Source organism: Pedobacter gandavensis, assembly GCF_032677645.1.
Taxonomy (GTDB): Bacteria; Bacteroidota; Bacteroidia; order Sphingobacteriales; family Sphingobacteriaceae; genus Pedobacter; species Pedobacter gandavensis_A.
In genome coordinates, this window is the sequence record NZ_JAVTSB010000009.1 from 1 (window position 1) to 115,343 (window position 115,343).

The following is a 115,343-nucleotide window of genomic DNA, read 5'->3' on the forward strand; positions in this document are numbered from 1 at the left end:
AAAGGGCTACCAGCTTTTTTGTAAACTTATAAAATTATCAATTGGTAAAATCTGAGGTAATCGGTTTAATGACCGGTTGCTTCGTTAATGATTTGCTTCTCTTTTAAAGCTTCTACATTGTTTTTATTTCCAAAATTCTGAGTTTTATCGGCAAAGTATTCCAGTATGCCTACAATCGTTTCCAGGTTGTCTGAAACACGTTGGTGCATATCCGGCAGGTCTTTATCTAATCTTTTATCCCCCAATTCAATATTATCTACTTCAATCTTACCTATCTTCTGGATAATCGCTTGTTGTGAATGTTGTAAATCCTCCAACTCTCTGACTATCTTCTCCATTAATTCGAACTTTTTTAACGTATCCATACTATTTTTCGATTTAAATTAACACTCTATTGATATGGTAATAGAACCAATTACCCTGCCAGAATGTTTTCTTTTTCTCCATCCAGACCAGATTATGGCTTTCAAATTTGGAATACTGAAATCAAACTAATAACTTAGTTTATCTAAACGGCCCAATTAGCTTATCTTTCACCAAAATATTTTAGCGCATGAAAAAAATCCTGCTTTCTTTTGTAATTCTGATCAGCAGCTATGCTGTAAACGCTCAAACGACTACCGTTATAGATAAAGAAAAACTACTGGACTTTTTCCAAACGCAGCGTTACCTGGAGGCCGCACAATACCTGCAAAGCGTTTACACGGAGGACACTCAGGATCCAAAGGAAATTTCACAAATGGCTTATGCCTATATGATGGCCGGAAAACTACCGGAAGCAGAAAAGAACTACTTAAAACTTCATGAAGCAAAACCTGACGATATTGCGGGCTTATTTAACCTGTCGAACATCAACTCAAGAAGAGGAAACAATGTTAAAGCGAAGGAATACCTGATCAAAGTGGTTGCGCTGGACAGTAATAATTTCAATGCCTATAAGCAAATTGGTTTTATAGAAAGAGATAAGGGAGATATTGTACAGATGTTCAAGAATTTCAAAAGGGCCAATTCATTAAACCCTACAGATGCTGATGTCGCTTATGAAATGAGTGAGCTTTACTTCAAGATGAACAACTTCCGTCTGTCTTTAAAAGTACTGGAACCTGCTTTAGCGGCCGACAGTAGCAATATACAACTCCTTAAAATGCAAATGCCGGCAAGCATCGGATCCAAAGAATATAAAATAGCCCTCAAAACCGGAGAAAAAATAATGAGTTACGGAGACAGCTCTACATTTGTATTGACCAATATGGCAAAAACCTATTTCATACTGCTGGATTATCAAAAAGCACTGGATTACTTCTTAAAAGCAAATGTTGAAAAAGATGAAAATGAGGGGCTTTTATACAATATCGCCCTGAGTTACCGCGGGATTAAGGACTATAAAAACGCAGCGGTCTTTTTAGAACGCACCATCAAGGAGGCCATTTCCAGGAAAACATCCAGCTATTATGGTCTTTTAGGCGATTCTTATGAAAATATTGATAAAAACGACCTGGCAAATGCCGCTTATAAACGAGGTCTGTTGTTTGAAAACAATGGCAGTTTATATTATAACATCGCCTTAGTCTATGAAACCAAGTTCAATGATAAGAAAAATGCTATCAGCTATTACCAACAATACCTGAAAACAGTAAAGCCTGAAGAACAGGCTAAACTGGTCGTTTTTATCAAAAATAAGATTGAAGAACTAAAAAGGTAATTATGGACGACCCATCAAACGGGCCACATATTTACCAATAATATCAAATTCAAGGTTTACCGTATCGCCAACATTCACCTGATGGAGGTTGGTATGCTCAAAAGTGTAGGGAATGATAAAAACAGAAAACTCATCGTTTTCTGACCCTACCACGGTTAAACTGATACCGTTTACACAAACAGAACCTTTTTCTACGGTCACATTGCCGTTTTTCGAATCATATTGAAATCGGTATTCCCAGCTTCCGTCTAATTCTTCTCTTTTGACACAAACAGCAGTTTGATCTACATGCCCCTGTACAATATGTCCGTCCAGGCGTCCATTCATCTGCATACAACGCTCCAGATTCACTTTGCTACCCACCTTTAAATGATCCAAATTGGTCTTTTCTAAGGTTTCCTGAATCGCTGTTACCGTGTAAGCATCTTCTGTTAAAGCCACTACCGTTAAGCAGACCCCGTTATGGGCCACGCTCTGGTCGATTTTCAACTCATTACTCAATGTTGATTTAACGGTAAAATGAAGATTAGTTCCTTCTTCCCTGATCGCTGTTATTTCTGCTAAGGTTTCAATAATCCCTGTAAACATCTGCTAATTATATTTTGTACGGTTTCTTTTCCAATTGCTAACTTGTTGTTCCGAAGAATCCGCAAGCACTGCAACAGATTTCTTTTTATAAGTTATTGCCGCCATGACTGCTGCCATCAGCGCTTCATTTTCATCTGCAGGTTTTACCCTTTCCGGATTAAAATACCTGCTGACGAAATGGGTGTTAAAATCACCTGATTTAAAAGCCTCATGCTGCATGACAAATTTACCAAAACCCAGGGTAGTTTTTATCCCTGTAATGTGATATTCGTCGATTGCCCTCACCATTCTTTCAATCGCTTCTTCCCTGGTCTGACCGTAAGTAATCAGTTTGGCAATCATCGGATCATAATAGATTGGGATTTCCATGCCTTGCTCAAAACCATCATCTACACGCACTCCATTCCCTTTTGGGGTTTGATAAACTTCCAATGTACCTATATCAGGCAGGAAATTGTTTTCCGGATCTTCCGCATACACCCGTAGTTCAATCGCATGTCCATTAATTTTCAGGTCTTCCTGTGTATAGGAAAGTGCTTCTCCCCTGGCAATTTTGATCTGCTCTTTCACCAGGTCTAAACCGGTAATCAATTCCGTTACCGGATGCTCCACCTGAAGCCTGGTATTCATCTCTAAAAAGAAGAAATCAAGGTTCTCGTCCAGGATAAACTCTACTGTACCGGCACCTTCATAATTGACAGAACGGGCAACATCTACGGCACACTTGCCCATTTTCTCCCTGATTTCCGGAGTAAGCACACTAGAAGGCGCTTCTTCAATCACCTTTTGATGCCTGCGTTGTACCGAACATTCGCGTTCAAAAAGGTGGACAATATTGCCATGGCTATCCCCAAGGACTTGTATTTCTATATGTCTGGGAGAAGAAACGTAACGTTCAATAAATACAGCACCATCGCCAAAAGCGGAAGTTGCCTCAGAAACTGCCAGCTGCATTTGCTCTTCAAAATCACTTACCTTTTCTACCACACGCATCCCTTTGCCACCACCACCGGCAGCGGCTTTAATCAGGATGGGAAAACCGACTTCTACCGCTCTGGATTTAGCCTCTTCGATATCAGTAATCGCCTCCTCCGTTCCCGGAACCATAGGAATCTGGTATTTCAATGCCGCTGCTTTTGCAGACAATTTATTGCCCATGATTTCCATTGCTTCTGGTGTTGGACCGATCAAAATCAGACCGGAAGCTTTCACTAATCTGGCAAAAGCAGCATTTTCTGACAAGAAACCATAGCCAGGGTGAATCGCGTCAGCGCCGGTAATTTTACAGGCTTCAATAATTTTATCCCCCAGTAAATAACTTTGATTAGATGCTGCCGGGCCAATACAAATGGCCTCATCGGCATACCGCACATGGAGTGCTGTTCTATCGGCCTCCGAATAAACGGCTACCGTTTTAATCCCCATTTCACGTGCAGAGCGCATAATACGCAATGCAATCTCGCCCCTGTTGGCTATCAAAATTTTCTTCATGTAAAGGTTATTTATGGAGGGAAGGATGTAAATGTAAAATCTGTTCAATGGTATAATCGATCATTTCCGGAGAAACATCGAGATGGGTCACGAAGCGTATCTTTTTAAGCCCCATAGTACTACAGACAATTCCTTTTTCTGCCAGTAAGTGTATAATATTTTCCGTGTTAAAGCCGGTTGCAACCTCAAAAATCACAATATTGGTCTCTACAGGCATCACAGAAGCCACATAAGTTACCTGATTTAAGGCCGCTGCTAAGGCTTTCGCATGATCATGGTCAACAGACATTCTTTGCACATGGTGATCCAAAGCGTAAATTCCGGCCGCAGCCAGAAATCCCGATTGTCTCATTCCACCGCCAAATGCCTTACGAATCTTAACTGCTTTTTTGATGGTTTCTTTGCTTCCCAATAAAACGGAACCTACGGGAGCGCCTAATCCTTTAGATAAGCACACTGAAATCCCGTCGAAATATTGACCGTAATGTTTAGCAGAATCTCCGGTAGCCACCAAAGCATTAAAAATCCGGGCACCGTCCAGGTGTAACTTGAGTCCTTTTATATTACATAAGGTATGGATGGGCTCAATTTGCGACAATTGATAACAAGCGCCACCGCCTTTATTGACAGTGTTTTCCAGGACTACCAGGCTTGAATTTGGGTAATGAATATTATCTTCATTGATTTCCGGCTCTATTAATTCCGGACTAATGATGCCACGCGGGCCGTTTAACAACCTTACGGAGGCCATGGAATGGTAAGCAATTCCGCCCCCCTCATATCGATATACATGAGCGGTCTGGTCGCAAATAACCTCATCCATTGGCTGGGTAAAGCATTTAATTGCGATCTGATTGGTCATTGTTCCAGAAGGGCAAAATAGTCCGGCTTCCATATGAAATATCCCTGCAAGCTTTGTTTCCAGTTCATGAACGGTTTCATCTTCTCCGAAAACATCATCGCCAACCTTCGCAGCCATCATTGCAGCCAGCATTCCTGCCGTTGGTTTGGTCACGGTATCGCTTCTCAAATCAATCTTTATTGCCATCATATTGTATTATAGCGTGTCTACAAATATTAACTTTTTAAATGTCGTTAAAAAGAGGTGTAGTACAAAATCGACAGAGCTAACGAGATAATTACACGAATTAAAGAAATACTATTATTTTCTTTAAAAACACCGTTTAAGGCTAGTAAAACGTTTATTAACTCCCCTATGCGGGTTTTTTAAATCTATGAAAAGACGTTTTTCCAGAATTAAAATGCCATTTCTGGTAAATGCCTGATTTTAAATTTGGATTTCAAAATAACAAGTGTATTTTAGGCTTAGTGTTTTTTTAACAATATGGTAACTTTAAATCAATAAATAAAACGAGCAAAAACGCCCTTATTAGTACAATAGAGGCGGAAAATTATTTAAAAACTTTAACCAAAGAATTAAAATTATGAAAAAAAACCCTACAAAAGTGTTAGGATTATTTACTTTTATCCCGAAAAAAACAAATTAAGATGATAGTTATTGCAGATGGTGGTTCAACCAAAACCAATTGGTGTTTAATTAATGAAGCAGGCAGAAAAATTCTATTTAATACCGAGGGATACAATCCATACTTTTCAGATACCGCATATATTGTTGGTTCGTTAAGAAAGTCTCTTCCGGATCATTTAGAAACTGATAAACTTACCGAAGTAAATTACTATGGTGCAGGTTGTTCAACAGATGCCAAGCGCAAAATTGTAGCAGATGCTATGCAACAGGTTTTTCCTAATGCAAAGATCAACATAGGACACGATTTATTGGCATCATGCCGTGCTTTACTAGGTGATGAGCCTGGTTTTGCAGCGATATTAGGCACAGGTACAAACTCTTGTTTGTATGACGGTAAAGACATTACACAAAATATTGATTCTCTGGGTTATTTCCTTGGAGATGAAGGTAGTGGATGCTTTATTGGAAAAAGAATTCTTAGTGATTATATGAAAGGTTATATGCCTAAAGGATTAAGAGAAAGTTTCTATGATAACTTTGCCTTAACTAATGAGGACATTTTCGACCAGATTTATAACAAACCGCTTCCAAATCGTTTTTGCGCTGGTTTCAGCAAGTTCTTATACGACTACAAAGACAATTACGAAGATTACACCTTCTCTACAGTAGATTACGCGTTTACGGCTTTCTTCGAGAATTTGGTGATTCATTACCCAAATTACAAAGACTACTCTTTAAACTGTGTAGGATCTGTAGGTTATAGCTTCAGAGATATTTTAAGCGTTGTTGCAGACAGATATGAGATGGGCGTTGGCAAAGTAATCCGTTCTCCTATAGATGATTTAGTGGAATACCACATGACTACTGTAAATAAATAAGCAGCTGGTTTCTATACTTAAAAAGGCCACAGCATTTAACATGCTGTGGCCTTTTTACATTTTAGGTATTGGTTTTTCTTAGTTAAAAAGAGATCTCTTTGCTGAACAATTTGGCGTATTTACGCTTATCAAATTTATACAGGGTTGCGGCTCTAAAGGAAACCCCTTTTTGTTTTTCTTCCAGGTCTTTCAACACACCGAAGCTCAACATCTTCTTTCTAAAGTTTCTTTTGTCTAGTTTTTTGTTCAGAATGATTTCATACACATTTTGCAATTGCGTCAGGGTAAATTTTTCCGGCAAAAGCTCAAAAGCAATAGGCTGATGTTTGATCCTTCTTTTAATTTTCTCCAGCCCTTTATCGAAAATCTGCTGATGATCGAATGCCAGTTTCGGCAGGCTTTTTACATTGATCCAATGGGCTTGTTTCGCATAATTACTTAAGGGTTTTAAGGCTTTATCGCCTCCTAAACGCAATAATGCATAATAGGCAATACTAACTACCCTTCCCTGTGGATGTCGGTTCACATCCCCAAAAGTGTAATATTGTTCCATATATACATCACCCAGTCCGGTTAGTTCATGCAAAATACGGGAAGCCGACTGATCTAAACTCTCATCTTCTCCCACTATATTTCCTGGCAATGCCCACCAGTCCTTAAAGGGTTCCTCGTTCCTTTCTATCAAAAGAATTTTCAATTCTCCTTCATCAAATCCGAACAGCACACAATCAATCGAGAAAGTGGAATTAAACTTTGGTAAGACTTCTTTCAAAATATCAAATTTTATTTATCAAACTTATTTTTCAATCTGCCTTGAATTCTATTTAAGGCGTTAATTTATGGTAGATTATTTATTTTTCTATTCTTTTCGCTTAACCCGCTTCCTATTCTTCTCCCCTTCCCAACCGGGTTTAATCTATAAAGTTCTTAAATAATATCCTGTTTTAACAAGATTAACAGGATTTAAGTTAAAAACAAAATGAAAAGTATAATTATAAAAATAATGTTGCAAAAGAATCTTAAGGGAATTGAGGTACTGAATCGGATTTTTCAGTCGTGTTTTCTATATTGCATCCGCAAATCCTGCGGATGCAGGGATATTGAATCAGGTTTATTGATTTTAAATCTTGTTTTTTGTCGCGCGGAACACCTTAATACTTCCTTTTTATTCAAAAAGGCTAAATCATTAAAGCAACGAACAGATTTTGACGAATCTATACTAAAAAATTAAATTTTTAAACATTGAAGCAATAAAATGCATGTGCATCCTAATTACATAGGAAAATACAAAATAAATTACTTAGTGTAAAAAATACACGCTATATTCGTAATCACAAATCATGAAACCAAATATTAAAAATATCGCCGTATTGACATCTGGAGGAGACGCTCCAGGGATGAACGCCTGCATCAGAGCAGTAGTTCGTACCGGTATATACAATGGAATCAACATGTTTGGGGTTTTGCAGGGATACCAGGGCTTGATCAGCAATAACATCAAGCCAATGGACGCAAGATCCGTTAGTAACATCATACACTTAGGTGGCACCATTCTAAAAACAGCACGTTGTCTTGAGTTTAAAACTGAAGAAGGAATGCAGACTGCTTTTGAAAACTTAAAAGCCCGCGATATTGACGGCTTAGTAGTAATTGGTGGTGATGGAACATTTACAGGCGCACAACTTTTTGGAAAGAAGTTCGGAATTCGCGTGATCGGGATTCCAGGAACAATTGACAATGATTTATACGGGTCTGATTTTACTTTAGGATACGATACGGCTATAAATACCGTTATTGAAGCAATAGATAAAATCAGAGATACTGCCGATTCACATGACCGTTTATTCTTTATTGAAGTGATGGGAAGAGATTCAGGATGTATCGCCCTGAGAAGTGCAATTGCCAGTGGCGCAGAAGCGGTACTCCTACCGGAAAAAGAAACCAGTCTGGACGAGCTAGTTGCACAATTGGCCATCGGAGCTTCTACAAAGAAGTCTTCCAGCATTGTAATCGTATCTGAAGGCCATAAAGCCGGCGGTGCTTACGATGTTGCAAAAGCAGTTAAAGAACGTTTTAACCACTATGACACGAAAGTAACGATATTAGGCCACCTGCAACGTGGAGGTAGCCCAAGTAGTTTCGACCGTATTTTAGGCAGTCGATTGGGCTTTGCAGCCGTAAATGAATTGCTAAAAGGCAGTACCATGCAAATGGTTGGCTTACGTGGCAATGATATTAAGACAACAAGTATAGACGAAGCGCTAACCAGACATACTTTCAAATTGGAAAGTGACTTATTGGAGATGACTAAGGTTTTATCCATTTAATATGATAGCGGTAGTTTACAGTGGGTCTAAAACAGCATACTGGAAAATTGCACAAGATGGAAAAACCATCGCTGAATGCAATATGCCAGGTATTAATCCCTGTTTTAATGACCAGAAGTCTATACTTCAATTCTTAAACAAGAAATCGATTCTGGTGAATCACGCAGAAAGCATTAAGAAAATTTATGTTTTTGCTGCTGGTGCTTCCTCAGAAGAAAGAAGAAATGAACTGGCGGAAACGCTTGGAATGTTCTTTAGATATAGTAAAATAACGGTTAAAGACGACCTGTATGGTGCAGCACTCTCTGCCTGTTATAATAACCCTGGAATTGTAGGTTTATTGGGTAGCGGAGCAAATTGCGCTTATTACGACGGAAAGAAACCGGAGAAGAACAACTTTGGACTGGGGTATATCCTCGGAGATGAAGGTTCGGCAAATTACCTTGGAAAAACACTATTGAAGTGTTTTGTTCAGGATAAACTGCCAAAGGACTTACATAAAAAGTTTGAACTGAAGTATAATCTGGACAGGCCGCAAATCCTGGAACGTGTATACAAAAGACCTCTGGCTCAACAGTTTCTAAGTTCTTTCTTTGATTTTTTTATTGAAAACAGAAACGATAAATTTTTGTTAGGGATTATAGAGAAAGGGTTTGAGAATTATTTTAACACTTATTTATTACCCACATTGAAATTACACCCCGGTAAAGAAATACATTTTGTAGGACTTGTGGCCGGAAACTTCCAGGAAGAGCTGCGGGCAACTGCAAAAAGGCACGGACTGGAAATAACATCGATTACTAAAGAACCGATATATAATTTACTAAACTACTATTCAAATTAACAAAATGAGCAAAATTGGAATAAACGGCTTTGGCCGTATCGGCAGACTGGTTTTTAGAGCTGCTTTAAAAAGAGGATTAGATATTGTTGCAATCAATGATTTAGTTGAGCCGGATTACATGGCTTATATGTTAAAATATGACACTACACACGGTCGTTTTGATGGTACTATTGAAGTAGTAAACGGACACCTTGTAGTAAATGGAAAAACGATCCGTATCACTGCGGAAAGAGATCCAGCAAACTTAAAATGGAATGAAGTAGGTGTAGAAACTGTAATTGAATCTACAGGTTTATTCTTAACTCAGGCTGATGCTGAGAAACACATTCAGGCTGGTGCTAAAAGAGTAGTTCTTTCTGCTCCTGCAAAAGATGATTCTATCCCTACTTACGTAATGGGTGTAAATCATGAGTTATTAACTGCTGATCAAACTGTAGTTTCTAACGCATCTTGTACTACTAACTGTTTAGCGCCAATCGCTAAAGTATTAAACGACAACTTCGGTATCGTTGAAGGCTTAATGAGCACTGTGCACGCAGTTACTGCAACACAAAAAACAGTAGATGGTCCTTCAGCTAAGGACTGGAGAGGTGGACGTGGAGGTTTCTCTAACATTATCCCTTCTGGAACTGGTGCTGCTAAAGCAGTAGCAAAAGTGATTCCTGCACTAAAAGGAAAATTAACAGGTATGGCTTTCCGTGTACCGGTAGCTGATGTATCTGTAGTAGATTTAACAGTTCGTCTGGAAAAACCAGCAACTTATGAGCAAATTAAAGCAGCCATGAAAGAAGCCTCAGAAGGTTACTTGAAAGGTGTTCTAGGATATACAGAAGATGAAGTTGTTTCTTCTGACTTTATAGGAGATGATCGTGCGTCAATTTTCGATGCAAATGCAGGTATCGCATTAAACGACAACTTCGTGAAAGTAGTTTCTTGGTATGATAACGAATGGGGCTATTCTAATGCATTAGCTAAATTCGTAGAGTACTACGGAAACGTAAAGTAAAACCCGTTCATACAGGTTTATATTTGGTTAGAAAAGGGATGTGTCTGGATGGAACATCCCTTTCTTGTTTTCTGACCATTCATCTGGCTTTGATATTTTTATAATAACTGATCTATGAATTGCTTTGTCCTGAATATTGGATTTGATTACATGGTTAGCAGAAAGTAGTCCTTGGGAATATGTTATGATCCGATTCTTCCCCAATCTACTTGCTACTCCATCCATCATTATTTGTTGAATACTTTGCCCGTATACCTAAAACATCAGACAACCTGATAGAACCCCTAAAAAAACAAAGGGGCTTCAAAAGGTTTCCCAACCTTTAAAACCCCTTTAGAACCAGTATTTTATACTGTAAAAAAGATTCTACTGAACTACATTTAATTCGGCAATCCCCACTCTGGTACCACCACTCGAAGAAGTAGCGTCAAACCTAAAATATCTGGCCTGTACCGGAATAATAAAATTGATATTCTTCAGATCCGGGTTCGTCGCCGACGATGTTGCAGCAGGCCCTGTACCCTTCCAGGCACCTTGTACGGTCCAGATTAAATTATCCATGCTGGTCGAAACAGTTATTCCAGTTGCATTTTCCGTGGTCGCTACATAATTGGGTACCATTACAAAACCTTTAATCTGCTGAGCGGCACCCATATCTATGCTCAGCCATTTAGCGGCAAAAGAAGAGGTACTGCTCGACCTCCAGGCTGTGGTATTAACTCCATCCAGCATGGCAGGTCCTAAAGATCCGGCAGTGGTACTACCTACAGTCGGCACCCATCCTGTTCTGGAGATAAATGTTCCGGTTAATGGGAGTTGCGCATCACTAACATTCGTATAGGTGCTTTTTACAACCACATAAACCGTTCTATAGTTATCACTGGCTTTTGCCCCTTTGTCCTTACCCGAAATATCCCTTATTGAAACTGGCAGGAGATAGCCGTTGACATCATTTAATTGCAACCTGTTCAGCAGCTGGATTCTCAACGAATCTGTGGAGACCATGCTACCAGCGGGAATGGTAAGCGCAGAACTGCCTACAATTTTATAGTTTGCGGCAGGCAGCAATACATAGTTTGTTTTATTTGTACTGTTATAATTACCGACCAGACTTTCATCCGTACTTATATTTACCTGCACATCGGTACTAATTCCCCGTGTTAAATAAGCAGGGAATTTAGCGATAGAATCACCTGATACCGTCAAAGGCGTTCTTATAAATGCCAGATTAGCAACATGCACATCCCCTCCATCAGTTTTGATAAAAGCCGAAAGCTCTTTAGAATCCAGAACTCCATCTTTTTTGCAGGCATTTAAAATTAGTATGCTGAAAATGGTTGCATACCAGAACTTATATCTTGCTTTCATATTTTAATATTTTAGGTCAATGAATTAACGAACAGCAGGATTCATAATTTGAATGGCCTGTCTGGTAAATTTAAAGTCGGGATTGAGCGGATATTCATATTGGGCCAGATAAACACCCGTTCCACCTTTACGTCCTTGCGTAGGTTGCCAGTAAGCCATTCCTAATAGTGAAGGGATTACGCCACGTACCGGATCAGTAAAGTTTACCCCTCCTTTTTCCCAGTAACTCTCAAAATTTTCCGCTACTATAAACTTCCTGATTGGAAGCGTTCCGAAACCATATTGAACAAACCTGTTTTGAAGGTTTGTCGGAGAATTAGCCGCATAAGCCTGTTGAACGAGATAATCGATATATGGCGCAAGCTCAGGCGTACTTTCCCCATCAATAATCAATAGTTTACCAGTACCTGAAAGCGGACCAAGATATTTGGACAACGACTTATATAAAGCTGTTGTGAGGTTGGCACCGCTTATTCCATCCTTACCACTTGTAAAAATCCCGCCTTGTCCGAAATGTGGTTCATAATCAATATCAAAACCATCCACCCCATTCAACTTCACTTCAGCATCAAGATCTCTGGCTATGCTATCTAAAGCAACCAGAATCGGAAGCTTCGGATATTTTGCCAGCAGCGCTGAGGAGATATGATCCGCACCACGAACCAGTACGAATCTTGTTCCTTTAATTTCCTGTGTTTTTTTCAGCACATTGTGATTATAGGAGCCTACCGGAGGGCATCCTCCCCATAAGCTCACAATATCAACACTATCAGGGATCTGATCCATTACACCTGGTACATTTGGATTTCCCTCACCACCAGTTGCTCCAAACCAACCAAAAAACACTTGATGATCCGTTTTTTTATAGGCCCTTAAATTGGCAAAATAATCATCAGATCTTTGAAGCACCTGTTTCATAGGTATATTTTCAGGCGTATTTTCTTTCGAACACGAAAAGAAGGATAGGCTGATGACCAGCATACCGGCCATTATTAATAACTTATTCATACTCATAACGATTGCTTTATGTTACGTTTTTAATTTTATCAAATGTTAATCAGGACACCTTACAACCGGAACCCATTTCACAGTCCCACCTATCGTTCCGGTATGTCCATGTCCGGTTGCATCGGCAACGGTAATCCCTTTACCTTCATTAAATTTCCAATAGCCATACAGTCCATTAGAACCCGGATTTACAGCACACATTCCACTGCTTATTTCTGCCTGAGTCAGTGTTTTTGTCCAGAACCTAAGTTCCTGTACCTGCGCTGAACCTCCAAAACCCATGGTTTCCAGATTGAACTTAGTATTGGCCGGGGCCGATGTTGTACCGTCTAGTTTTCCATCTACATAGATTTTAAAACTATTTGCCGCACCATCAAAAACATAAGCAATATGATACCATTTATTGGTTAAAAACTCGGTAGTTGAGGAAGGTTGTATCCCCCCATATTTTACCTGCAACTGATTTGGTTTAATGACCACATCACCAAAACGGGAATAGATTTCAGAAGAACCGGCATAAAACAAAGCCATATTATTCTTAAAAGCTGAAGTCACCCTAACCCTCATTTCTACGGTAAACTGAGTCAAATCCTTGATCGGATCAGGTAGCGTAAACGTCACTCCCGTAGAACCGGCATCCAATGCCGAATTGATGAGCACCCGATTGATCACAATGTAAAAAACCTTTGAGGCATCTATAACCGGGATACCCGATGAAGCATTTTTAATCGCAATTGGGATCATATACAAGTCGCCATCTTTTATGGTCGCATCCAAAGGAGAAACCGTTATTTTTATCGCATTCGAAACACTTGCCCCCGCAGGAATAACAGCCGTATTGGCCGACAAAGAATAGAACTTTTCAGGTAGCGCTTTGTACTTTGTATTGTGCTTCCTATTAAAATCCGCCACCACATTGGTATCAGAAACGTAAGAAATGTCAATATTTTCTGGTGTTATCGCCGAAGAACTAGAGGTCAAAGTAATTGAACCACCCATATCATCAACGGAAACAAAGCCCTGAACAGATTCGGCTGCATTTGTAATAAACAGCCCCCTGGTTTCTACGTCATTTTTCTTACAGGCGAAAAATAGTACCAGGATCAAAGCAGGTATAATTTGATATAAAATGTTATATTTTTTCATAATCATGATATTATTGTCTTTAAATACTACGGTTTTTTATCCCACCACAAGCGTGTTCCACCATTATCCGCGCCACCTAACAAGGTTATTCCCTTGCTAATCTCTGCTCCATTTTGCTGATACTGAGCCAAAGGATAAGGTAATCTGCGAACCTGCTTCACTACATCTATATTCCCCCTATTCAAACTGATCGGGAAAATTTTAGGAAATCCTGTTCTTCTGAATTCGCTCCAGGCTTCCTGTCCATTTGGATACAGAGCCAACCATTTTTGAGTAATAATTCGCTCTAATTTGACATCTAACACGGCGGCATCATCCCATTTTATGGTAATTGAAGATAATGCAGCACGACTATTTGAGCTCCCTCCACTTGCAAAATCAGTATAGTCTTTAGGCTTTGCTGTATTGTCTGCAAGATACCCTGCCGGCATAGCCACCCCGGCTTCCGAGAAAGCCGTAGTAATACCTGTTTCATACCATTGTTTTACCGTTCCGCCAACATTCCAACCGCGTAATACGCCTTCAGCCTTTAAAAAACACACCTCAGAAGCCTGCATCCAGGGCATCGGGGTCTGATCGGTTACATTTAATTCAGAAAATGGCTGATAAGAAGCTCTGGTTACATTGATCCCGCTACGGATACCTAAAAATTCTGAAGTATGCGCTGTTAAAGTGGCTGTTTTAAACCAAACAGCTATTCTTGGGTCATTATAACCTGTTAAAATAGATTGCATAGAGGCCCCCATCCTGGCTTCTTTATAATCCTGCGTGAGTGTACGTAGGGGATTAGAATAATTAAGTGCGCCGTTTCCTGGTTTAAGACCTTGTAAGGCATTATCTGCAGCCGTCGTAATCATACCCGCAGGGTTAGTCAGCGCTTCCTCCGCATATGATTTTGCTTTATCAGGAGCGACATAAGCAATTCGAATGGCAAGTCTTAAGATTAAGGAATTTGCAAATCTGGCCCATTTTAAATAATCACCAGCATAGATCAGGTCGTAAGATTTTAAAGGTGTTCCGGCACCAGCACCAAGCTTAAACAACATATTTCTTGCTTTAATCAAGTCGCCAAAAGCCGATAAATAAACACTTTCCTGACTTTCATAAGCCGGAGTAAAAGATCCTGAAGCTAATGAACTCGCAGGAATTGGCCCGTAGCTATCTGTCGCCTTGATCAATCCCGTTACTTTAATGATCTGCGCGACCGAAAACTGTAAAGAGTCTCCTGATAGTGCGCTCAGGTCTTTGATGTTTTTCCAGGCAGCCATCAACTTGCCGCTCAGTGTAAACTGCTCATTCACCCAACTCAGGTTAAAAGCATAGGTCAGGTTGTTCGAATTCCCACCCCAATCACCAGCTTGCCCCATATAGCCCGAAAAAGAATCTCCCGCTAAATTATAGCCTACCTGATAACTGTTTACAAAATCGGTTCTGCCCGCAGCATCTCCCGCCGGTAAGACCGCATTGATCATGGCTGGGAAGTTTTTACCGGAAGCATAATTATCAGCTTCCTGTTGTGCTAAGGTAGACAGATATGGATTTGTATTAAATTCTTCATATTTTTTTGTACAGGCAGACGATAGGACTACCAGCCACAACAATAATATTTGTATCCTTTTCATGTTCTTTTAAATATTTTGTTCAAACTAAAACTGTGCAGTTACACTGAAACCAATGCTTCTGTAACTGGGCTGACGGAAATAGTCAATACCTTGATCATAAGTTCCTGTAGAAGATGTTGATTCAGGATCGAAGGGTGATTTGTTGTAAAACATGAACAGGTTACGTCCAGTTGCGGAAACTTTGATATGATCTATTTTACCACCTAAAAATTTCGCCGGGATGGTATAACCAAATGCAGCTTCTCTCAACCTTACATTGGTAGCACTATATACATAATAACCGCTCATTCCGACTGTAGCGCCTGAAGCAGCCCCCAGTAAATTGTAAAATTTCTCTACATCGGCATATTGCTTACCATATATTGTCACAGCGCCACGATCTCTGTCTTCCGCCGACTTTTGAGATACGCCGTAAGCATCCATGATAGACTGGGTGTAAGAAACGCCAACTCCCCCGATACGGGCATCAACCAAAAATGAAAGGCTAAAGTTTTTATAGGTAAAATTGTTTCTCCATCCAATATTATAATCAGGTGTAGAACGACCAATAAAACGTCTTGGAATGGTTATTTTTTCGATGTTACCATTCCCTGGATTCACCCAAAGGTTCCCCTGATTATCTTCACGCAAAGCTTGAGAAATATACAAATCGGCTGTTGATCCTCCCACCGCTAGTAAGTTTTGTAAATCTCCGATACCTCCCATGTTGGTACTGTCGCGGCCAAAAACTTCTTGCGTCACCGGATTTTTATATCCTTCAGAAAGACGTTTTATTTTGTTCCGGTTAAGCGTGAAAATTGCGGATGTTGTCCAGTTAAAATCTTTTAAACTGGTACTATAACCTAAAGTGGCTTCAATACCCTGATTTTGAATATTTCCTGCATTATAATAGAATACAGAATAGATATTTCCGGTTAATGGTTGTGAAAGTAATTGATTAGTAGTGTTCGACTTATAGACAGTTGCATTTAAACTCAGTTTATTCTTTAAAAATTTCAATTCTAAACCTGCTTCATAAGATTTCGTACGTTCAGGTTGGAAATCCGGAAAAGGAGCAGGTCGGTCCGCGCTCGGATCTACCAGCGAAAAGGTAGGGAAACTTAAATTAGGTGGATTACCTACTTCGGCATAAGAGAACCTCACTTTCGCAAATGAAAGCACTGAAGCCGGTATCTTAAATGCATCGCTGATCACACTGGAAATCCCTACTGAAGGATAGAAGTAAGATTTTTTATTGGCGATTGACAACTGTGAAGGCCATTCGTACCGACCTGTCGCATTTAAAAATATCATTTTTTTATAGTCAAACTCCGCAGTAGCAAATCCCGATTGCAATTGTTTATGCAAATAAGTCTGTGAAGGTACATTGACTGTATTTTCCTGAACAGAGTAAAAATTAGCTAGCCTGGCCAGCTTTCCACCACCCAAAAGTCCGTCCGCTTTATCATCCTGATAACTCCCTCCTACATTGGCATTAAAGCTCAGCTCAGGTGTAATATTCCGGTTTATGGAAGCGATTAAATCGATATAAGAGTTTTTCAATAGATTCTTACCACTGGTATAAAAACCAAACTCCGATGCAAAAATTCCATCTGTTCCGGCAGGACGTTTTACTTCGCTTTGTACGTCGCTGTTATCAATACGCACCCTTCCCACAATATCCAGCCAATCCAACACCTTGTATTTGGCCGTTGCACTTAGCATATAACGATCGGTCTTGTTGACATTTGATTCTGCATCAGTAATCCAATAAGGATTTTGAATGCTCAATCCCTGGTTTCCAAAAGGCCAGAACTGCGTTGAAATTTTGCGGTTGGGATCATATCTGGAATACACCTGATACTTTCTGATATCATCACCCGGAGGGAATAAATAAATCGGGATTAAGGGATTGTGATATTGCCCCTGAGCAATCATATTCTGATCGTCAGTTTTGGCATACATCACCCCGAAATCAATCGTCAGCCGATCCGTTAAATTAGCCGTATGTCTCAGGTAAAAATTATACCTGTTGTATTCATTTTCACGGATAATTCCATTCGCATTGTTCATACCTGCGGAAAAGAAAGTCTGACTTTTTTCCGTTCCTCCGGATAAACTCATCGCGTTAAACACATTGGAACCGGTCTGAAAGAAATCTTTAGGTTTGTAACTAGAAGGTGTTTCTAATTTCGCCCCCCAGCTGGTCATCTGTGCATCATTGGCCTGACCATACGTGTTCTGAAAACGAGGCATCACAAATGGAGAAAAGAAATCAGTGCTATTGCTTAAGTTGATTTTCATTTTCCCGATGCTACCCTTTTTTGTCGTCACCACGATGACACCGTTTGCCCCCTGATTACCATACAATGCCGTGGCCGAAGGGCCTGTAAGCGCCGATATACTTTCTATATCTTCCGGGTTAATGCTGGAAATACCTTCTCCACTGACCACACCTGCAAAAGGGCCTCCTACGACTCCTCCGCTGCTATTCGGAATGGGAATACCATCTACTACATACAATACATTGTTGTTTCCGGAGATAGATTTTACACCACGCATCACCACTCTGCTGGCACCGCCAATACCGGATGAACTTGGGTTAATCGTTACCCCAGCCACCTTACCTGCAAGTGCATTTACAAAATTGGCGTCCTTATTACGGGTTAGTTCATCCCCTTTTAATTCCTGGACATTATATGTTAATGACCTGACTGATTTTTTTAGCCCCAGTGCGGTAATCACCACCTGGTCCAGTTCATTTTTCTCTTCGGTCAGCACCACCTCAATTTTGGTTTGGGAACCAACTTTAAGTTCTTTCTTTAAGTAACCTACTGAGGAAAAAACAAGCACATCTCCGGCATCGGCCTCTATAGAAAAAGCACCCGAAGCGTCGGTTAAAGCCGCCTTATTGCGCTGTTTATTGAGCACCGAAACACCAGGAATTGCTAAACCTGCAGTATCCTTAACGGTTCCGGTAATCTTTTTGTACTGATAACCATTGATGGAGGAGAATAGCAGTTTGACCAAGTCTTCTTTTGGCGAAATGACAATGTAGTTGTTCCTGATGACAAATTCGAGCGGCTGATTTTTCAAAATCGCACTCATCGCTTCTGTCACCGTACTGTTTTGAAGGGAGACATCAATGGAGCCTATTTTTTTTATCGTCTTCTTTTCGTAGATAAAACTATAGCCGCTCATTTTTTCAATCCTGGAAAAAACAGCTTCTATTTTAGCGTTTTTTAGTTGAAGATTGATTTTTTGTGAATAGCTTTTAGCCGAGACAATTGTGGCAAATGAAAACAGTAATATTACAGTAATTTTCATGACGATCCAGGTTTTTGATCGGTTGATTGCTCCAAAAAAATCCAATGTTTTTTTGTTTTTAGCATTTAATCGCATAGATTTGGTTAGTTAGGGTAAGAAATTTTCCTTCGTGGGAAACAATTATTGAGCCTTATACTTTTGCCGATTTGCCTGCCAGCAGATCGGTTTTTTTTGAGGCCATGGTTTAGGTTTGCGCTATTTCATAACTGTCAGTGTTTTATAATCTAATTTAAAATGGACCTGTTTAGTTAGTTCGAGTAAGCTAATCAGCTCAGCCAAACTAATATTTCTGGGTAATCTGGCCGTAAAATCGGCCTGAACATTATCTTTATATACTACACGTACATTGTACCATTTTTCAACCTGTTTCATCAATTCAGGTAAACTAATCCCTTCCGTACTGAAAAAACCATTTTTCCAGGCGATCACCTGGTTTACATTGACCTCATTTACCAGATTAATATTTTTATCGGCCTTGTTTAAGATGGCCTGTTGTCCGGGTAAGATTTTCGCTATCTTATCCTCAACTTTCAGCACAACAGCGCCTTCCAGCAGCGTAGTATTAATTTCAGTTTCCTCCTGATAAGCACTGATGTTAAAATGTGTTCCAAGTACAACGACCTCCGTCTGGTTACTCATTTTAACTTTAAATGGTTTCTTTGCATTTTTAGCGACTTCAAAATAAGCTTCTCCGGTTAACTCCACATTCCTTTCCTTTCCCACAAATTGGGTTGGAAATTTTATTTGTGTACCTGCATTGAGCCAAACCTTTGTTCCGTCTGACAGATAAATCTGGAATTGCCCGCCATTTGGTGTTTCGATGGTGTTTATCGTAGCTGGCCCATTTTCTTCCCCCATCACATGATAGACTAATTGGCCATCTGATGTTTTTGAAATTGAAATATTACCCTGTTCAACCAGTACGCCATTTGCAGTGGTATCAAGGTCGATTTTCTGACCATTACTCAGAGTCAAAATCGCTCTATTCCCTCCGGGAGCAATGTCCTGTGTTTGCAATGCCAATAAATTATGTTGTTCTTTTTTATAGAAGAAAAATCCCAGTCCGAGTATACCCAGCATTAAAACTGCCGCATACTTCGTCCAGTTGCTGCTAAACTTCCATAACTTACGAACAGGTACTTCCGTATCTGCAGGCTGGTATACATTGTTAAGTATCTTTTCTTTTATTTCCGGAGTAAATTCCAGAATGGACTGATCAGTCTGGTAGCTAGTTTCCATGAGTTTAACCAATGGCTCATCAGATTTCAATTCGGCAACAAGGCGCATAAATTCTGCACGCTCTTCAGGAGTAGCGGTTTTATCAAAATATTTGCCGAACAAATAATCTAATCTGGAATAGGACATCTGGTTAGGATTTTAAAGCCGCAACAGGCTGCTTTATACTAAAGACACCTAAACTAAAAAAAGGTGGTAATGGGTTTTAACTTTTTTTAAAAAAAGATTCCACACAACAATATGGAAATCACCACTTCATCCATATGGCTATGTACGTACTCCTTAATGGTTTTAGTGGCCAGATACATATGTTTTTTTACCGTTTCCGAACTCAGGTTGAGTTGTTGCGCAATTTCCTCATATTTTAACCTTTCAAATCTGCTCAATTGAAAGATTCGTTTTTGCTGTGGTGGTAACCCTTCAATGGCCTGATCAATCAGCAAACGGAAATCTTCATAAACATCATTTTCCTCTTCCACACGCAGATCTGTTTCCAGTTCCTTTTCGAGCGATTGAAAATGGCTGCTATATCTGGCTTGCTTACGCAGCTGGTTTAAAGTTTTATTCCTGGACAGGATGAACAAATAATTGCTAAAACTGCTGATCCCGGGCAGGGTTTCCCGCTTAAGCCATACCTTAATAAAAACATCCTGTACAATTTCTTCGGTAATTTCTATCGATTCTGTAAGCTTAAAAATATAAGCAGCCAATGATTTATAATACCATTCAAAAAGGATCGTAAAGGCACGTTTGTCCCCTTGGTGGATTTTTAAAATCAGTTCCGCTTCATTAGAAAGAGGTGCTATAGCCATTGAGGTAGTCGTGGTTAGGTATCCAAATCTAATTATCTAATTATAAATTCCAATAAAAAAACAACTACGGAGTACAAATCTGTAAAACAAGATGAATTGCTGTCAATCCCAGCCTCCAAAGCAACAAATCTTAGCTTCGTATTCCGGAAAAAGGTGATAGTTTTTTCATAGAGCCTTTAGTTTCTGGGGCCTTGTCAGGGCCTTTACCCTCTTTAGCTCCGGCCTTGCCCGGCTTCCAGCCCCAGCATAGCCGCAACAACAGCCCAAAAAAGCTTCAATTCCACCTGAAAACCATAACAGCTTATTCCCATTCTTTTTTATATTTGTAAGGAAACAGAATTAATTTCTTTCCGCTTAATTATGAAAAAATCCCTGCTTGCACTCTCCCTGATCATCCTGATGTTTGGCTGTAGTAAAGACGAAGAAAAAACAAAAGTTTACAGCCCGAGAGTTTTAACTAAAAACGAATCCTTTAATCACTATCCTGAAAAAAAGGGCGATTCGATCACGCTATACCAATCAGTTGATCCGAAAGAAGGAGGATTGATGATTATAAAATTCAGAGACAGCTCCATAAGCATACAAGCTGATCCTAAAAAGGCCAGCAATCGCTTTTCTTTTGCAGAATATATCAATAGCCAGAAAACAGCTTTATTGGTTCAGATTGCAGATGAAAACGGATTGGCTGCTCCTTCCTTTATCATCTCCTTAAAAGACGGTGTGGGACTGGAAGTGGTGAGTTTAGACCGCGAAACAAAACCTGGTCCGGGAGAAAAAGCCGGTATGGGTCTAAGTAGATTGGGCCGTACAGGTCACCTGGTAAACAATGATTATTTTATCAGAGGCGTAACGGGAAAAGCTTATGTTCTGAAAAGACAAGATCCGGAACAACGAATTGATGGTAAATTCTTATTGCTATCGCCAGACAGAAACACGATTGTTTTCGCCGCTCCAAAAGCCTTATACCAGGTAAATTATATTGCTGATGAAACTTCAACACTACCTTTACCGGGAGATCAGCCTGCTACCTTAGCCGTGGTGTATAACGACGTTCAAAACAACTATAGTTTTCAGACAAACAAACAAGGTGTTTCCTTTTTGAAAAAGAATGATAACGACAAAATTGTCGACATCAGCGATTTTAAAAAATAGGTTTATACGCCAAAATCATCCAGGGAGTAAGGAAGTTCCTCACAAAAGAAGCCGTTGTTCAGAAGGATATGCTTCACCACAGCAACAGCCGGAATAGAACTTACTACCCTTAAAATTTTATCGACATCTTCAAAAGCAAAGGACCAGTTTTTATCTCCAAATAAAGTGTCCATCACCGGTCTGATTTCCGTTAAATCTTTGGAATCCTGTACCGATGTTTTAAAAATCATAATATTCATGGTGTTTCGGTTTAATGTTTAGGAATAAATTTCCCTAAAAATGTAACTTCCAGGGCTTATAGAAAAGTACCGGCAGTTCAACCCAATGAAAAAACCGACGAATAGCGGAAAATTACCGGTGAACGATTTTAATCCTCCACAATATTACGCTTAAATTCCGGTTATTTTTACTAAATTTGTTAGTAATGAGATTATCAGGAACAGCAGATTTACCTTTGCATTATGGTCATTTACCAGGTTGGCTAACGGAACGGATGACCCGCCTCGGTTTAGCCATTACGGAGTCTATCATTGCCGAGTATGGTACTGCCGAAGTATTACGCCGCTTAAGCGACCCCTTTTGGTTTCAGAGCCTCGGAGCCGTTATGGGGATGGACTGGCACTCTTCCGGCATCACCACTTCTGTGATGGGTGCATTGAAAGCTGCCATCAATCCTTACAGTAAGGAACTGGGCATTTACATTTGCGGTGGCAAAGGAAAAAGATCCAAACAAACTCCGGAAGAACTCTTAAAGATTGCCAATCAGACAGGCTTAGACGGAAACCACCTGGTACGCTGTAGTAAACTGAGCGCAAAAGTGGATAATACCGCGATTCAAGACGGATTTCAGCTTTATGCGCATAACTTCATCCTCAATAAAGAAGGCGTTTGGACGGTTGTCCAGCAAGGAATGCATGCGCATAACGGAACAGCGAGAAGGTATCACTGGCATGCCGCAGCAATCCGGTCTTTTGTGGAAGAACCCCATACCGGTGTTTGCGGAATCCATCAGGGAGAAATTATAAACCTCGTTGCAAAAGCAGCTGCCCCCGCTCAAAAGTCTATGCTGGCCATGACGATGGAACATCCGGACCGCATGATGAAGGAAGCAAAAAAGCTGATCATGCCCAACCACCATGACGTAAAAGCCAAAGATGTAGACCTGAAACGCCTGGGTGCCATGCTCTGGTTAACTCAGGAAAAACAACCGGCAGATTTTGAGGAACTGCTGTTATTGCAGGGTATGGGGCCAAGAACCTTACAATCACTGGCCCTGGTGAGCGAAGTCATCTATGGAACACCTTCCCGTTTTACAGACCCCGCACGTTTTTCTTTTGCCCATGGCGGAAAAGATGGTCACCCCTTTCCAGTTCCTGTACAGATCTACGATGAAACGATTGAGGTACTCAGTAAAGCGATTCAACAGGCAAAAATAGGGCAATCTGATAAGCAAAAAGCCATTCATCAATTGAGTACTATTGCGCGAAATGTTGAGAAGGATTTTATTCCAAATGATAATTTTGAGGCATTGATTGAAAAAGAAAGGAGAGATTCCTGGAAATATGGCGGAAAAACGGTGTTTGGGGATACTAAACCCAGACAAGAACAACAACTCCGCCTTTTTTAGGCTAAAAAAATACTAATTATCTGTTTAAACATCTTATTTATTTAGAGAAATAAACGCTATTTATGGGCTTGGCTATTCATTTATAATAGATTAATTCCGTTATTTGTTTTGTTTAGTTTAAAAACCAACTACAGCACACATTAATGCAGTTTAAACAATTCTCCTGGCAAATTGCCTGGGATTACCCGCCATTCAGACTTAAATTTATCCTGGGGATCTCTATTCTTGCCCTGATTCTGCTTTTTATCCCTCATTTTTTCGCTTTTGTGGAAAACAGAGAGAAAGGATTTACACTAAACGACTGGTTGCTGGAACAAATCCCTGCAGTTGATGTATCCTGGTGGATTTTTGGCATTCTCTACGGGATGGCTTTATTCTTCATCATACGCATGTCGAGAAACACCTCCATTTGCCTCACCGCCCTGTGGTCGTACATATTTCTCTGCACCGCAAGGATCATTACCATTACTATTGTTCCCCTTCATCCCCCAAAAGATATCATTGATTTAATAGATCCTTGTTCTGTTCTTTTTTACGGTGGAAACGTGATCACTAAAGATCTTTTCTTTTCTGGTCATACTGCAACGATCTTTTTAGGCGCTTTGTGTCTTGAAAACAGAAAAGAAAAAGTAATCGCTTTTACTGCTGCTGCAATTATTGGCGTATTGCTGCTGGTTCAGCATGTACACTATACAGCTGATGTGATTGCTGCTCCATTCTTTAGCTGGATCTGCTGGTATTTCGGGAAATCAATTCAAAAATTATAAGCTTAAAAAAAAGCGGAAACAATTCCTGAGAACTGCTTCCGCGAGAAGAGATTTGAGAGCTCCTGTATCTTTTAGATTTTATTTGTTATCGGTTTAAGTGCTTTAATGAGGCTATTGGTATAATGAAAATCCTTATCCAGATTGATGTTAAAAAGCATCATTCCACCTTTTAAGCCGTTATCCGGCTGCCATTGTGAAAGCTGAATCGCTTCAGCCAGGGACGTTGGCTGATGCCGTCCCGGTTGTACGCCAAACAATAGTTTTTTACTCCCTACCAGACCGCTGTACAATTCAAACTGATTGATCATCGTTTCCATATCCCAAAGGTATCCTGCCAATGCAACGTAATCAAAACAAGCATTGCAACGTTTCAACAATTGTTCATCCGCATAATACTGATAGGTCACATAACTCATCGTTTTCCCTGTTGAAGATTTGGGTCCAAAGTATTTAGACAGCTCCATGATGACATTGATAAACGTATCATCAGGAGCATCCCCCCCCATTTCAGGATCTACATCTATCCCATCCAGCCCCCAGATATTGACCACCAGTTCATAAACTTTGGCTGCAAAATCCACTGGATCAGCAATCGTATTCCAGGAGATTTTTGGATGAACAGCAGTCGCAATTGAAGCCATCACTTTAACACCCCGATGTTGTTGAATACGAACTCCCCGCAGAATATTCTCCCAGCTTATCCCATTACTCGTGAGGTATAAATGTTGTAATGTTTTATCAGGATCCAGATTAAGGAGAAATAAATTAATCACATCAATCCCATCGGGTAATTCTTCAATAATCATTTTTTGATTCGCATAACCTAACCAGTAGGCAATAAACAGAGGATCCGGGGCTTTCATAGATAAAATGGACGTTAAATATACTGGTTCAATAACAGATAAAGATCAACAAAGCATGGAACCTATAAATACGCTGGAATACCTGAATGAATAAACAGGTATTTATACCCATCTAAATAACAGAATCGTAAGAAATTTGAATTAACTGTAAATAATCTGTAAGCTTAAAAAGGAATGTTTTATTTTAGATTAAGAATTTGAAACAAACTTCTCTAAACAAACCAAAAAATTATTCAAAAAACATGAAAGAAGAAGCGCCTAAACACGACAAAAGCATTTTTGAAATTTCTTATGCTAAAGCTAAAAAAATCACTACTGCCTGGGATAAGCAAGGTCATTTTATCAAAGGCTACCTGGTTGATGCCCAGGAATTGAGAGACATGGTGGATCAGGAAGGCGTTAGCTATGTAAGGATGTATTTTGGATGGGATGATCAGATGGAAGAAGGAAGACAACAAAGAATGATTATGGTTCCTACGGATAAATACGGAAGTGATCTGATCCCTGAAGGAGCTAAAACTGAAAACTCAGAAGAAGAAAGTAATATCTTTGATTTCACGATGCCTTGTCCACCAACCTGCTCACCTACACCAGGTCTTTAATTTAAATAATGGCTTCAACACTCGAAAAAATTTACTTATACTTTTCAATGGGCATCATCATTTGCCCATTGATTTTGGCGTTGATCAACGTTAAATCTTACCCGAAAGGACTAAAAGTGATCACCTTATATTTGGTATGTATCGCATCGATTGGTGCTTATAGTGCCTGGTTATGGGCACAAAACAAAAATAATCTCCCGGTATTACATGTTTATACGATGGTAGAATTTACCGCCATCATGCTGTTTTATCAGGTGATCTTCAAGATTTATATTGCAAAGAAATGGTTTGTGCTGCTCATCGCCGTGTTCCTCGCCTTCTGCCTGCTTAATGCCACGTGTATCCAGGATTGGAAAATATTCAATACTTATCCACGTACCCTGGAAAGCATCCTGGTCATCAGTGCCTCTTTATATTATTACTATAAAATCACCCGTCAGACTTTATATACACAAATTGAAAAAAGCCCTGTATTCTGGATCAATACCGGTTTCTTCATTTACTTTTCGGGAAGTTTCTTATTGTTTACCATCAGCAATTATATCCTGCCATATAGCTTTAAATTCAATATGATGGTTTGGCAATTCCATGCCTTCCTTTCTATTGTCAACAATATCCTAATCTTTATTGGCTTATGGCAACACAAGAAAACATAGATGTTTACTTCTTTCTCTTTACAGGAATGATTGTGATGTTTATCCTGAGCGCTGCCGTTGTGGTGCTTTTCTTCGTCTATCAGAAAAAATTCTTCCATCAACAGGTAAATCTCAGAGAAAAAGAAGCAGAATACCAGCAAAAACTACTGCACAATAACATCGAAAAAATAGAGGAAGAAAGACGTAGGGTTGCAAAAGATTTACACGATGAAATAGGTAGCATTTTTTCTACAATTGGCATAAAAATCATACAGTTCGAGAAGAAGAATAATGGCCCGGGCATAGCTGTCGGTGGCATGGACTTCATCAAAGAAACCAAATTACTGGTGGATAAAGGGGTGATGAGTGTGAGGCGTATTTCTCACAATATGATCCCAAATGAGTTGGAAATGTTCGGAATTGCCGCAGCAATTGAAGAATTATGTTTCCAGATAGAAGGTTCTGATGGACTGGATGTCAGCTTTGAAAGCGAAGGTCTTGATAAATGTGCCGCTGCAGAAATAGAACTTGCCCTTTACCGGATTACTCAGGAACTGATCAGTAACACGGTGAAACATGCGCAGGCAAAACACGTGGAAATACAACTGAACTGCTCAGAAATGGAAGTGATTTATCAATATAAAGACGATGGAATTGGCTTCGACAAAGATTTGGTTCGCAGAGGATTAGGCATACAAAACATCACCAGCAGGGTAGAAATGAACGGCGGACAACTTACCCACCATACCGGCACTTCCGGTTTTGGCGTCTCCATCTATTTTCCTGCAATAACTAAATAACATGAATAAATTGATAAGAATTGCAGTCACGGATGATCAGGTGATGTTTAGAGAGTGCCTGGTGAATAACATTAAAAGCTTTGGAAACATGGACGTTATGTTTGAAGCCGGAAATGGTCTCGAACTACTAAATGCTATGGAAAAATGTGGCGATATAAAACCAGACATCGTCCTGATGGATCTGAATATGCCGGAAATGAACGGTATGGAGGCCACCAAAAAATTGAAAATAGCCTATCCGGATGTGCGGGTGATCGTACTTTCCGTACATGGAGAGGAGAAACATGTATCGAGGATGATTCAACAAGGAGTAAATGGCTATATCGCCAAAAATTCCGAACTTTCTGAATTGAAAAACGCCATAGAAACGACGTATAATAATGGCTTCTATTTCAATGAAATGGTCTTGAAAACTCTGCAATCGGGGAAACTACTCAACAAAAACAACCTGAGGGGCTTTGATGCCGGATCTTCGCTCACCCAACGCGAAAAAGAAATACTAGGGCTGATCTGTGAAGAACTCACTACCGCCGAAATTGCCGATAAACTGTCGATTAGCTTACGCACCGTGGATGGTCACCGGAATAATTTACTGGTGAAAACCGGAGCAAAAAATGTAGCCGGACTGGTGGTATTTGCTTTTAAACACAAAATTATTGATACTGATATTTAATTGTTTACTCTTATTTCGTAACAAATAGTTAGTTAACTACTGTTACTTTTTTAGCTTAAAATAAACCCGCTTCCAGTAATGCTGTTTTAGCAGCCTTTAAATCCAGGAATAATTCATCCGCTATGCTCAATGACGGATGAACTTCCAGATTGCTTTGTACCGCAATACACCTGATCCCCGCTGCTTTTGCCGCTTTTATACCATTAATCGTATCTTCATATACGATACATTCTTCCTGTTTTAAGCCAAGCATTGCACAACATTTCAAATAACCTTCGGGATCAGGTTTATTCTGAATCACATCTGTTCTGGTGAGCATCAGTGTAAAATATTTACCTAATCCGTTTCTTTCGAAAATTGCAGTTACGTCTTCCCGGGGACTGGAGGTCACAATCGCCAGTAACAACCCGCGTTCCTGCAGAAATTCCAATAACTCTAAAGCATAAGGCATCAATTCCACATCCTTCGTTTTCAACCTTTCCAGGGTAAGTGCCTCCCTCCTTTTCACTACATCCTTTAAAGAAGCGTTTATGGCGTACGTTGACAACAGGTTTTTCGCATTCTGCGGAAGCTGAATCCCTGCATAGTTCTTTAACCAATCCGGGTAATCCAGCTGAACACCATAGTCGGCCAATATTTCATTCCAGCATTCGAAATGAAAATACTCAGAGTCGATCAATGTTCCATCAAGATCAAATAGTACAGCTTTCAGATTTTTCATAGTTGATTTAATGTTTTTTTGTCATTCCAATGAGGTTTCCCGGTAGTTCCGGAAATATAGTGTAATTCAGTTAAAGCATACTCCCAAGGGAAAAATAACCAACAAAGCCTTACAAAAAGAATTATAATCACTATTATAAATTATTACTGAATATTATTCTGAATTTATATATATTTATAGAATGATAATCGAAAACAACATCAGTTTAGATAAGATCGACCTTGCCATTTTAAGGTTGATGCAGGAGAATTCACGGATCTCCAATGTTCACATGGCTAAAGAATTGGAAATGGCTCCTTCTGCTGTGTTAGAACGCGTGAAGAAATTGGAACAGAAAAATGTGATTACACAATACACCGCGAGAATCAACCCCGCCGCTGTGGACTTGAAGTTACTCGCCTTTATTTCGATGAAAGCATCTCACAGTATCGGTTGTACCACCACCGCAACTGAACTCGCAAAAATTAAGGAAGTACAGGAAGTACATATTATTGCGGGAGACGACTGTTACCTGGTCAAGGTAAGAACCGCAGATTCGGCCTCCTTAATGGCATTAATGAGAGATTCCTTTAGCAAAATAACGACTATACAATCTATACGAACCACAATTGTACTCGAAACTGTAAAAGAAGAAATACAATTGGTCATCCCTGAAAAATAACCTGAACCTATGATACCTCCTGCTAAAACCGCTTCCCCAATGATGGTATATCTGGCTTTTGCCATCGTTTATATTGTTTGGGGCTCTACCTACTTTTTTATTCAAAAAGCCCTTGCCGGATTTCCACCCTTTATACTGGGCACCTTCCGCTTCCTGGTTGCCGGAGGACTGCTCATGTCCTGGTGCGCCTTGAAAGGAGAGCAGATTTTTAACAGGAGAAACATTAAAATCGCCGCAATTGGCGGGATATTAATGCTGGGTTTAGGAAATGGCATCGTAATTTGGGTAGAACAGTTTATTCCCAGCGGATTGGTAGCCATCATGGTTGCTTCCGCAGCAATTTGGTTTGTGATTCTGGATAAACCCAAATGGAGAGAGAATTTTAAAAGCCAATCTACCCTGGCCGGACTGATTATCGGTTTTATCGGTGTGATTTTGCTCTTTGGCGAACAAATGATCCATTCCTTTAACAGTCACCAAAGTACCAAACAGATTATTGGAATGAGTTTGCTGGTTGTTGGTCCTATTGCCTGGGCCGGAGGATCGTTATATGCTAAATATAAAACCGATCCGGACAGTTCTGTAACCGTAAATACGGCATGGCAGATGATTGCAGCGGGATTGTTATTTATCCCCGGCAGCGTTTTCAGTTCCGAATACAAAACTTTTCAATGGTCGCAGGTTCCTTTGGATGCCTGGCTTTCTATTGGTTACCTGATCATTTTTGGCTCTATCGCGGCTTTTAGTGCTTATGTATGGTTGTTAAAGGTCAGATCTGCCACACAGGTGAGCACTTATGCTTATGTTAATCCGGTGGTAGCCATCCTACTTAGTCTGGGTTTTACCAATGAAAAGATCACATTTATTCAAATTATTGGACTGTTTGTCATTTTAGGAAGTGTGCTACTCATCAACCTGGTGAAATATAGAAACAGTGCTAAAGTTGTAGTAGCATAAAAATCAGGAATCCTAAAGATTTAACAATAACCTTTATCATCAGCGCGATCGTAAAAACCGACAACAAAAAGCCGCATCAAAAAATTTGATACGGCCTTTTGTTGTAAACAATATAACACTCAAATAATGCTGATCTAAGCGATTTTACTCACCTCTTCAATACGGTAAACCTTAATACCATCAGCCATTTCCCATTGCAATTGCGCGCCTTTAACATATCCTACCATCGCTACGCCAATTGGCGATAAAATAGAAAGGGTTTTATGCTTATCTCTTGCTCTTGATGGTGCAACTAATTTATAAGTAAATTCATTACCTGATTCCATTTCTCTTACCCGTACAGCTCTGTCTACAGTAACCACATCTTCAGGTAATTCCCTGTTCAACACTTGTCTGGCAAAACGAAGCTCCAGTTTTAATTTTTCTTCATTGAACTTACTTAGCTTTCTTCTCCTTAAATGATCTTTTAACAAGTCAAAAATTCCAGTTGATAAAATGATAGGGGTCTCGTCTATTTTTAATGAATTTGTAGTCATGATGTTTGTTTTTGTAGATTAAATGATAAAATAGTGCATTAATTATTGTGGTATTCCCTTGCCCCAGTCTAATACTCAACTGAGGCTAAACCATCAAAATCCCTGCTCCTCCTAACCAATATCCCCATCTTAGTAAACATTATTTTTTTCTTTCCCTAAAACCAAGTGATTCTCCCGCACCCTAAATTGATTATAATCTTGAAAAGCCGCCATCATCGCAAAAAAAGAGACAGAAAGGCCAATCCATAATGGTTTAACCATCAAAATGGAGATCAGTAAAACACAAAGGTTTAATAGAGAAAGTAATACAAGAACAATCCTTAAAAAGGATATGATGCCTGATTTTTTCATGATAAGAAAGAAAAAGATAAAAGGAAAAAAGAATTAAGGTAAAATCCCCAAACCTTCAGAAAGGTCGGGGCTTACTTAATAAAGTCCTTGCTACTTTTAAGAAAAGAATCCCCCAAACGATATTGTAGAGATAAAAAATGGCAAGACACAGCCGATACCCTTCGCAATTGTGTTGCGAGCTGGTTATAGCGGAAGTGATTGATATGCCTGATGGGATCCATTATACCAAAGGTAGCCCTAATGCCTGGATATAAAAAATATACTAGTGTTTATCCGGATATTCCCCTCCCCTTTGACCAGATTCTGACCATCAAGGGATTAATTTATCCGGATATGAGCATTACCGCGGATTTTAGCCAATCTTGATGACCTCTATTTCCTTGTCCAGGAATATCCCGAAGTTAACCGCTGCTATTTCCGTTAACTCTAAAACCTCCGGATTCACCGAACTAAAAAAACGCGCTTCAAACCGGAATTTACTTCCTTTTAAAGTTCTTTTCCAAACACCTTTAACCTGGCCATTTACAAGTACCACCGGATAGAAAATTCCATTATTGGTAAAAGCATGGGCATGATGTTCCAAAGGAAATGAAGCAGTTCTATCTTTATAACTGATCAAAAATTCATCAAAAGCTGGCAATAAATATACAGCCGGTTGATCGTAATCCCTGGTTAATCGTTTCGCGCCAGATGATTCCGGGTAAAATGATTCCTGACAAAATGATTCAGGAATCCAATATACCCCTGAGCCTATCTCTTCCACAACAAAATCAGATTTGATCATTTCCAATCCTTTTTTCGAATCCGTTAAGGATAAACCAGACCACCACTTAAAATCTAAAAGCGTAGCCGGACCATGACTCGTAAAATAACGGTGTGCCAGTTTAGCCAATGCCTCTTCTCTTTTTAAAGGGGCAGGCCTGGGCACCCGCTCTTCCAGCAAAGCATAAGTAGCTTTGTTATTTTGATGCGCCCCACTACAAATGATCCCGGCTACTTCTGCCCAAAGCAGGAAATGTGACAGATACTCGCGATCAGAACAAATCCCGGCATCTTTCAGTGCAAAGAGCAAGGCCGCTCTATCCAGATGAGGCGCTTTCAAAAAGGCCTTTTCCATGACCTGATTAATCCTCAGGTAATCCTCCAGAATAATACCAAACTGTTTAAGCCTGGATTTCATTTGGGGTACTAATTGTGGGGCCGACAATTCCAGCATCCACCAAATATCGCTGGCTGCCACAAAATGCCAGGTTGGCCTCAATACATGCGTTCTCAGGATCTCTCCCTGATCAATGGCATTCTGAATAGACCTTTCTGTTAAACCTTGCCCACGAAGCCCTATTGCCCAACAGGCCATAGCGTAATCCTGGGCCTGGATAGCTCCCATCCAGGCCACAATATCTTGGGCCTCAGCAACACCAGCCCGGGGGTCAATCCTTTGGGTCTTCAACCTGACATTTGAAATATCCTGCAAATTCATAAATTACATTCTCAACCGAACGTATTTCTCGATGATCTCCTGATCAACCCCAATTTCCTCATCCTTTTCCAATCCCCGCTGAATCAAAGTATCCCCTTTTATGCTCAGTTTAAATTTGAAAGTTTTATCCTCCCATTCTCTGTAATTGCAATACTCCAGATGCTCCGTGTAGTCATTCCCCGTTAAAGTATATTTACCCCCTCCAGCTACAAAAACTGGCTTTAAATCCTTTCCTCCTTTCAGGTCATGGTTAAAAAAAGCAAAATGGGTACCGTTAATGATTTTGATCTGTTTCATGTCCTTTTTGTAATCAGTAAACGTAGACTTCCCCTTTGCAATGGTTACTCCCGATACCAACTGCCAGGTTCCCTGAATATTCAGTACTTCTGAGTGTTTATTAGTGGTATTGATCAGGCTCAATCCGGGAATCAAGGCTGAGCTGAGGAGAATAAGGCCAATTTTTAGGTTCATAGTGTTATTTGGTTTAAGTATTTGGTTTAGCTTCTTTACCGCCTGTTTTTGCGGTTATCATTTAGCCTTATCCATGGCAGAAAACCTAATAAAATATCCATTACATACGATATAAATCACATGGTATAACTCTTAAGGATAAGGCCTTACTAAAATATCAAAATAATCTCCATTCCCTCCGGATTTTTCTTTCCTTTTATCCAAAGTAAATCACATAGCCTCATAAACAAATCCCATTTCTTTATGCTTGTACCTTTTTAACGCTTGTCCATCAACGTCCAGATATTCGCCTAATGCCTGCTCCAGGAACCCCGCCTTAATGAAATGCCCTGCACGGATTCTACAAATTTTAAAGATTTCCAGCGGAGTTTTTGGCCCGGCATCAAAAAAGCCTTCCATGATCAAATGACTGAGTTCTATTCTAGCATGGTATAGAAAAGCGGCTTCCTCATTTTCATGATACCGCCTGGCTGGATCCATTTCATTCAGCATATATAACAACTCCTTAGGACGATCTTCCTGCAATTGGTAGACTTTATAATGAATATAGTCCCGTTCCTGCGATTGTACCGCCCATAACCCGATTTCCTTAGGATTGCCATCGAGACTTCTGAAAAAGTCAACGGTATGACAATCAAATATTTTGGCCAATACAGTCACATCTCCCAGCCATAATTCTTTATGCTGTTTAAATGCTTCCCGATCTGCAATAAACCCTGTTTTTCTTCCCATTAAAAAGGAAAGCTCTTCCTGAGAAAACCGTGCAGCAATCCTTTTTATTTGTATAAAATAAATTAAATCATAATTTAAATAGGTGGTTTTCAGTCCCTTTTCTTTCTTTTTATCAATAGTCATCATCGCTTCTGTTTTAGTTAATCAAAAGTAAAAACAACCCGATAAAAATGAGGAAAAAATAAGGTTGTAATTAACCTCAAAATGGTTGTATTTTACAATTAATTAACTCACCAGAAAAAGAGGAAATTTTAATAACTTTACAAGTAACAAAATGATGAAGAAACCCCATTTAGGAAGAAACCTGAGCCGCATTCGTCTCTATTACGGAATGAAACAAGCCACATTAGCCAAAGCGCTGGGTATTAGCCAGCAAGCCGTTTCAAAAATGGAACAAAAAAACACCATAGGAGATGAATTACTCCTCAAAATCGCGAAAATTATGGATGTAAAAATCAGTCTATTAAAAAAACCTGACCCTGACCTTGTTCAGCAAAATAGTAATGTCCAGGACGACTTCGAAAACAATACTGACATGGGATTAGTCATCGAGCTGGTTAAAAGACTACTGAAAAATGAAAAAAAGAATAAATAAAACACTTCTTTAAACAATTATCTGATTAGCGCATCTTCGATAGCAAAGAATAGACACTATCGAAGACGCTATGACGTCGCTGAAAAGATTACATCAATAGTTTTCTCATGCCTTTAATCCTTGTGAGTAACCAGACCGTTGCAAAGGAAACAAGCAGTGTGATCAAACATGACAGTAATACATTTAAACCCGGATGAAGGTCAAACGTAGCCGCAAGATATCTGAAAATAACCCCTATAAAGAAGTAATGAATTAGAAATATACCAAATGAATACTTAGCAATTGTTTGAATGATCCGTGTAAATACACCATTTTTAAGCTCCAAACCTTCAACCAATAAAAATACACCTACGGCTTCTAAAAGCACGTTGGGTGAGCAATAATACCAGACCATTTCAATATTTGGAATGGAAAAAGGAACACTGATTGTCAGGTAATAAGTGATTCCATAACCCGTCAGAAATAAAATAGCACCGGTACATCTTTTGCTGAGTGTACTCCAGCCTGGCAGGTAAGTATAAAGATAGTACCCCATCAGCAGGTACCCTATAAAGCCCGATAAGTAATAAAAAGAATGAAATTCATTCCAATCGCATACCCCGAAAGCCAGGCCTGTTAAAAACTTGAGGTAAGGGATGAAAGTGGAGAAAATAAAGATGGCCAATACCAATTCCAGCTCTCTTTTTGTGGCTTTAGCAACCCATGGAGAAATGACAGGAATGATCAGGTACAGTCCAACCAACATATATAAATACCACAAATGTGGAGAAGCATCACCAAAACTTAATGGCAACCTGACAATGTCAAGCCACATTTTGTCCCAGGATTTATGATTCAGCACCATGCCGTCAAAAATCACATAAGCTACACCCCAGAAGAGTAAAGCCGGCAGAATCCGCCATAGCCTCTTTTTATAAAATTCAATAGTATTGAGCTTGGTAGGTAACAGTAAAACTCCGGAAATCAGCACAAATAAAGGAACCGAAAAACGGTACAAAGAACCGATATAAGTCCCCCATTCGAAATTAAAATTACCATCCTGATTTAAAATAATACAGTCATTGGCATGTGCCACAATGACCATAAACACAGCAATCACTTTCAGTAAATCCAGCCAGTTAATTTTCTTCTTCAATATCGCCTGCTCCGTTCTTAATTGGTCTTCCATATCCTAATTTTACTATATTCTAATCCTACTTTGGGAGGATAAACCTAAACCAATTAACGCAAAGTATCAAGCTTTGCCTGTAAACTGGTAGATATTGCCAAAAGCGTTTAATCATTGGCTATAAACGGATAACTATAAAAAAACAGAGGACTTATCTTAGTAAACGACTAACCATCAAGTCATATCCAAATTATGAACCAGCTCAGAAAAACCAGTATTTTCCTTTTATTATTTTTTTCCACAATCTATGCTTCAGATGCTCAAGACATCGAAAGATGGGATAAAAATGCGGTCGGAAAAGAAAACCCGAATACCCAATGGTTTCAGGATGCTAAATTCGGAATGTTTATCCACTGGGGATTATACTCCAAACTTGCAGGTGTATGGGAGGATAAAGATTATTATGGCAGCGGAGAATGGCTGATGCACCAGGCAAAAATCCCTGCAAAAGCCTATGAGAAAGTTGCAGCAAGCTTTAATCCTCAAAAATTCAATGCCGAAGAATGGGCAGAGCTGGCAAATGATGCAGGTATCAAATATATGGTCATCACCGCAAAACACCATGAGGGCTTTGCCATGTACGATTCTAAAGTCAGTGATTTTAATATCGTAAAAGCCTCCCCTTATGGTAAAGATCCAATGAAAGAATTAGCCAATGCCACCCGGAAAAAAGGTATTCAATTTGGTTTCTATTATTCTCAGTTTCTGGATTGGCATGAACCCAATGGTGGTGGTAACAAATGGGACTTTAAAGAAGCCGACAAAGACTATTTAAAATATTATAAAGAGAAATCCATCCCTCAACTCAAAGAATTACTAACCAATTATGGCAACTTAGGTATTGTCTGGTTCGACATGCCAGGGGGATTAACTAAAGCACAAACACAGTCGCTGGTTGATGAAATGCATGCGCTACAGCCTAAAAGCCTTTTCAGTAGCCGCGTGGGACAAGGACTTGGAGATTACCGTACTTTCGGAGATTCGGAAGTTCCGGCAACGCCGATAAAAGGTGCCTGGGAATCGATTTATACCCATAACGACTCCTGGGGTTATATCAGTCACGATATGAATTTCAAAACACCAGAAGAAATTACTCAATTATTAGCCAATGTGGCCTCCAAAGGAGGAAATCTGATGCTCAATGTAGGGCCAGACGGAGAAGGAAATATTCCTCATTACTCAGCAAAGTACCTTAGGGAAACCGGTAAATGGTTAAAGAAAAACGGAGAAAGTATTTATGGCAGCACTTATGGACTTGTTCCGGCGCAACCCTGGGGTGTAACTACCTCTAAGCCGGGAAAACTATACCTGCATATCCTTACGCCACCTAAAGACGGAAAAATCAGAGTTCCGGGAATCAATGCAAAAGTGATTAATGTTGCCGCTCTCAACAGCAAGACCAAATTGAAATATGAAATTAAAGACCAGATATTATACCTGGAACTTCCCGCCAACACCGCGCCTTACCATGCCGTAATCACGGTTAGCTTTGATGGCCCCTTAAATGATGGCTATTTAAACTCAGTTCCAACTGTTTCTGCTGCCTACGACAACAATATGCTGGAAGTCATTCATTCAAAAACCAGTGGTTCCGCAAAAATTCAGACTTTAACTTACAGTCATTATTTTGGCGACTGGAAGCATACTACCTGCATCACAGGGATGGTAAAACCAGAAGATCAGGTGAGCTTCGAATTTAACCTGACAGAACCTGGTGATTATAAAATCCAGCTGGAATATGCTTGTCCGGAGGAAAGTGCAAAACAGGAAGGGCTGATGGAGTTTAACCATAAAACGTACAAATTCCAGACTCTAAGAACCTCCAAATACAGTTCCGGGAAGCCATTATTATTCATTAAACATCCTGTGGCTACGGTTACCGTAGAAAAACCAGGCCTATACACCCTGATTTTAAAGCCGGAAAACAATACCAAAGAACTGTTCAAATTGAAATCTGTGATCCTTCAACCCATCAGATAACCTAATCTTCTACGAAATCCAGGTCTTTATGATGTGTTTCAGGAATGGTTTTAATAGAATAAAAACCTATTCCAAAGCAAATGACACCAATAATCGCCGCGGCATTTAACTCCATCACGTGTGGTTTTAAGAAAGTATAACCGGTTGTCATCAGTACCACTGTTCCACGCACCATGTTTGGAATAGTGGTGGCTGCTGTTGCACGTACATTTGTACCGAATTGTTCGGCACCAATGGTGACGAACATCGCCCAGTAGCCGATCCCAAAACCGACCCATAAACACATGGCATATAGCCCTTTTGTGGTGGAGATACCGCCGTAAAGGAAGATTAGCGAACCGATTGCTGCAAATATCATCAGGTAAGCTACGGCCTTACGACGCGATTCCAGCCAGTAACTGATCACTCCACTCACTAAATCTCCCGCAGCCAGGCCTACATAACACCACATCACTGCTAATCCTGGTTTTATAGCCTCCGTAATCTGTAACGCTTTCCCGATTTCATTACTAAACGTTGCCAGAATCCCAATTACAAACCAGGTAGGTAAACCAACGCCAATACACTTCAGATACAAGATCAACCTGCTTTTCTTAGTGAAAAAAGATAGAAAATTGCCCTTGCTCAATTGCTGTTTCGCTTTCATCGTATGGAACATTCCGGATTCAAAAACCCCGATCCGGAGGAATAACAACATAATTCCCATTCCGCCACCAATGAAATAAGCATTTCTCCAGCTAAATAATTCTACGGTGAAATAGCCTACTACAGCACCGAGAAGCCCTACCCCCGCAACCAGAGATGTTCCCAATGCCCTGAGTTTTTTTGGCAAACTCTCAGAAACCAGTGTGATACCAGCGCCAAGCTCTCCTGCTAAACCTATTCCTGCGATGAAACGCAGAATCTTGTAAACAAAAACATCCTGCACAAATCCACAGGCAAAATTTGCAATAGAATAAGTGATAATGGAGCCAAAAAGAACAGATAACCGACCTTTTTTATCGCCCAAAACACCCCATAAGATACCACCCAGCAACAATCCCGTCATCTGCCAATTGAGAATACTCGCCCCTTCTACAGAACGCGCTGCTTCATCAAGGCCCAGTTCGGTTAAGCTGGGAATCCGGACAATGCCAAATAAAAGTAAATCATAGATGTCTACAAAATAGCCGAGAGAGGCTACAATTACGGGTGCACTGAGCAGATAAGCCCAGGCACTTTTTTCTTTAATGGTGGTGGTCATTGAATGGTTTGTTGGTTGAAATCTATTTCTAATGTAACAATTCCATGGTAATTTTATACCATGGAATTGTTACCCGGTTATTTAAACCAGGTTGCACGCGCCCATAAACCTTCCAGCGGACCTTGTTTATGTTTACTCAGCCACCATTTACAAAACTGTACCTGAGCCAGGAACACCACAATACCAATCAGTAAACTCATGGTCATCCCACAAGATTTCGCCAGAGAAAGTCCGAAAGGGAAGTAAATTAAAGCCCCCAATATCGATTGACTCACGTAATTGGTCAGACTCATCCTTCCGTAAGGAATTAGTGAAGCCGTTAGATTTCTAAACTTAAGTTTTTGATAAAGGAGCATAAAAGAGGCCGTAAGAACTACTGTGAAGGAAAACTTAGACCACATATCCATGGCCACACCCACGGTAGATTTACTAACTACATCTGTGTTATTATCCATCAAGATCACTTTCAACTCATATAGCGGCGCAAATAATATTGCGGAAGCAATTAAAGCACTCAACCAAAAGCCCCTGCTTTCTTTCGAATCCAGGAACAGTTGTTTTCTTCCGATCCATAAGCCACACATAAATAAACCCATGGTTTGCATGAACCTTCCACCCTCAATAGCCCATAATAAACTGGCTTTCTGTCCGGTGGTTACATTTACTTTAAAGAACTCCCAGATATCTCCACTGGCCACAACTTTCCCGATTTCTCCATAAAGTGCGCCTGCTTGTTTCAACGGTAAAGTGAAGCCGGGATCCAATAGGCTTCTCAGATAATGATACCATTCTATCGGCTGTAACAAACATAGCACAGCTAATACCAGCAGCGTTTTATTGTCAAACTTTCTTACAAAAAACAAGACAAGCCCTGCAATACTATACAGCAACAAAACATCACCACCAGGAAAAAACAGGGCATTCAACGACGCAAAAACCGTAAGTAACAATAGGCGCCATAAAAAACGGTAGCCAAAATCTTTACCCAGCGACTGCTGTTTCGCAAATAAAATAGAGAAAGTGAAGCCAAAAAGAAGGGCGAATATAGCATAAGATTTTCCTGCAAAAAGAGAAAAAACAACCGTAAAAACGCCTTTATCAAGATTATTAAGCCAACCAGGTTGGGAGGCTGCATCAGGATAAATTCCTGAAATAAAGTGCTCAATGTTATGTACTAAAAAGATTGCCATCACGGCAAATCCTCTAAAAGCATCCACTACATGGATCCGGTTGCTTTGTCCGGGCATCGTACTGTTCAGATTCATTTAAATATAGGTTTGGTTTCAAATTTGTGTCCCTAAATCTAAGAAATTTATCTTTTATGCCCGATAAACAATAACCAGGAGCGGCAAAAGCCAAACGTTTTGATATTTAGCTACATATCCTTATCTTTGTAAAAAAAGAACATGCTAAAGTATCCACATATCCCATTTACAAGCAGCAGCCCTATGGCTTTCCTGCATCGGGTAAGCATGGAATATCCTTTTTTATCCGGGATATAAAATCATCCCCCGCTGATAATCAGCCAGTACCAAAATCAAGATTTAACACCAGCCCGAATTTTTCTTATCGGATTAACAACGAAACGATTCCTTATGGACATTTTATATACCACCGAAGAAAAGTATTTGGAAGCTCTTGAAGAATTAAACTTCGGAGAGCCGCCAAAAGCACTTCATTTACTAAATGCAATTATTCAGACAGACCCGGAATATGCGAGAGCATATTGCAGTTTAGGGAATATCTATCAGGATAAACTTAAAAACTATCAGACTGCTGGATATTATTACAAGAAATGTATCGAGTTAGAGCCGGAATTTCCGGATACCTACCTGCCTTACCTGCGTTTGTTGAGCACACTAGAAATGCCCAGACTAGCCGACCAGATTTTCGCACAAGCCCTCGCCACTAAAGGCGTTTGCAAATGCTGTATCTATGAACAAATGGGAATTTATGCAGAACAAGACAAAAGATGGGAAGCAGCTAATGAATTTTACAAACAAGCACTGTTAAACAGTACCGGCATAGAAGACAAAAGCGCTTTACATGACAATCTGCAACGATTAAAAGACAAAAAGAGATTAACATCTCAGGTGATTTACAACTTTCAATCACAAGATTAACTTTCTATCATAGGATTAAGTTGCAGTCACAAGATTAGAATCAATACGATTCCTGATTTAAAACAGAAATAGCCTTCAATAATGAAGGCTATTTCTGTTTTAAGCTGTTTTTATACGGAGCTATTTTCAGGCCTAAAAAAACCTTTACTTCACTTGTTTCAATACAATAGCCCCCAAAGGAGGCAACTGCAATTGAATAGAATACTCGCGCCCATGACAGCCTAAAGGTTCAGGCGATAACAACAAGCCTTCATTTCCTTTCCCGCTGCCAAAAAACTCCGCAGCATCCGTATTAAAAATCTCTGTCCATTTTGCTTTAAAAGGAAGTCCGATCCGGTAATTTTCCCGAAGTACAGGTGTCATATTTAAAATCACAATCAACGTATCTTTAGCTTTTAGCCCTTTCCGCTGATAAACGTAAACAGAATGATCAGCATCATCAGCGTTGATCCACTCAAATCCTTCCGCAGAAAAACTATGCTCATAAAGCGCAGGCTCGTTACGGTACAAATTATTGAGCGCCCTAACCGTTTTCTGCATCCCAAGGTGTGGCGCATGTTGCAACAAATGCCAATCCAGGGAACTCTTGAAGTCCCATTCATGCGTTTGCGCAAACTCATTACCCATAAACAACAGCTTAGTACCTGGTTGCGTAAACATATACGCGTATAAAAGACGGAGATTGGCAAACTTCTGCCACTCATCTCCTGGCATCTTATAAATCATAGACGATTTCCCGTGAACCACTTCATCATGAGAAAAAGGCAACATAAAACGCTCCGTAAAGGCGTAAGTGATGCTAAAACTGAGCTGATGGTGATGATAACTCCGGTTAAGCGGATCATTTTTGAAATACTTCAAAGTATCATTCATCCAACCCATCATCCATTTCATCCCAAAACCCAGACCGCCATCTTTTACCGGATGCGTCACCCCTGGATAAGTACTGCTTTCTTCTGCGATGGTATGCACCCCCTCAAAATTGCCGTAAACTGCTTCATTCAGGTCTTGCAAAAACTGTATAGCTCCCAGATTTTCCGGTCCGCCAAACTCATTTGTTGCCGCGTCCTCAGCCTTTCTGGAGAAATTATAATACAGCATAGAAGCCACAGCATCTACCCGCAGTCCGTCGGCATGGAATTTATCCATCCAAAACATCGCATTGCTGATCAGAAAAGACCGCACCTCATTTCTATCGTAATTAAAAATGTACGATTTCCAATCCGGATGAAAACCTTTCCTCATATCTGCATGCTCATACAAATGTGTGCCATCAAACTTAAAAAGACCATGAGCATCACCAGGAAAATGGGATGGCACCCAATCCAGGATCACCCCGATATCATTTTTATGGAGTTCATCTACCAGATACATCAGCTCTTCCGGCGTCCCATGTCGGGAACTTGCCGCAAAATAACCGGTAATCTGATAGCCCCAGGAAGGGAAATACGGATATTCCATGATCGGCATCAGCTCCACATGCGTGAAACCCATATCCAGAATATAAGGCACCAGACTGGTGGCAATCTCTTTATAAGTTAGCACCCGCAGAGGTTCCGAAGGATCCCTTTGCCAAGAGCCCAAATGCAATTCATACACAGATAAAGGCTGATTTAAGGCATTAACCTTTGGTCTTTTTTTCAACCATGGCTTATCTTTCCAGCGATAATCGACTTCCCAAATTACGGAAGCTGTTCTTGGCGGATGTTCCCAATGACGCGCAAAAGGATCACCTTTCTGGATATCCTGGCCATCAAAACCTTTGATCGCGTATTTATAAACTTCCCCATTTTTCAGATCGGGTATAAACCCCTCCCAAATTCCAGACTCATCCCACCTTTTGTTCAAAGGATGGGAATGGGAATCCCATTGGTTAAAATTACCAACCACGCTTAACGATTGTGCATTTGGTGCCCAAACCGCGAAATAAGCGCCATCACGCCCATCAACGCGCAATAAATGGACCCCCATTTTTTCATACAGGCGGAAATGTTTACCGCTGACAAATAGAGAAACATCAAAATCAGTAAATAAACTATGCACCCAAACGCTGCTTTCTTGCTGCACTATTTTATCATCTAATACTTTAACGGAACTGCTCTTAACTGGTACATTCATGATCATGATTTTAATTGTTTTCCCTACTCACCATATATCTTTACCGCCATAAAATTCTTGTTGGACTTAAATCGTAAGCAATTACGTTCGTCCATATAATAATCTTTTATATCTTTTTCATCTACTGTGATTTTCTTCACTTTAAATGGAATTCCAACCACCGTATAGTCGTACAACTCATAATTCGGTGTATAAAGTCCGGTTACGCTTTGCTCAATCACCAACTTTTTCTGATCTCCTTTTACACTAAACTTCTTCTCCGAATAAATATCCTGCTCATAGGCAAAAGTGTCTCCATGATCCTCAAAGAAGAAAGAATTCACCTCATAATCGGAATAATAAATATTAAGCAATACCTCATCGATATTTTTCTCCCCAACATATTGCATCACCGGATATTCAGGAATTACGGAACCTGCGCGTACAAATAGTGGCATATGGTCTAAAGCAGCCTGAATCAGGTGCTCACTTTCGCCGGTCAGGATCTCATGCGTCCAGTAATTATACCATTTTCCTTTCGGGAGATAAACCATTCTGGACGTTGCACCCTGCTCTAACACTGGACAAACCAATATTTTATCCCCAAAAGTAAACTCATCCTGACGGTAATGATTGCCTACATTTTCCTGCTCCAACATCACTAGCGGCCTCAAAATAGGGAAACCATAACGGTGATGTTCCCAGAAAACCGAATACAGGTAAGGCATTAAACGATACCGCAGCTCAATAAAAGTCCGGTTGATGCTGGTATAGGGTTCTCCGAAGCTCCAGGGCTCTCTTTCGGCAGTATCACCGGCCGAATGTGCGCGCATAAAAGGAGAAAAAGTACCCAGCTGAATCCAGCGGGTAAACAATTCAGCATCCGGTTCGCCACTAAATCCACCGATATCGGTACCACAAAAAGGAACGCCGGAAACCGACATCCGCTGACACTGGATATTGCCCATTTTCAGGTGCTCCCAGGTTGCTACATTGTCGCCCGTCCATACACAACCATACCTTTGCATTCCGGAATAACCGGCTCTGGTAATGGTAAAAGGGCGTTTATTACGCATCAATTTCTTTAGGCCGTCATAAGTAGAGCGCACCATCTGCATCCCATACACATTGTGTGCTTTGCGATGTGAACCTCTATAGCCATCAAAATTATGCCTCACATCATTCGGAAAAGTACCTGCACCAAAAACGGCAGGTTCATTCATATCGTTCCAGACACCAGCTACGCCAATATCGACGAGTTCCTTGTATAAATTACCCCACCATTCCCTTACCGCAGGATTGGTAAAGTCCGGAAACTGGCACCTTCCCGGCCAAACATGACCTTCCATGAAATAATCGTCGCTCCTTCTACAGAAATAATTATGTTCTTTACCTTCTTTAAAAACCCAGTAATTATCGTCCACTTTAATCCCGGGATCAATCATGACGACCGTTTTAAAACCGTCATTTGCCAACTCCCTGATCATCCGTTTAGGGTCCGGAAAATAGTTCTTATTCCAGGTAAAACAGCGATAGCCATCCATATAATCAATATCCAGATAGATCGCATCGCAAGGAATATTCCTGGAACGGAAGCCATCGGCGATTTCTTTCACCTTCTTTTCCGGATAATAACTCCAGCGACATTGGTGGTAGCCCAACGCCCATTTAGGAGGCATCGGATGCGTACCCGTTAAAGTCTGATATCTTTTAACCACGTCCATCATGTGCGGACCATGGATATAATAGTATTGTAATTCACCTCCATCAGCCCAGAAACTGGTTTTCTGCTGATCTTCCTTCCCAAAATCAAAGTAAGAACGGAAAGTATTGTCGAAGAAAATGCCGTAAGCCGATTGCTGATGTACCCCAACATAGAAAGGAATCGTCCGGTATAGCGGATCCTGATCCCAGCCAAAAGAATAAGCATCGGTGTTCCAATTCTGGAAATGACGCCCTCTCAGGTTCATATTGCCCGATTTATCGCCTAAACCAAAGAAGTTTTCTTCCGAATGGCATTTCTTCGTGGCATATACGTAATAGCCCCCGAACTCCACATTTTCCTCCCAATGCATCGGAGAATCGTCTTCACTCATCACCATCTGACTCAGATTCTCCACAAAAGAGACCTGAAAATCAGCTTTCGCCACTTTACAGGTAATCGTATTTGTGGAAATCGCATAGTGGTCTTCCTGCTCTGTCATTTTAAAAGTGGTCACTTTCTGGTCCACCACCGGTACGGCATAAGAGAAATCATCCAGAAAAACACCATGTGGCGCCAATCTGACTCTAATGATCTCATCGCTCACGACCCTCACTTCCACACTCGCATCGCCATCAGAGAAGAAGAACTTATTTCCTGCCTTCTCTACCTTCTGCACCGCAGACAAATATTTCTTTACAATTGGTTTTATATCGGTAACCGGGTTGTTTAAATGTTGAACAGTCTCTTCAACAATTTCGGGAATTTTACCCTCCTCTTTTATTTCTTTCCCTTGTTCGTGTTGTTCTTCCATGAAAATCGGTTATTAAAAGTAGCAGATAAATAGATGGTGTATTTTATACAACTAAGGTTGTTAAAATTTACAGGAAAACCAAAGGATTTTTTGCGGCTTTCAGATTGGTACCTAAAAGTTTAGCGCATAAAAAACCCCGACATTTCTGCCGGGGTTCTCCAAATTTAAACTAAAATGAGAGACTATGGATTGAATACATAAGAAACGTAATACAGTGCTCCAACAGAAGGATTACCATAAGACGTGAAATAGTATTTGTTTAACACATTTGATCCACCAATTTTAATCATAGAGTTTACTGAAGGTATTTTCAGGTTAACCTGTGCATCAAGTGTGCTGAAAGCAGGTACATCTCCGGAAGCAAATGAAGAGTTCCAGTAGAATTCACCTTGCCAGCGCCAGTTCACATTAAAACCTACGTTTTTGATGATTTCTCTATTCCCGAATCCAAGGTTATAACGGAACTCAGGTGTATTGAAATCATTGATATAATCCTGAGGAAGATCCTGAAGCTTGTTGTAAGACACGTTACCACTCAGGTTGTATTTGCCGATTAAATAATCCAGACCGATAGCACCACCATAAGTCGTCACTTTTCCGGTAGCATTTACCGGAACACCAAACTTAGTGATCGCGCCACCTTTACTCTGATAAACATCAACCGCAGTAATGAAATCCTTATAAACACTGTAGTAAGCATAAGCATCTATCAGAACTTTAGGACCTAATAAACCTTTATAACCTACCTCATACGACTGAACACTTTCCGGACGCACACCTTTGGTGTCAAAATCATATGTCTTCAACAAAGATGGATCTGGCGTACCTGCCGAAGCAGAAGCTAAATAAGCACGGTAACTTACATCCGTATAAGGCTTGGTCGTTAACAACTCATACTTGTTTAAGCTAGCCGGCAAACCACCGATAAGACGCTGTGTACCACCACCAACAGATAAATCTATGTACTGATTCTGAGTAGTTGGATTGCGGTAACCGGTTTGATAAGAAACGCGGATATTGTTGTTTGGTGCTACAGTATATACACCTGTTATCCTTGGTGTAAACCTGCCGTCGAAATTAGAGCTTTTATCGTAACGACCTGAAAATGTTAACTTTAGCTTCTCATTAAAAAATTTCTTTCCAATCTGTGCAAAAGCACCATATTCATTAATATCAATTCCTTTATCGAAATCGTCAAAGATAGTACCACCAGATCTCAATTGATACAAACGGTAAGAAGTCCCAACCTGTAATTCTACTACATTTTTCAAGGCATTCGTGAAATTGTACATGCCCTCATAATGGTATAGATTGGTTTTATCATCAAACTTAGCACCATATATCCCTTTTTTGAAATCAGTGCCGGAGATGGTTGTATTCATGATCTTCTCTTTTGCAGCTTCAAATTCAGGGGACCCCGGTTGAAATCTGCCTTTATCTGCTGCTGCTCTTGCTGCCGCATGCGCTTGTGCATCCGTAACTCCCGTTGCTTTTGCACCCACATAATTCCCTACATATTCAGGAAACCATGCCGTAGAACTTTTAGAAGTTTCATTGATGTAACTCCCCAAAATAGAAGAAATATAAGAATCTCCGGAACGCTCCTGAGTAGTGTATCCTTTTAAGAAGAAATCCTGACCTTTTAATTCTAATTTATACTGTCCGATGCTGAAATTACGTAGCGAATAGCGGTCAGAACCGGTATATACCGATGTTCCTGAGCCCCAGTTTGCCTGTGCAATCGCTTCGATGGTTGGCGAAAAACGATAATGAAGCGCACCTGAACCTTTCAGAGATTGTGTTTTATAATCTACCAGGTTCAACTCTTCGTAACCCGTTCTGGAAACCGCCTCATCCGGAAGCAAAGCCTTATTGGCCAGTCCGAGTGTAAAAGGTCTGAACCTTGGATCAGTACCCAGGAAATTGTTTAAAGCAGCTAATCCATTCGGATTAGATTTAAATCCTGCGATCTGAGCAGCAGTAGGTGGAGCTGGTAAACCCAGAGCCCCTTGTACAAACGCCGAAGTTCCTGCATTTACCGCCGCCTGAGCCACGTTTCTCATATTCTGATTCACCTCATCCCCATAAACGTTAATCCCGTCATAGTTAGGATCTGTTTCTCTGGTCCCTTCTTTAAATTTTCGCGCTGCGCGATCAAAATCACTGTAATTGTTCGCATGCCAATCCTCTGCCTGCAGGAAAGAGAAACTTCCTTTGAATGCAAACTTGTTGTTAAAGGCTTTAGCTACACGAACGTCCAGCTGATTGAAAGGCTGCACTTTTGAACTAGCATCATCCACATGGTTGATCCCGGTTTTAAACTGAAAACTAGCCCCCTGATAATCGTAAGGGTTTTTTGAAGTGATCAACATCGTACCACTGATACCACCTGCACCGTATAATGCGGAAGAAGCACCCGGCAAAAGTTCTACATTGTCTACATCAAGATCATTGATCCCAACAATATTACCCACAGAGAAATTCAGACCAGGAGCCTGATTGTCCATTCCATCCACATACTGGTTGAAACGGGTATTTCCGTTAGAGTTAAAACCTCTGGTATTGATAGATTTAAATGTTAAACTCTGTGTACTCATTTCCACACCTTTCAGATTCGCCAGGGCATCATAAAATGAAGGTGCAGCTACTTCTTTAATTGCAGTAGCGCCCATCCGTTCAATAGAAACCGGAGATTCCAAAATCCGTTCTGGTGTTCTCGACGCAGATATTACAACCTCTTGTCCCAAAATACCTACTTGTTCCAATTCCGCATCCAGACTAGATGCATTTCCTGTAATCTGCTTCTCCACAGGCGCATAGCCCACATAAGAAATCACGAGAATAAAAGGGGCTTTTTGTGAAGTACTGAAATTGTACTTTCCATTAATGTCTGTTGCAGTGCCTGAAGTGGTGCCTTTAACGGTTATCCCAACACCTGGTATGGGCGCCTTACTGAGCTTATCCGTAATTGTTCCGCTAATGATCACATTTTGTGCCTGTGCAAAGGTGGCAGTCATACACAGCAATAAAAACGCGAGGATCGTTTTTGTAAAATTTTTGCTCATACTGTCGAGAATTTATAGTTGGTTAATTTATCTTAAAATTAATACAATTTTTTAATTATCCAAACTGAATTTTGATGACAAATAAATGGACGAAATCTATTTTTCATTTCAAATGAATTAAGTTTTATGTTAAATTGCAAAAGCACAAAATCAATTCCTTCTATTGACAAGATAAAGCCGTACATTTAATTCAACCATGATGAATAAAGTAAAAGCCTTGGTTTGCGTGATCATTCCCATCCTACTCGCATATGCCTTGAATACCAAGTTTGGAAATACCCCGCCATTACTCAAATTCCTGAATCCTTTTACCGGTTTCTGGCAAAATGCCGAGAAAAACACGATTCCCTCCAAAACAAGCCTGGACTTAAAAGGAACCCTTCAAAATGTAGACATCGCCTTTGATGACCGCATGATCCCCCATATATTCGCTCAAAACGACCATGATGTGTATTATGCACAAGGTTACGTGACTGCCATGCACCGTTTATGGCAAATGGATTTCCAGACCCGTTATGCCGCAGGGCGATTATCGGAAGTGGTGGGCAAAAAAGCCATAGAACTAGACCGCTACCAACGCCGCATGGGCATGGTATATGGTGCAGAAAAGTCTATGGAAGGCATGATGGCCGACCCGAAATCTAAAGAAATGGTCCTGGCCTATACTGCCGGAATCAACGATTATATCCACAGTCTAAACGCCGCAACACTGCCATTAGAGTACAAAATACTGGACTTTAAACCAGAAGACTGGACACCCTTGAAATGTGCGTTACTGTTAAAACAAATGTCGGCAGTGTTGGCCATGGGTTCCGACGAATTTTACATGACCAATATCAGGAAGAAGTTTGGAAACGATGTAGTCAAAGACCTCTTCCCGGATTACCCTTTCAAAGAAGATCCAATCATCCCTGTAGGTACCAAATGGGACTTTACACAGCTTCCAATCCCTACACCTCCTGCTGTATTTACCGAAATGAATACCGCAAACATCAAAACGCAGGAGAAAATTGAAGGCATCGGCAGTAACAACTGGGCACTATCCGGTGCAAAAACGCTTTCCGGATCTCCAATTCTTGCCAATGATCCCCACCTCGACCTTACCCTGCCTTCCATCTGGTACCAGATTCAAATGCATGCCCCTGGCTTAAATGCCTATGGCGTATCCCTGCCCGGCGCACCGGGTATCGTAATCGGCTTCAACCAGAACATTGCCTGGGGTGTAACCAATGTGGCCGCAGATGTGCTCGATTTCTATCAGATCAAATTCAAAGACAACACCCATAAAAGCTATTGGTACAACAACAAATGGAACAATACCAGTACCCGATTGGAAAAGATTAAGATACTCGGCGAAAAGACGGAAGTCGATACCGTATTCTATACCCACCATGGCCCGGTAGTGTACCTGCAAAAGCCTAAAGACTTCTCTAAAGCGGCAAACGTACCCGTTGGAAATGCCCTTCGCTGGATCGCTCATGAGAAATCTAACGAACTCCGGACCTTCTACCTTTTAAACCGGGGTAAAAACTACAACGATTACCGCAATGCCCTCACTTTTTACACTGCACCAGCGCAGAACTTCGTGTTCGCTTCCGCGGATAACGACATTTCCATCACCGCAAACGGTAAATTCCCACTCAAATGGAAAGACCAGGGGAAATTTATCCTGGATGGTACAGACCCTAAAAGTGACTGGCAAGGCTGGATTCCTGCTTCGCAAAATCCAACTGTAAAAAACCCGCCGAGAAACTTTGTCAGCTCTGCCAATCAATCCTCCACCGACCAGACTTATCCCTATTATATCAATTGGGAATTCAGTCCTTATGAACGTGGTAAAAGGATCAACGACCGCCTAACCGCCATGACAAAGGCCACTGCTGATAGTATCCGCCTCATGCAAACGGATTCCTACAGCATTTATGCTCAAAACATCCTACCCTATATCCTGCCCTTAGTCACCAAACTGGAGCTCAATGCCACCCAACAGGAAGCCTTCCGGATCACTTCCGGATGGAACAAGTATTATGGCGCCCAATCCGTTGGAGCCAGCATATTCGACCTTTGGACTAAAAGGATGATGTATAACATCTGGAACGATGAATTTACAGTGGATGCTGTGCCCATGCGCTTCCCTTCCAGAGACCGTACCGTTCAATTGATCCAAAAAGAACCCGATTCCAAATGGTTTGACAACATCAATACGCCTTCAAAAGAAACACTCAGCGATGCCGTCAATGAAGCCTTCAAATATGCCTGCGACAGCCTGGAAAGAAAATATGGGCCCATTAATATGGACTGGGCCTGGGCAAATGTGAAACACAGCAATGTACCTCACCTCGCTAAAATCCCCGGTTTCGGTTCTAAAGTATTGATGACAGGCGGTGGAAAAATGACCATCAATGCCCTCAGCGAAACCAATGGCCCTTCCTGGAGAATGGTCATCGAACTCGGTAAAAACCCTAAAGGGCATGGGGTATTTCCCGGCGGACAATCAGGAAATCCCGGAAGTCGCTTTTATGACAACATGATTGATACCTGGGCCAGCGGCAAATTGTACGATCTTTATTTCATGCAATCTCCGGATGATCCTGCTGCCAAAATAATTTCTAAGTTAAAAATAACCAAAAAATAAGATATGGTTTTTATAGTTATCCTAATCGCATCATTCCTCCTTCAAATGGTACTTCCCTGGTGGATCATCATTGTGATTGCTTTCGCTACCTGCGGATTAATCGGCAAGACCGCTAAAATATCTTTATGGGCCCCTTTCTTTGCCATATTATTGCTCTGGACCGGAATGGCACTTTTCAAAAGCATTCCAAATGATCATATCCTTGCTACCCGTGTGGCCGAAATGATCGGTGTAAAAAGCTGGTACCTTGTACTCGCATTAACCTCAATTATCGGTGCTTTTGTAGCTGGAGTAAGCGGTTTCTGTGGCTACCAGTTCAGAAAAGCATTGCTAAATAAAAATCAGTTCGCCAACTAAAGCAATCTTGTGTATTTTTGCAGGGTGAAGGACTTAATCAAGCAAATATTTTCTATCTCCAATAACGATCAGTTTGAAGAAATCTGCCTCAAGGTGTTTAAACACCAGGCAGAAAACTGTAGCGTATATAAAGCCTGGATGTCTCACCTTAAAGTGAAGCCAGAGGAGATAACATCTTCAAAAGAGATCCCATTTCTACCCATCGGCTTTTTCAAAACTCATGAAGTATTGAGCAGCACCCACCCGGTAGAAATTACTTTCAGCAGCTCCGGAACCACCGGAATGTCCCAAAGTAAACATCTGGTGACAGATCTTTCTATCTACGACCAAAGCTTTAACCTGGCTTTTGAACAGTTTTATGGCAGCATAGAAAACACCTGTTTTCTAGCCCTGTTGCCTTCCTACCTGGAACGCGACGGTTCTTCCTTAATCTACATGGTAGATGCCCTGATCAGAGACAGCAAACATCCGGATAGTGGTTATTTCCTGCATAACCATGAAGAGCTACACCAAAAGTTAACACAACTACAAGCCAGCGGACAAAAGACCATCCTGATCGGTGTAACCTATGCCCTGCTCGACTTTATCGAAAAGTATCAGCTAAATTTCCCTGAACTGGTGGTTATGGAAACTGGTGGCATGAAAGGAAAAAGAAAAGAGATGGTAAGAGAAGAATTACATCAACTCCTTCAAGAGGGATTTGGCGTAACCAGTATCCATAGCGAATATGGCATGACTGAACTTCTGGGCCAGGCTTACTCCCGGGGAGTTGGCATTTTCAACTGTCCGCCATGGATGAAAATCTACCTCCGCGACGTCAATGATCCTTTAAGCCTCATCATCGGTAACAACAGTAAAAGCAGTGGTGGCATCAATGTCATCGACCTTTCCAACCTCAATTCCTGCGCTTTTATCGCTACTCAGGATTTAGGACGCTTATTCCCTGACGGCTCATTTGAAGTACTAGGCAGGTTCGATAATGCAGACATCAGAGGTTGCAACCTGCTCGTTCAATAAAAAACTAAATACCCTTAATTTATAGCATAAAAAATCCCGGTTCTAATCAGACCGGGATTTTTCATAAGAGACAAAACTTGTCTCCTGAATATATCATCAAAAGCCGGCTTTAAAAGCTCAACCTACTATTTAACGCTCAATAAGAAATAATTTTTCTTTCCTTTTTGTACAATGATAAACTGATCATTTAAAAGGTGTTCCGAACCAATAACTTCTCCTGCATCTTTCAGTTTCTCTCTGTTTACAGAAACACCACCGCCTTGAATCAATTTCTTCGCTTCTCCTTTAGAAGCAAATACTGTCGATTTCTCCGCTAATAAAGTCGCTGCATCAATACCCAACATCAACTCTTCTTTAGAAATCTCAAACTGAGGAATACCCTCAAAAATCTCCAATACCTGAGTTTCATTTAAAGTCTTGAAAAACTCTAAAGAACCATTACCGAATAAAAATTCAGAAGTTTTAACAGCAGTTTCCAAAGCTTCCGCAGAATGTGTTCTCACGGTAATATCTTCCGCTAAAGCTTTCTGCAAGATGCGTAAATGAGGTGCTGCATCATGCTCTACCTCTAAATCTTCGATTTCTTCCTGAGATTTCAAAGTGAAGATTCTGATCCATTTTTTAGTATCATCATCAGAAGCATTCAACCAGAACTGGTAGAATTTGTAAGGAGAAGTTTTCTCCGGAGCCAACCAAACCGCACCGCTTTCCGTTTTACCGAATTTAGTACCGTCAGCTTTCTTAATCAACTTTGTCGTTACCGCAAAAGCAGTACCTGCATCCTTACGTCTGATCAATTCCGTACCGGTCACGATATTTCCCCATTGATCTGAACCACCCATCTGAATTAAACAGTTGTGGTGTTTCCACAAGTAGTAAAAGTCGAAACCCTGAATCAACTGGTAGCAAAACTCTGTAAATGACAAACCTGAATCACCTTCAAGACGTCTCTTTACACTATCTTTTGCCATCATATAATTCACTGTAATGTGCTTACCAACATCTCTGATAAAAGTAAAAAGATTCATATCCTTAAACCAGTCATTATTGTTCACCATTACCGCACCATTTCCAGCATCTTCAAAGTTCAAAAACTTCATAAGCTGCTTTTTCATGCCTGCAAGGTTATGTTCTACCATATCCTCTGTCTGCAAATTACGCTCATCAGATTTCCCCGAAGGATCACCAACCATTCCGGTTGCACCACCTACCAAAGCATAAGGCTTATGTCCGGCACGTTGAAAATGAATTAAAGTCATGATCTGAGTCAGGTGACCCACATGCAGTGAATCTGCTGTTGGATCAAAGCCGATGTACCCCGATGTCATGCCTTCATTTAATTTTTCTTCAGTACCAGGCATTATATCCTGCAACATGCCTCTCCAGCGTAATTCTTCAACGAAATTGGTCATTATGTATCTCCTTAGTTTGTCGCAAATATAAGACAAATATGGAACAAGCTATGGCCTTCCCGGAATTCAATCCCCCTCAGAAACAGCGAAACTGAACAAAAATCGCTACTTTTAAACCGATGAACTTTCTTTCCCACTATTATTTTGAACGAAACAACACTGACGAAAACATCGTCTTAGGTGTCATATTGCCCGATCTGATCAAAAATGCACAGAAAGAAAGTAACCTCTACCCCCTAAAAGAAAAACACCTTTTTTTAAAAGATCCAAATCAGGCTTCGCTGTTAAAAGGCTGGGAAAGACACCTCGAAGTAGACCGTGTATTCCATAATTCAGACTTCTTTAAAGTGCAAACCGCAGCGCTGAAACAACTGATCTTACCCCTTTGTGAAAACAGTCCCGTGAAACCATTTTTCCTCGCACATATTGGGATTGAACTTGTGTTGGACCATATTCTGACCACAAAAGGCATCGTCAACATCAATACCTTTTACGAGCAACTCATCAAATCTGATAAGAAAGCCGTTGAAACCTTCCTTAGCAACTGCGGCGTAGCAGATACCAGCGTATTCCTTAAATTCCTGGAGAACTTCATCAGCAGCCGCTACCTGTTCAGCTACCAGAAGATTGAAAACATTTCTTATGCGCTCAACAGAATCTGTATGCGCATCTGGCCAAATCCTTTCACAGAAGCACAGACCGAACTCCTCACCGAAAAGCTCATCATCTACCGCGATGCTGTAGAACCGGAATACCTCGACATTTTTAAGCGCATAGAAAGTATTCTGCCCCCTTTATAATCTGAGATTTTCTATCTTTGTCCTATGCCACTTATGGAGATTAAAGACAAAATGGAAGCCTTGGTTAAGGAGCTTAACCAACATAGTTACAATTATTATGTACTGGCGATGCCTACCATTGCAGATTACGAGTTCGACAAGAAATTAGCAGAGCTGGAGCAACTTGAAAAAGCACATCCGGAATTCGCTGACCCCAACTCCCCTACACAAAAAGTGGGCGGAGATATCACCAAATCTTTCAAGACCGTAGCCCACAGATGGCCAATGCTTTCTTTAGGGAATACCTATAACGAACAAGACCTGCGCGACTTCGACGAACGTGTCAGGAAAACAATCGGAGATCAGTTTGAGTATGTTTGTGAACTTAAATTCGACGGACTATCCATCAGTTTAACTTACGAAAACAACAAACTCGTTCGCGCGGTTACCCGTGGCGATGGCACTAAAGGCGATGTGGTGACGGCCAACATCAAAACCATCAGCAATATCCCCCATCAGTTAAAAGACGAAAGCATTCCTCCCCTGTTTGAAATCAGAGGAGAGATATTTATGCACCGTGCAGCCTTCGACCGCCTCAACAGAGAACGCGAAGAACTTGGGGAGGTACAATATGCCAACCCGAGAAACTTTGCCGCAGGAACCGTTAAAATGCAGGATTCTAAAGAAGTTGCCAGACGCCCCTTAGACTGCTTCCTGTATTCCATGAATACTGACAAAAACTACTTCAAAACCCATTGGGAAAGCCTGCAAAGCTTAAAAGAATGGGGATTCAATGTTTGTGAACATACCGAACTGAGCAGCAGCATCGACGATGTCCTTGCCTTTGTCCATAAATGGGAAGAACAACGTTTCAACCTTTCTTATGACATCGACGGGATCGTCATCAAAGTAAACAGCTATGCACAACAGCAGGAACTGGGTTTTACCGCCAAATCTCCACGTTGGGCAATCTCTTATAAATACAAAGCACAGGAAGTAGAAACCATCCTGGAAAAAGTAAGTTACCAGGTGGGAAGAACCGGTGCTGTTACCCCTGTAGCCAATTTAAAACCAGTTCAACTGGCCGGAACAACCGTTAAAAGAGCTACCCTACACAATGCCAATGAAATCGAAAGACTGGATCTTCATGAAGGAGATACCGTATTTGTAGAAAAAGGTGGCGAGATCATTCCTAAAATCATCAATGTAAACCTGGAGAAACGCAAACCAGGGGCGCTAAAAATACATTACCTCACCGAATGTCCGGAATGCAACACCCCATTGGTCAGAAAAGAAGGCGAAGTAGCCTTTTACTGCCCTAATGACGAAGCTTGTCCGCCACAAATTGTAGGTAAAATCCAGCATTTTATCGGCCGCAAGGCGATGAATATCGACGGATTAGGCGATGAAACCATCGAAACCTTTTACCAGCGCGGCCTGATTGCTCACATCAGCGACCTGTATACGCTGAAAGAAAGATCTGAAGACCTGAAAACAATAGAGCGCTTCGGAGAACGTTCTATTGAGAATATGCTGAAAGGAATTGAAGACTCTAAGCAAATGCCATTTGAAAAGGTGCTTTTCGGATTAGGCATCCGATATGTTGGCGAAACCGTAGCGCGTAAATTAGCGATGGGAACCAAAAATATCGACAAATTAATGACCGCAACCCTGGAAGAACTCACTTCAATAGATGAAATCGGGCAAAGAATCGCAGAAAGCATCCTGGAATACTTCGCAAAACCGGAACATATTCATCAAATTGAGCTGTTAAAGTCGTACGGACTCCAATTTGAAGTGGTAGAAAAAGAAATTACCCTCCAAAGTGACAAGTTAACTGGAAAAACATTCGTAATTTCGGGAGTTTTTGAAAATTACAGTAGAGAAGAGCTCAAAGAGATAATAGAAAGCAATGGTGGTAAGATCCTGAGCGGAATTTCCGCAAAGCTCAACTACCTTGTCGCGGGTGATAACATGGGACCTTCCAAATTGGAAAAGGCAAATAAATTGAATGTCCCCCTGATTTCACAGGATGACCTATTAGCGTTATTGAAGTAAATAAAAATGATGAACAAATTTCACGGAACGGGTGTGGCATTGGTCACCCCATTTAATGCAGACGGAACAGTGGATTATGCAGGCCTTAAAAACCTCATCAATCACCTTGTTGAAGGAAAAGTAGAATACCTGGTATCTTTAGGTACAACAGGAGAAGCATCAACACTGAATAAGAGCGACAAGAAGAAGATCTGGGAATTTACTACTGAAATTAACAATGGCCGTCTACCACTGGTAGCTGGTATCGGAGGAAATGATACAGCCGAACTTGCGCAAAGTATAAAAGAATTTGAAGTGACTGGTTATGATGCCATTTTATCAGCCAGCCCATATTATAATAAGCCAACTCAGGAAGGCATTTACCAACACTATAAGGCAGTATCGGAAGCAAGTGCATTACCTGTATTCCTTTACAATGTACCAGGTCGTACGGGCAGCAATGTAAGCCCTGAAACGACCTGCCGTTTAGCGCATGATTTCAAAAACATCATTGGGACTAAAGAAGCATCCGGAAGTTTCGACCAGTTCAACCAGATCCTGCGCGATAAGCCAGCTGATTTTATGTTGATCTCTGGTGATGATCCTATTGCCTTGCCTATGATGGCATTGGGTGCAGTTGGGGTGATCTCTGTAGTAGGAAACGCCTTGCCTAAGCAATTGTCTGACATGATCAGATTATGTTTAAACGGCGATTTCAAAGCAGCAACACCTTTACACCTGGACTTAATTGAATTCACCAGATTAATCTTCGCAGAAGGAAACCCTGGGGGCGTAAAAGCGGCCCTGAAACAATTAGGTGTATGTGATGATTATGTACGTTTACCATTGGTACAGGCAACTGAGGAACTTCGCAAAGCGATTATCGCGGAAACAATCAGAATTACAGCATAACAAACAGGTTAAAAACAGCGAAGCTGTAAAAACCTTATTCCATAAAAAAAGCGTCCCGGTTGCCTGGACGCTTTTTTTTTGAATCAAAAAGCTTATTTAGCGTCTTTGTTTTTAGTTTCCTGAACTTCCAGACGAATCGCCTGAGCTAAGTTTTTAAGATCCTGCATACCTTTACGAACACGTGTTCCTGCGGCGCTATTTGCTTTGTTGTAGAATTTGTCTGCATCTGCTTCTAAAGCAGCAACAAGTTCTTTTGCTTCATTAAATTTTTTCATCGTTAATTTACTCCTTTTTAGTTTTTAATGGTTTGATTGATACTCTATTACTAAAGTAAGGTGTTTATTCTATAAAAAAAAGATTTTCAGACAATAAATAAAGGCCTTTTGAAAACTATATTTTCAGAAGTAATTCTTCAGGCAAAAAAAAAGACTGCCTAAAAAAGCAGTCTTTCCTTTAATCTTATCAAACGGACTAAGCCATAGAGAACTGATGTTCCTTATAATAACCAGTTTTCAACTTCTCAGACACTTCGCTAAAAGCATCTAGCGTACGCTGTACGTCTTCCAATGTATGAACAGCGGTCGGAATCAACCTCAGCTCAATAAGCCCCTTAGGGATCACCGGATAAACCACAATCGAACAGAAGATACCATAGTTCTCACGTAAGTCCATGGTTAATGCCGTAGCTTCTAACAATTCGCCTTTTAAGAACACCGGAGTTACCATCGTATCGGTAATACCTAAATCAAAACCACGTTCTCTTAAACCTTTTTGAAGCGTAGTTGCGATCAACCAAAGACGTTCTCTTAATTCCGGGTTATTTTTAAGCAACTCTAATCTTTTCAATAAACCAATAACCATCGGCATTGGTAAAGCCTTCGCAAAAGTCTGCGAACGCATATTGTAACGGAAATAGTTAGTTAATTCCTGAGTAGAAGCAACGAAAGCACCAATACCTGCCATTGATTTTGCGAAAGTACCGAAGTACACATCTACACCTTCAATACAGCCTTGCTCCTCATGCGTACCCGCACCAGTTGGGCCCATCGTACCAAAACCATGTGCATCGTCGATTAACAAACGGAAATCGAAATCTTTCTTCAATTCAATCAGTTCCTTCAGTTTTCCCTGAGCACCTGACATACCGAAAACACCTTCTGTAATCAAAAGAATACCACCACCCGACTGTTCAGTCAGTTTAGTAGCACGTTCTAATTGCTTGCGGGCACTTTCAATATCATTGTGCTGGTAAACGAAACGCTTACCCATGTGCAAACGTAAACCATCGATAATGCAGGCATGAGATTCCGCATCGTAAACGATGACGTCATTTCTGTCTACTAAACAATCGATGATCGAAACCATACCCTGGTAACCAAAGTTCAATAAGAACGCATCTTCTTTACCAACAAATTCGGCTAATTCCTGCTCCATTTGCTCATGGTACTTAGAATTACCAGACATCATTCTTGCACCCATCGGGTAGGCCATACCAAAATCCGTCGCACCCTGCTTATCCGCTTCCCTAACTTCAGGGTGGTTTGCTAATCCTAAATAGTTGTTTAAACTCCAAACTAAATGTTCTTTGCCACGAAAAGTCATGTGAGGTGCGATTTCCCCCTCTAATTTAGGAAAAGAGAAATATCCATGTGACCATTTCTGGTGCTGACCAATCGGTCCCATGCGTTTTGCTACTTTATCAAAAATATCCAATGTGTATTTATTTAAATGTTATGTATCTTATTTTTTTGCAAATTTAAGGTTAATCTGCTTCAATAGCAATTTTACCTGGTAGCGCTTTTAAGCCGCTTAACAGCTCCCTAACGATTATTATGCCAAAAAAGCCTTAACAACAGAATTGCTAAGGCTTTTTAAAATATTTAAACCGACTGACTAATCAACGTTATCGTGTAAAAATGAGTTATTAGGTCTGATCTCTGTAGATCCTTCCTCATCATTACTCAACGTAAATCTCGAAACCTGAGACTCTGAAGAGTGCTGAACCTGTTCCAACTGCATTTGCTTACGTTTATAAGCCGGCTCGTTTTCCAGTTCCTGTAAACCATTGCTGGTTCTCAGTTTCATGCTCAGATCTTTTAATCTCAAGATACGCTCTTTAGATTTTTTCAATTGATCTTCGATAGAATCATCATTTTTATCATCATCTGCACCTGCTTCCGCCATTTCCTGGTGTTGAGGCTCCACATTGTTATGGAAAACAGATTCTGGTTTTTCAAAGGTAAAATCAGTTTCTGCAACTTTGATCTCAAACTCAAAAGAAGGATCCTGCTCTTCTGCAACCGGTGCCTCTTCTTCTACTAAAGTATGTCTGACGATACCATTGCTGTCTGGTTCCTGATAACCTCTTTTATTGTTCCCGTATAAATCACCAAAAAGATCAGACTGTTTGATCTCTTCTTTAGTTTTCATAACCGGCTCATTAGAATAAGCTTCCGGTCTTGGCGCGATAAAAGAATTAACAGCTTCTACCGGTTTCACTAATGGTGCCTCCTCAGGCGTAAGCAAAGAAACTTTTCTTACGTTTTTCTTTTCTTCATCACGTTGTTCCGTCGTCTGGAAACCTGTGGCAATAATCGTTACCGATAATTTATCCTCCAGGTTCTCATCAATACAGTTACCCCAGATCAGGTCTGCAGAAAGACCTGCTTTATCCTGAATATAGTCCGTGATAATCGTCACCTCATCCATCGTTACTTCACGTAATCCTGAACTGATATTTAATAAAATATATCTGGCGCCTTCAATCTCGTTATCTTTTAACAATGGAGAAGCCAAAGCGCCTTCCACTGCATTTAATGCTCTATTCTCACCATCACAGGCAAAACTACCCATGATCGAAACCCCACTGTCCTTCATTACCGTACGCACATCCTTAAAATCCACGTTGATATAACCAGGTACTGTGATGATCTCTGCAATTCCTTTAGCTGCGGTAGTTAAGATATCATCTGCCTGCGCAAATGCGGAACCTAAAGTCAGGTTACCGAAAATCTCCCTTAACCTGTCGTTCGAGATAACCAGGTAAGAGTCTACATATTTCTTCAGCTCATCCAAACCATCATTGGCTTGCATCTTACGTCTTTTACCTTCAAAGGCAAATGGCGTAGTCACGATAGCAACTGTCAAAATATCTAATTCTTTTGCTGCTTTAGCAATAATCGGGCTTGCACCTGTTCCGGTACCACCACCCATTCCGGCAGTGATAAACAACATCTTTGTGGTGCTTCCCAGCATTTGTTTGATGTCATCTATATTCTCTATAGCAGAATTCTTTCCTACCTCGGGAATAGAGCCTGCGCCCATTCCTTCTGTTAAGCTCGCACCCAATTGTACCTTGTTAGGGATCGGACTAAACTCCAATGCCTGTGCATCTGTATTACAAATAATAAAGTCTACACCAGTAATTCCCTGACGGTACATATGGTTTACCGCATTACCACCACCGCCACCAACACCAATAACCTTGATGATTGATGACTTATCTTTTAACATTTCGAACTGCATATCTTTATGAATCAGTTGTTTAAAAATTCGTTTTTCCTGTTCATCTACCAACGTAATAATACCATTTTTTAACAGGGCTTTTATATATCTGTTTGGAATGTGGAAAAATCGTCAATTGTGGATAAGTATTTAGGATTTGATATAATCTTCGTCACTAACGTTCATATCGTCTTTAACAAAGTCTTTTGCCTTAGCCAGCAGCTTATCAAAGAGACCACCACCAGAATTTTTGTTTTTGTCTTTAGCCTCTTTTGGCTTTTCAACATAAACCCCTGGTTGTTTCATTTCTTCAATCAACTCCTCTGCTTTTTGAATTCCTTTGATCAGCAAACCAACACTGGTTGCATACATCGGGCTTTTCAAATCATCGTAAATAGTTTTCGGCATGTCTTCATATTTCGACAAATGCTCATTTGGATAACCAACGCGGCAATCTAAACCAGTTACATATTCTACCAGTTGAGAAAGGTGTTTCAGCAAAGCACCACCACCGGTAATCACTACACCACCGATTAATTTTTTCTCATAACCTGAAGACTTAATCTCATAATAAACATGCTCAATGATTTCTTCCATACGGGCCTGGATCACATAAGCTAAGTTTTTCACAGAAATCTCTTTTGGCTCTCTTCCACGAAGTCCGGGAACGCAAATGATCTCATTTTCTTTGTTCTCTTCAGCCAGGGCAGAACCGAAACGGGTCTTCAACAATTCAGCCTGGTTTCTCATTACAGAACATCCCTCACGAATATCTTCCGTTACGCTGTTACCACCAAACGGGATAACCGCAGTATGGCGGATGATACCTTCATGAAAAATAGCAATATCAGTCGTACCACCACCAATATCCACTAAAGCAATACCAGCTTCCTTCTCTTCGTCGCTCAACACCGACTCTGAAGAAGCAAGAGGCTCTAATATTAATTCCTGAGTTTGCAACCCGGCATTGGTTACGCACCTCATGATATTTTTAACCGCAGTTACCTGTCCGGAAATGATGTGGAAGTTCGCTTCTAAACGCACTCCTGCCATTCCGATCGGGTCTTTTACCCCGGGCTCATTATCGATAGTAAATTCCTGAGGCAAGACATGGATGATTTCTTCTCCCGGGGGCATAACCAGTTTGAACATGTCATCAATTAATTTGTCTATATCCTTCTTACCAATTTCATTGTGCAGCTCTCTCCTGGTCAAAATCCCACGGTGTTGCAAACTTTTGATATGCTGACCAGCGATACCAACGTTCACCACGCGGATTTCTACATTCGACTGACCACTGGCAACTTCCACTGCCTGTGCGATCCCCTGAACTGTTTTCTGGATGTTGGAAACCACGCCACGGGTTACCCCTGCTGATTCCGCTTTTCCAATGCCCAATACCTCTATTTTTTTATGCTGAGTGCGCCGACCAACGATCACGCAAATTTTTGTAGTACCAATATCCAATCCTACTACGATTGGAGACTGCACGATAGATTTTTCTTTGCCCATAACTATATCGATTTGCTGAGTTATATTCTTGTTGTTTTGTGGTATCTGTATTCTTATCTCTTTTCTGCTGCCGTTACCGGTTTCTTAGCAGTTGTTGTTGCTGTTTTGTTTGCTGCCACTTTCGTTGCAGCCGGCTTTTTTACCGGAGTTACTGTACCCGTCTTTTTTGCCTTGCTAACTACCGCTTTGGGCTTCGGTTTAGGCTCCGTCTTTTTAACCGGAGGTTTTACCGTAGCTTTCTTTGGCGGAGCTAACTTAACGGCCGGCTTTTCCGTCGGAGGCTTAACTGGCACTACAGCTACCGCTCCATCCGGTACATCCGGGTCGTTCGCATCGTTTTTCATTTCCTTTGCAATCTCTTGCAACACCAATGGATTGATGGCTCCCTTATTTACTTTGGCCGTTTCCGTGTACTTAGGCCGCTTCACCCCATTCACTATAATCGAGTCAGGCTTGCTCTTTTCACAAACCACCTGATTCGTATATTTTATATTGATCGTTTTATAGGTATCCCATCCCACTTTTGGCATGGCCTGCTTATAAAACGCCAGAAGATTTCTCATTTTCACCTGCAAAGAATCAGCAGAACCCAGTACGATGCGCTGGTTACCTACTCTTGGGATCAACTCAATATCCATTTTGTCATCAACATACAACTGCTCAATTTGTGCATCCCACAAAGTATCGCGCTTGATGAACAAAGCCGTCTCATACAAATCTGCTGCCAATTTGGTGATTAAAGTGTCCACCCGGCCAGTAAAACGTTCCATAATGTTTCCATTAGCCACCAGAACATTGGCGGTAAAGTTCGGAGACACCGGCATTTTTAAACCATCACGGTCAATGTAATAGTCCTGTCCACCAGCATTAATCACCCTTAAAATAGGCTGACGCTGCTTAATTTCAATGTGAATCACCCCATCCATGTCCGCATACACCACCGCAGAGGCAATATATGGATTGGAAATGATCTTTTTCTCTATCGCATGAAGGTTAATATCTTCCAGCTTGCGACCGATTAAAGAGCCCTGGCTCTGCTTTAAAACCGCATCTATCTCTTCCCGCTCGATAAAATTATCCGCACCGGGAATCAATATTTTGACATTCGTAATGGTCACTGTATCCTTCTTCATGCCGATGAAACTCATGAGCACAACCACCCCACACAGGCAAAAAACCCATGCAAAGCATCTGAATACAAATTTCCAGTTGATGTCTTTAAACATTAGTGAAATTAGTTTTTAACGGTTGTATTAAGGTATCAATATCTCCTGCGCCAACGGTAATCAGCAGCTCAGGATTCTTTGTTTTAATGCGCTCCAACACAAGGTCTTTCGCAATAATTTCTTTATTATTCAGGGTGATTTTATCCAGCAAAAATGCGGAGTCAACACCTTCAATCGGCAGCTCTCTAGCCGGGTAAATTTCCAGTAAAATCAGGTCATCTACCGTACTTAAAACCTCGGCAAACCCAGCCGCAAAATCGCGTGTGCGACTAAACAAATGCGGCTGAAAAATCACCGTCATTTTCTTATCCGGATACAACTGTCTAACCGCATGAAAACATGCTTTTAGCTCCTCCGGATGATGTGCATAATCGTCAATATAAATGTGATTATCCGTATTAACTATATATTCAAATCTTCTCTTTACTCCTTTAAAACCGGCAATAGCGCCCTTTATTTTATCCGCATCAATGCCCAGCTTTAAGGCCACTGCGATTGCCGCAACTGCATTTTCAACGTTATGAGTACCAGGTAACATCAGCTCTACATCGGTTATTTTAACCTGCGCATCTACATAATCAAAAACGAACTTCGAACCCACAACTCTGATATTTTCTCCTCTGATCTCAGATGACATCCCGGCGCTGTAATTCAGACCGCCTTCCAAAGGCAAACCAGCCTTTACAAACAAGCTGCCTTCCGGCTTTAATTGTCCGGCAAACAAGCGGAAAGACTCTTCCAGCTGACTCGCATCACCATAGATATCCAAATGATCCGCATCCATAGAAGTGATCACCGATACATCCGGGTGTAAGGTTAGGAAAGAACGGTCGTACTCATCCGCTTCTACCACCACTACATGGTTAGTACCCAGAATAAAATTACTATCATAATTCGTCGCAATACCACCTAAAAAGGCTGTACAACCAAAACCAGTATCCGTTAGCACATGGGCAATGATCGAAGAAGTGGTTGTTTTTCCATGCGTACCCGCAACAGCAATACAAAACTGCCCTTCGCTAATGATACCCAAAACCTCCGAACGTTTCTTCATCACAAACTCCTGCTCCTGGAAATAGTGAAGCAAAGCACTGTGTTTAGGAATCGCAGGCGTATATACCACTAAAGTATATTCATCCTTCGTCAGGAATTCTACCGGCAATGTAAACACTTCATCTACGTAAGAGATCACAATCCCTTCGGCTTCTAAAGCCTTTGTCAGGTTCGTACTGGTTTTATCGTAACCACAAACCTCGCAACCTCTGCTTTTGAAGTAACGGGCCAGGGCACTCATACCAATCCCACCGATGCCCACAAAATAAATTCTTCTAATCTTATCTAACTTCACTTAGACCTCCTTTTCCTGCTAAAATTAACACCTCTTCTGCAATGATGTTATCCGCATCAGGCAAAGCCATTTTCCCTATATTTTCAGAAAGCACTTTACAGCGTTCCTTATCATTTAACAATTTTAAAGCTTCCGATACCAGGGTATCTTCCGCAGAACGATCGGCGATTAAAAGTGCCGCATGGTTTTTCACCAGGGCCATCGCATTTTTTGTCTGGTGGTCTTCAGCCACATTTGGCGAAGGCACCAGGATCACCGGTTTTTTAATCAGACAAAGCTCTGCAATCGTGCCTGCACCTGCTCTGGAAATGATCAGATCGGCAGCAGCATAAGCCATGTCCATTTTATTCAGAAATTCCAGAATACACACATTTGGATGGTACTCCAAACCTAAGCGCTCCACAATCCCTTTGTAATAATATTTACCCGTCTGCCAGATCACCTGAACATCCTGAGCAATTAAATCTTGTAAATGCTTTTCAATACTCTTGTTTAAAGTCCCGGCACCCAGACTCCCACCTGTCACCAGAATGGTTTTCTTTAAAGGGTCAAGCTTCAATAATTCTGCACCTGCATGTTGTTTCCTGGCGATATCCACCACATCTTTCCTGACCGGGTTTCCTGTTTTCAGGATATTTTCGGCAGGGAAAAACTGATCCATTTCGTCAAAAGCCACACATACTTTCGCTGCGTTTTTTCCCAACCATTTATTGGTTACCCCTGCATAGGAATTTTGCTCCTGAATCAGGTAAGGAATCTTTTTTAAGGAAGCAGCAAATAAGATCGGTCCGGAAGCATAGCCACCCACACCAACCACTACATCAGGTTTAAAATCTGCAATTAACTGCAAAGCCTTACGCATGCTGCCAAACATTTTAAATGGCAGACTTAAATTCTTAACGATTGATCCCCGCTGGAAGCCGCTAATGTTTAAGCCAATAATTTTATATCCGGCAGCAGGAACTTTTTCCATTTCCATTCTGCCTGTTGCACCAACAAATAAAATCTCACAGCCCGGCTCCATGCGTTTTAAAGCATTAGCTATTGATATGGCCGGAAAAATATGTCCGCCAGTACCACCACCTGAAATAATTACTCTCGTTGCTCTATTCATCTGCTCTAATCCACTGCAGGTATTTCACCTACAACTACTTTTTTATTACTATTCTCTTCTACATCCCTGCTCACACTCAGGATAATTCCAAAGGCGATACTGGTAAAAATCATCGAGGTACCTCCCATGCTTACCAAGGGTAAAGGCACCCCGGTAACCGGACCTAAACCTACCGCTACGGCCATATTCGCAAAAGCCTGTATCGTCAGACTAAAACTTAAACCCGCAGCGAGTAAAGCCCCGAAGGCCTTGGGACTCTGCGTCACAATCCGGACGCATCGATAGAGCAGTACCAGGTACAGCACAATCACCGTCATTGCTCCTACTAAACCATATTCCTCCACGATAATCGCGAAGATAAAATCTGAGTACGGGTGAGGTAAAAAGTTCCTTTGCGTACTATTTCCCGGGCCTTTTCCAAAAACACCACCTGTTGCCAGGGCGATTTTAGATTGATCCGCCTGATAAGTTTTATCAGAATTCTGCATCTCCGGATGCAAAAAGGAGTTTACCCTTGATTTATACGTTCCTGCTCTCGGTCCTAAAAACACGATGAACAACAGCAATACAGCACCACCGGCACATACGATAGAAATCTGTTTGATGGAAATCCTGCCGATGATCAGCAATAAGATACTTACGCCAAACAACATAATTGCGGTCGATAAATTCGCCCAGGCAATCAGTGCAAAAACCACACAAACCGAACCCATAATCGGGACAAAAGCTTCTTTTACATCCTTAATATTTTCTTGCTTCTTCGTTAGCATCCTCGCCAGAAAGGTAATCAAGGCCAGTTTTGCTAAATCGGAAGTCTGGAAAGTCAAGCCAATCACAGGAATCTTCACCCAACGGGAAGCCTCATTGATGTTCGCTCCAAATACCGCTGTATAGAACAGCAATGGGATGGTGATGATCATCAGGACCTTGGAGATCCCTGCATAATATTTATAATCCAGTAAATGCGCAATATAAATCATCCCTATACCCATGATCACGAAGATCAGGTGTTTTGTCAATAAGACCTTTTCAACGGTTTTATTCACTTTATAGGCATACGTACCCGTAGCACTATACACGGTAAGTATAGAGATCAGCGACAACAGGATAATGATCAGCCATATCCAGCGATCTCCTTTTGTCTTGTCTAAAATCTGATTAATTGCGATCATAACTTATAGTTCCTTCACAGCCATTTTAAACTGATTACCACGGTCTTCGTAATTTTTGAACAGGTCAAAACTTGCGCAGGCCGGCGATAACAGCACCGTATTCCCTTTATTTGCCAGATGGTAAGCCACCTGAACCGCTTCATTTGCAGAAAACGTATTCACAATCACTTCCACATCATCCTCAAAGGCCTCATGGATTCTCTTATTATCACGCCCCAGGCATACGATCGCCCTTACTTTCTCACGAACCAGGTCTTTCAGCATACTATAGTCATTGCCTTTGTCTACCCCACCCATAATCAGGATCACGCCAGGATTTACACTTTCCAGCGCATACCAGGTAGAGTTTACATTGGTCGCTTTAGAATCGTTGATATACTCCACACCGGAGATTTTACCTACATTTTCTAAACGATGCTCAATGTTTTTGAAATCACTCATGCTCTCACGAATCACGGAATTTTTGATATCCAATATTTTCGCAACTATGCCCGCAGCCATAGAATTATAAACATTATGCTTGCCTTGCAAGGCTAATTCTGTGATCGACATGGTTAATTCCTCTTTTAAGTTTAGATTGATGTGTAAGTTATTGCCCTCAAGGTAGGCGCCGTTTTCAATCTCCTTACGGATAGAAAAAGCAACCATTTTTGAGTTGATTTTGACTGACTTCATCGCTTTCAAAGTCTCGTCGTCATCAGCACAATAAATGAAAACATCATCACTCTGCTGATTTTGAGTAATCCGCAATTTCGAGGCTGCATAATTACTCAGTTTATAATCGTACCGGTCCAAATGATCCGGCGTAATGTTCAATAAGATGGAGATATCGGCTCTGAAATCATACATATCATCCAGCATAAAACTGGAAATTTCCAATACGTAATAGTCAAAATCAGCCGTTGCGACTAAAGCGGCAAAGCTATTTCCAATATTTCCTGCCAATGCAACGTTCAATCCCGCATTTTTCAAAATGTGGTACGTCAACATGGAAGTCGTTGTTTTACCATTAGACCCGGTGATACAGATTGTTTTCGCCTTGGTATATCTTTTCGCAAACTCAATCTCCGAGATCACTGAAATGCCTTTAGCTTTCAGCGCTTTGATCATTGGAGCCGTTTCCGGAATACCCGGGCTCTTGACCACCTCTACCGCATTCAGAATCAGATCAGCGGTATGCTGCTGCTCTTCAAACGCGATATTCAGTTCCTGCAAACGTTCTTTATACTGCGAAGGGATGGTACCAAAATCAGATACAAAAACTTCAAATCCTTGTTTCTGCGCTAACATTGCTGCACCTACACCGCTTTCACCGGCTCCTAAAACGACTATCCTTTGCTTTTCCATTATCGAAGTTTTAAAGTAATGATCGTAATGATGGCCAATAAAATTCCAATAATCCAGAACCGCGTTACGATTTTGGCTTCATGATATCCTTTTTTCTGATAGTGGTGGTGTAAAGGGGACATCAAAAATACCCTTTTTCCCTCTCCAAACCGCTTTTTTGTATATTTAAAATAGCTCACCTGGATGATAACCGATAAGTTTTCTATCAGGAATACCCCACATAAAACCGGAATCAACAACTCCTTACGGATCATGATCGCGAAAGCGGCAATGATACCACCAATCGCCAGACTTCCGGTATCACCCATAAACACCTGTGCAGGGTAAGAGTTATACCATAAAAAGCCCACACAAGCCCCAACAAAGGCACCTGCGAAAATCATCAGCTCCCCCGAATTCGGAATGTACATGATGTTCAGGTAATCAGCAATCACGGTATTACCCGATACATAGGCCAATAAACCAAGTGTAATCCCGATAATGGCGGAGGTTCCCGTGGCCAGCCCGTCAATCCCATCCGTGATATTTGCCCCGTTGGAAACCGCTGTCACAATGATGACCACGAAAAACAAGAACACAAACACCGAATATTTCTCATAGCCATCGCCTAAAAACTTCAGGACTTTGGCGTAATCAAACTCATTATTTTTATAGAAAGGAACGTTAGTCAGCGTAGATTTCACATCCTGCGTATAGTAAAAGCTCTCTCCTTTTTGTCTCAATACCATTGGCGTAGTCGAAGCTTTAGAAACCGTAGACTCATCTACTGTTTGTCTCACTACAATATTAGGATTGAAATACATTGTCCAGCCAATAATCAAAGCCAGACCAACCTGACCTACAATTTTAAACCTACCTGCTAAACCTTCTTTATTCTTCCTGAAAACCTTGATATAATCATCTACAAAGCCGATAATCCCCATCCAAACGGTGGTGATGATCATCAGTAATACATAGATATTAGAAAGGTTAGCCAGTAAAAGTGTTGGCACCAAAATACCCAGCAGGATCATGATTCCACCCATCGTAGGCGTACCTGCTTTTTGCATTTGTCCTTCCAGACCCAGGTTTCTAACGGTTTCACCCACCTGCATTTTTTGCAGATAGTTGATGATGCTACGACCAAAAACGGTGGTAATGATTAGAGAAATGATGATCGCTAAAGAAGTACGGAAAGTGATGTATTGAAACAACCTCAATCCAGGGAAATCGTAATTTGCGTTTAGGTACTCGAATAAATAATATAACATTAGCTGATCAAGTTTAACTGTTCCATTAATATTTCCTTATCATCGAAATGATACCTTACGCCATTGATTTCCTGATACTTTTCATGCCCTTTACCAGCAAGCAGGATGATATCTCCTGGTTTTGCTAAATGGCAAGCCGTTTTAATCGCTTCTCTTCTATCTACTATGCTCAACGTCTTCCTTTTATTTGTGGGCGAAACACCCTTTTCCATTTCCTCTACTATCGTTTGTGGATTCTCTGATCTCGGGTTATCCGAAGTCAGGATCACCTTATCGCTCCAATCGCAGGCCACCTGTGCCATGATCGGGCGTTTCGTTTTGTCTCTGTCGCCACCACAACCGATGATCGTAATCACCTGCTCTGTGCCTTTTCTAATGTCAGCAATTGTGCTCAATACATTCTGCACCGCATCCGGTGTATGTGCATAATCCACAATCCCGATGATCTGATTACCGGAAGTAATGTAATCAAACCTGCCTTCAGCCCCCGTAAGGTTACTCAAAGCAGTTAACACCTCCAGTTTATCTTCGCCTAATAAAACTGCCGTACCGTAAACAGCGAGCAGGTTATAGGCATTGAAAGAACCAACCAGTTTAAAGAATACATCTGCCTGATCAATATCCAGGTGTAGACCATTGAAACTATTTTCTACAACCTTCGCTTTAAAATTAGCCAGTTGCTTTAAGGCATAAGTCATTTTCGTTGCTTTGGTATTCTGCAACATCACCATACCGTTTCTATCGTCCAGATTGGTCAGTGCAAAAGCATCCGATGGCAAACCATCAAAAAACGCTTTCTTCGCTTTAATGTAATTGTCGAACGTTTTATGGAAGTCCAGATGATCATGACTGATGTTCGAAAACACGCCACCTACAAAATGTAAACCTTCAATACGGTGTTGTACAACGGCATGAGAACTCACTTCCATGAAGCAATACTCACAACCTGCATCCACCATTTGTTGCAACAATTGATTTAAAGCCAATGGATTAGGTGTAGTATGCGTAGCCGGAATCACTAAATCATCGATGTGATTCTGTACCGTAGAAATCAATCCTACATGATAACCCAGGGTACGGAAAAGCTTAAACAAGATCGTTGCGATCGTCGTTTTACCATTCGTACCGGTAATACCCACCAATTTCAGCTTTGAAGAAGGATTGCCATAATAATTGGCTGCCATTTCTCCTAAGGCTACCGAACTATTGTCTACCTGTATATAAACTACTCCCGGAACGGTCTGCGCAGGGATCTGCTCACACACGATGACCGAAGCACCTGCCTGTATCGTATTGTCAATATATTTATGTCCATCTGAAAGTGTTCCTTTTATTGCAAAGAACACCGAATCTTTAACCACCTGACGGGAATCAAAAACAAGCGCAGTAATCTCCCTGTTGGTAGAACCCACCAGGTTTGTTATTGCGATTCCATATAAAACGTCTTGTAATTGCATATTATCTTAATTCTAAATCTACACCCAATCCTCTACCTATTTTGCTGCCGGAAGGGATCGACTGACTAAAGACCTTTCCACTACCTACAACTCTTGTTTTTAAACCCGCATTTCCTAAAAGATATAAAGCATCTTTCAGGCCCATTCCATTTACATTAGGCATAACCCCTTTAACGGCGCTATACGCTTCGTACACGACACCATTATTGGTATCAATGCTATTGAAATAATCCGACTTTGCGGCATATAAAGCCTTGATTCCGAAAGCGCTGTACACTTTCTTAACCGCTTTACTCTGACCCGACTTCGCTTCAGGATTCTTAGTATTGCCCACTAAATGATCCTGAACATTGTTATACATTTCGATATCACTTGCGTAAATACGATCTGCAATTTCTTTAAATACCGGCCCAGCTACTGTTGCCCCATAATAACCGTTCTTAGGGCCATTGATAGAAACCATAATTGAGTATTTCGGTTTATCAGCAGGGAAGTATCCGCAAAATGAAGCCTGATAACTTCTTTTCGCTTTATATCCTTTATTACCATCGGCTACCTGTGCGGTCCCTGTTTTTCCTGCAACGCGATAAAACGGAGAAGCCATCAGTTTACCGGTTCCTTTGGTCACCACTGCTTCCAGCATGGCTTGTAATTTCTTTACGGTTTTATCAGAACAAATCTGTTCCGAAATCACCTTGGCATGAAACTGCTCAATCGGGTTACCCAATCTTCTGATTTCGCTTACAAAAATTGGTGCAATGTATTTCCCATCATTAGCTACTGCATTATAAAATGCCAGCATCTGTAAAGGGGTAATCAGCATTTCATAACCATAGGCCATCTGAGCCAGAGTCAGGTTCTTATTCCAGCTTCTGTTAGAAGGGTTTTTGATCACGGGTTGCGCTTCACCAGGAATCTGTAAACCCATTTTCTCGTTCATATGAATGTCATACAAATGATCCGTAAACTGCGAAGGGTTATCCTTATAATGCGTATTTACCAGTTTAGCAATCGCTGTATTTGCCGACTGCTCAAAAGCTTTCATTACCGTTACGACCCCAATACCACCGTGTGAATCCTTAATCGTATGTCCCGGAACACGGTAAAAACCATCTCCCGTATCTACTAAAGTATTCGTATCTACCTTTTTATCTTCCAGCAAAGCCATGTAAGAAGCCAGCTTAAAGGTAGAACCCGGATCCTGACTACCGCCAATCGCATAGTTAAATTTCTCTTCGTAAACCCCTTCAGATACCCTGGTGTAATTGGCTACGGCTCTCACCTCACCTGTATTTACTTCCATCAGAATCACCGTACCATGGTCTGCATCACTCAGTTTCAGCTGTCTTTCCAAAGCGGTCTGTGCTAAATCCTGCATGTTGATATCGATGGTAGAGATGATATCTGCTCCTTCTTTAGGGGCAACCTCTGCTTCATCATTTACCGGCATCCATACGCCACCGGCGATACGTTGTACCAGTCTTTTTCCGCTTTCACCGTTGATGTAATTGCCGAAAGCACCTTCCAGACCTACACCATTGGCCACGTTTTCATTTTTATAACCAATCGTTCTGGAAGCCAGAAATTTGAATGGTTTAATTCTTTTATTTTGTTGTACCGCGATTAAGCCCCCAGAATACTTACCAATATTGTATAAAGGAAAGGTTCTGATTGTTTTCAATTCCTGATAGCCTACTTTACGTTTGATCAACAGGTAACGCACACTATCCTGTCTGGCAGAACGCAGGTAACGCGAATATTCTTTAGGGCTTTTATCCTTAAAGAACTCCGATAATTTCATCGCTAAAGAGTCTACTTTAGCATAGAACACCTTATTATCATCAATCCCACCGGCATACAAATCCATCCTCAATTCATATTCAGGGATAGAAGTAGCCAGCAGACTGCCATCTGAGGAATAAATATTTCCACGTGCAGCTTCCACATTGATATACTTAGTAGAGAGGCTATCGGCCATGGCGCGCCACTTATGCCCCTCTACAAATTGTACATCGCATAGTCTGACCAATACTGCTACGGCAAGCAGTACAATCAGTCCAAATGACAGATAAACACGTAGTAATATGTTTGCTCTAATGTTCATTAGCGGGTATCACAATTTTTTTAGGGGGTTCAGTTAATTCTTTAATCCCTAGCGTATCTACTTTTTTAGCAACTTCAGTCAGCTTACTTTTGAACATTAAATCTGCTTTCAGCGATTTAAATTCCCAGCTTAACTCTTTTACTTCTTTATTTAACTTATCAATACTTCTGATGTTCTTCACTGCCATGTGGCTGTTTGCGATGTAAAGCATACACAAAACTGACAAAAACAGTAAAAACGGTAACATATCTGTTGCCGCTTCCTTAGTCACTACCCCTTCGGTAAATAACTTTTTAAAGAACGCTTTACCACTCTCAGGCTCCCTCTGCTTCTTCCGGGGTTTCTTAATCTGAATTTCTTCAGCCTCCGGATCTTCCTCTTCTATATTTTGCCTGAACTGGTTATTCATAGTTTTTCTCCAATTCTGAGTTTCGCACTCCTTGCGCGACTGTTGCGTTCCAACTCTTCATCGTTAGCAATCACCGCTTTTCTGGTAATGATTTTATATGGTTTTTGTTCATTACCATAAAAATCTTTCTCTACTTCACCTCTGAATTTACCCTTCTGTATGAAACTTTTTACCGGTCTGTCTTCCAGCGAATGGTAAGACATCACGACCAAACGGCCACCTGGTTTCAGGATATCAGCTGTTTGCTCTAAAAAGTTCTCCAATACTTCAATTTCTTTGTTCACTTCAATGCGTAAAGCCTGAAAAACCTGAGCCATATACTTGTTTTCCTTCCCTTTAGGGATATGGGCACCAGCAGCTCTTTTAAAATCCGCAAGGGTTTTAATCGGTTGTTCCACACGACCAGTCACAACGGCACGGGCCAGTGACTTTGCATTTTTCACTTCCCCATAAATTCCGAAAATCTTGTGTAGTTTATCTTCTGCATAGGTATTCAATACATCGGCAGCTGTTAAAGCGCCTTGTTTGTCCATACGCATATCCAGGTCAGATTCAAATCTGGTAGAGAAGCCACGTTCCGGAACATCAAACTGATGTGAGGAAACGCCTAAATCCGCCAGAATACCATCTACCGCTCTATAACCCAGCAAGCGCAGGTTATTTTTGATGAAGGCAAAATTCTGATCTACAAAAATGAAACGTGGGTCATCAATTTTGTTCCTTTGTGCATCAGGATCCTGATCAAAGGCGATCAACACCCCGTCTTTTCCTAAATGTTTCAGGATTTCTCTTGAATGTCCGCCACCACCAAAGGTAACGTCCACATATACGCCATCGGGTTTGATATTCAAACCTTCGATACATTCTTTCAACATGACAGGAATGTGGTAACTATTCTCCATCGCTCCTCCTATTTTTATTACCCATTACTTCTTCTGCAAGTTTTGAAAAGTCAGCCGGCTCCTGATCAAACAAAGCATCATATCCTTTTTTCGACCATACCTCGATCTTATCAAACTGACAGGCTAAAACCAACTCGGTGTTGATTTCAATGCCTACAGACTCCAATAAAGATTTAGGTAAATTAACCCTTCCTGCTGCATCCAACGTCAATTCCGTTGCGCCACGCGTGAAGTATCGAATAAATTCTCTGTTTTTTTGTTCGTATGGATTCAACTTACTCAACTCTTCCACTATTCCTTCCCATACTTTTTTCGGGTAGATCACGAGGTGTTTTTCAAAACCTCTATTGATCACAAGTCCCTCTACCTCAACATCAGGCAATTGTTTTTTCAGAGACGAAGGAACCATCAAGCGGCCTTTCGCATCCAATTTACAATCAAACTCTCCTAACAGTTGAACCATTTCTTTATGTGGTCTTTATAATGTAGTGTAAAAATAGATATTTCTACCACTTTTTACCACATTCTACCACAAAAAATTATCAACATAATTCATACCACTTTTTTTGTGCCCTGGCGTCACCGAAAACACAGTAAATGAGGTGGTAAAAAAAACTGGCGCATCGCAAAATAGCGAAACGCCTGTCCTGTTTATCAGTCAATATAATTAGCTATTGATGGCCTTTACACCAGGTAATTCTTTACCTTCCATGTACTCCAATAATGCACCACCACCGGTAGAAACATAGCTCACTTTATCCTCTAAATTGAATTTCGCGATGGCCGCAGCAGAATCGCCACCACCAATCAGTGAAAACGCGCCATTATCCTGAGTAGCAGCGACAACCGCATTAGCAATTGCACGTGTTCCCTGTTCGAAGTTTGCCATTTCGAAAACACCCATCGGGCCATTCCAAAGCAAAGTTTTCGAAGCTTTGATTACTTCAGAAAATAAAGCGATAGTTTTTGGACCTATGTCCAGACCCATCCAGTCCGCAGGAATACAACCCGTATCCACGTTTTTCTTTTCTGCTTCATTGGAGAATTTATCCGCAATTACGGTATCCAAAGGAAGGTAGATATTTACGCCTTTAGCTTTCGCTTTATCCAGCAATTCCAGGCAAAGTGCCATTCTGTCTTCCTCTAAAAGAGAAGTACCGATTTCGCCACCCTGAGCCTTTGCAAAAGTATAAGCCATACCACCACCGATGATCAGGTTATCTACTTTATCCAACAGGCTTTCGATTAATAAAATTTTATCAGATACTTTCGCACCACCCATGATTGCCGTGAAAGGTCTCACTGGGTATTCAGTCACTTTCTCCGCATTTTTAAGCTCTTCAGCCATTAAATAACCGAAGTATTTAGCCTCAGGAAAGAACTCAGCGATGATTGCTGTAGAGGCATGCGCACGGTGTGCAGTACCAAAAGCATCATTCACATACACATCACCTAATTTCGATAATTTCTCTGCAAAATCTTGATCTCCCTTTTCTTCTTCTTTGTAGAAACGAAGGTTTTCCAATAGTAAAACTTGTCCTGGCTCCAGGTTTCTCGCTTTATCTACGGCTTCTTCTCCAATACAATCATTTGCAAACTTCACTTCCAGGTCTAACATTCTGGAAAGGTCACCTAAGATGTGTTTCAAAGAAAATTTGTCTTCAGGACCGTTTTTTGGACGACCTAAATGCGACATCAGGATAACCGAACCACCATCATTCAGAATTTTAGTAATGGTAGGCAAAGCCGCACGCATTCTTTTATCGTCTGTAATGTTGAATTCAGCATCCAAAGGCACATTAAAATCTACCCTTACTAAAGCTTTCTTATCTTTGAAATTACACTGGTCTATTGTTCTCATTATTGTTATTGTTTAGAATTATTGGTTTTGAATGGTGTTCATTTATAGTTTCCTGAGCATATCAAAATGCGGACCTACGCCCGGAATCTGAAACTCTTCAGAAATCAGCACAAAGCCCAGCTTCTCATAAAAAGGAGCGGCTGTACTACGTGCGTTGCACCAAATATAAGCAGCATTCGCTGATGTCAGTTCATCAATTGCAAATTTTATCAGCTTTGCACCGTATCCTTTCCCTGCAAAGGCAGGATCAGAAGCCATACCGCGCAAGCGAAAACCTCCTGCACCTTGCTCCAATCGATCTTCGGGGAAGAAAGTAGCTACCGTAACCAGCTGCGTTCCTTCAAAACAACCCAGGTGAAAAACACCTTCCTGCGCGTCCTGAGGGAAGATACACTGTGCATAGGGCATCCCATTTCTCAACACTAAACTTCTTAAAGGCAGGGTCTCTGCCGCCGTTATTTTTTTAATCATTTATCGCTGCAATTTTTTGAACCAGATCTACCAAACGGGCAGAATAACCAGACTCATTATCATACCAACCCACCACTTTCACCATGTCGCCAACGATAGAGGTCAGCTGCGCGTCAAAGATGCAGGAATGCGGGTTGTCTAGAATATCAACGGAAACTATAGGGTCTTCGGTATATTCCAGCAGCCCTTTTAATTCATTTTCTGATGCTTTTTTGAAAGCCGCATTGATTTCTTCGATGGTTGTGGTTGATTTCAGGAGACAGGTAAAATCGGTTAAGGAGCCGTTTAACACGGGAACCCTGATCCCGGCACCCCCTAATTTTCCTTCCAGATGAGGGAAAATATTGGTGATCGCTTTTGCCGCACCGGTACTGGTGGGAATGATGGAAGCCGAAGCCGCTCTGGCCCTTCTTAAATCTTTATGTGGTCCGTCATGGAGGTTCTGATCCCCGGTCATGGAGTGGATCGTGGTAATGTAACCTTCTAAAACACCCCAGTTGTCGTCCAGGATTTTCACCATAGGTGCCACGTTGTTCGTGGTACAGGAAGCGTTAGACAAGATCTCCGATTTCAAATCGATTTCTGTTTCATTAACGCCCAATACTACCATCGGAATGTCTTTATCCGCAGCCGGTGCCGAAATTAACACTTGTTTAGCGCCTGCCTGTAAATGCTGACTTGCCCCTGCTCTGCTCGTAAATTTACCAGTAGATTCCAGGACCAGATCAATCTCTAGCGCTGCCCATGGCAATTCTGCCGGGTTAGATTTCGCATAGACCTGAATTTTCTTTCCGTTAACAATTAAAGCATCAGATTCAAAGCTAACCGTCCCCTTAAATCCGCGGTGAACGGTATCATATTTAAACAAATGCGCCAGTGTTGCAGGATCTCCGAGGTCATTGATGGCCACAACATTGATGTTTTTCTCGATTGCAGTACGTAAAAAGATACGGCCAATCCTACCAAAACCATTAATTGCTATTTTCATTAGGGTATATTTCTTGTCTATTTCTTTGGTTATTTCGCTTACAGTATTCCGGTCATTTATGGAGTTTTACCTCCCCTTCTTCCTGTTTGAATTTTCCAGATCAGCGAAAAGCGGTGATCATCGGATTCAGGAGGCAAAAGTACCTATATTCTGAGTAGAACGGTGATAATTCCGTACTAGAATCTTAAAAATTATGTCATGTTTAATATCGGGAAAGCTGGTCGCCATCCTTGATTGACCCAAACCTTCCCTTATCGATCCGGGCGATCAACATCGCTTAATAAAACTGTGAAAACTGTAAAAAAATAACTGTGAATTAAACGTAAAGGTCTATACATAATGATTCACAGTCGTCATTAATCATGAAATTTTACTTTAGATTTAAGCTAAATTTCATTTATTACCGAATCATTATCCTGAAAAGAGTCTTGAATTCTTATAATTTAAAGCCTATGCTCTTCAACTCAGTTAACTTCGCCCTATTCTTACCTGTAATCTTTTTCTTGTATTGGTTTGTCGCCAATAAGAATTTGAAATTCCAGAATTTACTACTGCTTTACAGCAGTTACTTTTTTTACGCCTGCTGGGATTGGCGCTTCCTTTTTCTTTTAATCTTTTCTACTTTATTAGATTATTTCACGGGAATAAAGATGTTCGAATCCAATAGCAAAAAAATGAAGCGGTTTTGGTTCTGGCTAAGCATCTCCATTAACCTTGGATTCCTGGGGGTCTTTAAGTATTACAATTTCTTCGCCAGCTCCTTCGCAGATGCCTTAGCAAATTTAGGCCTGCAAGTAAATCCATCCACCTTAAGCGTCATCCTTCCTGTAGGAATCTCCTTTTACACTTTTCATGGTTTATCCTATGTAATTGATATTTATAAAGGTAGAATCAATCCGGAACGAAACTTCACAGACTATGCGGTATTTGTGAGCTTCTTTCCGCTACTGGTTGCCGGTCCAATAGAAAGGGCAACCCATCTTTTACCGCAAATTAAGCGGTACAGGCAGTTTGATTACACGAAGGCAGTGGACGGCCTACGGCAAATTTTATGGGGTCTTTTTAAGAAAATAGTCATTGCCGATAACTGTGCGGATATCGCCAACAAGATATTCGACAATCCTGCCGGCCAACCCGGCAGCATGTTACTTTTAGGAGCTGTATTCTTTGCTTTTCAGATCTATGGCGACTTTTCCGGCTATTCTGACATCGCTTTAGGGACAGCCCGGCTTTTTGGAATAGAGCTGTTAAAGAACTTTTCTTTCCCTTATTTTTCCCGCGACATTGCTGAATTCTGGAGGCGCTGGCACATCTCCTTATCCACCTGGTTCCGCGACTACCTCTATATTCCTTTAGGAGGTAGTAAAGGTGGGCTCTGGATGAAAGTCAGAAATACCTTTATCATTTTTCTCGTTAGTGGCTTTTGGCATGGTGCCAACTGGACATTCATCATCTGGGGCGCTTTAAATGCCTTGTTTATCATGCCATCAATTCTATTCAATACCAACAGGGACAATTTAAACATTGTTGCCGAAGGGAAATACCTGCCAGGTCTCCGCGATTTTATGAAAATCGTACTCACCTTTAGCCTGACGGTATTTGCCTGGATATTTTTTAGAGCTAAAAGCGTTTCTGATGCGATAGCTTATGTAAAGGGAATCTTTTCTTCCTCCTTGTTTGTCATGCCGGATGTCCCGGAATCTACCCTGGTTGTTGCGCTGCTTGTTTTCGGATTTCTATTGGTGGAATGGATCGGTAGGGAAGGTAATTTCTCCCTGAGTAACCTCGTTAAACTCCCTGTTACCATTAGATGGCCGTTCTATTTCTGCCTGATACTGCTCCTGTTTATTTATCAGGGAGAAGCTCAAACCTTTATATATTTTCAATTCTAGACAAAATCATTATAGCATGCCTTCAAGGCAATAAACAAGATCGCTTCATCACCTTAAAAACTCTTAATTATGAAAAAGTTTCTGATCAGACTGTTCGTATTTACTTTTGTGATTGGCATTGCCGGCGAAATCATCATCAGAAGGTACAAACTTGTCCCGGATATCCCAAGATTGTACGTTGATAAAACAGGAATACAGCGGTATGTTCCCGGGCAAACCGGATATTATACCAAGGCAAAGACGAAATGGCTGGTTAATAAATATGGTTGGCTTGGCACTGATGATACCAGTAGCGACACCGTTATCTCTATTATAGGGGATTCCTATATTGAAAACATCATGAATCCTCAGTCTTGCAATCAAGGAAGCTTACTTAAATCCAGGTTTAAAGATTACAGCTTCTTCGAAGCCGGAAGATCTGGTGTCACCTTTATCGAAGCCATGCAAATTAGCCGGTTATTAGATACTACTATTCAGCCAAAATTTCACCTGATCTACTTAAGCACCGGAGATATTCCGGAAAGCTCGGCAATCAGTCATCGTTATCCGGATCGGCTACAGATAGATCTAAATACCAATACCATTTTAAACGGGCAGCTAAAAAGTCCGGGGATAAAGAAAGTACTTTACAATATGAAACTGCTGTATTATTTGTACCTGAGGTTTCCCTTGTTTGTAGAGCAGAAAGACAAAGAGAAACATATGGAGGAAACGGAGAAACCGGGTAACATCAAACTGGTTAATGCAAAACCTAAATTCGATGGAAGTGATACGGAGAGATTGTTTAACTATTGTCGGAATCATTACGATATGAAAAAAGTAGTCCTGGTATTTCGTCCGGAAACGGAACAGATCATCATAGACCTGGCAGATAAATATGGGTTTAAGAATATTGTATTAAGTTCAGCGCAGGACGGAACAGATTGGGCTTTAAACGCCAATGATGGACATTGGTCTTGTTATGGACACGGACAGGTGGCAGAACAAATCAGTAAGGTGTTACCAGCACTTTTTTTTCGCGATTGACTTATTGAAAAGAGGCAGAAACTAGCCCGGGGCTGCATTGGTGACACACATTGATTTTTAATTATTTAATGCGAATTAACTAATAATCTGTATTTTGATTTTTCCAGGTATAGATCATTATGAAATACAATCGAAGAGACTTTTTAGGGGCTACTGCGCTTGCAACTACTGCTACCCTTTTGACATCCATGAAAGCATTTGACTCCCCGGGAGTCAGTCCGAATAAAGCCGCAGAAGGCTTTTCATTGCAGATTATGGCACCTTTCTGGGGTTTCCCCGGCTCCGTGACAGCGTTCTGTAAAAAAGCAAAACAAGAGGGCTATGACGGCGTAGAAATCCTATGGTCTCCGGATAGCGCACAAGAGTTGTTTAGCGCCTTAAAACAGTATCAGTTAAGCGTCGGCTTTCTTTGTCGGGGGGATGAACCGCTGCCCGCAGCCAATCTGGCGACTTTTAAAAAGGTACTGAAAGAGGCCGCAGAGAATAAATACATGAAACCGCTGTACATCAATGTGCATTCCGGAAAGGACTTCTTTAAATATGAGGACAACAAAAAATTTATAGATTTTACGGTTAAATATGCCAAAGAAACAGGAGTTCCAATTTACCATGAAACACACAGATCCAGGATGCTTTATTCGGCGCCGGCATCTTTACGGTATCTGGAAGAAAATCAGGATCTGAGGCTAACGCTTGACATCTCCCACTGGTGTAATGTAAGTGAAAGTATGCTGGGAGACCAAAACGAGACCGTAGACCTTGCCCTTTCCCGTACAGACCATATTCACTCCCGGGTTGGCCATGAAGAAGGGCCACAAGTGAGCGACCCGCGTGCACCGGAATGGAAAAATGCGGTAGCCGCACATTTTGCCTGGTGGGACAAAGTAGTAGCGATGAAAAAACAACAAGGAAAAATCCTGACGATGTTAACGGAGTTTGGTCCCTCAGGTTATATGCCTACGCTTCCTTACACCAATGTTCCGGTTGCCAATCAATGGGAAATAAACGTCTATATGATGCAAATCTGGAGGAAAAGATACTCATAGGAATCAAAAGCTCCTATCCGCATAAAACCAAAGGGGCCGTATCCTATAAATGACGCGGCCCCCTTTACTATAATTAAGTGTAAATTATTCCTTATCTGATTTGATAAAAGAACGCAATTGCATTTCTAATTCCTGGTGTTTACCTAACCATTCTACTACTGCTAATTTCTCATTCGGATTATTTTCCAAAGCGGCCATTAAGGAACCTAACTCATCTTCATCCAACTGGAAGTTTCTAAAAAACTCGGCCACCTTTGGTTGTGCGGCAACGAATTTTTTATTAGCAACAGTCTGTATTGTCTCTACTGCACCAAAAACTGCTTTCGGGTCATTCAGGAACTTCAATTTATATGTGCTAAAAATATAATGTGGTGACCAGCCTGTAATCACTACCGGTTTTTTCGCATCGATACTTTTCTTCAATACAGCTAACATGGCTGCTTCACTTGCCGATTGCAATTCCAGTTTCAACCCGTAATCTTTAATCGCCTCCTCTGCTTTGCTCATAATTCCGGCACCTGCATCAATCCCAACAATCTTACCGTCGAACAAAGCTGCATTTGCGTTTAGATCTTCAATACTGTTGATCTTTACATAATCCGGAACTACAAACCCGATTCTTGCGTTTTTGAAATTGGTTCCTAAAACCTCCAGGTTCGGGCCAAATTTCTCCAGGTATTCTTTATGCGTTACCGGCATCCAGGTATCCAGAAAAACATCGGCATCACCACCGGCTACGGCTGCAAAAACAGGGGCTACATCTGCGTTTTTCAACGATACCGTATATCCTTCTTTTTCTAACAAAGCTTTAGAAAGTTGCGTCATCGCTACCCCTTCTGCCCAGTTTACATAAGCAATTGTTACTTTTTTCTCTTCTTTTGCTGGTCCACAGGATGCGATTACACCAATAACCAATGCGGTTAATATACTACCTACTATCTTTTTCATGTTGTATTCTTTTATATAATATGTACTAATTTGCTATGCTAAATTCCAGATCATTTTAAGGATGATCATCATATGTTAAATTCAGGAAACAGCCTTCATTTAAAAGCTTAAACCTTAGCGAGTTTTTTGGCTCCAAACGACTGGGTAATCCGGTCCAGGATAACGGCTAAAATCACTACGGCAATCCCACCTTCAAAACCTAAACCGATTTTTAACTGGGTAATACCTTTCAGTACCACTTCACCTAAACCACCGGCGGCAATCATTGCGGAAACTACCACCATAGAAAGCGCCATCATGATCGTTTGATTTACACCTGCCAGAATTGTTGGCAATGCCAAAGGCAATTCTACTTTAAAAAGCAGTTGACGAGGCGTCGCACCGAAGGAGCGCGTGGCTTCTACGATAGATGCCGGCACCTGGCTGATCCCTAAAGTGGTTAACCTCACTGCTGGCGGCATCGCAAAGATGACCGTTGCAAAAGCTCCGGGAACTTTACCCAGGCCAAAGAACAGCACCGCAGGGATCAGGTAAACGAATGCAGGCATGGTTTGCATTAAATCCAGTATCGGACGGATCACTTTTCCGGCCGTTTTATTTTTAGCTGCCCATATTCCCAATGGAACGCCCATCAGTAAGGCGATAAAAGCCGCTGATAAAATCAGGGCGAGGGTAGCCATCGTCTGGTCCCAATACCCCATTCCCCAGATTAAACCTAGTCCGAGGACACTGAAAACGGTTAAACCCCAACCGGTACGTTTCCAGGCTAAAAATGCGATTAAAGCAATCACGATGTAAAAGGGTGGAAACATCAGTACCCATTCCACGGAATTAACCACGGATTCTACCACGATCTTAATCAGGTTAAAAAATGCACCGAAGTTGAGTGTCAGCCAGTTTATAAATTGTTCTATATATGTCCCTATATGTATCATTAAATAATTTCTTTTTGAAGGTTATCAATTGTATTTCCGGTTACGTTTTCCCAGGTTGCCCCTGTGGTTTCAATCAGCAGGGAGGTTTGGGCAACGATTCCGATCAGTTTATTTGTTTTTTCATCCACTACAGGTACTGCCCTACCGTTTTCTGCGATAAATGGCAGCATTTGTTCTACAGTAGTCTCCGGATAAGCAACGGGAATATCCCTGATAATTGCTTTTTCAATAGAGGTTTCTTTCTGAGCTTTCAGGTCTAAAAGATCTTTCAGGTAAACAAAACCGAGGAAATGTTTATCAATGGATACTGCCGGTAAAGTGGTTAATCCGGAGATACGCATTTTACGTAAACTTCCTTCTACCCCATCCTTTTTGAAAATTGCAACGGTAGGTTTCTCAAACAGCAGACTTGCAGCGGTGATGATCGATTTACGATCTACCTTTTCTACAAAGGAAGCCACGTAATCTGTTGCCGGATTTGTCAAAATATCTTCCGGTGTCCCGATTTGTATAATTTCTCCATCTTTCATGATGGCAATACGGTCTCCCAAACGAATGGCTTCATCCAGATCATGGGTGATAAAAACAATCGTCCGGTGCATTTTTTCCTGGAGGTCGATCAGCTCGTCCTGCATTTGGGTACGGATCAGCGGATCCAGTGCTGAGAAAGCCTCATCCATCAGCAGAATCTCCGGATCATTGGCTAAAGCTCTGGCCAGACCAACACGTTGTTGCATCCCACCGGAAAGCTCGCCGGTATGTTGATTTTCGTAACCACGAAGACTCACCAGATCAATCACAGCTTTCGCTTTTTCTTCTCTTTCTTCTTTCGGAATATCTTGTAACTCCAGTCCGAAAGCCACATTTTCCAATACCGTACGGTGAGGCAGGAGTCCGAAATTCTGGAATACCATAGCCATTTCTTTACGACGAACGGCTTGTAATTCCATATCGCCCAGACTGGTAATATTTCTTTGATTTAGGATGACACTTCCTGAAGTGGGTTCGATTAACCTGTTCAGGCAGCGCAGTAAGCTGGATTTACCACTTCCGGATAATCCCATGATGACAAAAAACTCACCTTCTTCAATGGCGAAGCTGGCATTTTTTACGGCTACTGTACAACCGGTTTGTTTAAGAATCTCTGCTTTAGATTTCCCTTGCTTCAATAAAGCAAGCGCAGTTTCTTTTTCCTTACCAAAAATCAGGGTAAGGTCTTCTATTTTAAGTTTAGACATTTCGATAGATGTGATGTTAAAAGTAAAATCGCTCCGGTTAAAAGTAGTAACCGATGTTGATGTTAAAGCGACTGTGCCATTTGGCGTCTGGATTTCCGGCTGCGAGGCCATTTTGCCATTCAGGGCCTAACCAGGGTTGATTTTTCCCTGCTGCCCAATCCACATAGGTAACCAGATTACCTGCGGTAAGCATCATTCCCAGTACATTCATTTGCGTATCGGTAGCTCCTTGCTGCGTCTTATCCATGTACGAATAGTTTTCGTAAAAGGTGATCTTGCTGATCGGTCCGATGTTAACGGGTTGACTAAAAGCAACGGATGCCGTGTGCAGGAATGCTTTGGTGGCCACATCGTAAGTGGAACCATAGGCACCCAGACTTACGCTGTTGTTATATTGTACCGAATCTGCCAGATGGTATTGATAATACATCGATTGCAGTTTCACATTGAACTTACCAAAAGTAAGGTCGGTATGTGCTGCTGCTGCCCATCTGGAGCCCATATTTCCGGTAGGGATGTTGTAAACACCGCCCAACATTCCAGAAACACCAATTCGTTTATTTTCTGAGAGTAAGTATTCTGTTTTGATATTCCCCTGGTTCAGTTCTTTATTTCTGCCGGCAACATCATAAGAATATCGCGAAGGATCGATGCTGGTTTTATCCCCAAAATCTAGCTCCAATGCACTTTTAAAGAAGGCCAGATCATACACCCAGCGATTGCTGCGTTGATGGAACCTGATTCCCATGGATGCTTTATCTTCAAAGCCCAGGTAGTAGGGAAGGTTAAAAAACCAGTTGTGAGAGTTATATGTGGTGTTCCCGAAGGGATTCTGAACTAGTCCAATTGCGATATTGGTACTGTCGTTGAAGTTATAGGTTAGATAGCCATCTTTTAAGAAAGATCCGCCGGAGGCTTTAGCATAAAACCTGTATTCTGCGTGGAAATCTAGTTTTTTGTGGGAGGCATCTACATTGATTCTGAACATATCCAGTCCGAAATCTCCGCCTCTCTTTACTTGTTCTTTTTTCCAGGAGGAAAGGTTGTAGTTGAACCTTAATGCACCTCCGATTTTGAGTGTAGGCTTGTCTGCCTGTTTTAATGAATCTGCCCTTTTTGCCTGGCCTGCTGTATCCGTCTTATGTTCCGGACTTGCCCTATTTACCTGGCTGAGTCCGGGGAGTTGTCTTTTGGAGTCCGACTGGTTTCCCCGACCTGTGCTGTCCGCCTGATCCGGTTCTGAAGAACGCGAGGCAATGTCGGGCAGTATCGGTATTGGGTCCTGTGCCAAAGCTGTCAAAGGGACAGTAAAAAATAGCATTAAACAGCCTGTGAGCTGTGTGAGTTTTACCATAATTAGTTATTAATACAAATCAGCTGCATTACTGTTTGTAATAAAATGCTTTATATAAAACATTAAATGAAATCAGGGGGCAATCCCCTTAGACATTTGAACAGATTTTCACCTGTTTCTTTTAAAGAAATTGACTAGCAAACTACGATGAATTCGCTGAGGTTTAAATTAAAAACATGACAAAGGTAAGAAAAACAACCCTAAAACCCAAGTAAAGTCCCGAATTAGCTCCCCAATACCGGGGATACACCTGACGGAAATATGATAGAAAAGGGGGAATAAAATCTTACTTTTGGGCGGTTAAAAACCACGATTTACCCTTATGAATTTAACAGCCCTGGCCAAACAAATGGCCTTCATTCACGAAATTGACAAACTCAAATATATACAGCGAAAAACCCGCTTGTTCAACAGTATGCGTCATGAAAACGATGCAGAACACAGCTGGCACCTGGCCATGATGGCGATGGTTCTGGCCGAACATGCCAACGAAAAAGTGGACGTTCAGAAAGTGGTCAAGATGTTGCTCATTCATGATATTGTGGAGATAGATTCGGGAGATATTTTTTTATATGATACCACCGCAAATCACGACAATACTGCCGAGGAGCAGAAGGCTGCAGTGCGGATTTTCGGACTTTTACCCGATGAACAGGCAGAAGAATTTATTTCACTATGGGAAGAATTCGAAGCTGGGATCACCGCAGAATCGAAGTTCGCCAAGACGATAGACCGACTGGAACCTGTGCTCCAAAATGTATCAAATGAAGGCGGAACCTGGAGAGAGTTCGACGTAAAATATGATACAGTCATCCAGAAAACAAGTAAAATGAAGGAAGGATCTGAGGTTTTATGGGACCATACCACTAACTTATTTGACGAAAGTATTGAAAAGGGTATTCTCAAGAAAAGTTAAAGTCCATACCCCCTCCTATCTGCAGCCTGTAGCCTCCTGTTTAACGCAGCAGGCTCCCGCTTCCTTCCGCTCTTCTGAGTGCTTCCTTCCTTAGTTCCCCCTACCGAAGTTGAGGTAAAGGCTAACCTGTGTCTGATATGATCCTATAGTTTTTAAAGTTTTGCCGGGAGTTTAGGAGGTAGTTCCTAGGGCCATGCTGGGTCTGGAGCCCTGTTAACATACTCCTGGCTCCCCTGAGAACTACTAATAATTATTTAAAAATTATAGGCTCATTCCAACTGCATCATGGATTCTTTTCGATACCTTCATCAAAGCTTCCCTAGCAAACAACCTATTCAGCACGAACCCATTAACCCTCTACTATGGCTATCGCTTTAAACGGTCCGCAAGGACATTTCAATGGAAAAATAGGAAACCTTGTTTTCTATATGTTAAACGGCATTCCGGTAGTCCGACGCATCGGACGGGCTGGTAAACCCAGCAAAGCACAACGATCCAATCATTCGGCTATGGCGGTAACCGCTCAACTATTGGGCAACATGAAAGATTTCATCAAGCTCGGTTATGGTTTACAGGCCAAAGGAACACCACAAAACGCGCATAATCTGGCGGTGTCTTTTAACAAAAAACATGCTTTAAAAGGCGAATACCCTAATATTAAAGTCGACTACAATAAAGTGTTGCTGAGTCAGGGCGTTCTTGCTCTGGCGGATGATTTGAAAATGGTAAAAACGGCAACGGGCATAGAGATCAGCTGGAATCCGGACTGCGAAAGAAATCATAAATCCTATGATGATAGTGTCATGATTATGATATGCCACCCTGAATCCAATTCTGGTCATGAGTACCTGAATATAGCCAGAAGGTCGGAAGGACGCTGTTTTATCGGACTAGGAGCGCGTGATATCCATCAACAAGTGGAAGCCTATATTGCTTTCCGCTCTGCTGACGGCGAGAAAATATCAGACAGTGCCTACCTGGGCAACCTGAATGGTGAACAAGAAAGTCCGGAAGAAAAGAACAACCGTGAAAAATATGAGCAGGTTAAAAAACGATTTGATCAGGTAGCGGACTTGTATTACGGGCAGATCAAGGAAAACAGTCTCGAAAATATGAATGATAAAGCTTTCCGGCATTTACGAAAAGAATATCTGGTCTTAAAAGAGAAACTCGGGCAAACGCCGGGGAAGCCTGGTTAAAAAGAATACTGTCGGAAAGAAAAACATTCCTAAACAGCCGGTATTTCTCTGTTAAAAAACGTAAAAGGTAGCCCTTACAGGGAGAGATATGCGATTATAGGATCAGGAAAGAGGATGTATAAATTAAAAGCAATAACTTGCGCCTTCAAATCCTGAAAATTTTATGGCATCATCCAGAAAAGCGGCGTTAAGCTTCATTTTCATCACCATGTTATTGGACGTGATTGGCATTGGGCTGATTATTCCGGTATTCCCTCAATTGATCGAACAATTGATTCATGGCAATATTAGCGAGGCTTCCCAATGGAGCGGCTTGCTCATGTTTGCTTATGCCATCATGCAGTTTATTTGTGCCCCGATCATCGGAAACCTGAGCGATAAATACGGCAGAAGACCGGTGTTACTCTTTTCTTTGTTCGGCTTCGGTATTGATTATATTTTTCTGGCATTAGCCCCTACCATCTGGTGGTTGTTTGTTGGACGTATCATTGCGGGGATGTTTGGCGCCAGCATGACTACCGCTACTGCTTACATTGCCGACATCAGTACGCCGGAAAACCGGGCACAAAACTTCGGTTTAATTGGTGCAGCATTTGGTTTAGGATTTGTAGTTGGCCCTGCTTTAGGTGGCTTACTGGGCGAATTAGGCCCCAGAGTTCCTTTTATTGCCGCGGCTGTCCTTACTTTCATCAATGTGATTTACGGCTATTTTGTCTTGCCGGAATCTTTAGATAAAGCCCACCGACGTCCTTTTGAATGGTCGAAAGCCAACCCTATCGGCTCCTTACTTTGTCTTAAAAAATATAAAGGTGTGGGCGGCTTAATTGTGGCTTTGATCTTTATTTACATCGCTGGTCAGGCTTTACAGAGCACCTGGACCTTCATTAATATCGAACGTTTTCAATGGAATACTTTTCTGATCGGGATCTCGCTAGCCACAGCCGGAATATTGGTTGCCCTGGTACAGGGTGGTTTAATCAGGTATACGAGTCCGCGGTTGGGCAATGAAAAAAGCATTTACATCGGCCTTGCCTTTTCTGTACTCGGTATGCTGTTATTTGCTTTTGCCAACCAGAGCTGGATGATGTTTGCCTTTTTGGTGCCCTACTGTTTAGGCGGAATTGCTGGTCCGGCCTTACAGGCTACGATCTCCCAAAACGTCCCACAGAACGAGCAGGGGGAGCTTCAAGGCGCTTTAACCAGTCTGATGAGTGCCACTTCTATTGTTGGCCCCTTATTGATGACCAATTTATTCGCCTGGTTTACCAGTCCGAAGGCACCCTTTAAATTTTCAGGTGCTCCCTTCCTTGCCGCAGCAGTATTTATGCTGATCAGCTTATGGATTTGCAGGAACACCATGAAAAAGGAATCTTATATCAATAGAAAATAATTAAGGATTTATTCTGATCAGTGTAACCGATGGAAAAGTAACACCGGCTATGCTGATCTCTGCTGTTTCCTCTTGCTGGAAACCATATTGCTCATAAAAACGGATCATTTCCGGGGCAGCAGTGTTTTCCGTGATTTTCAATGCTTCATAAGATTTACAGACATTCAGGCATTTTTCCATCAGAAACTCCTGCGCTCCAGTACCTTTATATTGGTTGAGCAGTTCGAAATCTACGAAATGAACCACACGCTTATCTGTCAAAGCTTCGGGAACATTTCCGTTTCCGCTGAAATAAGCATATCCTGCTGGCTGTTCGTCTACATAAACCACTATCAATTGATTAGAGAAAGTGTTTAAATTGCTGACGATGGTGTTGGTATTGAATTTCTCGTAGAGGTAATTTTCGAGTTGACTGCTATCCAGGATACCTGCATATTTTTCCTTTCCGCGTTGCGTTCCCAGCGTTTGTAGTAAGTCTATTCCCTCTTCAGAGGCTATTGTGAACTTCGTTTTTAGCTTATTTTCCATATGAATATCTGATTTATGATCCTCAGGGAATCAGCTCCTGATGAATCTATAATGGTGGCCAAATTAAACATTATAGCAGCACATCAGGGTGTCAGAATGTGAAAATCGAAGGGATACAGATGGGGATGAAAACCATTACTTCAGGTTACCTGCCAGCATGCCAGCCTGCTTCAAAACATCTACGCTCTGCTGGGTATATTTAACGGCAAAAACGATCCTGAAATACTGTTCAAAGGCATTGCTAAAAGAGAAAGTATAGCCTGGTGTAAAGCGGACGCCAATTTCCTGACAATGGTCATGAAACTTAGTCATATCGATACTCTTATCCATTTTCAGCCAGATGCTATATCCCCCTTTCGGAACGGAAATGAGTGTTTTTTCAGGAAAACTAGTCGAAATCAGTTCCATGGTCTGGTAGCATTGACTGGCCAGTTTCATGCGGAAATTACGAATATGACGCTCATAACTGGTTGTCGCTAAGATTTTCAGCATCGTTTCCTGATAGACCGGTGATACGCTACTGCCAAGGGAAAATTTGATCTGCTCAGCTTCTTTAAAAAATCTACCGGTAAACAGCCAGCCCAGACGAATCCCGGAAGCCAGTGTTTTAGAGTAAGAAGAGAAGGTCATGACTAATCCGCTGTCGTCCATGGAGCTGATATTTCCCGGTCGCTGATCATTAAAATTAAGGTCTCCGTACACATCATTTTCAATGATAGGAATATCTTTCGCCAGAGCGATTTGCAGTAATCTGAACTTATTTTCATCAGACATCAGGAAGCCAGTTGGATTATGAAAATTTGGCGTCAGGGCAATGGCTTTTATCGGGATGGTTTTCATGGTTTCCTCCAGAAAATCCAGGTCGAAACCTTCGGGATCTAAGACCGGAATCTCTACAATCCTGAGTTTCAAAGCTCTCAGCACCTGCAACATGGAAAACACACACGGACTTTCTATCGCCACCGCATCCCCTGGACTGGTAACCGAAACCAATGCAATATAAAAGGCCTGTAAAGCCCCATCGGTAATGATCAAACCATCTGCATCGAAATTCCCGTGGTTTAAGGCGGCACGTTTTGTAATGTGGTCTTTCAAGGGTTCGGAGCCATTTGGTGGATAATACCGGAGTATTTTGGTTCCCTTTTCCCGGATAACTTCCTGCATACTTCTCAGGATCATTCGCTGGGGAATGAAAGTATCGTCCGGAGTAGCCACATTAAATTCGCTGGTCCGGTGACGCTGAAAAGGGTCCAGACTGGTGGTAATGGCCTGCAAATTGTTCCTGAACAGTTCATCCCTTAAGCGAATCTGACTGGGGACAGAGATTTGCGAACCATTATGCCAGCCTTTGGCCAATGCTACATAATAACCGGATTTGGGAATACTTTCTACCAAACCCAATATAATTAAAAGCTCGTAAGCTTTCTGAATCGTACTTAATCCAGCTCTATACTGCTGTTTTAAGCTCCTAACCGAAGGCAATTTATGTCCTGGTTTTAACCTTCCCTCGGTAATGTTAAGTGCGATCTCCGCAGAGATCTCTTCATATCTATACTTGTTCATTGGAAAATTTAGGCATCGAATTTATATATTATTATCATTTTTTCAATAGCATTGGCTACAAAAATATTTCAGTTTTTTTTAACCAATCAGGATTGCTGTCTTTCCTTTAAATGTGAACAACCCTGTGGATAAAGGGTGGATAACAGGTGGAGAACTATGTGAACAACCTTGTGGATAAAACACTATTTAAAGCTCCCTTCTTTGTTAATCAGCTTAAAATAAGCATCCAGGTTAACACCTAAAGCTGTTTCAAAGGCCGCTTTCAAGTCTTCCGGTTGCGGGTGTTTATTCTTCCACTGACTAAAATAATATTGAAAGGCTTTGTCCATCTTTTCTCTTCCCACTTCATTTTCGAGGATAAACAACCATAAAGCGGGTTTCACATATGAAGCCATGCTGTATTCATCAGAACTGCTGAATTGATCTGAAGGGGTTTCGATAGCGGATTTCATCGGGATAGATCCCAAAGCGTTGTAGATGCTGATTAAAAACTCCTTTTCAGGCATTTTCTTTACGCTTTCAGGAATGGCATCACCAAAGAGACTATTGGAGCGGTATTTTTCTGCTTCATATCTGAATTGGAAATAACTGTTTAGTCCTTCATCCAGCCAGGCATGTTTACGCTCATTGCTACCCAACATGCTCATGAACCAGTTGTGGCCTACTTCATGGGTAATGACCCCATCTAAGGTTTCTTTTTTGGCATCCGGACTGGTGATTAAAGTGATGGTTGGATACTCCATTCCGCCACTGGAATTATTGACCGGTCCTTCTACCACCTGCACGACTGGATATTCATATTCGCCAATCCATTTGCTGTAATGTTTTACGGCATCTTTTGTATAATCTATACTATTCACCCAGAGTGTTTTCTTTTTATCATGGTAATAGGTAAAAGCATCGATTACCTTTCCTGAAGCCAGCTGTATGGTATCGTACTGGATCACAAAATTCTTTGCGGCAAACCAGGCGAAATCCGGCACATTGTCGATCTTATAAGTCAGGGTTTTGGTGGCTGCTTTAGCAATTGGTTTATAAAGTGCCGGTTTCCCTGTCCTGTTGGCCGTGTTTTGGGCACCTAGCTTTTTATAAAGCGCCAGTTCCTCCGCATTCTGCAGCGTTCCGCTGGCTCCTACTACGTAATCAGCAGGCAAGGTAATGTTCACCTTAAAAGAGGCGTAATCGCTGTAGAACTCTCCCATATCCAGATACGGGAACTCATGCCAGCCGTCTTTGTCGAATACTGCCGGTTTTGGATACCACTGGCAAATCATAAATTCTCCATCGGCAAAGCCTGATCTGGAGAAATAAGAAGGCAGTTTTACGTTAAAATCAGTACTGATATTGACAGAATCACCCGGTTTTAGCGGACTGGCCAGTTTAACCTTGATGATGTCTATGTATTGTGGATTTGGATGTGCTTCGGTAACCGCCGTTTTCCCATTCACCTTGAAATTTAATCCGTCGATACTCCCGAAGCTGTACTTTTCCATTTTCTTCATTCTGCTGGTATCACTTTTCAATTGCTGGAACAAAGCGGTGGATTCCTGCTTATAAGCATTTGGCCAGATGTGGAACCAGATAAAATCGAGGGTAGTTGGGGAGTTGTTCTTGTAAACGAGGTGTTCGGAGCCTTTCAGGGTTTTCGCCTGGTCATTTAAGGCGACATCGATTTTGTAACTTACGGCTTGCTGCCAATATTTATCCTGTGCAAAACCGATACTGCTAAAGCATACAAAGAGGATTATCAAGCATTTTTTCATTCTTTTAGGGTGTTTTTTTTTAAGGGTAATGGCGCTTATTGAGCAGCACCTTATTTTTTTTATCGTCTATCTTTTCCAAGGAATAGATTTACCGGTCTCCGACGCAAAGATCAAGCCTTTTCTCCCCTTATCCTGGTTCATCTAGACTGCTCTGCGGCAACTCAGACCCTAACCAGCTATTTATCAATCAAATATTAACACAATTTAACACTTAGGTTTAATTATTAAGCATAAAAAACAACTAGATTTAATCTAACCTAAACACTAACCAGTAAAATGTTTCACAAGGAAAGCTATGAACTTCATGAAAAGTGGTACAATGAGAAGTTTCCGACACCGGAAGCTAAATCAGCTTATTTTAAAAGAAGCCGGTATGAAGATACGACCAGCATAGGCTCATGGTTACAAAGTTTGTTTTTTGATTGCCTGAATCCGCTATTGCAAAATAAAGCACAAAAATGGCTGACTGTTGGTGATGCTTATGGTTTTGATGCCAGATACATCCTCCACAATGGCAATAAGGCTACGGCTACCGACCTGAACACCGATTTTCTGAGCATTGCCCAGCAGGAAGGGATTGTGGATGATTACCGGTCGGAAAATGCCGAAAAACTATCTTTTGAAGACAACAGTTATGATTTTGTACTTTGTAAGGAATCTTACCATCATTTTCCAAGGCCATATTCTGCTTTATATGAAATGATCCGGGTGTGTAAAAAGGGAATCGTGATCATTGAACCACAAGATCCGATTTCCAAAATGCCATTGTTGTTGTTTATGGTGAACACCCTAAATTCGATCAAGAGTAACCTGGGTTCTAAAGTTTGGAAAAACCGGTTTTCTTACGAGCCTGTAGGGAATTTTGTCTATAAGGTATCGGAACGGGAATTTGAGAAGTTTGCTGCCGGATTAAACCTGCCCTTGGTGGCTTTTAAGCGCATCAATCCGAACTTTTATTTCAGCGGTGCGGAAGGAATTACTGCGGATAAAAAGAGTAAAAAGTTCAGGTCTATTTACTTAAAAAAATCAATCCTTGACCTGCTACTGAAGTTAAAGATCATCCCCGGACAGGTGTTATCAGCCATTGTTTTCAAGGAAGTCCCTTCGGCAGCAGAAATACAACTACTTAAAAAAGAGGGTTATAAATTACAGAATATTCCGAAAAATCCATATCTTAATTAAGGTTTCGTCCTGGCGGATTAACCTGTTGCTAAAACACAGGTGTTTATGGCGAATACCACATTTATAGGGGGAAATGACAGGCCATGAATAGCACGGTACACTTGAGTAGAACAAATCCTGATCATTTAGATTTCAGGAAGCTGATTGCACTTTTAGATGAAAACCTGGAGGAAAACAACGGGGTTGAAGCGCAGGCGTTTTTCAGACAGTTTAATAAGACGGATGAGATCAAGCATGTCATCATTGCTTATATGGAGGGTGTTGCCATCGGTTGCGGCTCCATAAAGCAATACGATCCGGCTTCCATGGAGCTGAAACGCATGTTTGTACATCCCGAGTTTCGAAATACGGGTATCGCCTCACAAATCCTGGTTCATCTGGAACATTGGGCAAAAGACATGGGTTATGAAAGGTGTATACTGGAAACCAGCGACAAACAGAAAGAAGCCGTGATTTTGTACCAGAAAAGAGGTTATCACATCATCCCAAATTATGGTCAGTATAAAAATGTGGCCGGGAGTATTTGTATGGAGAAGAAACTAAAAAACCTTTCTTCTGCTGTTTAGGCACAGGAAAGGTCTTTTCTATATTCGATGTTGTGGATCGTTATTTATCCACCTGCATTCGTTTACTTATGCTTCTTCATTAATTGATTCCCATAACATATCTTTCAATTCTGTTAAGCCTTTTTGAGCTACAGAAGAGATGAATATCGATGGAACGTGTGCAGGAATATCCTTTTTCATTTCTGCCATCAGCTCTTCATCCAACATATCAGATTTAGTGATTGCCAATAAATGAGGTTTCTGCATCAATTCAGGATTGTAATCTCTCAATTCCGTTTTAAGAATCTCATATTCTTCCGCAATGGTACGGTGCGTATCCGCAGGAACCATGAATAACAATACCGAGTTTCTTTCGATATGGCGAAGGAAACGGAAACCTAATCCTTTACCTTTTGAGGCACCTTCGATAATTCCTGGGATATCTGCCATCACGAATGACTTGCCACCACGGTAAGCTACGATACCCAGATTTGGAACTAAAGTAGTAAATGGATAATCTGCGATTTCTGGTTTCGCTGCTGACAATACCGACAACAATGTTGATTTTCCTGCATTAGGGAAACCTACTAAACCTACATCAGCAAGAACTTTTAATTCCAATACCATCCATTGCTCTTTACCAGCTTCACCTGGTTGTGCGAAACGTGGAGTTTGCAGGGTTGGCGTTTTAAAGTGCCAGTTACCTAATCCACCACGACCACCTGAAGTAAGAATTTTTGTTTCTCCTTCTTTTGTGACTTCGAAAAGTACTTCACCTGTTTCTGCATCTTTAGCGATGGTTCCCAGGGGTACATCCAGAATTTCATCCTTACCGAATTTACCGGAAGAAGTACCACTTGATCCTGGCTCACCATCCTTAGCGATGATGTGTTTACGATATTTTAAGTGGAGTAAAGTCCAGAATTGTGAGTTTCCTCTTAGTATGATGTGTCCACCGCGTCCACCGTCACCACCATCAGGACCACCCGTAGAAGTGCGTATATCACGGTGCAAGTGTGAAGACCCTGCTCCGCCCTTACCTGAGCGACAGCATATTTTAACATAATCTACAAAATTAGAACCTTGCGACATAACCTTCTTGTTTTAAAATAAAAAAGCCGACTTATAAAGTCGGGCTTTTGCGATACTGATTTAATTCAGCACCAAATTTATGATAAATATGCCGGTTTTCCGGCACATCTTTTTTACTAATACTGATCAACAACCGCACGTAACTCGGTAAAGATCGAATCGATATTACCGATTCCGTTTACTTTACTTAGTTTACCTTGTGCTTCGTAGTACGGCAAAACATGGATAGTTTTGCTGAAATACTCGTCGATTCTTTTTTGCAGTTTATCTGCCTGATCATCCGCACGCCCGCTTTCCAACTGACGTTGCGCGATACGTTTGGTTAATTCTTCCTGATCAACATCTAAAGCGATTACACCTGCAATACTACTGCCTTTGCTCTCTAAGAATTCGTCCAGTGCAATTGCCTGAGGAACAGTACGTGGAAACCCGTCAAAAATAAAGCCTTTGGCTCCAGGGTTTTTATCCACTTCTTCTTCCAGCATAGCGATGGTAATCTCATCAGGAACCAATTGTCCGTCTGCGATCAACTCACTTACTTTCTGCCCTAATGGTGATTGATTTTTAATGTGAGCCCTAAAAAGGTCACCTGTTGAAATGTGAATCAATTGATACTGGTCGATCAATTTCTGAGATTGAGTGCCTTTGCCTGCACCCGGTGGGCCAAAGAGAACAAAATTAAGCATTTGGTTTGTCTTTAAATTTAGAAAGTCTGCTGCTTTCGCTTTGGACTTTAGTTTCCTATTTAGTGTAATTATTCCTATGATCCCAGCCTTAAATTCTTACCCGGTAAATCCACCCGGCAAACAAAAAGATTCCTAATCATCTGATACTTTCAGTCTTCAAAACCAGCCTATCATCTTGGAGACCATTTCTCGAGGATTCGAGGGTAAAATTGCAGCTTTCCTAAAGAAAGACGGTAATTTTAGCTCGAATTACCTGTTTTAGCGTTCAAAACAAGTAAAGTCCTTTTGAGGTTGCAAATATATAATTATTAATTTAGTATAGTCAATTTTTGACAAATTCTTAGCCATGAATTTCCTATTTATGTTAATAATAGCTGTAAACATCGTGTAAATATAACACTATGGTGTTCAGGGCTTAAAAAACAGTTTACAAAATCCTTAAATTGGGGCTGATTTTGCAGGTATTAACACCTTTACTTTTGCCGACAGGAGGACAATAATCAGGGCCATACTACTCCAGGCTAGCATCTGCCAGGTGGCTCCCTCCCATCCCCCAAATTTCCAGGCCAGTAAACCGGCATAAGTGCCTACCGCAGCACCGATAAAATAGGTGGTCATATAGATGGTGTTCAGTCGGCTGTGCGCTTGTTCATCCAGACTGTAAATCCTGGTGAAGTTGGTAATTTGTGTGGCTTGTACGCCGATGTCCAGAAAAAATACGCTGATGACCAGGACGGCTATAGAAAAAGGGAACAATTTGATCAGAATGATGCTACCAATAATCATAGAAACGGTGATCAATAAAGATTTATAAACGCTTCCTTTATCTGCCAGTTTCCCAAAATACGGGGCCACTAAAGCACCCCCAATGGCAATTAAGCCAAATAACCCGATGGTTCCGGCATGAAAATTTAAGGGTGGCGAACTCAAATGAAAAGTCAGCGTAGTCCAGAAGGAACAGAACACCCCAAAGGTGAAGGCACCAAGGATGGCCGCTTGTCGGAGGACGCGGTATTCTTTGATTAAGGACAAGGTGGATTTGAGCAGGCTGCCATAATTCCCCTTGAATTTAGCGGGTGCTTCGGGCAGGTATATTTTTAGTAGCACAGTCATAGTCAGCACCATCACCGCGGAAAGACCGAATACAGAACGCCAGCCCAACCATTCGGTCAGTAGGCCGGCAATTACCCTTGCCCCTAATATCCCGACGAGGATTCCGCTAAACACCTTCCCTACTGTTGCCCCACGGTTTTCTTTCCCTAAAGTGGCGGCCATTGGCAGTATAATCTGCGCCGGGGTAGAAAATAATCCGACAAAGAAACTGAGTACGGAAATTTGTATGAGGGTATTTGAAAAGCTCACTAATATCAGCGTTAAGCACAATAAGGAGGCGAGTAGAATGATGAGGTTTTTCCGGTTTACTTTATCGCCAAGTGGCAGCAGAAAAAACATGCCCAGGCCGTACCCCAGCTGTGAAATCATGGATATTTTGCCGATTTCGCTTTCCGAAGCGTTCATGGTGATCGCAATTTCTTTAAGAATTGGTTGGTTATAATACACGTTTGCTACTATAATACCTGCGGAAACTGCCATTAAAGGAATCACTCCTACGCGTATCTTTGTACTTTGATTGGCTAACATAATTGATCATTTAATGAATGCTGCAAAGCTATTACCCGGTCAATTCTATAAATGGTAGATATTCATCCTATACTTGTAAAAAGCAACTGTGAAAAGATTTATTCAGCATGAAGCCTTGTTTGTAAGGCATTTTGAAACGGAAAAATGGCCTTTTCCTTTGCACAATCATGACCATTATGAATTGGTGTTTATTCATTCCGGAAAAGGAGTGCATTCGCATAATCAGGTGGATCAGGCGTATTCGGGAAGAAGTTTATTTCTGCTGGCCCCACAGGATGCTCATATTTTCGAGATTACGGAGCGCACAGAATTCAGTGTATTGAAATTTAACAACCTGTATCTGGAAGGAGTGTCAAATGAAAAGGCTCCGGCAAGCTGGAGAAAACTGGTCGATCATTTACTGGCTATTGCGGCCACTTATGATACCTGTCTGCTAAAATCTGAGACGGATATCGATCAGGTTGAGCAGTTGATGCGATTGATTGTTCAGGAATGGGAGGCGAACTCCGCAGCAGGTAATGAGGTTATGTTTCATTTGATCCGGGCGGTGTTCAGTATTCTCAAAAGAAATGCGATTGGAAATATCATGACAATTCCTTCTTCCAATGGCGATCTGGTCATTTCTATTATTGAATTTATCCATGCACATATTCATCAGCCGGAGGCTTTAAAGCTGAATGTGCTGGCGCTACATTTCAACTTCTCGCCGAATTACCTGAGCAGCTTATTTAAGCGACAGGTAAAGGTTTCGATTAAGCAATATATTGACGATTATAAATACAAACTGATTGAGACGCAGTTAAATTCTGGTGGAAAGATAAAAAAAGAGATCAGTAATGATTTTGGCTTTAACGACCTGAGTCATTTCCTGAAGTTTTTGAAAAAGTATGCGAATGGCGGGGAGGCTGTCCTCCGCAGAAATGACAATGGGGCTATGAACCTATAACTCCGAAAGCTGGACTAAAAATTGCTACCCTTAGATTAACTGGTGGCCATTTCCTTTTTCATTGTCCTTCTTATTAATCCATGTATGCGCAGAATTCTTTTTTTAACGGCCTTTGTTATGGTTATTTTTTCGGGATCAGCTGCTTTTTCACAGGAAAACCAGCATGATGCGGACCGGATCGTGGGTAAATGGATGACGGAAAAAAAGAATCTTATTGTGGAGGTTTACCGACATGACCATAAGTATAAGGCAAGAATTGTCTGGTTTGATGATACCGATGATTTAAGCAGGCCGGCAGAAATGAGAAGGGATGATCAAAACCCTGATCCTTCTTTGAGAAAAAGAAAGATACTTGGTCTGGAAATCCTCAAACTCCTGGAATTTAACAAGAAAACCAATAGCTGGGAAGATGGGGTTATTTATGATGCACTTACCGGGAAAGAATGGAGTTCCTATGCTTTTATCACCAATAAAGGCTTGTTAAGGGTAAAAGGCTACTGGCATTTCAAGATATTTTCGAAAAGTGTAGATTTTATACCGGTTAAATAATGGCTGGTATTAGAAAAACAGCCTCCTTCTTATGACCAGTAAATCATAAATATTCAATCGAATATCAAATGAATACTTCAACTCCAGAAAGAACACAGAATTGATTGGTAATTATGTAGAAACCGAATCAATTACATGTCGAAACCGACTTATTACCTCAGCTTATTGTTACTGTTTCTTTGCGGAAGTATCAGCACCTACGGGCAATCTAAAGGCACTGTATCCGGAAAAGTATCTGCACTATCTTCAAAGTTACCTATGGAATTTGTGAACATTGTGCTTAAATCTGCAAAAGACAGTGTGGTAGTTATTCATGAGGTTACGGACGGAAAAGGAAGTTTTAACCTAAAAAATATTCCGGTAGGTAAATATTTCTTACAAGCAAGTTTTATAGGTTTTGATGACGTAAAAACGTCGGTTTTCAATCTGGAAGGGACTAAAGTTTTCCCTTTATTCCTGGACGATACGAAGCAGACTTTAAATGAGGTACAGGTGACTGCGAAAAAAGCAATTTTCAGCAATGCCATTGACCGCAAAGTGTACCAGGTGGATATGGATCTGATGGCGAAATCAGGCTCGGCCTCAGAAGTGCTTCAAAATGTACCATTGGTACAAGTGGATCTGGATGGGAATGTGAGTCTGCGGAATTCTACGGCCACGATACTAATCAATGGAAAAGTTTCGCCTTTAATGGGAAAGAATGCAGCGACAGTGTTACAGCAACTTCCGGCAAACAGTATTGAGCGGATCGAAGTGATCACCAATCCTTCTGCAAAATATAAGCCAGACGGTACAGGGGGAATCATCAACATCGTCTTAAAAAAGACGGCAAAAAGAGGCTGGAATGGCAATTTAACAGCAAATGCAGGCAATAATGAGCGTTACAATGCCAGCAGTACTTTCAATTATAATCCAGGCCGGCTAAATCTTTTTGGAAGTTACAGTGTTCGTCAGGACGACCGGGTCAGGAGAACGACCAATAACCGGACGCAAAGAGATCCGGTTAGCGATGCGGTAAATTACTACCAGGATCAGCTGGAATCTAAAACACGTCCTTTCTCTAATATTGCGACCCTGGGATTCGATTATACCCTAAATGATAAAAACAGTTTCGGCCTTTCGGGCAATTATTATGGGAGAACCCAGAATAAAAATGACCTGACCATTAAAAAGATGAGTAATGCAACTGGTTTGCTCCAGGATTACGACCGCAAAAGGGCGAATTCAGAAAAGGAAAGTAATACCGGCGCGCTGCTTTATTTTGAGCATAATTTCGCGAAAGAGAATCATAAGCTGAGGATGGAATTTAATATCGCACATGCTCCGGAGACAGAAAACAACCATTTTACCAATACTTTCCGTTATCCTGATCAGGCCGACCAACGGGATTACACGGTGATTAAACAGACTTCTGATAAGAAAAACCTGACCTTAAATTATGAAAACCCAGTTTCTGAACACAGCAAACTGGAAGCTGGTTATGATGGTCAGTTTAACAAGGACGACCTGGATTTCTATGGGGCCGTTTTTGAACCGGAACAAGGAGAATTTATAACGGATGCGCAAAAAACGAATCGTTTCATCTACCGGGAGCGCATTCATGCTTTATACAGTACATTTTCTCATGAGCAAGACAAAATTTCGGTAATGGTTGGACTAAGGGCTGAATACACCGACCTTAAATCCGCGCTGGTAAGCGCTGGGACCTCCATCCCAAACCATTATTTTAAGGTTTACCCTACCCTACATTTTAGCTATAAGCTGAATGACCATCAAGAGTTGCAATTGAATTACAGCAGAAGGGTGAGAAGGCCGGAAGGCGATGATTTAAACCCATTTGCTGAGTATGCAGACCCAACAAATATTAGGGTCGGCAATCCTTATCTATTGCCGGAAATCATCCATTCCATTGAAGCAGGGTACTTATGGCGAAAAAACGGTCTGAGCATTTTACCTGGTATTTATTACAGGTACACTTACAACCGTTTTACAGCGATCACCAGCCCTTTGAACGATTCTGTGTTGGTGACTAAACAAGAGAACCTGGCCAACGACAAGGCCATGGGTGCAGATGTTGTTTTCTCTGGAAATATTAACAGCAAGCTGAACTTAAGTCTGAGCCCTAACATTTTCTATAATCAGATTGATGCAGCAAATCTGGGTTACAGCACTAAGAAATCGACCATCACCTGGTCTGCAAATTTCAATGCGGGTTATCTGATTTCCAATACACTGAGTTTCCAGCTGAATTCTATTTATAAATCCTCCAGATTGACGCCACAAGGAAAATTCTTACCCAGTTTTGTGATGAATGCCGCGTTGAGAAAAGATATTTTTGCGAAGAAAGGATCTGTTTATCTGGCCGGTTCTGATATTCTTAAAACGCAAAGGCAGGAAGTTGATCTGCAAGGGCCATACCTGAATCAGCATGTTAAAACCAGCAGCAATTCCAGCATGGTTTTTCTTGGATTGAGCTATAATTTCGGCAGTGTGCCGAAGAAAAAGAAAGAGGTACAGTTCGACAATAGTTTATAAAGCCCCTCCTTCCTATTCATTTTCCCTGAAATATCCTGTTACCTCCTCAATTTAGACCAGGCAGTTTTAAACTTTAGGAGCCATGTGCTCCTATGGACAGACGTTATGGCTCTAAACAAACCTAACCTGGTAAAATACTTTAAGTATTAGCCATCTTACTTTTAGAAAACAAGAGCAGCTCCCCGCTATCTTCAAAAAAGGAAAACCTGTAAAAGACTGAAAGTCTTTAAGTTCCAACTAACGCTCGATACCCACCATTTAAAACATGAAACATCTGCCTGATCAACAGATTCGATTGGATTAAAGTACCGTTCGGTTATAAAACCTAAGAAATTCCGGTAAAAACTCACAGGAAAACCCTATTTCATTAAACCAAACCAAACCGCATGAAGAAAACAGTACTATTATTCGTTCTTTCTTTTTTTTCGTTGCTGGCTAGCTCCCAGACGAAAAAAATCATCACAGGAACGGTTAGCAACAATGATCAGGAAAAATTAGCTGGCGTCAGCATTGGGGTTGTCGGACAAAGCAGGTCCGGCACTACCGATGAGCGTGGTCGTTTTTCTATTGAAGTCAACAATCCTTCCAACGCTAAACTGCGATTTAGCTTTGTGGGCTATAAAACACAGGAAGTAGCCCTCAAAGATTCCCTGGTTTTGAACATTCATTTACAACCGGACGACAATACCATGGATGAATTGGTGGTGGTTGCCTTTGGAAGTCAGAAGAAAGCGACCATGGTTGGCTCAGTTACATCCATTAGCGCCAAAGAACTTAAAGGGCCAACGAGCAACCTGACCACTACACTTGCCGGCCGGATGCCCGGAATTATTGCTTATCAACGGAGTGGAGAACCGGGGCAGGACAATGCGAACTTCTTTATCCGTGGTGTAGGCACATTTGGAGCGGGGAAGCAAGACCCCCTCATTTACATTGACGGTATTGAGAGTACCCCTACCGATCTTGCCAGACTTCAGCCGGACAATATCGAAAGTTTTTCACTCCTGAAAGATGCCTCCGCAGCGGCGCTATATGGTGCCAGAGGAGCAAACGGAGTGATTTTAGTGAAAACAAAAATAGGTGTAAGCGGTGAAACCAGGCTCAATGTGCGGGTAGAAAACCGATTATCAACCAATACTAAAAACTATAAGCTTGCCGATAACATCACGTATATGAGGTTGGCAAACGAAGCAGTAACGACCCGTGATCCTTTAGGTGTAGCTCCTTATAGTCCCAATAAAATCGACAATACGCTGGCAGGTATGGATCCGATCCTCTATCCCAATAACGATTGGATGAAGCTCTTAATTAAGAATTACACTAATAATATTTCGACGAATTTAGATTTAAGCGGGGGTAACGAGAAAGCAAAATTTTATGTTGGATTAACCTATGATGAGAATAATGGTCTGCTTAATGTGGCTAAGATGAACAACTTTAACAGTAATGTTAAGTTAAGAACCTATTCCATTTTATCTAATATCAGCATAAAATTAACGAAGTCTACCGATGCGTTGATTAGTGTACGCGGTTTATTTGACGGGAATAACACCCCTGTTGGTGGTGGTGCCAGCATTTTCACTGCGGTATCGACCAGTAACCCGGTTGCATTTCCTGCGCTTTACCCGCAAAGTTATCTTCCTCATGCCAAACACCCCTTATTTGGTAGTGCATTTGTGAGTAATGCCGGACGTACGCTTTACACCAACCCATTTGCACAGTCTGTTTCCGGATATCAGGAAAGTGACAGATCTGTACTCACGCCTCAAATCACCATTAACCAGGATCTGAATGGCTTAACAAAAGGTCTTACCGCGAGGGTGATGGGTTATACCACCAGAGATGCCAGTTTTGATGTGACGCGTAGGTACAGTCCTTTCTATTACACCAGTTTTACCCGTGATGGAGTAACAGACCTGGTTTTGTTAAACACCAATATCCCCGGGATTGGTCAGATTGGTGATCCCCCAACCGAATACCTGACTTATGAACGTGGCGAGAACAAGGTCAGTACCGTTATTTTCGGAGAAGCGATCGTAAATTATTTACGCCTGTTTAATGATAAACATTCTGTAGGCGGGCAATTGATCAGCACCATCAGGTCTCAGTTATCAGGCAATGCCAATACCTTACAACTTTCCTTACCTAAGCGGAATATCAGTTTGAGTGGTCGTGCTACTTATGGCTATGACAACAGGTATTTAATGGAATTCAACTTTGGTTACAATGGATCAGAGCGTTTTTCTGCTGGAAAAAGGTATGGTTTCTTCCCCTCTCTCGGCGCAGGCTGGGTAGTCTCTAATGAAAAGTTTTTTGAACCATTAACCAAGGTGATCAGTAGTTTAAAGTTACGCGCAACCTTCGGTATGGTAGGTAATGATGCCATTGGAAAAGATGAGGATCGTTTCTTCTATTTATCAGAAGTGAATCTCAACAATAATGAAAATGGTTATGTCTTTGGAGAGAATTACGGATACAGCAGACCCGGTGTTTCTACTTCCCGTTATGGCAATAGCGAGATTTCCTGGGAAAAGTCTAAACAAACCAATTTAGGACTGGATCTGACTTTACTGAAAGACATCAATATTACGGTTGATGCTTACCGCCAGATCAGGAGCAGTATTTTACTGATCAGAAGTAATATTCCAAATACTTTTGGCTTGCAGGCAGCTGCACAGGCTAATATTGGAAAAGCTCAGAGTCAGGGAGTAGACTTTGCCTTAAACTACAACAAGACCTTTAACAAGGACTTTTGGATACAGGCCCGTTCTACAATGACTTATGCCACCAACAAAGTACTATTTAATGAGGAACCTAATTATGCTCCGGGTTTAAGTTACCTGTCTAAAGTAGGGAACCCTACCGGGCAGTTATATGGGCTGATCGCAGAACGATTGTTTACGGATGATACAGAGGTGAGAAACTCCCCTGTTCAGAGTTTTGGGGAGTACCGGGGTGGAGATATTAAATACAGGGACATCAATGGGGATGGTATCATCAGTAATCTGGATGTTGTTCCTATTGGCTTACCGAGTAATCCGGAAATCATTTATGGCTTTGGTGGATCATTTGGTATAAAGCAATTTGATTTCAGTTTCTTCTTCCAGGGTTCTGCCAGGTCGTCATTCTTAATTAATCCGGGTTCCGGGCGCGACAATGGTAACGTCCAGGGGATTGCTCCTTTTGTAACCAATGGTGGCAGCCAGTCCGGGTTATTGGATGTGATTGCGAAAGACCACTGGTCTGAGGACAATAGAAATAGTTATGCTTTCTGGCCAAGACTGAGCAGTAACGTTTTGAACAATAACGTTCAACCTTCCACCTGGTGGCTAAGAAGCGGCGATTTTCTCCGTCTTAAACAGATAGACATCGGCTACAATTTCAGCGATAAACTGGCTAAAAAACTCCAGCTTTCCAATGTAAGAATCTACGTCAGTGCGCTGAACATTTTCACTCTTAGTGATTTCAAACTTTGGGATGTGGAGATGGCTGGCAATGGTTTAGGCTATCCGATACAAAAAGTATATAACATCGGGTTAAGAGTGAGCTTGTAGCACTTCATTGGCATTAATTATCTCAACAGAACAGTTTTAAAACTAATTATATTTAAATGGATCGTTATTTCAATTTAAAAAGCAATTCCGTTAAACCTCATTTTCAAGGAAAAATAATTCAGATCCTTGCACTGACTGTGCTCCTTATGGTATCCTGTAAAAGGGATTTTCTGGATGTGATTCCAGACAATATCCCTACCGTGGATAATGCGTTCAATTTACGTAATGAGGCAGAAAAATACTTATTTACTTGTTATTCCTATATTCCAGATGATGGGAATACGCTAAATAATCCAGCATTTTTGGGTGGCGACGAGCTGGCTACCCCACTGGTTAGCCGCTCTAATAGCACTGCGGCAAATTTACCTCGCGGGAATCAAAACATTGTTAAGCCTTACTACAACTATTGGGACGGCAACGACGAAAGCCCTGCGATGTTTAAAGGAATCAGAGACTGTAATGTTTTTATAGAGAACATGAGTAACCTTTCTAAAGTTCCTGACATTTCAGCTGACGAAAGAAATAAATGGATTGCCGAGGCAGAATTTTTAAAGGCCTATTATCATTTCATCTTACTAAGAGCTTATGGGCCAATTCCAATTATAGACAAGAGTCAGAATATTGATGTGCCGATATCGGAGCTCAAAGTGCGCAGAAAACCGGTAGATAGTGTGGTCAATTACGTGGTTGCCTTATTAGATAAAGCGAGTTTAAATTTACCGGCTACTATACAGAATACGGTCAACGAATTGGGAAGAATTACCAGGCCAATTGCCCTGAGTATGAAGGCCCGTGTTTTGGTGCTTTCGGCAAGTCCTTTATTCAATGGAAATTCGGATTATGCTTCCTTTAAGGACAAAAGCGGGGTACAACTGATCAGTACCACTGTAGATCCCGATAAATGGAAACGCGCGGCAGATGCCTGTAAAGAAGCGATTACCGCTTGTGAAGCGGCAGGAATCCGGCTATACGTTTTCCCTGGAACTACCTTTCAATTAAGTGATACTACAAAAATACAGATGAGTATCCGCAATGCGGTGACGGACAAATGGAATTCTGAATTAATCTGGGGACTGTCCAATTCCAGTACAAATAGCCTGCAATCGGTGACGGTAGGACATTTTGATGGCCGTTATGGTGGTAGTAATGGTGCAATTGCAGATGTTGGCCCTACGATGAAACTGGTAGATATGTTTTATACTTCCAACGGGGTACCGACGAATGAAGATAAGATTTTCAATTTTTCTAACCGGACAGAAAGAAGAACTGGTGTTTATGAGGAGCGTTTTAATAACCTGGAAGGTTATATCAGCTCGAGATTAAATTTCGACAGAGAGAATCGATTCTATGCTTCATTATCATTTGATGGCGGGATATGGTATCAACAGAGCAGTCCGTCTACAACAGATGAGGACACCTACAATATCCAGTCGAGACAAGGCGGATTGAGTACCGGAACACCTTTACCGGTGACGGGATATTTTGCGAAAAAGCTGATCAACTGGAAATACACCTGGTCGGAAAACAATGTCGTGACTACGGAACGGTATCCCTGGCCAAATTTCCGTCTGTCGGATCTTTACTTGCTGTATGCGGAGTCTTTAAACGAGTTTTCGGGTCCTGGAAATGACGTTTATGAATACCTCAACCGCATCAGAAAGCGCGCCGGATTGAAAACGATTGAAGAATCCTGGACAAACTTTTCGAACAACCCCGGGAAGTACAGATCAAAAGAAGGTTTAAGAGCGATTATCCGTCAGGAAAGAGCGATTGAACTGAGTATGGAAGGCAGTAGGTTTTGGGATTTACGGAGGTGGAAAACAGCCGGTCTGGAATTGAATGGGAATGTACAGGGCTGGGATATCAACCAGGCCACTTCGGCATTGTATTACAGGCAGCTGACGTTTTTTAGTCAACGATTTGTAGCCCCAAGAGATTACCTATGGCCGATTACGGAAAACAACCTTTTAGTGAATGAGCATCTGGTACAAAATCCAGGTTGGTAGACACCTTCTTAAATTATATTCAAATGAAAAATCTGTATAATACTATAAAAACTGCCGGATTAATCGCCTTCCTGCTCCTGATGATTTCCGGATGTAAGCAAGACGTAATCAATGCACCCATTGAAAAAAACACCGGAAAGCCTGGTGTACTTTCTAAGGTCAGTGTTAAAAACGAAAGCGGCCAGGTGGTCTTAACGTATGCCTTACCCAATGATGAAGATTTGTTGTATGTAAAGGCTGTTTATGAGATCAGACCGGGGGTAAAACGTGAAGTGGTCTCTTCTTATTACAATAATAAGCTCACGGCAGATGGCTTTGGCTTTGCAGGAGAAACCGAGGTAAAATTATATTGTGTTAACCGCAGTGAAGTGGCCTCTGAACCGCTGATTGTAAAAGTAAACCCTACAAAACCACCGGTTGAATTGGTTTATGAAAGTTTAAAGATTATTCCTGGCTTCGGTGGTCCGAATATTAAGTTTGTGAATGATCCAAAGGCCGCCGTGATCATTGTTCCCCTGATGGACACTTTAAATAATGGAAACTGGGTAAGTCTGGACAAAATATACACGCAAAGTCCGGCTGGTAATTTAACCCTAAGAGGGCTTAAATCTAAAGCAACGAAATTCGGTTTTATGGTGATGGATCGCTTCCAAAACGTTACTGACACCCTGATTAAGGAGATTACGCCCTATAGTGAAGTGAGGTTAGACCGCAGCAAATTCAGTCATTTGCCCTTACCGGGAGATGTCCCTTTAGCCTATGGAACCTTAGTATCACAGCTATGGGATGGAAATTATGACCAGGCCAGGTGGCCTTGTACCTATACCTCGGAAAGTGTGGCTGAACCCCAAACGATTACGGTTGATCTAGGCACAACCAAAGCATTGAGCAGGTTTATCATTATTCCAAGAACGGAAGATGGAACCCGGTTTTATGTTAGAGGTAATGTTAAAGATTATGAAGTCTGGGGAACAAATAATCCAACCGCTAATGGAAGTTACGACAGCTGGACGCTTCTGGGCACAAAATCAATCGTTAAGCCTTCCGGACTTCCTTCTGGAACGGAGACCGGAGAAGATGCCGCTTATGCAAAAAAAGGCTGGGAAATGGAATTCGAGCCCGGACAACCACCCTATCGGTATATCCGTTTGAAGTGTTTGAAAAACTGGCAAAATGCCAATTTCATGATGATCACCCAGATCGAGGTTTATGGAAGCAATTAAGTACTTAATTTAAGAAAAGACATGAAAAACAGTCATATTTTATATGGAGGGGCGCTGCTGCTCCTCCTCATAATGATCAGCTCCTGCGCAAAAATGGATGATTATAAGAGCCGGTTCCAGGGTGATAAGGAAATCTCCTACCCGGGGATTTTAGATTCAGTAAAGGTACTACCGGGAGACAAACGAGTGATGTTGACCGGCCTGTTCACCTCTGATCCCAAGATTGTGAAGTACCAGATCTTTTGGAATGGCAGGAATGATTCTTTGGAAAGAGCCATTACAAGAACGCAGGGAATAGATACGGTAAAAGAGATGATCAACGGTTTACCTGAAGGCGGGATGAATTTTGAAATCAGAACTTTTGATAAAAACGGAAACAGGTCTGTTCCGGTTTACGCGAATGGAAATGTGTACGGCACAAATTATACTTCCGGCATCATCAACAGAGGGCTCGTTTCCAGTGTTTTCGATGCGGCAACAGGTGTGCTGACCATGAATTGGCTGGAAGCAGATCCGACGATGTTGTTCACCGAAATCAGCTATACTTCTACTTCCAATGAAAGTAAAAAGACTAAATTTTCTGACCATGAAGCTGCTGCATCGATGATTTCCGACTATAAACCTGGTACGGAAGTAAAGTATCGCTCTGCATTTCTCCCCCAAAAGAATTGCATTGACACTTTTTATGTAGCGAAATTTGATCAGTTTGTTAAATAAAACAGGTTTTAGGTAGTTGATAAAAGCCCCTTTTCTTAGGATAAGGGGCTTTTATTTTGGCTTTAAATTTCGTTCAGGTGCTAAGATTTGGGACCAAAAATAGAGATAACCAAATAATAATCATACATTTGCAGCATTCAATAGAAAAAGTCCGACAACGTTCAATAGAAAAAGTCCGACTTAGTTGGCTGGTGCATTCCGAAACATTGGAAGGGATAAAATTGCCGATCAGCTTATAGAACCATGAGACAGGCGGGCTATGATGCCAGAGAAGAAGATCCATTTCTGGAAAAACCAGCATTAACGCTAAGTCCGAGGGAACGTTCTCCATTTGTGAACCGCATCCGTTTGATGTGGCAGCAGATGTCGGCCGTTATTGTAGCAGAGTTCCCTAAAGCACCTGGTATTCCTGCCCATCAAGAAGCCTATCTGAAAGATGTGGAAGAGCTTTACCTGACTGATGCTTACCATTCGCTTTCCATAGAACGTTACCGCGTTACACCGGAACTTATTGCCAAAGTGAGTAGTGGAGCATGGGATAAAGATAGTTCCGAAGCAGACCGGAAACAGAAGGATGCAATGGCTGCAAGGGGGTATTTCCAGGCCTTTCAGGAGGTAAAAAGTACTTTAGAGAAGATCTTACAGGGAGCAAATGCAGGCCTGCAAGCTGATAAAGACCACCAGAAATGGTATAGGGAGTTATTTGATCCTAGTGTACAGGCAGGGATTTTAAAGCCTTCGGATCTGGCCGGTTACAGGAGTCACCAGGTGTATATCAGCTCTTCCAAACACGTTCCGCTCACTGTGGAAGCTATGCGCGATGCCATGCCGGAGCTGTTTGACTTATTACAACAGGAAAAGGAAGCGTCTGTAAGGGCGGTGCTGGGAGAATTGGCCGGTTTTTGATGAATACAATGTTGGCTTCGGGAGGTTACCCATGGACGGTTATTCCTGTAGAAAAACGGGAAGAGTACATGAAATCATTGGAAATTGCCAGTGTGACACAGGATATCAGTGCTTTCGCAAAGTTTATGGCTTACCTGGTTCGGGAGAATATGGAAGGGCATCCGGTTGCACACTTACCGATAAAATCGTTATAAAACCAACAGTCCGGAATCTCTTAAATTATAAATCGGTTCTGAGTACCAGAACAGCTCAAAAAGCTCCATTGACTTTTCATAATCTGCTTTGATTTCCTGGAAGGTATAAACCTGGGTATTGGAGGCCGATATTTTCTGTAAAATAGACGTCAGCCATTCCCCTTCATTTTTATTAGTCTGTATGGTGAAGCTTTCTTTTTTATCATGAAAAGTGAGCACCATCGTCTCCAAAGGCTTATTCTTTTTATATTTTGTGAAGATTTCTGTATCGGGCTTCCCTCCTAACCAAATCACTTTGGCCGTTGGTTTAGTATTCAACTTACTTTCTTCTTTTATCGCTTGTTCAATAAAGTCTGCCGGGATCTCTGTTTTTGGGATCTTGAAATCAAACCATTCTTGCAGTTTATACTCGAAACAAATGCCGTGCATGAAGTTGAACAGTGATTTCTTTAAGCCGAAACTGAACTTATTATGGTCTATTCCTGTTTTATCGATGTAATTGATGTCGTTGTTGGCAAAGGTACCGATGGCTTCCGTTTCTTTGACTACGCCAAATTTCTCTGGATACAGGCCAACGGGACTATGTGCGGTCATGGCAAACTGGTGCCAGAAGCCAGATTGTAAAACACCTGCTTCGAACAATTGTCTGACCATTTCCAAACTATCTACGGTTTCCTGAATCGTTTGTGTTGGATAGCCATACATTAGATAAGCGTGGACTAATATCCCTGCTTCCGTCAGATTACGGGTTACACGGGCTACTTGTTCAACGGTTACACCTTTGTCGATTAGTTTCAATAACCTGTCTGATGCTACTTCTAAACCACCGGAAACGGCGATACAGCCAGATGCTTTCAGCAGGATACACAAATCTCTGGTAAAGCTTTTCTCGAAGCGAATGTTTGTCCACCAGGTGACAGAGATTTTTCTTCTTAGAATCTCCAGGGCAACTTCCCGCATTAAAGCTGGTGGTGCGGCCTCATCCACAAAGTGAAAGCCATTCTGACCTGTTTTTTCGCTGAGTTCTTCTATCCTGTCTACGATCAGTTTAGCAGCCACAGGTTCATAGACTTTGATATAATCTAAGGAGATGTCGCAAAATGTACATTTCCCCCAGTAACAACCATGCGCCATCGTGAGCTTATTCCAGCGTCCATCACTCCACATCCGGTGCATTGGATTTACAATTTCGATGACTGAAATGTATTGGTCTAATTGTAAGTCACTATAATCTGGCGTGCCTACATCTGCTTGTTTATAATCGCTTCTTAAGGCATCATTTCTATATGCTACCGCTCCGTTTTCTAAGAGAAAGGTTCTTTTATACAGGTGGAATTCTCCGGGTTTGATGACCGCATTGTAGATCAGTTCAATCGGTAATTCGCCATCATCCAATGAGATATAATCGAAAAACTCAAATACTCTTGCATCAGAAAGGGAACGTAATTCTGTGTTTGGGAAGCCGCCGCCCATAGAGATTTTAATCTCCGGATAGTTTCTTTTCACATACTGCGCGCATCGGAATGCGGCATATAGATTTCCCGGAAAAGGAACAGAAATCAAGAACATTTTAGGTTGAATCAGCGCCAGTTTTGCTTCCAGAATATCCATCAGGAGTTTATCCATATAGGTATATTCCTGATTTAAGGCTTCGTACAGCTCATCAAATGAGTTGGCGCTCCTTCCTAATCTTTCCGCATAACGGCTAAACCCAAAATTCCGGTCAATACATTCGATGATAAAATCTGAGATATCTTCCAGGTATAGGGTGGCTAAATGCTTTCCTTTATCCTGAGTTCCCATACTTCCAAATGCCCAATCCAGCTCATCCAGTTGTTCAAACCTTGAAGCTTCCGGTAAATAATCCTCCTGACAAATCTGCAAAGCCAAAGTTGGATTTTTCCCTTGCAGGAAAGCAATCACCGCATCAATGGTTTTGATGTATTCCTCTTTTAAAGCATGAATCCGCTTTGCATTCGGGCTTTTCTGTGGAATATTTTTTTTCTCCGCATGAGCAAACAGTTCTTCCAAACCCTTCCTGGAAAACAAAGCTAAAATCACTTCAATACCTAAATCTGCCTGAGTGGAAGAGATATTTTTAGTATTCAAAAAACCTTTGATATAGGCAGTTGCAGGATACGGGGTATTCAGCTGGGTAAATGGAGGGGTGACAAGGAAAAGATCTGTTTTCAAAATGGAATTGCTATTACCCTGCAAAAATACGATAATAGTTTGGAATGCCATGAACACAAAAAGGAGCTGCATTTTTCATTAGATTTTTTTCTATCTTTCTCTTACCTATGTTATATATCTTAATCGCCCTGATTTGCCTGCTGATATTCGGCTGCATATTTTATTACAACACCCTTGTGAACAAGAAAAACAGGATGAAAGAAGCCTGGAGCGGGATTGATGTGTATTTAAAGAAACGATATGAATTGATTCCTAATCTCGTTGAAACTGTTAAAGCTTATGCCAGTCATGAACAAAAACTGATGCAAGATCTTGTTCGCCTGCGTAATGAGGCGATTCAGGCCCGGGAAAATCAAGAGAAAATCGATACAGAGAACCATCTTTCAGAAAACATCAGCAGATTGATGCTCCTGGCTGAGAACTATCCTGATTTGAAAGCAAACACCAATTTCCAACTGCTCCAAACCCAACTGGAAACCATAGCATCTGAAATTGAACTCTCCAGAAGATATTACAACGGCACAGTGAGGGAGAACAATATACAGGTTCAATCCTTCCCTTCCAACCTTGTTGCCTCCATCTTTGGATTCGAAAACGGCATATTTTTCGAAATAAACAATGCTTCAGAACGCGAACCGGTAAAGGTTTCTTTTTAAATCATGAATATGAAAATAAGATCGCTATTTACGCTGCTTAGTGTATTACTGATATTCCTGCTCCTTCCTGCTTTATTCACCAAAACTTTAGCGCAGGAAGCACTTACCGCACAAAACGAGCAGGAAAACCATAGGGAAAGAATCATTTCTTTTCATAGCGACATCAGGATTGACACCTCAGGCATGATGTACCTGTCTGAAAAAATCAAGGTTTATGTATCTGGTTCCCAAATTAAACGCGGTATTGTGAGGAGCATCCCGGTTTATCGGAAAGATATATTTGGAGACAGAAAATCTGCAGATTTTAAGATAACCAGCATTTTAAAAGATGGGAAGAAGGAAAACTACAAGACCAAAAACGATGGCAGCGTCCGCAGTATCTATATGGGAGATGAGGATATAATCCTTGATCCAGGTATCTATACTTATGAAATCAATTACCAGACTAAAGGACAGGTTGGTTTCTTT

Annotated in this window: 98 protein-coding genes (1 of these 98 running past the window's edge); 42 read left to right on the forward strand and 56 right to left on the reverse strand. The window is 41.3% G+C overall.

The window, feature by feature from the left end; genetic code table 11:
- Nucleotides 1-65 precede the first annotated feature (65 nt).
- Entirely contained in the window at nt 66-365 is a 300-nt protein-coding gene (locus R2Q66_RS15550; protein WP_265841223.1) for a hypothetical protein, read from the reverse strand.
- 188 nt (nt 366-553) lie between these two features.
- Between R2Q66_RS15550 and R2Q66_RS15555 the strand changes: the two genes are divergently transcribed.
- Entirely contained in the window at nt 554-1,702 is a 1,149-nt protein-coding gene (locus tag R2Q66_RS15555) for a tetratricopeptide repeat protein (protein WP_316750594.1), read from the forward strand.
- Here R2Q66_RS15555 and R2Q66_RS15560 read toward each other — a convergent pair whose 3' ends face one another.
- Genes R2Q66_RS15560 through R2Q66_RS15570 form a run of 3 tightly spaced genes read right to left on the reverse strand, consistent with a single transcriptional unit; the run spans nt 1,703 to nt 4,829 of the window.
- Complete coding sequence (locus R2Q66_RS15560) at nt 1,703-2,290, reverse strand: riboflavin synthase (protein WP_316750596.1); 588 nt, start codon at nt 2,288-2,290, stop codon at nt 1,703-1,705.
- Between the two features lie 3 nt (nt 2,291-2,293).
- On the reverse strand, nt 2,294-3,781 hold the full coding sequence (gene accC, locus R2Q66_RS15565; RefSeq protein ID WP_316750598.1) for an acetyl-CoA carboxylase biotin carboxylase subunit: 1,488 nt from the start codon (nt 3,779-3,781) through the stop codon (nt 2,294-2,296).
- A 7-nt stretch (nt 3,782-3,788) separates the two neighbouring features.
- Complete coding sequence (locus R2Q66_RS15570; RefSeq protein ID WP_410479436.1) at nt 3,789-4,829, reverse strand: threonine aldolase family protein; 1,041 nt, start codon at nt 4,827-4,829, stop codon at nt 3,789-3,791.
- Between the two features lie 461 nt (nt 4,830-5,290).
- Between R2Q66_RS15570 and R2Q66_RS15575 the strand changes: the two genes are divergently transcribed.
- Nucleotides 5,291-6,148, forward strand: coding sequence for an N-acetylglucosamine kinase (locus tag R2Q66_RS15575; protein WP_316750602.1), 858 nt, complete (start codon nt 5,291-5,293; stop codon nt 6,146-6,148).
- Nucleotides 6,149-6,230: 82 nt separating this feature from the next.
- On the opposite strand, the gene R2Q66_RS15580 is transcribed toward R2Q66_RS15575, so the two are convergent.
- Complete coding sequence (locus R2Q66_RS15580; RefSeq protein WP_316750604.1) at nt 6,231-6,920, reverse strand: NUDIX hydrolase; 690 nt, start codon at nt 6,918-6,920, stop codon at nt 6,231-6,233.
- Nucleotides 6,921-7,488: 568 nt separating this feature from the next.
- Here R2Q66_RS15580 and pfkA point away from each other — a divergent pair.
- From pfkA to gap (R2Q66_RS15595), 3 genes are read left to right on the forward strand one after another with little or no spacing between them, the layout of a single operon-like run.
- Nucleotides 7,489-8,475, forward strand: a complete 987-nt coding sequence (pfkA, locus tag R2Q66_RS15585) for a 6-phosphofructokinase (RefSeq protein ID WP_316750606.1) — start codon at nt 7,489-7,491, stop codon at nt 8,473-8,475.
- Between the two features lies 1 nt (nt 8,476).
- On the forward strand, nt 8,477-9,319 hold the full coding sequence (locus tag R2Q66_RS15590) for a hypothetical protein (RefSeq protein ID WP_316750608.1): 843 nt from the start codon (nt 8,477-8,479) through the stop codon (nt 9,317-9,319).
- 4 nt (nt 9,320-9,323) lie between these two features.
- A complete protein-coding gene (gap, locus tag R2Q66_RS15595; RefSeq protein ID WP_265841214.1) occupies nt 9,324-10,325 on the forward strand; it encodes a type I glyceraldehyde-3-phosphate dehydrogenase in 1,002 nt (333 codons plus the stop codon).
- A 366-nt stretch (nt 10,326-10,691) separates the two neighbouring features.
- Here the strand turns inward: gap (R2Q66_RS15595) and R2Q66_RS15600 are convergent, their stop codons facing one another.
- The 7 genes from R2Q66_RS15600 to R2Q66_RS15630 form a co-directional block, all read right to left on the reverse strand.
- Nucleotides 10,692-11,693: a BT_3987 domain-containing protein gene (locus tag R2Q66_RS15600; RefSeq protein WP_316750611.1), complete on the reverse strand. Its 1,002-nt coding sequence runs from the start codon at nt 11,691-11,693 to the stop codon at nt 10,692-10,694.
- 24 nt (nt 11,694-11,717) lie between these two features.
- A complete protein-coding gene (locus R2Q66_RS15605; protein WP_316750613.1) occupies nt 11,718-12,701 on the reverse strand; it encodes a glycoside hydrolase family 18 in 984 nt (327 codons plus the stop codon).
- Nucleotides 12,702-12,746: 45 nt separating this feature from the next.
- Nucleotides 12,747-13,847, reverse strand: a complete 1,101-nt coding sequence (locus R2Q66_RS15610) for a DUF1735 and LamG domain-containing protein (RefSeq protein WP_316750615.1) — start codon at nt 13,845-13,847, stop codon at nt 12,747-12,749.
- A 26-nt stretch (nt 13,848-13,873) separates the two neighbouring features.
- Nucleotides 13,874-15,469: a SusD/RagB family nutrient-binding outer membrane lipoprotein gene (locus R2Q66_RS15615; protein WP_316750617.1), complete on the reverse strand. Its 1,596-nt coding sequence runs from the start codon at nt 15,467-15,469 to the stop codon at nt 13,874-13,876.
- A gap of 24 nt (nt 15,470-15,493) precedes the next feature.
- A complete protein-coding gene (locus tag R2Q66_RS15620; protein WP_316750619.1) occupies nt 15,494-18,775 on the reverse strand; it encodes a SusC/RagA family TonB-linked outer membrane protein in 3,282 nt (1,093 codons plus the stop codon).
- A gap of 195 nt (nt 18,776-18,970) precedes the next feature.
- Nucleotides 18,971-20,140: a FecR family protein gene (locus tag R2Q66_RS15625; protein ID WP_316750621.1), complete on the reverse strand. Its 1,170-nt coding sequence runs from the start codon at nt 20,138-20,140 to the stop codon at nt 18,971-18,973.
- An 86-nt stretch (nt 20,141-20,226) separates the two neighbouring features.
- Nucleotides 20,227-20,823, reverse strand: a complete 597-nt coding sequence (locus R2Q66_RS15630; protein ID WP_316750624.1) for an RNA polymerase sigma-70 factor — start codon at nt 20,821-20,823, stop codon at nt 20,227-20,229.
- A 360-nt stretch (nt 20,824-21,183) separates the two neighbouring features.
- On the opposite strand from R2Q66_RS15630, the gene R2Q66_RS15635 reads away from it, so the two are divergent.
- Entirely contained in the window at nt 21,184-21,975 is a 792-nt protein-coding gene (locus R2Q66_RS15635; RefSeq protein ID WP_316750625.1) for a hypothetical protein, read from the forward strand.
- A 2-nt stretch (nt 21,976-21,977) separates the two neighbouring features.
- Here the strand turns inward: R2Q66_RS15635 and R2Q66_RS15640 are convergent, their stop codons facing one another.
- On the reverse strand, nt 21,978-22,214 hold the full coding sequence (locus tag R2Q66_RS15640; RefSeq protein WP_316750628.1) for a hypothetical protein: 237 nt from the start codon (nt 22,212-22,214) through the stop codon (nt 21,978-21,980).
- 185 nt (nt 22,215-22,399) lie between these two features.
- On the opposite strand from R2Q66_RS15640, the gene R2Q66_RS15645 reads away from it, so the two are divergent.
- The gene (locus R2Q66_RS15645; protein WP_316750630.1) at nt 22,400-23,602 is read left to right on the forward strand and encodes a DUF763 domain-containing protein; all 1,203 of its coding nucleotides are present in this window, start codon (nt 22,400-22,402) and stop codon (nt 23,600-23,602) included.
- 143 nt (nt 23,603-23,745) lie between these two features.
- Entirely contained in the window at nt 23,746-24,369 is a 624-nt protein-coding gene (locus R2Q66_RS15650; RefSeq protein WP_316750632.1) for a phosphatase PAP2-related protein, read from the forward strand.
- A gap of 71 nt (nt 24,370-24,440) precedes the next feature.
- Here the strand turns inward: R2Q66_RS15650 and R2Q66_RS15655 are convergent, their stop codons facing one another.
- Complete coding sequence (locus tag R2Q66_RS15655; protein WP_316750634.1) at nt 24,441-25,232, reverse strand: glycosyl hydrolase family 18 protein; 792 nt, start codon at nt 25,230-25,232, stop codon at nt 24,441-24,443.
- Between the two features lie 242 nt (nt 25,233-25,474).
- On the opposite strand from R2Q66_RS15655, the gene R2Q66_RS15660 reads away from it, so the two are divergent.
- Genes R2Q66_RS15660 through R2Q66_RS15675 form a run of 4 tightly spaced genes read left to right on the forward strand, consistent with a single transcriptional unit; the run spans nt 25,475 to nt 27,942 of the window.
- A complete protein-coding gene (locus R2Q66_RS15660; RefSeq protein WP_316750635.1) occupies nt 25,475-25,834 on the forward strand; it encodes a hypothetical protein in 360 nt (119 codons plus the stop codon).
- Nucleotides 25,835-25,842: 8 nt separating this feature from the next.
- Nucleotides 25,843-26,490: a hypothetical protein gene (locus tag R2Q66_RS15665; protein ID WP_316750637.1), complete on the forward strand. Its 648-nt coding sequence runs from the start codon at nt 25,843-25,845 to the stop codon at nt 26,488-26,490.
- Complete coding sequence (locus tag R2Q66_RS15670) at nt 26,469-27,269, forward strand: sensor histidine kinase (protein WP_316750639.1); 801 nt, start codon at nt 26,469-26,471, stop codon at nt 27,267-27,269. The genes R2Q66_RS15665 and R2Q66_RS15670 overlap by 22 nt, the downstream gene beginning before the upstream one ends.
- A 1-nt stretch (nt 27,270) precedes the next feature.
- Complete coding sequence (locus R2Q66_RS15675; protein ID WP_316750641.1) at nt 27,271-27,942, forward strand: response regulator transcription factor; 672 nt, start codon at nt 27,271-27,273, stop codon at nt 27,940-27,942.
- A 55-nt stretch (nt 27,943-27,997) separates the two neighbouring features.
- Here the strand turns inward: R2Q66_RS15675 and R2Q66_RS15680 are convergent, their stop codons facing one another.
- Nucleotides 27,998-28,663 carry an HAD family phosphatase gene (locus R2Q66_RS15680; RefSeq protein WP_316750643.1) on the reverse strand — a complete coding sequence of 222 codons (666 nt, stop codon included), beginning with the start codon at nt 28,661-28,663 and terminating at the stop codon, nt 27,998-28,000.
- Between the two features lie 181 nt (nt 28,664-28,844).
- Here R2Q66_RS15680 and R2Q66_RS15685 point away from each other — a divergent pair, with 181 nt between their 5' ends.
- Together R2Q66_RS15685 and R2Q66_RS15690 are read left to right on the forward strand one after the other, a co-directional pair.
- Complete coding sequence (locus R2Q66_RS15685) at nt 28,845-29,324, forward strand: Lrp/AsnC family transcriptional regulator (RefSeq protein ID WP_316750645.1); 480 nt, start codon at nt 28,845-28,847, stop codon at nt 29,322-29,324.
- A 39-nt stretch (nt 29,325-29,363) separates the two neighbouring features.
- The gene (locus R2Q66_RS15690) at nt 29,364-30,281 is read left to right on the forward strand and encodes an EamA family transporter (RefSeq protein WP_316750647.1); all 918 of its coding nucleotides are present in this window, start codon (nt 29,364-29,366) and stop codon (nt 30,279-30,281) included.
- A gap of 134 nt (nt 30,282-30,415) precedes the next feature.
- On the opposite strand, the gene R2Q66_RS15695 is transcribed toward R2Q66_RS15690, so the two are convergent.
- From R2Q66_RS15695 to R2Q66_RS15715, 5 genes are all read right to left on the reverse strand, one after another.
- Nucleotides 30,416-30,817: a GreA/GreB family elongation factor gene (locus R2Q66_RS15695; protein ID WP_316750649.1), complete on the reverse strand. Its 402-nt coding sequence runs from the start codon at nt 30,815-30,817 to the stop codon at nt 30,416-30,418.
- Between the two features lie 129 nt (nt 30,818-30,946).
- Complete coding sequence (locus R2Q66_RS15700) at nt 30,947-31,168, reverse strand: hypothetical protein (protein ID WP_316750651.1); 222 nt, start codon at nt 31,166-31,168, stop codon at nt 30,947-30,949.
- A 352-nt stretch (nt 31,169-31,520) separates the two neighbouring features.
- Entirely contained in the window at nt 31,521-32,648 is a 1,128-nt protein-coding gene (locus R2Q66_RS15705) for a winged helix DNA-binding domain-containing protein (protein ID WP_316750653.1), read from the reverse strand.
- A gap of 3 nt (nt 32,649-32,651) precedes the next feature.
- Complete coding sequence (locus R2Q66_RS15710; protein ID WP_316750655.1) at nt 32,652-33,119, reverse strand: hypothetical protein; 468 nt, start codon at nt 33,117-33,119, stop codon at nt 32,652-32,654.
- 210 nt (nt 33,120-33,329) lie between these two features.
- Nucleotides 33,330-33,977: a hypothetical protein gene (locus R2Q66_RS15715; protein ID WP_316750658.1), complete on the reverse strand. Its 648-nt coding sequence runs from the start codon at nt 33,975-33,977 to the stop codon at nt 33,330-33,332.
- A gap of 148 nt (nt 33,978-34,125) precedes the next feature.
- Between R2Q66_RS15715 and R2Q66_RS15720 the strand changes: the two genes are divergently transcribed.
- Nucleotides 34,126-34,446, forward strand: coding sequence for a helix-turn-helix transcriptional regulator (locus R2Q66_RS15720; RefSeq protein ID WP_316750660.1), 321 nt, complete (start codon nt 34,126-34,128; stop codon nt 34,444-34,446).
- Nucleotides 34,447-34,534: 88 nt separating this feature from the next.
- Here R2Q66_RS15720 and R2Q66_RS15725 read toward each other — a convergent pair whose 3' ends face one another.
- Nucleotides 34,535-35,614, reverse strand: coding sequence for an acyltransferase (locus R2Q66_RS15725; protein WP_316750662.1), 1,080 nt, complete (start codon nt 35,612-35,614; stop codon nt 34,535-34,537).
- Between the two features lie 192 nt (nt 35,615-35,806).
- Between R2Q66_RS15725 and R2Q66_RS15730 the strand changes: the two genes are divergently transcribed.
- Nucleotides 35,807-37,594 carry an alpha-L-fucosidase gene (locus tag R2Q66_RS15730; RefSeq protein WP_316750665.1) on the forward strand — a complete coding sequence of 596 codons (1,788 nt, stop codon included), beginning with the start codon at nt 35,807-35,809 and terminating at the stop codon, nt 37,592-37,594.
- Nucleotide 37,595: 1 nt separating this feature from the next.
- Here R2Q66_RS15730 and R2Q66_RS15735 read toward each other — a convergent pair whose 3' ends face one another.
- Nucleotides 37,596-38,837 carry an MFS transporter gene (locus tag R2Q66_RS15735; RefSeq protein ID WP_316750668.1) on the reverse strand — a complete coding sequence of 414 codons (1,242 nt, stop codon included), beginning with the start codon at nt 38,835-38,837 and terminating at the stop codon, nt 37,596-37,598.
- 77 nt (nt 38,838-38,914) lie between these two features.
- Nucleotides 38,915-40,102: a DUF418 domain-containing protein gene (locus tag R2Q66_RS15740; protein WP_316750670.1), complete on the reverse strand. Its 1,188-nt coding sequence runs from the start codon at nt 40,100-40,102 to the stop codon at nt 38,915-38,917.
- Between the two features lie 330 nt (nt 40,103-40,432).
- Here R2Q66_RS15740 and R2Q66_RS15745 point away from each other — a divergent pair, with 330 nt between their 5' ends.
- Nucleotides 40,433-40,960 carry a hypothetical protein gene (locus R2Q66_RS15745; protein WP_316750672.1) on the forward strand — a complete coding sequence of 176 codons (528 nt, stop codon included), beginning with the start codon at nt 40,433-40,435 and terminating at the stop codon, nt 40,958-40,960.
- A gap of 144 nt (nt 40,961-41,104) precedes the next feature.
- Here R2Q66_RS15745 and glgB read toward each other — a convergent pair whose 3' ends face one another.
- From glgB to R2Q66_RS15760, 3 genes are all read right to left on the reverse strand, one after another.
- On the reverse strand, nt 41,105-43,078 hold the full coding sequence (gene glgB, locus R2Q66_RS15750) for a 1,4-alpha-glucan branching protein GlgB (RefSeq protein WP_316750674.1): 1,974 nt from the start codon (nt 43,076-43,078) through the stop codon (nt 41,105-41,107).
- A gap of 23 nt (nt 43,079-43,101) precedes the next feature.
- Nucleotides 43,102-45,573: a glycoside hydrolase family 31 protein gene (locus R2Q66_RS15755; protein ID WP_316750676.1), complete on the reverse strand. Its 2,472-nt coding sequence runs from the start codon at nt 45,571-45,573 to the stop codon at nt 43,102-43,104.
- 182 nt (nt 45,574-45,755) lie between these two features.
- Nucleotides 45,756-48,638 (reverse strand): TonB-dependent receptor, encoded by a 2,883-nt coding sequence (locus R2Q66_RS15760; protein WP_316750679.1) that lies wholly within the window; start codon nt 48,636-48,638, stop codon nt 45,756-45,758.
- Nucleotides 48,639-48,834: 196 nt separating this feature from the next.
- On the opposite strand from R2Q66_RS15760, the gene R2Q66_RS15765 reads away from it, so the two are divergent.
- Genes R2Q66_RS15765 through R2Q66_RS15775 form a run of 3 tightly spaced genes read left to right on the forward strand, consistent with a single transcriptional unit; the run spans nt 48,835 to nt 52,647 of the window.
- Nucleotides 48,835-51,273: a penicillin acylase family protein gene (locus R2Q66_RS15765; protein ID WP_316750681.1), complete on the forward strand. Its 2,439-nt coding sequence runs from the start codon at nt 48,835-48,837 to the stop codon at nt 51,271-51,273.
- A 3-nt stretch (nt 51,274-51,276) separates the two neighbouring features.
- A complete protein-coding gene (locus R2Q66_RS15770) occupies nt 51,277-51,630 on the forward strand; it encodes a hypothetical protein (RefSeq protein ID WP_316750683.1) in 354 nt (117 codons plus the stop codon).
- 24 nt (nt 51,631-51,654) lie between these two features.
- Nucleotides 51,655-52,647, forward strand: coding sequence for an acyl transferase (locus R2Q66_RS15775; protein WP_316750685.1), 993 nt, complete (start codon nt 51,655-51,657; stop codon nt 52,645-52,647).
- Between the two features lie 125 nt (nt 52,648-52,772).
- Here the strand turns inward: R2Q66_RS15775 and tyrS are convergent, their stop codons facing one another.
- Complete coding sequence (gene tyrS, locus R2Q66_RS15780; RefSeq protein ID WP_316750688.1) at nt 52,773-54,059, reverse strand: tyrosine--tRNA ligase; 1,287 nt, start codon at nt 54,057-54,059, stop codon at nt 52,773-52,775.
- A gap of 119 nt (nt 54,060-54,178) precedes the next feature.
- On the opposite strand from tyrS, the gene R2Q66_RS15785 reads away from it, so the two are divergent.
- From R2Q66_RS15785 to dapA, 3 genes are read left to right on the forward strand one after another with little or no spacing between them, the layout of a single operon-like run.
- Nucleotides 54,179-54,859, forward strand: coding sequence for a hypothetical protein (locus R2Q66_RS15785; protein WP_316750691.1), 681 nt, complete (start codon nt 54,179-54,181; stop codon nt 54,857-54,859).
- A gap of 24 nt (nt 54,860-54,883) precedes the next feature.
- Nucleotides 54,884-56,896 carry an NAD-dependent DNA ligase LigA gene (gene ligA / locus R2Q66_RS15790; protein ID WP_316750693.1) on the forward strand — a complete coding sequence of 671 codons (2,013 nt, stop codon included), beginning with the start codon at nt 54,884-54,886 and terminating at the stop codon, nt 56,894-56,896.
- Nucleotides 56,897-56,905: 9 nt separating this feature from the next.
- Nucleotides 56,906-57,787: a 4-hydroxy-tetrahydrodipicolinate synthase gene (dapA, locus tag R2Q66_RS15795; RefSeq protein ID WP_316751078.1), complete on the forward strand. Its 882-nt coding sequence runs from the start codon at nt 56,906-56,908 to the stop codon at nt 57,785-57,787.
- A gap of 92 nt (nt 57,788-57,879) precedes the next feature.
- On the opposite strand, the gene R2Q66_RS15800 is transcribed toward dapA, so the two are convergent.
- The 18 genes from R2Q66_RS15800 to gap (R2Q66_RS15885) all read right to left on the reverse strand — a co-directional run bounded on the left by R2Q66_RS15800 (nt 57,880) and on the right by gap (R2Q66_RS15885) (nt 78,452).
- Nucleotides 57,880-58,062 (reverse strand): hypothetical protein, encoded by a 183-nt coding sequence (locus R2Q66_RS15800; RefSeq protein WP_062547107.1) that lies wholly within the window; start codon nt 58,060-58,062, stop codon nt 57,880-57,882.
- A gap of 196 nt (nt 58,063-58,258) precedes the next feature.
- Nucleotides 58,259-59,500: an aminotransferase class I/II-fold pyridoxal phosphate-dependent enzyme gene (locus R2Q66_RS15805; RefSeq protein WP_316750696.1), complete on the reverse strand. Its 1,242-nt coding sequence runs from the start codon at nt 59,498-59,500 to the stop codon at nt 58,259-58,261.
- Nucleotides 59,501-59,680: 180 nt separating this feature from the next.
- Nucleotides 59,681-61,312: a cell division protein FtsZ gene (ftsZ, locus tag R2Q66_RS15810; protein WP_316750698.1), complete on the reverse strand. Its 1,632-nt coding sequence runs from the start codon at nt 61,310-61,312 to the stop codon at nt 59,681-59,683.
- Nucleotides 61,313-61,441: 129 nt separating this feature from the next.
- Entirely contained in the window at nt 61,442-62,803 is a 1,362-nt protein-coding gene (ftsA, locus tag R2Q66_RS15815; protein ID WP_316750700.1) for a cell division protein FtsA, read from the reverse strand.
- Between the two features lie 53 nt (nt 62,804-62,856).
- A complete protein-coding gene (locus tag R2Q66_RS15820; protein WP_316750702.1) occupies nt 62,857-64,029 on the reverse strand; it encodes a cell division protein FtsQ in 1,173 nt (390 codons plus the stop codon).
- The gene (gene murC, locus R2Q66_RS15825; protein WP_316750705.1) at nt 64,022-65,377 is read right to left on the reverse strand and encodes a UDP-N-acetylmuramate--L-alanine ligase; all 1,356 of its coding nucleotides are present in this window, start codon (nt 65,375-65,377) and stop codon (nt 64,022-64,024) included. The genes R2Q66_RS15820 and murC overlap by 8 nt, the downstream gene beginning before the upstream one ends.
- Complete coding sequence (gene murG / locus R2Q66_RS15830) at nt 65,364-66,491, reverse strand: undecaprenyldiphospho-muramoylpentapeptide beta-N-acetylglucosaminyltransferase (RefSeq protein WP_316750707.1); 1,128 nt, start codon at nt 66,489-66,491, stop codon at nt 65,364-65,366. The genes murC and murG overlap by 14 nt, the downstream gene beginning before the upstream one ends.
- A gap of 5 nt (nt 66,492-66,496) precedes the next feature.
- Nucleotides 66,497-67,663: an FtsW/RodA/SpoVE family cell cycle protein gene (locus R2Q66_RS15835; protein ID WP_316750709.1), complete on the reverse strand. Its 1,167-nt coding sequence runs from the start codon at nt 67,661-67,663 to the stop codon at nt 66,497-66,499.
- A gap of 3 nt (nt 67,664-67,666) precedes the next feature.
- The gene (gene murD / locus R2Q66_RS15840; RefSeq protein WP_316750711.1) at nt 67,667-69,010 is read right to left on the reverse strand and encodes a UDP-N-acetylmuramoyl-L-alanine--D-glutamate ligase; all 1,344 of its coding nucleotides are present in this window, start codon (nt 69,008-69,010) and stop codon (nt 67,667-67,669) included.
- The gene (gene mraY / locus R2Q66_RS15845) at nt 69,010-70,260 is read right to left on the reverse strand and encodes a phospho-N-acetylmuramoyl-pentapeptide-transferase (RefSeq protein WP_316750713.1); all 1,251 of its coding nucleotides are present in this window, start codon (nt 70,258-70,260) and stop codon (nt 69,010-69,012) included. Before mraY ends, murD begins: the two co-directional genes overlap by 1 nt.
- The gene (locus tag R2Q66_RS15850) at nt 70,260-71,717 is read right to left on the reverse strand and encodes a UDP-N-acetylmuramoyl-L-alanyl-D-glutamate--2,6-diaminopimelate ligase (protein ID WP_316750715.1); all 1,458 of its coding nucleotides are present in this window, start codon (nt 71,715-71,717) and stop codon (nt 70,260-70,262) included. Before R2Q66_RS15850 ends, mraY begins: the two co-directional genes overlap by 1 nt.
- Before the next feature lies 1 nt (nt 71,718).
- The gene (locus R2Q66_RS15855; RefSeq protein WP_316750717.1) at nt 71,719-73,821 is read right to left on the reverse strand and encodes a penicillin-binding protein; all 2,103 of its coding nucleotides are present in this window, start codon (nt 73,819-73,821) and stop codon (nt 71,719-71,721) included.
- A complete protein-coding gene (locus R2Q66_RS15860; RefSeq protein WP_316750719.1) occupies nt 73,811-74,230 on the reverse strand; it encodes an FtsL-like putative cell division protein in 420 nt (139 codons plus the stop codon). Before R2Q66_RS15860 ends, R2Q66_RS15855 begins: the two co-directional genes overlap by 11 nt.
- Complete coding sequence (gene rsmH / locus R2Q66_RS15865; RefSeq protein ID WP_316750721.1) at nt 74,227-75,132, reverse strand: 16S rRNA (cytosine(1402)-N(4))-methyltransferase RsmH; 906 nt, start codon at nt 75,130-75,132, stop codon at nt 74,227-74,229. The genes R2Q66_RS15860 and rsmH overlap by 4 nt, the downstream gene beginning before the upstream one ends.
- Nucleotides 75,122-75,595: a division/cell wall cluster transcriptional repressor MraZ gene (gene mraZ, locus R2Q66_RS15870; protein ID WP_316750723.1), complete on the reverse strand. Its 474-nt coding sequence runs from the start codon at nt 75,593-75,595 to the stop codon at nt 75,122-75,124. The genes rsmH and mraZ overlap by 11 nt, the downstream gene beginning before the upstream one ends.
- Before the next feature lie 204 nt (nt 75,596-75,799).
- Complete coding sequence (locus R2Q66_RS15875) at nt 75,800-76,993, reverse strand: phosphoglycerate kinase (RefSeq protein ID WP_316750725.1); 1,194 nt, start codon at nt 76,991-76,993, stop codon at nt 75,800-75,802.
- A 42-nt stretch (nt 76,994-77,035) separates the two neighbouring features.
- Nucleotides 77,036-77,464, reverse strand: coding sequence for a GNAT family N-acetyltransferase (locus tag R2Q66_RS15880; protein ID WP_316750728.1), 429 nt, complete (start codon nt 77,462-77,464; stop codon nt 77,036-77,038).
- Nucleotides 77,457-78,452, reverse strand: a complete 996-nt coding sequence (gene gap / locus R2Q66_RS15885; RefSeq protein WP_316750730.1) for a type I glyceraldehyde-3-phosphate dehydrogenase — start codon at nt 78,450-78,452, stop codon at nt 77,457-77,459. Before gap (R2Q66_RS15885) ends, R2Q66_RS15880 begins: the two co-directional genes overlap by 8 nt.
- 674 nt (nt 78,453-79,126) lie before the next feature.
- Between gap (R2Q66_RS15885) and R2Q66_RS15890 the strand changes: the two genes are divergently transcribed.
- From R2Q66_RS15890 to R2Q66_RS15900, 3 genes are all read left to right on the forward strand, one after another.
- Nucleotides 79,127-80,344, forward strand: a complete 1,218-nt coding sequence (locus R2Q66_RS15890; protein WP_316750732.1) for an MBOAT family O-acyltransferase — start codon at nt 79,127-79,129, stop codon at nt 80,342-80,344.
- 69 nt (nt 80,345-80,413) lie between these two features.
- Nucleotides 80,414-81,370, forward strand: coding sequence for a hypothetical protein (locus tag R2Q66_RS15895; protein ID WP_316750734.1), 957 nt, complete (start codon nt 80,414-80,416; stop codon nt 81,368-81,370).
- Between the two features lie 119 nt (nt 81,371-81,489).
- Entirely contained in the window at nt 81,490-82,416 is a 927-nt protein-coding gene (locus R2Q66_RS15900) for a sugar phosphate isomerase/epimerase (protein WP_316750735.1), read from the forward strand.
- A gap of 84 nt (nt 82,417-82,500) precedes the next feature.
- On the opposite strand, the gene R2Q66_RS15905 is transcribed toward R2Q66_RS15900, so the two are convergent.
- The 4 genes from R2Q66_RS15905 to R2Q66_RS15920 form a co-directional block, all read right to left on the reverse strand.
- Nucleotides 82,501-83,364, reverse strand: coding sequence for a glycine betaine ABC transporter substrate-binding protein (locus R2Q66_RS15905; RefSeq protein WP_316750737.1), 864 nt, complete (start codon nt 83,362-83,364; stop codon nt 82,501-82,503).
- A gap of 107 nt (nt 83,365-83,471) precedes the next feature.
- A complete protein-coding gene (locus R2Q66_RS15910) occupies nt 83,472-84,299 on the reverse strand; it encodes a proline/glycine betaine ABC transporter permease (protein WP_316750739.1) in 828 nt (275 codons plus the stop codon).
- The gene (locus R2Q66_RS15915; protein ID WP_316750741.1) at nt 84,299-85,648 is read right to left on the reverse strand and encodes a glycine betaine/L-proline ABC transporter ATP-binding protein; all 1,350 of its coding nucleotides are present in this window, start codon (nt 85,646-85,648) and stop codon (nt 84,299-84,301) included. Before R2Q66_RS15915 ends, R2Q66_RS15910 begins: the two co-directional genes overlap by 1 nt.
- Nucleotides 85,575-86,891, reverse strand: coding sequence for a hypothetical protein (locus tag R2Q66_RS15920; RefSeq protein WP_316750743.1), 1,317 nt, complete (start codon nt 86,889-86,891; stop codon nt 85,575-85,577). Before R2Q66_RS15920 ends, R2Q66_RS15915 begins: the two co-directional genes overlap by 74 nt.
- 322 nt (nt 86,892-87,213) lie before the next feature.
- Between R2Q66_RS15920 and R2Q66_RS15925 the strand changes: the two genes are divergently transcribed.
- From R2Q66_RS15925 to R2Q66_RS15935, 3 genes are all read left to right on the forward strand, one after another.
- On the forward strand, nt 87,214-87,807 hold the full coding sequence (locus R2Q66_RS15925; RefSeq protein ID WP_316750745.1) for an HD domain-containing protein: 594 nt from the start codon (nt 87,214-87,216) through the stop codon (nt 87,805-87,807).
- 362 nt (nt 87,808-88,169) lie between these two features.
- Nucleotides 88,170-89,006, forward strand: coding sequence for a DUF6266 family protein (locus R2Q66_RS15930; protein WP_316750747.1), 837 nt, complete (start codon nt 88,170-88,172; stop codon nt 89,004-89,006).
- Between the two features lie 163 nt (nt 89,007-89,169).
- Nucleotides 89,170-90,396 carry a TCR/Tet family MFS transporter gene (locus R2Q66_RS15935; RefSeq protein ID WP_316750748.1) on the forward strand — a complete coding sequence of 409 codons (1,227 nt, stop codon included), beginning with the start codon at nt 89,170-89,172 and terminating at the stop codon, nt 90,394-90,396.
- Here R2Q66_RS15935 and R2Q66_RS15940 read toward each other — a convergent pair whose 3' ends face one another.
- The 3 genes from R2Q66_RS15940 to R2Q66_RS15950 all read right to left on the reverse strand — a co-directional run bounded on the left by R2Q66_RS15940 (nt 90,397) and on the right by R2Q66_RS15950 (nt 94,250).
- Entirely contained in the window at nt 90,397-90,924 is a 528-nt protein-coding gene (locus R2Q66_RS15940; protein ID WP_316750750.1) for a GNAT family N-acetyltransferase, read from the reverse strand.
- 135 nt (nt 90,925-91,059) lie between these two features.
- Entirely contained in the window at nt 91,060-92,487 is a 1,428-nt protein-coding gene (locus tag R2Q66_RS15945; protein WP_316750752.1) for a PLP-dependent aminotransferase family protein, read from the reverse strand.
- A 182-nt stretch (nt 92,488-92,669) separates the two neighbouring features.
- Complete coding sequence (locus R2Q66_RS15950) at nt 92,670-94,250, reverse strand: M1 family metallopeptidase (protein WP_316750754.1); 1,581 nt, start codon at nt 94,248-94,250, stop codon at nt 92,670-92,672.
- 276 nt (nt 94,251-94,526) lie between these two features.
- On the opposite strand from R2Q66_RS15950, the gene R2Q66_RS15955 reads away from it, so the two are divergent.
- Nucleotides 94,527-95,432, forward strand: a complete 906-nt coding sequence (locus R2Q66_RS15955; protein ID WP_316750756.1) for a class I SAM-dependent methyltransferase — start codon at nt 94,527-94,529, stop codon at nt 95,430-95,432.
- Between the two features lie 83 nt (nt 95,433-95,515).
- A complete protein-coding gene (locus R2Q66_RS15960) occupies nt 95,516-95,998 on the forward strand; it encodes a GNAT family N-acetyltransferase (protein ID WP_316750758.1) in 483 nt (160 codons plus the stop codon).
- Nucleotides 95,999-96,064: 66 nt separating this feature from the next.
- Here the strand turns inward: R2Q66_RS15960 and obgE are convergent, their stop codons facing one another.
- The 3 genes from obgE to R2Q66_RS15975 form a co-directional block, all read right to left on the reverse strand.
- Nucleotides 96,065-97,069 carry a GTPase ObgE gene (gene obgE, locus R2Q66_RS15965; RefSeq protein WP_316750760.1) on the reverse strand — a complete coding sequence of 335 codons (1,005 nt, stop codon included), beginning with the start codon at nt 97,067-97,069 and terminating at the stop codon, nt 96,065-96,067.
- Between the two features lie 116 nt (nt 97,070-97,185).
- Nucleotides 97,186-97,755, reverse strand: coding sequence for an adenylate kinase (locus R2Q66_RS15970; protein WP_316750762.1), 570 nt, complete (start codon nt 97,753-97,755; stop codon nt 97,186-97,188).
- A gap of 438 nt (nt 97,756-98,193) precedes the next feature.
- Complete coding sequence (locus tag R2Q66_RS15975; RefSeq protein ID WP_316750764.1) at nt 98,194-99,396, reverse strand: MFS transporter; 1,203 nt, start codon at nt 99,394-99,396, stop codon at nt 98,194-98,196.
- A gap of 88 nt (nt 99,397-99,484) precedes the next feature.
- Here R2Q66_RS15975 and R2Q66_RS15980 point away from each other — a divergent pair, with 88 nt between their 5' ends.
- From R2Q66_RS15980 to R2Q66_RS16020, 9 genes are all read left to right on the forward strand, one after another.
- Nucleotides 99,485-100,342 (forward strand): helix-turn-helix domain-containing protein, encoded by an 858-nt coding sequence (locus R2Q66_RS15980; RefSeq protein WP_316750766.1) that lies wholly within the window; start codon nt 99,485-99,487, stop codon nt 100,340-100,342.
- 117 nt (nt 100,343-100,459) lie between these two features.
- Nucleotides 100,460-100,891, forward strand: coding sequence for a DUF2147 domain-containing protein (locus R2Q66_RS15985; protein ID WP_316750769.1), 432 nt, complete (start codon nt 100,460-100,462; stop codon nt 100,889-100,891).
- Nucleotides 100,892-101,026: 135 nt separating this feature from the next.
- Nucleotides 101,027-103,426 carry a TonB-dependent receptor domain-containing protein gene (locus R2Q66_RS15990; protein ID WP_316750771.1) on the forward strand — a complete coding sequence of 800 codons (2,400 nt, stop codon included), beginning with the start codon at nt 101,027-101,029 and terminating at the stop codon, nt 103,424-103,426.
- 386 nt (nt 103,427-103,812) lie between these two features.
- Complete coding sequence (locus R2Q66_RS15995) at nt 103,813-106,980, forward strand: TonB-dependent receptor (protein ID WP_316750773.1); 3,168 nt, start codon at nt 103,813-103,815, stop codon at nt 106,978-106,980.
- A gap of 146 nt (nt 106,981-107,126) precedes the next feature.
- The gene (locus R2Q66_RS16000; RefSeq protein WP_316750775.1) at nt 107,127-108,986 is read left to right on the forward strand and encodes a RagB/SusD family nutrient uptake outer membrane protein; all 1,860 of its coding nucleotides are present in this window, start codon (nt 107,127-107,129) and stop codon (nt 108,984-108,986) included.
- A 23-nt stretch (nt 108,987-109,009) separates the two neighbouring features.
- The gene (locus tag R2Q66_RS16005) at nt 109,010-110,209 is read left to right on the forward strand and encodes a DUF5000 domain-containing lipoprotein (protein WP_316750777.1); all 1,200 of its coding nucleotides are present in this window, start codon (nt 109,010-109,012) and stop codon (nt 110,207-110,209) included.
- A 21-nt stretch (nt 110,210-110,230) separates the two neighbouring features.
- Nucleotides 110,231-110,926 carry a DUF4998 domain-containing protein gene (locus R2Q66_RS16010; RefSeq protein ID WP_316750779.1) on the forward strand — a complete coding sequence of 232 codons (696 nt, stop codon included), beginning with the start codon at nt 110,231-110,233 and terminating at the stop codon, nt 110,924-110,926.
- 243 nt (nt 110,927-111,169) lie between these two features.
- On the forward strand, nt 111,170-111,832 hold the full coding sequence (locus tag R2Q66_RS16015) for a hypothetical protein (RefSeq protein WP_316750781.1): 663 nt from the start codon (nt 111,170-111,172) through the stop codon (nt 111,830-111,832).
- The gene (locus R2Q66_RS16020) at nt 111,832-112,026 is read left to right on the forward strand and encodes a hypothetical protein (protein WP_316750783.1); all 195 of its coding nucleotides are present in this window, start codon (nt 111,832-111,834) and stop codon (nt 112,024-112,026) included. The genes R2Q66_RS16015 and R2Q66_RS16020 overlap by 1 nt, the downstream gene beginning before the upstream one ends.
- Here the strand turns inward: R2Q66_RS16020 and R2Q66_RS16025 are convergent.
- Nucleotides 112,021-114,291, reverse strand: a complete 2,271-nt coding sequence (locus R2Q66_RS16025) for a radical SAM protein (RefSeq protein WP_316750785.1) — start codon at nt 114,289-114,291, stop codon at nt 112,021-112,023. The genes R2Q66_RS16020 and R2Q66_RS16025 overlap by 6 nt on opposite strands.
- Before the next feature lie 35 nt (nt 114,292-114,326).
- On the opposite strand from R2Q66_RS16025, the gene R2Q66_RS16030 reads away from it, so the two are divergent.
- Both R2Q66_RS16030 and R2Q66_RS16035 read left to right on the forward strand, forming a co-directional pair.
- A complete protein-coding gene (locus tag R2Q66_RS16030; protein WP_316750787.1) occupies nt 114,327-114,875 on the forward strand; it encodes a LemA family protein in 549 nt (182 codons plus the stop codon).
- A 9-nt stretch (nt 114,876-114,884) separates the two neighbouring features.
- Nucleotides 114,885-115,343, forward strand: the 5' end (the start) of a protein-coding gene (locus R2Q66_RS16035; RefSeq protein WP_316750789.1) for a DUF2207 domain-containing protein. Its footprint extends 1,488 nt past the window's final position; the window shows 459 of its 1,947 coding nt (coding positions 1-459); the start codon lies at nt 114,885-114,887; its stop codon lies off the right edge, out of view.

Bases quoted from the DNA above. Each gene is read 5' to 3' on its own strand.
- ligA (WP_316750693.1), top strand. From the start codon at position 54,884: ATGCCACTTATGGAGATTAAAGACAAAATGGAAGCCTTGGTTAAGGAG.
- glgB (WP_316750674.1), bottom strand. From the start codon at position 43,078: ATGAATGTACCAGTTAAGAGCAGTTCCGTTAAAGTATTAGATGATAAA.
- R2Q66_RS16005 (WP_316750777.1), top strand. From the start codon at position 109,010: ATGAAAAATCTGTATAATACTATAAAAACTGCCGGATTAATCGCCTTC.
- R2Q66_RS15720 (WP_316750660.1), top strand. From the start codon at position 34,126: ATGATGAAGAAACCCCATTTAGGAAGAAACCTGAGCCGCATTCGTCTC.
- R2Q66_RS15590 (WP_316750608.1), top strand. From the start codon at position 8,477: ATGATAGCGGTAGTTTACAGTGGGTCTAAAACAGCATACTGGAAAATT.
- R2Q66_RS16010 (WP_316750779.1), top strand. From the start codon at position 110,231: ATGAAAAACAGTCATATTTTATATGGAGGGGCGCTGCTGCTCCTCCTC.
- R2Q66_RS15765 (WP_316750681.1), top strand. From the start codon at position 48,835: ATGATGAATAAAGTAAAAGCCTTGGTTTGCGTGATCATTCCCATCCTA.
- R2Q66_RS15550 (WP_265841223.1), bottom strand. From the start codon at position 365: ATGGATACGTTAAAAAAGTTCGAATTAATGGAGAAGATAGTCAGAGAG.
- R2Q66_RS15555 (WP_316750594.1), top strand. From the start codon at position 554: ATGAAAAAAATCCTGCTTTCTTTTGTAATTCTGATCAGCAGCTATGCT.
- R2Q66_RS15875 (WP_316750725.1), bottom strand. From the start codon at position 76,993: ATGAGAACAATAGACCAGTGTAATTTCAAAGATAAGAAAGCTTTAGTA.
- R2Q66_RS15935 (WP_316750748.1), top strand. From the start codon at position 89,170: ATGGCATCATCCAGAAAAGCGGCGTTAAGCTTCATTTTCATCACCATG.
- R2Q66_RS15850 (WP_316750715.1), bottom strand. From the start codon at position 71,717: ATGCAATTACAAGACGTTTTATATGGAATCGCAATAACAAACCTGGTG.
- ftsZ (WP_316750698.1), bottom strand. From the start codon at position 61,312: ATGCAGTTCGAAATGTTAAAAGATAAGTCATCAATCATCAAGGTTATT.
- accC (WP_316750598.1), bottom strand. From the start codon at position 3,781: ATGAAGAAAATTTTGATAGCCAACAGGGGCGAGATTGCATTGCGTATT.
- dapA (WP_316751078.1), top strand. From the start codon at position 56,906: ATGAACAAATTTCACGGAACGGGTGTGGCATTGGTCACCCCATTTAAT.
- R2Q66_RS15880 (WP_316750728.1), bottom strand. From the start codon at position 77,464: ATGATTAAAAAAATAACGGCGGCAGAGACCCTGCCTTTAAGAAGTTTA.
- R2Q66_RS15905 (WP_316750737.1), bottom strand. From the start codon at position 83,364: ATGAAAAAGATAGTAGGTAGTATATTAACCGCATTGGTTATTGGTGTA.
- R2Q66_RS15675 (WP_316750641.1), top strand. From the start codon at position 27,271: ATGAATAAATTGATAAGAATTGCAGTCACGGATGATCAGGTGATGTTT.
- R2Q66_RS16030 (WP_316750787.1), top strand. From the start codon at position 114,327: ATGTTATATATCTTAATCGCCCTGATTTGCCTGCTGATATTCGGCTGC.
- gap (WP_316750730.1), bottom strand. From the start codon at position 78,452: ATGAAAATAGCAATTAATGGTTTTGGTAGGATTGGCCGTATCTTTTTA.
- R2Q66_RS15910 (WP_316750739.1), bottom strand. From the start codon at position 84,299: ATGATACATATAGGGACATATATAGAACAATTTATAAACTGGCTGACA.
- R2Q66_RS15600 (WP_316750611.1), bottom strand. From the start codon at position 11,693: ATGAAAGCAAGATATAAGTTCTGGTATGCAACCATTTTCAGCATACTA.
- R2Q66_RS15975 (WP_316750764.1), bottom strand. From the start codon at position 99,396: ATGTTAGCCAATCAAAGTACAAAGATACGCGTAGGAGTGATTCCTTTA.
- R2Q66_RS15820 (WP_316750702.1), bottom strand. From the start codon at position 64,029: ATGTTTAAAGACATCAACTGGAAATTTGTATTCAGATGCTTTGCATGG.
- ftsA (WP_316750700.1), bottom strand. From the start codon at position 62,803: ATGGGCAAAGAAAAATCTATCGTGCAGTCTCCAATCGTAGTAGGATTG.
- R2Q66_RS15955 (WP_316750756.1), top strand. From the start codon at position 94,527: ATGTTTCACAAGGAAAGCTATGAACTTCATGAAAAGTGGTACAATGAG.
- murD (WP_316750711.1), bottom strand. From the start codon at position 69,010: ATGGAAAAGCAAAGGATAGTCGTTTTAGGAGCCGGTGAAAGCGGTGTA.
- R2Q66_RS15710 (WP_316750655.1), bottom strand. From the start codon at position 33,119: ATGAACCTAAAAATTGGCCTTATTCTCCTCAGCTCAGCCTTGATTCCC.
- R2Q66_RS15715 (WP_316750658.1), bottom strand. From the start codon at position 33,977: ATGATGACTATTGATAAAAAGAAAGAAAAGGGACTGAAAACCACCTAT.
- R2Q66_RS16000 (WP_316750775.1), top strand. From the start codon at position 107,127: ATGGTATCCTGTAAAAGGGATTTTCTGGATGTGATTCCAGACAATATC.
- R2Q66_RS15605 (WP_316750613.1), bottom strand. From the start codon at position 12,701: ATGAATAAGTTATTAATAATGGCCGGTATGCTGGTCATCAGCCTATCC.
- R2Q66_RS15730 (WP_316750665.1), top strand. From the start codon at position 35,807: ATGAACCAGCTCAGAAAAACCAGTATTTTCCTTTTATTATTTTTTTCC.
- R2Q66_RS15940 (WP_316750750.1), bottom strand. From the start codon at position 90,924: ATGGAAAATAAGCTAAAAACGAAGTTCACAATAGCCTCTGAAGAGGGA.
- R2Q66_RS16025 (WP_316750785.1), bottom strand. From the start codon at position 114,291: ATGCAGCTCCTTTTTGTGTTCATGGCATTCCAAACTATTATCGTATTT.
- R2Q66_RS15735 (WP_316750668.1), bottom strand. From the start codon at position 38,837: ATGACCACCACCATTAAAGAAAAAAGTGCCTGGGCTTATCTGCTCAGT.
- R2Q66_RS15665 (WP_316750637.1), top strand. From the start codon at position 25,843: ATGGCTTCAACACTCGAAAAAATTTACTTATACTTTTCAATGGGCATC.
- R2Q66_RS15785 (WP_316750691.1), top strand. From the start codon at position 54,179: ATGAACTTTCTTTCCCACTATTATTTTGAACGAAACAACACTGACGAA.
- R2Q66_RS15895 (WP_316750734.1), top strand. From the start codon at position 80,414: ATGAAAAAGTTTCTGATCAGACTGTTCGTATTTACTTTTGTGATTGGC.
- R2Q66_RS15960 (WP_316750758.1), top strand. From the start codon at position 95,516: ATGAATAGCACGGTACACTTGAGTAGAACAAATCCTGATCATTTAGAT.
- R2Q66_RS15630 (WP_316750624.1), bottom strand. From the start codon at position 20,823: ATGGCTATAGCACCTCTTTCTAATGAAGCGGAACTGATTTTAAAAATC.
- R2Q66_RS15760 (WP_316750679.1), bottom strand. From the start codon at position 48,638: ATGAGCAAAAATTTTACAAAAACGATCCTCGCGTTTTTATTGCTGTGT.
- R2Q66_RS15835 (WP_316750709.1), bottom strand. From the start codon at position 67,663: ATGATCGCAATTAATCAGATTTTAGACAAGACAAAAGGAGATCGCTGG.
- R2Q66_RS15640 (WP_316750628.1), bottom strand. From the start codon at position 22,214: ATGAATATTATGATTTTTAAAACATCGGTACAGGATTCCAAAGATTTA.
- R2Q66_RS15970 (WP_316750762.1), bottom strand. From the start codon at position 97,755: ATGCTTAATTTTGTTCTCTTTGGCCCACCGGGTGCAGGCAAAGGCACT.
- R2Q66_RS15575 (WP_316750602.1), top strand. From the start codon at position 5,291: ATGATAGTTATTGCAGATGGTGGTTCAACCAAAACCAATTGGTGTTTA.
- R2Q66_RS15950 (WP_316750754.1), bottom strand. From the start codon at position 94,250: ATGAAAAAATGCTTGATAATCCTCTTTGTATGCTTTAGCAGTATCGGT.
- R2Q66_RS15690 (WP_316750647.1), top strand. From the start codon at position 29,364: ATGATGGTATATCTGGCTTTTGCCATCGTTTATATTGTTTGGGGCTCT.
- R2Q66_RS15890 (WP_316750732.1), top strand. From the start codon at position 79,127: ATGAAGCGGTTTTGGTTCTGGCTAAGCATCTCCATTAACCTTGGATTC.
- R2Q66_RS15945 (WP_316750752.1), bottom strand. From the start codon at position 92,487: ATGAACAAGTATAGATATGAAGAGATCTCTGCGGAGATCGCACTTAAC.
- rsmH (WP_316750721.1), bottom strand. From the start codon at position 75,132: ATGGAGAATAGTTACCACATTCCTGTCATGTTGAAAGAATGTATCGAA.
- gap (WP_265841214.1), top strand. From the start codon at position 9,324: ATGAGCAAAATTGGAATAAACGGCTTTGGCCGTATCGGCAGACTGGTT.
- R2Q66_RS15745 (WP_316750672.1), top strand. From the start codon at position 40,433: ATGGACATTTTATATACCACCGAAGAAAAGTATTTGGAAGCTCTTGAA.
- R2Q66_RS15860 (WP_316750719.1), bottom strand. From the start codon at position 74,230: ATGAATAACCAGTTCAGGCAAAATATAGAAGAGGAAGATCCGGAGGCT.
- R2Q66_RS15740 (WP_316750670.1), bottom strand. From the start codon at position 40,102: ATGAATCTGAACAGTACGATGCCCGGACAAAGCAACCGGATCCATGTA.
- R2Q66_RS15570 (WP_410479436.1), bottom strand. From the start codon at position 4,829: ATGGCAATAAAGATTGATTTGAGAAGCGATACCGTGACCAAACCAACG.
- R2Q66_RS15695 (WP_316750649.1), bottom strand. From the start codon at position 30,817: ATGACTACAAATTCATTAAAAATAGACGAGACCCCTATCATTTTATCA.
- R2Q66_RS15615 (WP_316750617.1), bottom strand. From the start codon at position 15,469: ATGAAAAGGATACAAATATTATTGTTGTGGCTGGTAGTCCTATCGTCT.
- R2Q66_RS15700 (WP_316750651.1), bottom strand. From the start codon at position 31,168: ATGAAAAAATCAGGCATCATATCCTTTTTAAGGATTGTTCTTGTATTA.
- R2Q66_RS15670 (WP_316750639.1), top strand. From the start codon at position 26,469: ATGGCAACACAAGAAAACATAGATGTTTACTTCTTTCTCTTTACAGGA.
- pfkA (WP_316750606.1), top strand. From the start codon at position 7,489: ATGAAACCAAATATTAAAAATATCGCCGTATTGACATCTGGAGGAGAC.
- R2Q66_RS15650 (WP_316750632.1), top strand. From the start codon at position 23,746: ATGCAGTTTAAACAATTCTCCTGGCAAATTGCCTGGGATTACCCGCCA.
- R2Q66_RS16015 (WP_316750781.1), top strand. From the start codon at position 111,170: ATGAGACAGGCGGGCTATGATGCCAGAGAAGAAGATCCATTTCTGGAA.
- R2Q66_RS15610 (WP_316750615.1), bottom strand. From the start codon at position 13,847: ATGAAAAAATATAACATTTTATATCAAATTATACCTGCTTTGATCCTG.
- R2Q66_RS16020 (WP_316750783.1), top strand. From the start codon at position 111,832: ATGAATACAATGTTGGCTTCGGGAGGTTACCCATGGACGGTTATTCCT.
- R2Q66_RS15680 (WP_316750643.1), bottom strand. From the start codon at position 28,663: ATGAAAAATCTGAAAGCTGTACTATTTGATCTTGATGGAACATTGATC.
- R2Q66_RS15855 (WP_316750717.1), bottom strand. From the start codon at position 73,821: ATGAACATTAGAGCAAACATATTACTACGTGTTTATCTGTCATTTGGA.
- R2Q66_RS15915 (WP_316750741.1), bottom strand. From the start codon at position 85,648: ATGGCCTCGCAGCCGGAAATCCAGACGCCAAATGGCACAGTCGCTTTA.
- R2Q66_RS15685 (WP_316750645.1), top strand. From the start codon at position 28,845: ATGATAATCGAAAACAACATCAGTTTAGATAAGATCGACCTTGCCATT.
- R2Q66_RS15985 (WP_316750769.1), top strand. From the start codon at position 100,460: ATGGTTATTTTTTCGGGATCAGCTGCTTTTTCACAGGAAAACCAGCAT.
- R2Q66_RS15755 (WP_316750676.1), bottom strand. From the start codon at position 45,573: ATGGAAGAACAACACGAACAAGGGAAAGAAATAAAAGAGGAGGGTAAA.
- R2Q66_RS15920 (WP_316750743.1), bottom strand. From the start codon at position 86,891: ATGGTAAAACTCACACAGCTCACAGGCTGTTTAATGCTATTTTTTACT.
- R2Q66_RS15925 (WP_316750745.1), top strand. From the start codon at position 87,214: ATGAATTTAACAGCCCTGGCCAAACAAATGGCCTTCATTCACGAAATT.
- R2Q66_RS15995 (WP_316750773.1), top strand. From the start codon at position 103,813: ATGAAGAAAACAGTACTATTATTCGTTCTTTCTTTTTTTTCGTTGCTG.
- R2Q66_RS15655 (WP_316750634.1), bottom strand. From the start codon at position 25,232: ATGAAAGCCCCGGATCCTCTGTTTATTGCCTACTGGTTAGGTTATGCG.
- R2Q66_RS15560 (WP_316750596.1), bottom strand. From the start codon at position 2,290: ATGTTTACAGGGATTATTGAAACCTTAGCAGAAATAACAGCGATCAGG.
- R2Q66_RS15930 (WP_316750747.1), top strand. From the start codon at position 88,170: ATGGCTATCGCTTTAAACGGTCCGCAAGGACATTTCAATGGAAAAATA.
- R2Q66_RS15900 (WP_316750735.1), top strand. From the start codon at position 81,490: ATGAAATACAATCGAAGAGACTTTTTAGGGGCTACTGCGCTTGCAACT.
- R2Q66_RS15645 (WP_316750630.1), top strand. From the start codon at position 22,400: ATGAGATTATCAGGAACAGCAGATTTACCTTTGCATTATGGTCATTTA.
- tyrS (WP_316750688.1), bottom strand. From the start codon at position 54,059: ATGACCAATTTCGTTGAAGAATTACGCTGGAGAGGCATGTTGCAGGAT.
- R2Q66_RS15725 (WP_316750662.1), bottom strand. From the start codon at position 35,614: ATGGAAGACCAATTAAGAACGGAGCAGGCGATATTGAAGAAGAAAATT.
- R2Q66_RS15770 (WP_316750683.1), top strand. From the start codon at position 51,277: ATGGTTTTTATAGTTATCCTAATCGCATCATTCCTCCTTCAAATGGTA.
- mraY (WP_316750713.1), bottom strand. From the start codon at position 70,260: ATGTTATATTATTTATTCGAGTACCTAAACGCAAATTACGATTTCCCT.
- R2Q66_RS15620 (WP_316750619.1), bottom strand. From the start codon at position 18,775: ATGAAAATTACTGTAATATTACTGTTTTCATTTGCCACAATTGTCTCG.
- R2Q66_RS15990 (WP_316750771.1), top strand. From the start codon at position 101,027: ATGTCGAAACCGACTTATTACCTCAGCTTATTGTTACTGTTTCTTTGC.
- murG (WP_316750707.1), bottom strand. From the start codon at position 66,491: ATGAATAGAGCAACGAGAGTAATTATTTCAGGTGGTGGTACTGGCGGA.
- R2Q66_RS15635 (WP_316750625.1), top strand. From the start codon at position 21,184: ATGAAAAAATCCCTGCTTGCACTCTCCCTGATCATCCTGATGTTTGGC.
- obgE (WP_316750760.1), bottom strand. From the start codon at position 97,069: ATGTCGCAAGGTTCTAATTTTGTAGATTATGTTAAAATATGCTGTCGC.
- R2Q66_RS15800 (WP_062547107.1), bottom strand. From the start codon at position 58,062: ATGAAAAAATTTAATGAAGCAAAAGAACTTGTTGCTGCTTTAGAAGCA.
- R2Q66_RS15625 (WP_316750621.1), bottom strand. From the start codon at position 20,140: ATGTCCTATTCCAGATTAGATTATTTGTTCGGCAAATATTTTGATAAA.
- R2Q66_RS15660 (WP_316750635.1), top strand. From the start codon at position 25,475: ATGAAAGAAGAAGCGCCTAAACACGACAAAAGCATTTTTGAAATTTCT.
- mraZ (WP_316750723.1), bottom strand. From the start codon at position 75,595: ATGGTTCAACTGTTAGGAGAGTTTGATTGTAAATTGGATGCGAAAGGC.
- R2Q66_RS15705 (WP_316750653.1), bottom strand. From the start codon at position 32,648: ATGAATTTGCAGGATATTTCAAATGTCAGGTTGAAGACCCAAAGGATT.